At 73.3% G+C, this 107,154-nt stretch carries 111 protein-coding genes and 1 tRNA gene (1 of these 112 only partly in view); 62 read left to right on the top strand and 50 right to left on the bottom strand.

Annotated elements, in window-relative coordinates; genetic code table 11:
* Positions 1-273, top strand: partial view of a chaperonin GroEL gene (groL, locus tag J2Z33_RS07715; protein WP_209839567.1) — the final stretch only. Its footprint begins 1,374 nt before the window's first position; 273 of the gene's 1,647 nt are visible here — the last part of the coding sequence; the start codon falls outside the window, past its left edge; its stop codon occupies positions 271-273.
* A 622-nt stretch (positions 274-895) separates the two neighbouring features.
* Complete coding sequence (locus tag J2Z33_RS07710; RefSeq protein WP_209839565.1) at positions 896-1,477, top strand: thymidine kinase; 582 nt, start codon at positions 896-898, stop codon at positions 1,475-1,477.
* 60 nt (positions 1,478-1,537) lie between these two features.
* Here J2Z33_RS07710 and J2Z33_RS07705 read toward each other — a convergent pair whose 3' ends face one another.
* The 5 genes from J2Z33_RS07705 to J2Z33_RS07685 form a co-directional block, all read right to left on the bottom strand.
* Positions 1,538-2,488 carry a 2-hydroxyacid dehydrogenase gene (locus J2Z33_RS07705; protein ID WP_209839563.1) on the bottom strand — a complete coding sequence of 317 codons (951 nt, stop codon included), beginning with the start codon at positions 2,486-2,488 and terminating at the stop codon, positions 1,538-1,540.
* On the bottom strand, positions 2,485-2,826 hold the full coding sequence (locus J2Z33_RS07700) for a tRNA-binding protein (RefSeq protein WP_209839561.1): 342 nt from the start codon (positions 2,824-2,826) through the stop codon (positions 2,485-2,487). The genes J2Z33_RS07705 and J2Z33_RS07700 overlap by 4 nt, the downstream gene beginning before the upstream one ends.
* Entirely contained in the window at positions 2,823-3,629 is an 807-nt protein-coding gene (proC, locus tag J2Z33_RS07695) for a pyrroline-5-carboxylate reductase (protein WP_209839559.1), read from the bottom strand. Before proC ends, J2Z33_RS07700 begins: the two co-directional genes overlap by 4 nt.
* A 118-nt stretch (positions 3,630-3,747) precedes the next feature.
* Positions 3,748-4,251 (bottom strand): type III secretion system chaperone family protein, encoded by a 504-nt coding sequence (locus J2Z33_RS07690; RefSeq protein ID WP_209839557.1) that lies wholly within the window; start codon positions 4,249-4,251, stop codon positions 3,748-3,750.
* Positions 4,252-4,436: 185 nt separating this feature from the next.
* Positions 4,437-4,736 carry an accessory factor UbiK family protein gene (locus tag J2Z33_RS07685; RefSeq protein ID WP_209839555.1) on the bottom strand — a complete coding sequence of 100 codons (300 nt, stop codon included), beginning with the start codon at positions 4,734-4,736 and terminating at the stop codon, positions 4,437-4,439.
* A 92-nt stretch (positions 4,737-4,828) separates the two neighbouring features.
* Here J2Z33_RS07685 and lgt point away from each other — a divergent pair, with 92 nt between their 5' ends.
* From lgt to pgeF, 3 genes are read left to right on the top strand one after another with little or no spacing between them, the layout of a single operon-like run.
* Positions 4,829-5,725, top strand: a complete 897-nt coding sequence (lgt, locus tag J2Z33_RS07680) for a prolipoprotein diacylglyceryl transferase (RefSeq protein WP_209839553.1) — start codon at positions 4,829-4,831, stop codon at positions 5,723-5,725.
* Entirely contained in the window at positions 5,722-6,777 is a 1,056-nt protein-coding gene (locus J2Z33_RS07675; RefSeq protein ID WP_209839551.1) for a class I SAM-dependent methyltransferase, read from the top strand. Before lgt ends, J2Z33_RS07675 begins: the two co-directional genes overlap by 4 nt.
* Positions 6,778-7,533 (top strand): peptidoglycan editing factor PgeF, encoded by a 756-nt coding sequence (gene pgeF / locus J2Z33_RS07670; RefSeq protein ID WP_209839549.1) that lies wholly within the window; start codon positions 6,778-6,780, stop codon positions 7,531-7,533.
* Here the strand turns inward: pgeF and J2Z33_RS07665 are convergent.
* A complete protein-coding gene (locus J2Z33_RS07665; RefSeq protein ID WP_209839547.1) occupies positions 7,530-8,006 on the bottom strand; it encodes an Lrp/AsnC family transcriptional regulator in 477 nt (158 codons plus the stop codon). The two genes, pgeF and J2Z33_RS07665, sit on opposite strands and share 4 nt — an antisense overlap.
* A 157-nt stretch (positions 8,007-8,163) precedes the next feature.
* Here J2Z33_RS07665 and trxB point away from each other — a divergent pair, with 157 nt between their 5' ends.
* Together trxB and J2Z33_RS07655 are read left to right on the top strand one after the other, a co-directional pair.
* Positions 8,164-9,159, top strand: a complete 996-nt coding sequence (gene trxB, locus J2Z33_RS07660) for a thioredoxin-disulfide reductase (protein ID WP_209839545.1) — start codon at positions 8,164-8,166, stop codon at positions 9,157-9,159.
* Positions 9,160-9,333: 174 nt separating this feature from the next.
* Positions 9,334-11,034: a bifunctional sulfate adenylyltransferase/adenylylsulfate kinase gene (locus tag J2Z33_RS07655; protein ID WP_209839543.1), complete on the top strand. Its 1,701-nt coding sequence runs from the start codon at positions 9,334-9,336 to the stop codon at positions 11,032-11,034.
* 39 nt (positions 11,035-11,073) lie between these two features.
* On the opposite strand, the gene J2Z33_RS07650 is transcribed toward J2Z33_RS07655, so the two are convergent.
* The 3 genes from J2Z33_RS07650 to J2Z33_RS07640 all read right to left on the bottom strand — a co-directional run bounded on the left by J2Z33_RS07650 (position 11,074) and on the right by J2Z33_RS07640 (position 12,371).
* Positions 11,074-11,604 (bottom strand): cytochrome b, encoded by a 531-nt coding sequence (locus tag J2Z33_RS07650; RefSeq protein ID WP_209839541.1) that lies wholly within the window; start codon positions 11,602-11,604, stop codon positions 11,074-11,076.
* Positions 11,605-11,706: 102 nt separating this feature from the next.
* Positions 11,707-11,952 carry a DUF1150 family protein gene (locus J2Z33_RS07645; RefSeq protein WP_209839539.1) on the bottom strand — a complete coding sequence of 82 codons (246 nt, stop codon included), beginning with the start codon at positions 11,950-11,952 and terminating at the stop codon, positions 11,707-11,709.
* Complete coding sequence (locus J2Z33_RS07640; RefSeq protein ID WP_209839537.1) at positions 11,949-12,371, bottom strand: Hsp20 family protein; 423 nt, start codon at positions 12,369-12,371, stop codon at positions 11,949-11,951. Before J2Z33_RS07640 ends, J2Z33_RS07645 begins: the two co-directional genes overlap by 4 nt.
* A 164-nt stretch (positions 12,372-12,535) precedes the next feature.
* Here J2Z33_RS07640 and J2Z33_RS07635 point away from each other — a divergent pair, with 164 nt between their 5' ends.
* The 6 genes from J2Z33_RS07635 (at position 12,536) to J2Z33_RS07610 (ending at position 19,919) form a co-directional block, all read left to right on the top strand.
* A complete protein-coding gene (locus J2Z33_RS07635) occupies positions 12,536-12,754 on the top strand; it encodes a YdcH family protein (RefSeq protein ID WP_209839535.1) in 219 nt (72 codons plus the stop codon).
* Positions 12,754-13,233: a 5-(carboxyamino)imidazole ribonucleotide mutase gene (purE, locus tag J2Z33_RS07630; RefSeq protein WP_209839533.1), complete on the top strand. Its 480-nt coding sequence runs from the start codon at positions 12,754-12,756 to the stop codon at positions 13,231-13,233. Before J2Z33_RS07635 ends, purE begins: the two co-directional genes overlap by 1 nt.
* Positions 13,226-14,293 (top strand): 5-(carboxyamino)imidazole ribonucleotide synthase, encoded by a 1,068-nt coding sequence (locus J2Z33_RS07625; protein ID WP_209839531.1) that lies wholly within the window; start codon positions 13,226-13,228, stop codon positions 14,291-14,293. Before purE ends, J2Z33_RS07625 begins: the two co-directional genes overlap by 8 nt.
* Before the next feature lie 167 nt (positions 14,294-14,460).
* Positions 14,461-18,147 carry a PAS domain S-box protein gene (locus tag J2Z33_RS07620; protein ID WP_209839529.1) on the top strand — a complete coding sequence of 1,229 codons (3,687 nt, stop codon included), beginning with the start codon at positions 14,461-14,463 and terminating at the stop codon, positions 18,145-18,147.
* A gap of 37 nt (positions 18,148-18,184) precedes the next feature.
* Positions 18,185-18,628 carry an NUDIX domain-containing protein gene (locus tag J2Z33_RS07615; RefSeq protein WP_209839527.1) on the top strand — a complete coding sequence of 148 codons (444 nt, stop codon included), beginning with the start codon at positions 18,185-18,187 and terminating at the stop codon, positions 18,626-18,628.
* Between the two features lie 943 nt (positions 18,629-19,571).
* Entirely contained in the window at positions 19,572-19,919 is a 348-nt protein-coding gene (locus tag J2Z33_RS07610) for a hypothetical protein (RefSeq protein ID WP_209839525.1), read from the top strand.
* Between the two features lie 92 nt (positions 19,920-20,011).
* Here the strand turns inward: J2Z33_RS07610 and carB are convergent, their stop codons facing one another.
* Positions 20,012-23,341: a carbamoyl-phosphate synthase large subunit gene (gene carB, locus J2Z33_RS07605; RefSeq protein ID WP_209839524.1), complete on the bottom strand. Its 3,330-nt coding sequence runs from the start codon at positions 23,339-23,341 to the stop codon at positions 20,012-20,014.
* A gap of 124 nt (positions 23,342-23,465) precedes the next feature.
* A complete protein-coding gene (locus J2Z33_RS07600; protein WP_209839522.1) occupies positions 23,466-25,019 on the bottom strand; it encodes an amino acid permease in 1,554 nt (517 codons plus the stop codon).
* 125 nt (positions 25,020-25,144) lie between these two features.
* On the opposite strand from J2Z33_RS07600, the gene J2Z33_RS07595 reads away from it, so the two are divergent.
* The 4 genes from J2Z33_RS07595 (at position 25,145) to J2Z33_RS07580 (ending at position 29,995) form a co-directional block, all read left to right on the top strand.
* Entirely contained in the window at positions 25,145-26,269 is a 1,125-nt protein-coding gene (locus J2Z33_RS07595) for an aminodeoxychorismate synthase component I (RefSeq protein ID WP_209839520.1), read from the top strand.
* Positions 26,262-26,861 (top strand): aminotransferase class IV family protein, encoded by a 600-nt coding sequence (locus tag J2Z33_RS07590; protein ID WP_209839518.1) that lies wholly within the window; start codon positions 26,262-26,264, stop codon positions 26,859-26,861. The genes J2Z33_RS07595 and J2Z33_RS07590 overlap by 8 nt, the downstream gene beginning before the upstream one ends.
* A gap of 164 nt (positions 26,862-27,025) precedes the next feature.
* Positions 27,026-28,804, top strand: a complete 1,779-nt coding sequence (gene aspS / locus J2Z33_RS07585) for an aspartate--tRNA ligase (RefSeq protein WP_209839516.1) — start codon at positions 27,026-27,028, stop codon at positions 28,802-28,804.
* Between the two features lie 474 nt (positions 28,805-29,278).
* On the top strand, positions 29,279-29,995 hold the full coding sequence (locus tag J2Z33_RS07580) for a GNAT family N-acetyltransferase (protein ID WP_209839514.1): 717 nt from the start codon (positions 29,279-29,281) through the stop codon (positions 29,993-29,995).
* A 44-nt stretch (positions 29,996-30,039) separates the two neighbouring features.
* Here the strand turns inward: J2Z33_RS07580 and J2Z33_RS07575 are convergent, their stop codons facing one another.
* Complete coding sequence (locus J2Z33_RS07575; RefSeq protein ID WP_209839512.1) at positions 30,040-30,756, bottom strand: response regulator; 717 nt, start codon at positions 30,754-30,756, stop codon at positions 30,040-30,042.
* Positions 30,757-30,877: 121 nt separating this feature from the next.
* Between J2Z33_RS07575 and mce the strand changes: the two genes are divergently transcribed.
* The gene (gene mce / locus J2Z33_RS07570) at positions 30,878-31,282 is read left to right on the top strand and encodes a methylmalonyl-CoA epimerase (protein ID WP_209839510.1); all 405 of its coding nucleotides are present in this window, start codon (positions 30,878-30,880) and stop codon (positions 31,280-31,282) included.
* A gap of 113 nt (positions 31,283-31,395) precedes the next feature.
* Positions 31,396-31,677: a DUF1467 family protein gene (locus J2Z33_RS07565; protein ID WP_209839508.1), complete on the top strand. Its 282-nt coding sequence runs from the start codon at positions 31,396-31,398 to the stop codon at positions 31,675-31,677.
* Here the strand turns inward: J2Z33_RS07565 and J2Z33_RS07560 are convergent.
* The 3 genes from J2Z33_RS07560 to J2Z33_RS07550 all read right to left on the bottom strand — a co-directional run bounded on the left by J2Z33_RS07560 (position 31,665) and on the right by J2Z33_RS07550 (position 33,515).
* Complete coding sequence (locus tag J2Z33_RS07560) at positions 31,665-32,360, bottom strand: EI24 domain-containing protein (RefSeq protein ID WP_209839506.1); 696 nt, start codon at positions 32,358-32,360, stop codon at positions 31,665-31,667. The genes J2Z33_RS07565 and J2Z33_RS07560 overlap by 13 nt on opposite strands.
* Positions 32,361-32,400: 40 nt before the next feature.
* Positions 32,401-32,979 (bottom strand): nitroreductase family protein, encoded by a 579-nt coding sequence (locus J2Z33_RS07555; protein ID WP_209839504.1) that lies wholly within the window; start codon positions 32,977-32,979, stop codon positions 32,401-32,403.
* A gap of 302 nt (positions 32,980-33,281) precedes the next feature.
* On the bottom strand, positions 33,282-33,515 hold the full coding sequence (locus tag J2Z33_RS07550) for a hypothetical protein (RefSeq protein ID WP_209839502.1): 234 nt from the start codon (positions 33,513-33,515) through the stop codon (positions 33,282-33,284).
* Between the two features lie 230 nt (positions 33,516-33,745).
* On the opposite strand from J2Z33_RS07550, the gene J2Z33_RS07545 reads away from it, so the two are divergent.
* The gene (locus J2Z33_RS07545; protein WP_209839500.1) at positions 33,746-34,480 is read left to right on the top strand and encodes a M48 family metallopeptidase; all 735 of its coding nucleotides are present in this window, start codon (positions 33,746-33,748) and stop codon (positions 34,478-34,480) included.
* 45 nt (positions 34,481-34,525) lie between these two features.
* Here the strand turns inward: J2Z33_RS07545 and trhA are convergent, their stop codons facing one another.
* Positions 34,526-35,176, bottom strand: coding sequence for a PAQR family membrane homeostasis protein TrhA (gene trhA, locus J2Z33_RS07540; protein ID WP_209839498.1), 651 nt, complete (start codon positions 35,174-35,176; stop codon positions 34,526-34,528).
* Between the two features lie 115 nt (positions 35,177-35,291).
* On the bottom strand, positions 35,292-36,818 hold the full coding sequence (locus J2Z33_RS07535; RefSeq protein ID WP_209839496.1) for a GGDEF domain-containing protein: 1,527 nt from the start codon (positions 36,816-36,818) through the stop codon (positions 35,292-35,294).
* Between the two features lie 89 nt (positions 36,819-36,907).
* Between J2Z33_RS07535 and J2Z33_RS07530 the strand changes: the two genes are divergently transcribed.
* The 3 genes from J2Z33_RS07530 (at position 36,908) to J2Z33_RS07520 (ending at position 39,005) form a co-directional block, all read left to right on the top strand.
* Entirely contained in the window at positions 36,908-37,186 is a 279-nt protein-coding gene (locus tag J2Z33_RS07530; RefSeq protein WP_209839494.1) for a DUF3572 domain-containing protein, read from the top strand.
* A 41-nt stretch (positions 37,187-37,227) separates the two neighbouring features.
* The gene (locus tag J2Z33_RS07525; protein WP_209839492.1) at positions 37,228-37,923 is read left to right on the top strand and encodes an HAD family hydrolase; all 696 of its coding nucleotides are present in this window, start codon (positions 37,228-37,230) and stop codon (positions 37,921-37,923) included.
* A 515-nt stretch (positions 37,924-38,438) separates the two neighbouring features.
* A complete protein-coding gene (locus tag J2Z33_RS07520) occupies positions 38,439-39,005 on the top strand; it encodes a fasciclin domain-containing protein (RefSeq protein WP_209839490.1) in 567 nt (188 codons plus the stop codon).
* Between the two features lie 84 nt (positions 39,006-39,089).
* Here J2Z33_RS07520 and J2Z33_RS07515 read toward each other — a convergent pair whose 3' ends face one another.
* Positions 39,090-39,965 (bottom strand): metal ABC transporter solute-binding protein, Zn/Mn family, encoded by an 876-nt coding sequence (locus tag J2Z33_RS07515; RefSeq protein ID WP_209839488.1) that lies wholly within the window; start codon positions 39,963-39,965, stop codon positions 39,090-39,092.
* A 140-nt stretch (positions 39,966-40,105) separates the two neighbouring features.
* Between J2Z33_RS07515 and J2Z33_RS07510 the strand changes: the two genes are divergently transcribed.
* The 4 genes from J2Z33_RS07510 to J2Z33_RS07495 all read left to right on the top strand — a co-directional run bounded on the left by J2Z33_RS07510 (position 40,106) and on the right by J2Z33_RS07495 (position 42,850).
* Positions 40,106-40,588, top strand: a complete 483-nt coding sequence (locus J2Z33_RS07510) for a Fur family transcriptional regulator (protein WP_209839486.1) — start codon at positions 40,106-40,108, stop codon at positions 40,586-40,588.
* Positions 40,582-41,322, top strand: coding sequence for an ATP-binding cassette domain-containing protein (locus J2Z33_RS07505; protein ID WP_209839485.1), 741 nt, complete (start codon positions 40,582-40,584; stop codon positions 41,320-41,322). The genes J2Z33_RS07510 and J2Z33_RS07505 overlap by 7 nt, the downstream gene beginning before the upstream one ends.
* Positions 41,322-42,128: a metal ABC transporter permease gene (locus tag J2Z33_RS07500; protein ID WP_209839483.1), complete on the top strand. Its 807-nt coding sequence runs from the start codon at positions 41,322-41,324 to the stop codon at positions 42,126-42,128. The genes J2Z33_RS07505 and J2Z33_RS07500 overlap by 1 nt, the downstream gene beginning before the upstream one ends.
* 74 nt (positions 42,129-42,202) lie before the next feature.
* Positions 42,203-42,850, top strand: coding sequence for a GcrA family cell cycle regulator (locus tag J2Z33_RS07495; RefSeq protein WP_209839481.1), 648 nt, complete (start codon positions 42,203-42,205; stop codon positions 42,848-42,850).
* 161 nt (positions 42,851-43,011) lie between these two features.
* Here J2Z33_RS07495 and J2Z33_RS07490 read toward each other — a convergent pair whose 3' ends face one another.
* The 4 genes from J2Z33_RS07490 to J2Z33_RS07475 all read right to left on the bottom strand — a co-directional run bounded on the left by J2Z33_RS07490 (position 43,012) and on the right by J2Z33_RS07475 (position 45,625).
* A complete protein-coding gene (locus J2Z33_RS07490) occupies positions 43,012-43,692 on the bottom strand; it encodes a hypothetical protein (protein WP_209839479.1) in 681 nt (226 codons plus the stop codon).
* A 106-nt stretch (positions 43,693-43,798) separates the two neighbouring features.
* Complete coding sequence (locus J2Z33_RS07485; protein WP_209839477.1) at positions 43,799-44,182, bottom strand: DUF2852 domain-containing protein; 384 nt, start codon at positions 44,180-44,182, stop codon at positions 43,799-43,801.
* Positions 44,183-44,207: 25 nt separating this feature from the next.
* The gene (locus tag J2Z33_RS07480; protein ID WP_209839474.1) at positions 44,208-44,483 is read right to left on the bottom strand and encodes a hypothetical protein; all 276 of its coding nucleotides are present in this window, start codon (positions 44,481-44,483) and stop codon (positions 44,208-44,210) included.
* A gap of 116 nt (positions 44,484-44,599) precedes the next feature.
* Entirely contained in the window at positions 44,600-45,625 is a 1,026-nt protein-coding gene (locus J2Z33_RS07475) for a hydroxyacid dehydrogenase (protein ID WP_209839472.1), read from the bottom strand.
* Between the two features lie 116 nt (positions 45,626-45,741).
* Here J2Z33_RS07475 and rimO point away from each other — a divergent pair, with 116 nt between their 5' ends.
* Positions 45,742-47,115 (top strand): 30S ribosomal protein S12 methylthiotransferase RimO, encoded by a 1,374-nt coding sequence (rimO, locus tag J2Z33_RS07470; protein WP_209839855.1) that lies wholly within the window; start codon positions 45,742-45,744, stop codon positions 47,113-47,115.
* Here the strand turns inward: rimO and J2Z33_RS07465 are convergent.
* From J2Z33_RS07465 to J2Z33_RS07445, 5 genes are all read right to left on the bottom strand, one after another.
* A complete protein-coding gene (locus J2Z33_RS07465) occupies positions 47,112-47,402 on the bottom strand; it encodes a type II toxin-antitoxin system RelE/ParE family toxin (RefSeq protein WP_209839470.1) in 291 nt (96 codons plus the stop codon). The two genes, rimO and J2Z33_RS07465, sit on opposite strands and share 4 nt — an antisense overlap.
* Positions 47,392-47,643 carry a type II toxin-antitoxin system ParD family antitoxin gene (locus J2Z33_RS07460; protein ID WP_209839468.1) on the bottom strand — a complete coding sequence of 84 codons (252 nt, stop codon included), beginning with the start codon at positions 47,641-47,643 and terminating at the stop codon, positions 47,392-47,394. Before J2Z33_RS07460 ends, J2Z33_RS07465 begins: the two co-directional genes overlap by 11 nt.
* A gap of 59 nt (positions 47,644-47,702) precedes the next feature.
* Complete coding sequence (locus J2Z33_RS07455; protein ID WP_209839466.1) at positions 47,703-49,520, bottom strand: monovalent cation:proton antiporter-2 (CPA2) family protein; 1,818 nt, start codon at positions 49,518-49,520, stop codon at positions 47,703-47,705.
* Positions 49,521-49,584: 64 nt separating this feature from the next.
* Positions 49,585-50,262 (bottom strand): exopolysaccharide biosynthesis protein, encoded by a 678-nt coding sequence (locus J2Z33_RS07450; RefSeq protein WP_209839463.1) that lies wholly within the window; start codon positions 50,260-50,262, stop codon positions 49,585-49,587.
* An 89-nt stretch (positions 50,263-50,351) separates the two neighbouring features.
* Positions 50,352-50,819 carry an NUDIX hydrolase gene (locus J2Z33_RS07445; protein ID WP_209839461.1) on the bottom strand — a complete coding sequence of 156 codons (468 nt, stop codon included), beginning with the start codon at positions 50,817-50,819 and terminating at the stop codon, positions 50,352-50,354.
* A gap of 193 nt (positions 50,820-51,012) precedes the next feature.
* On the opposite strand from J2Z33_RS07445, the gene gndA reads away from it, so the two are divergent.
* The gene (gene gndA, locus J2Z33_RS07440; RefSeq protein ID WP_377110166.1) at positions 51,013-52,464 is read left to right on the top strand and encodes an NADP-dependent phosphogluconate dehydrogenase; all 1,452 of its coding nucleotides are present in this window, start codon (positions 51,013-51,015) and stop codon (positions 52,462-52,464) included.
* Between the two features lie 22 nt (positions 52,465-52,486).
* Here the strand turns inward: gndA and hrpB are convergent, their stop codons facing one another.
* Positions 52,487-54,868 (bottom strand): ATP-dependent helicase HrpB, encoded by a 2,382-nt coding sequence (gene hrpB / locus J2Z33_RS07435; protein ID WP_209839459.1) that lies wholly within the window; start codon positions 54,866-54,868, stop codon positions 52,487-52,489.
* Between the two features lie 456 nt (positions 54,869-55,324).
* Between hrpB and meaB the strand changes: the two genes are divergently transcribed.
* The 4 genes from meaB to rpmB all read left to right on the top strand — a co-directional run bounded on the left by meaB (position 55,325) and on the right by rpmB (position 57,734).
* Positions 55,325-56,290 carry a methylmalonyl Co-A mutase-associated GTPase MeaB gene (gene meaB, locus J2Z33_RS07430; RefSeq protein WP_209839458.1) on the top strand — a complete coding sequence of 322 codons (966 nt, stop codon included), beginning with the start codon at positions 55,325-55,327 and terminating at the stop codon, positions 56,288-56,290.
* On the top strand, positions 56,287-57,069 hold the full coding sequence (locus tag J2Z33_RS07425) for a YqiA/YcfP family alpha/beta fold hydrolase (RefSeq protein ID WP_209839456.1): 783 nt from the start codon (positions 56,287-56,289) through the stop codon (positions 57,067-57,069). Before meaB ends, J2Z33_RS07425 begins: the two co-directional genes overlap by 4 nt.
* Positions 57,070-57,135: 66 nt before the next feature.
* Positions 57,136-57,309: a ribosome modulation factor gene (locus J2Z33_RS07420; protein ID WP_209839454.1), complete on the top strand. Its 174-nt coding sequence runs from the start codon at positions 57,136-57,138 to the stop codon at positions 57,307-57,309.
* Positions 57,310-57,440: 131 nt separating this feature from the next.
* Entirely contained in the window at positions 57,441-57,734 is a 294-nt protein-coding gene (gene rpmB / locus J2Z33_RS07415; RefSeq protein ID WP_209839452.1) for a 50S ribosomal protein L28, read from the top strand.
* Positions 57,735-58,640: 906 nt separating this feature from the next.
* Here the strand turns inward: rpmB and J2Z33_RS07410 are convergent.
* The 5 genes from J2Z33_RS07410 to J2Z33_RS07390 form a co-directional block, all read right to left on the bottom strand.
* Positions 58,641-59,150 carry a CarD family transcriptional regulator gene (locus tag J2Z33_RS07410; RefSeq protein ID WP_209839450.1) on the bottom strand — a complete coding sequence of 170 codons (510 nt, stop codon included), beginning with the start codon at positions 59,148-59,150 and terminating at the stop codon, positions 58,641-58,643.
* A 230-nt stretch (positions 59,151-59,380) separates the two neighbouring features.
* A complete protein-coding gene (gene fdxA / locus J2Z33_RS07405) occupies positions 59,381-59,716 on the bottom strand; it encodes a ferredoxin FdxA (RefSeq protein ID WP_209839448.1) in 336 nt (111 codons plus the stop codon).
* Positions 59,717-59,748: 32 nt separating this feature from the next.
* Positions 59,749-60,084 carry an RNA-binding S4 domain-containing protein gene (locus J2Z33_RS07400; RefSeq protein WP_209839445.1) on the bottom strand — a complete coding sequence of 112 codons (336 nt, stop codon included), beginning with the start codon at positions 60,082-60,084 and terminating at the stop codon, positions 59,749-59,751.
* 13 nt (positions 60,085-60,097) lie between these two features.
* Entirely contained in the window at positions 60,098-63,451 is a 3,354-nt protein-coding gene (locus J2Z33_RS07395; protein ID WP_209839442.1) for a helicase-related protein, read from the bottom strand.
* 34 nt (positions 63,452-63,485) lie between these two features.
* Positions 63,486-64,079, bottom strand: a complete 594-nt coding sequence (locus J2Z33_RS07390; RefSeq protein ID WP_209839440.1) for a tetratricopeptide repeat protein — start codon at positions 64,077-64,079, stop codon at positions 63,486-63,488.
* Between the two features lie 69 nt (positions 64,080-64,148).
* Here J2Z33_RS07390 and J2Z33_RS07385 point away from each other — a divergent pair, with 69 nt between their 5' ends.
* Together J2Z33_RS07385 and J2Z33_RS07380 are read left to right on the top strand one after the other, a co-directional pair.
* The gene (locus J2Z33_RS07385) at positions 64,149-64,439 is read left to right on the top strand and encodes an SCP2 sterol-binding domain-containing protein (protein ID WP_209839438.1); all 291 of its coding nucleotides are present in this window, start codon (positions 64,149-64,151) and stop codon (positions 64,437-64,439) included.
* A gap of 2 nt (positions 64,440-64,441) precedes the next feature.
* Positions 64,442-65,404, top strand: coding sequence for an alpha/beta fold hydrolase (locus J2Z33_RS07380; protein ID WP_209839436.1), 963 nt, complete (start codon positions 64,442-64,444; stop codon positions 65,402-65,404).
* Between the two features lie 4 nt (positions 65,405-65,408).
* Here the strand turns inward: J2Z33_RS07380 and J2Z33_RS07375 are convergent, their stop codons facing one another.
* Positions 65,409-66,782 carry an L-serine ammonia-lyase gene (locus tag J2Z33_RS07375; protein WP_209839434.1) on the bottom strand — a complete coding sequence of 458 codons (1,374 nt, stop codon included), beginning with the start codon at positions 66,780-66,782 and terminating at the stop codon, positions 65,409-65,411.
* Entirely contained in the window at positions 66,782-67,477 is a 696-nt protein-coding gene (locus J2Z33_RS07370) for a glutathione S-transferase family protein (RefSeq protein WP_209839432.1), read from the bottom strand. The genes J2Z33_RS07375 and J2Z33_RS07370 overlap by 1 nt, the downstream gene beginning before the upstream one ends.
* 271 nt (positions 67,478-67,748) lie before the next feature.
* On the opposite strand from J2Z33_RS07370, the gene rpiA reads away from it, so the two are divergent.
* The 6 genes from rpiA to J2Z33_RS07340 all read left to right on the top strand — a co-directional run bounded on the left by rpiA (position 67,749) and on the right by J2Z33_RS07340 (position 74,228).
* The gene (rpiA, locus tag J2Z33_RS07365; RefSeq protein ID WP_209839430.1) at positions 67,749-68,522 is read left to right on the top strand and encodes a ribose-5-phosphate isomerase RpiA; all 774 of its coding nucleotides are present in this window, start codon (positions 67,749-67,751) and stop codon (positions 68,520-68,522) included.
* Entirely contained in the window at positions 68,522-69,937 is a 1,416-nt protein-coding gene (gene gorA / locus J2Z33_RS07360; RefSeq protein WP_377110172.1) for a glutathione-disulfide reductase, read from the top strand. The genes rpiA and gorA overlap by 1 nt, the downstream gene beginning before the upstream one ends.
* Before the next feature lie 105 nt (positions 69,938-70,042).
* Entirely contained in the window at positions 70,043-71,314 is a 1,272-nt protein-coding gene (gene hflK, locus J2Z33_RS07355; protein WP_209839428.1) for an FtsH protease activity modulator HflK, read from the top strand.
* A gap of 2 nt (positions 71,315-71,316) precedes the next feature.
* Positions 71,317-72,300, top strand: coding sequence for a protease modulator HflC (hflC, locus tag J2Z33_RS07350; protein WP_209839426.1), 984 nt, complete (start codon positions 71,317-71,319; stop codon positions 72,298-72,300).
* A 1-nt stretch (position 72,301) separates the two neighbouring features.
* Positions 72,302-72,505, top strand: a complete 204-nt coding sequence (locus tag J2Z33_RS07345; RefSeq protein WP_209839424.1) for a DUF2065 family protein — start codon at positions 72,302-72,304, stop codon at positions 72,503-72,505.
* A gap of 220 nt (positions 72,506-72,725) precedes the next feature.
* On the top strand, positions 72,726-74,228 hold the full coding sequence (locus J2Z33_RS07340; RefSeq protein ID WP_209839848.1) for a Do family serine endopeptidase: 1,503 nt from the start codon (positions 72,726-72,728) through the stop codon (positions 74,226-74,228).
* A gap of 52 nt (positions 74,229-74,280) precedes the next feature.
* Here the strand turns inward: J2Z33_RS07340 and J2Z33_RS07335 are convergent, their stop codons facing one another.
* Complete coding sequence (locus J2Z33_RS07335) at positions 74,281-74,949, bottom strand: class I SAM-dependent methyltransferase (protein WP_209839422.1); 669 nt, start codon at positions 74,947-74,949, stop codon at positions 74,281-74,283.
* A 105-nt stretch (positions 74,950-75,054) separates the two neighbouring features.
* On the opposite strand from J2Z33_RS07335, the gene J2Z33_RS07330 reads away from it, so the two are divergent.
* Positions 75,055-75,378, top strand: a complete 324-nt coding sequence (locus tag J2Z33_RS07330) for a 2Fe-2S iron-sulfur cluster-binding protein (protein ID WP_209839420.1) — start codon at positions 75,055-75,057, stop codon at positions 75,376-75,378.
* A gap of 125 nt (positions 75,379-75,503) precedes the next feature.
* On the opposite strand, the gene cobS is transcribed toward J2Z33_RS07330, so the two are convergent.
* Positions 75,504-76,250 carry an adenosylcobinamide-GDP ribazoletransferase gene (gene cobS / locus J2Z33_RS07325; RefSeq protein ID WP_209839418.1) on the bottom strand — a complete coding sequence of 249 codons (747 nt, stop codon included), beginning with the start codon at positions 76,248-76,250 and terminating at the stop codon, positions 75,504-75,506.
* Between the two features lie 65 nt (positions 76,251-76,315).
* Here cobS and cobT point away from each other — a divergent pair, with 65 nt between their 5' ends.
* On the top strand, positions 76,316-77,326 hold the full coding sequence (gene cobT, locus J2Z33_RS07320) for a nicotinate-nucleotide--dimethylbenzimidazole phosphoribosyltransferase (RefSeq protein WP_209839416.1): 1,011 nt from the start codon (positions 76,316-76,318) through the stop codon (positions 77,324-77,326).
* 21 nt (positions 77,327-77,347) lie between these two features.
* Here the strand turns inward: cobT and J2Z33_RS18670 are convergent, their stop codons facing one another.
* On the bottom strand, positions 77,348-80,101 hold the full coding sequence (locus J2Z33_RS18670) for a hypothetical protein (protein WP_280922886.1): 2,754 nt from the start codon (positions 80,099-80,101) through the stop codon (positions 77,348-77,350).
* Positions 80,102-80,275: 174 nt separating this feature from the next.
* Between J2Z33_RS18670 and J2Z33_RS07310 the strand changes: the two genes are divergently transcribed.
* A complete protein-coding gene (locus J2Z33_RS07310) occupies positions 80,276-80,998 on the top strand; it encodes an SIMPL domain-containing protein (RefSeq protein WP_209839414.1) in 723 nt (240 codons plus the stop codon).
* Positions 80,999-81,004: 6 nt separating this feature from the next.
* Here J2Z33_RS07310 and J2Z33_RS07305 read toward each other — a convergent pair whose 3' ends face one another.
* From J2Z33_RS07305 to J2Z33_RS07295, 3 genes are all read right to left on the bottom strand, one after another.
* Positions 81,005-82,285 (bottom strand): O-acetylhomoserine aminocarboxypropyltransferase/cysteine synthase family protein, encoded by a 1,281-nt coding sequence (locus J2Z33_RS07305; protein WP_209839412.1) that lies wholly within the window; start codon positions 82,283-82,285, stop codon positions 81,005-81,007.
* Between the two features lie 157 nt (positions 82,286-82,442).
* Positions 82,443-82,526 (bottom strand) — tRNA-Tyr (locus J2Z33_RS07300).
* Between the two features lie 63 nt (positions 82,527-82,589).
* Entirely contained in the window at positions 82,590-82,775 is a 186-nt protein-coding gene (locus J2Z33_RS07295) for a ribosome modulation factor (protein WP_209839410.1), read from the bottom strand.
* A gap of 115 nt (positions 82,776-82,890) precedes the next feature.
* Between J2Z33_RS07295 and J2Z33_RS07290 the strand changes: the two genes are divergently transcribed.
* Together J2Z33_RS07290 and J2Z33_RS07285 are read left to right on the top strand one after the other, a co-directional pair.
* Positions 82,891-83,688 (top strand): TrmH family RNA methyltransferase, encoded by a 798-nt coding sequence (locus J2Z33_RS07290; protein ID WP_209839408.1) that lies wholly within the window; start codon positions 82,891-82,893, stop codon positions 83,686-83,688.
* Between the two features lie 174 nt (positions 83,689-83,862).
* Positions 83,863-84,294 (top strand): CoA-binding protein, encoded by a 432-nt coding sequence (locus J2Z33_RS07285; protein ID WP_209839405.1) that lies wholly within the window; start codon positions 83,863-83,865, stop codon positions 84,292-84,294.
* Positions 84,295-84,482: 188 nt separating this feature from the next.
* Here the strand turns inward: J2Z33_RS07285 and J2Z33_RS07280 are convergent, their stop codons facing one another.
* From J2Z33_RS07280 to hisA, 4 genes are read right to left on the bottom strand one after another with little or no spacing between them, the layout of a single operon-like run.
* Entirely contained in the window at positions 84,483-84,803 is a 321-nt protein-coding gene (locus tag J2Z33_RS07280; protein ID WP_209839404.1) for a phosphoribosyl-ATP diphosphatase, read from the bottom strand.
* Entirely contained in the window at positions 84,800-85,561 is a 762-nt protein-coding gene (gene hisF / locus J2Z33_RS07275; RefSeq protein WP_209839402.1) for an imidazole glycerol phosphate synthase subunit HisF, read from the bottom strand. The genes J2Z33_RS07280 and hisF overlap by 4 nt, the downstream gene beginning before the upstream one ends.
* Before the next feature lie 38 nt (positions 85,562-85,599).
* Entirely contained in the window at positions 85,600-86,049 is a 450-nt protein-coding gene (locus J2Z33_RS07270; protein ID WP_209839400.1) for a hypothetical protein, read from the bottom strand.
* Complete coding sequence (hisA, locus tag J2Z33_RS07265; RefSeq protein ID WP_209839398.1) at positions 86,049-86,768, bottom strand: 1-(5-phosphoribosyl)-5-[(5-phosphoribosylamino)methylideneamino]imidazole-4-carboxamide isomerase; 720 nt, start codon at positions 86,766-86,768, stop codon at positions 86,049-86,051. The genes J2Z33_RS07270 and hisA overlap by 1 nt, the downstream gene beginning before the upstream one ends.
* Positions 86,769-86,896: 128 nt before the next feature.
* Between hisA and J2Z33_RS07260 the strand changes: the two genes are divergently transcribed.
* Positions 86,897-87,709: an alpha/beta fold hydrolase gene (locus J2Z33_RS07260; RefSeq protein WP_209839396.1), complete on the top strand. Its 813-nt coding sequence runs from the start codon at positions 86,897-86,899 to the stop codon at positions 87,707-87,709.
* Positions 87,710-87,960: 251 nt separating this feature from the next.
* Here the strand turns inward: J2Z33_RS07260 and hisH are convergent, their stop codons facing one another.
* Together hisH and hisB are read right to left on the bottom strand one after the other, a co-directional pair.
* Entirely contained in the window at positions 87,961-88,590 is a 630-nt protein-coding gene (gene hisH / locus J2Z33_RS07255) for an imidazole glycerol phosphate synthase subunit HisH (protein ID WP_209839394.1), read from the bottom strand.
* Positions 88,587-89,174, bottom strand: a complete 588-nt coding sequence (hisB, locus tag J2Z33_RS07250) for an imidazoleglycerol-phosphate dehydratase HisB (RefSeq protein WP_209839392.1) — start codon at positions 89,172-89,174, stop codon at positions 88,587-88,589. The genes hisH and hisB overlap by 4 nt, the downstream gene beginning before the upstream one ends.
* Positions 89,175-89,331: 157 nt before the next feature.
* On the opposite strand from hisB, the gene J2Z33_RS07245 reads away from it, so the two are divergent.
* The 9 genes from J2Z33_RS07245 to J2Z33_RS07205 all read left to right on the top strand — a co-directional run bounded on the left by J2Z33_RS07245 (position 89,332) and on the right by J2Z33_RS07205 (position 98,540).
* On the top strand, positions 89,332-90,627 hold the full coding sequence (locus tag J2Z33_RS07245; protein ID WP_209839390.1) for a response regulator transcription factor: 1,296 nt from the start codon (positions 89,332-89,334) through the stop codon (positions 90,625-90,627).
* Positions 90,628-90,704: 77 nt separating this feature from the next.
* Positions 90,705-90,941, top strand: a complete 237-nt coding sequence (locus tag J2Z33_RS07240) for an Lrp/AsnC ligand binding domain-containing protein (protein WP_209839389.1) — start codon at positions 90,705-90,707, stop codon at positions 90,939-90,941.
* Positions 90,942-91,192: 251 nt separating this feature from the next.
* A complete protein-coding gene (locus J2Z33_RS07235; RefSeq protein WP_209839387.1) occupies positions 91,193-91,645 on the top strand; it encodes an RbsD/FucU family protein in 453 nt (150 codons plus the stop codon).
* Positions 91,646-91,974: 329 nt separating this feature from the next.
* On the top strand, positions 91,975-93,177 hold the full coding sequence (locus J2Z33_RS07230; RefSeq protein WP_209839385.1) for a cation:proton antiporter domain-containing protein: 1,203 nt from the start codon (positions 91,975-91,977) through the stop codon (positions 93,175-93,177).
* A gap of 111 nt (positions 93,178-93,288) precedes the next feature.
* Positions 93,289-93,927, top strand: a complete 639-nt coding sequence (locus J2Z33_RS07225) for a paraquat-inducible protein A (protein ID WP_209839383.1) — start codon at positions 93,289-93,291, stop codon at positions 93,925-93,927.
* Positions 93,924-94,649, top strand: a complete 726-nt coding sequence (locus tag J2Z33_RS07220; protein ID WP_209839381.1) for a paraquat-inducible protein A — start codon at positions 93,924-93,926, stop codon at positions 94,647-94,649. Before J2Z33_RS07225 ends, J2Z33_RS07220 begins: the two co-directional genes overlap by 4 nt.
* Positions 94,646-97,027: an MlaD family protein gene (locus tag J2Z33_RS07215; RefSeq protein WP_209839379.1), complete on the top strand. Its 2,382-nt coding sequence runs from the start codon at positions 94,646-94,648 to the stop codon at positions 97,025-97,027. Before J2Z33_RS07220 ends, J2Z33_RS07215 begins: the two co-directional genes overlap by 4 nt.
* Positions 97,027-97,593: a PqiC family protein gene (locus J2Z33_RS07210; RefSeq protein WP_209839377.1), complete on the top strand. Its 567-nt coding sequence runs from the start codon at positions 97,027-97,029 to the stop codon at positions 97,591-97,593. Before J2Z33_RS07215 ends, J2Z33_RS07210 begins: the two co-directional genes overlap by 1 nt.
* 299 nt (positions 97,594-97,892) lie before the next feature.
* Positions 97,893-98,540 (top strand): fumarylacetoacetate hydrolase family protein, encoded by a 648-nt coding sequence (locus J2Z33_RS07205; RefSeq protein WP_209839375.1) that lies wholly within the window; start codon positions 97,893-97,895, stop codon positions 98,538-98,540.
* On the opposite strand, the gene J2Z33_RS07200 is transcribed toward J2Z33_RS07205, so the two are convergent.
* From J2Z33_RS07200 to J2Z33_RS07190, 3 genes are all read right to left on the bottom strand, one after another.
* A complete protein-coding gene (locus tag J2Z33_RS07200; RefSeq protein ID WP_342454146.1) occupies positions 98,537-99,343 on the bottom strand; it encodes a 3-methyl-2-oxobutanoate hydroxymethyltransferase in 807 nt (268 codons plus the stop codon). The genes J2Z33_RS07205 and J2Z33_RS07200 overlap by 4 nt on opposite strands.
* Entirely contained in the window at positions 99,344-99,658 is a 315-nt protein-coding gene (locus J2Z33_RS07195) for a MocE family 2Fe-2S type ferredoxin (protein WP_209839373.1), read from the bottom strand. It abuts the gene before it with no gap.
* Between the two features lie 72 nt (positions 99,659-99,730).
* The gene (locus tag J2Z33_RS07190; RefSeq protein WP_209839371.1) at positions 99,731-100,828 is read right to left on the bottom strand and encodes a fatty acid desaturase family protein; all 1,098 of its coding nucleotides are present in this window, start codon (positions 100,826-100,828) and stop codon (positions 99,731-99,733) included.
* A 142-nt stretch (positions 100,829-100,970) separates the two neighbouring features.
* Between J2Z33_RS07190 and J2Z33_RS07185 the strand changes: the two genes are divergently transcribed.
* From J2Z33_RS07185 to iolG, 6 genes are all read left to right on the top strand, one after another.
* On the top strand, positions 100,971-102,002 hold the full coding sequence (locus J2Z33_RS07185; RefSeq protein ID WP_209839369.1) for a LacI family DNA-binding transcriptional regulator: 1,032 nt from the start codon (positions 100,971-100,973) through the stop codon (positions 102,000-102,002).
* 162 nt (positions 102,003-102,164) lie between these two features.
* The gene (locus J2Z33_RS07180) at positions 102,165-102,983 is read left to right on the top strand and encodes a TIM barrel protein (RefSeq protein ID WP_209839367.1); all 819 of its coding nucleotides are present in this window, start codon (positions 102,165-102,167) and stop codon (positions 102,981-102,983) included.
* Between the two features lie 94 nt (positions 102,984-103,077).
* The gene (locus tag J2Z33_RS07175; RefSeq protein ID WP_209839365.1) at positions 103,078-104,022 is read left to right on the top strand and encodes a sugar ABC transporter substrate-binding protein; all 945 of its coding nucleotides are present in this window, start codon (positions 103,078-103,080) and stop codon (positions 104,020-104,022) included.
* Between the two features lie 94 nt (positions 104,023-104,116).
* Positions 104,117-105,193 carry an ABC transporter permease gene (locus tag J2Z33_RS07170; protein ID WP_209839363.1) on the top strand — a complete coding sequence of 359 codons (1,077 nt, stop codon included), beginning with the start codon at positions 104,117-104,119 and terminating at the stop codon, positions 105,191-105,193.
* Between the two features lie 10 nt (positions 105,194-105,203).
* A complete protein-coding gene (locus tag J2Z33_RS07165; RefSeq protein ID WP_245218688.1) occupies positions 105,204-105,974 on the top strand; it encodes an ATP-binding cassette domain-containing protein in 771 nt (256 codons plus the stop codon).
* A 59-nt stretch (positions 105,975-106,033) separates the two neighbouring features.
* Positions 106,034-107,038 (top strand): inositol 2-dehydrogenase, encoded by a 1,005-nt coding sequence (gene iolG, locus J2Z33_RS07160; protein ID WP_209839361.1) that lies wholly within the window; start codon positions 106,034-106,036, stop codon positions 107,036-107,038.
* Positions 107,039-107,154 lie beyond the last annotated feature (116 nt).

The following is a 107,154-nucleotide window of genomic DNA, read 5'->3' as shown; positions in this document are numbered from 1 at the left end:
GGCGTCGATGGCGCCGTGGTGGCCGGCAAGGTGCGTGAATCGGACGACAAGGCGTTCGGCTTCAACGCCCAGACCGAAGAGTATGGCGACATGTTCGCCTTTGGCGTGATCGACCCCGCCAAGGTGGTCCGCACCGCGCTCGAGGACGCGGCCTCCGTGGCCGGCCTGCTCATCACCACCGAGGCGATGGTCGCCGACAAGCCCAAGGACGACAAGGCGGGCGCCGGTGCTGGCGGCATGGGCGGCGGCATGGGCGGCATGGGCGACTTCTGATCGCCCCACCGATCCCAGGACTACGAAAGGGGCGCCTCCGGGCGCCCCTTTTGCGTTCCGCCCGACAGGGTGCGCCGAAGCGAACCCCATCTCAGCCAGCGTAGGGTGGGTGCCAACCCACCATGGTTCCTTCCGGTCCGAAGCGCCGCCGGTGGGTTTCACCCACCCTACGACCGTCCCGCGAGGGTCACGCGCCGCCCGCGCCCCGAGCCGCCCCCATTCCCTAAAATCCCACGCAACACGCAACGCCCGTTGCTGTCAGACCCCGTTAACGCCCCCGTGCGATTCTCCCTCCCACGCGGCCCGGAGTCCCTCGCGACCTCCGCGCCCCCCTGAGGCCCGCCAACGCGGCCTCCCCCCGCGCCGGAGGCCCATCCGCCCCCGGTCGGTCTGTTTGACAGGCGACGGGCCGCTGTCCCGTCTCCACCTGGGGCACCACCCCCCCAGCCGCCGGCGCGTCGTGCACGCGCCTCCCGTGGGCCGGGCAGTCAATCCGGCACCACGGCCCCATGCCCCCCGGGCCGCGCCAGAACGGCCCGGCCCGGGCGGGTCATGGACCCCGAACAGGGCAGCCCCCGCCGCCCGGTTGCCCCGCCCCCCGGCTCCGGCTAATCCCCCGCGCATGGCCAAGCTGCACTTCCACTACTCGACCATGAACGCCGGCAAGAGCACGATCCTCCTCCAGGCGTCCTACAACTACAACGAGCGCGGGATGCGGACCTTTCTCCTCACCGCCCGGCTCGACACGCGGGCGGGCGAGGGGCGCATCCGCTCCCGCATCGGCATCGAGGCCGAGGCCGACACCTACGGCCCCGACGACGACCTCTTCGGCAAGATCGCCGCCCGCCTCCAGCAGGGCCCCGTCGCCTGCGTCTTCGTGGACGAGGCGCAGTTCCTCACGCCCGCCCAGGTCTGGCAGCTCGCCCGCGCCGTGGACGACCTCCACCTCCCCGTGATGGCCTACGGCCTCCGCGTGGACTTCCGGGGCGAGCTCTTCCCCGGCAGCGCCACCCTCCTCGCGCTGGCCGACGAGATGCGCGAGATCCGCACGATCTGCCACTGCGGCCGCAAGGCGACGATGGTCGTCCGCCGCGACGCGGCCGGCCGCGCCTCCCGCGAAGGCCCCCAGGTCGAGATCGGCGGGAACGAGCGTTACGAATCGCTCTGCCGCCGCCACTGGCGCGAGGCCGTGGGCGACCGCTGACCCCTTCCTTCGGTTCCAAGTATCCCGCGGGGGTCCGGGGGCGCGAAGCCCCCGGAGGTATCAGCCCTGGACCACGTTCGGCGGCTCGCGCCCCTCGGCAAAGGCCAGAAGGTTCCCCAGCGCCATCCGCCCCATCGCCTCGCGCACGGTCAGCGTCGCCGTCCCCAGATGCGGCAGCAGCACGGCGTTCTCCAAGCGGCGCAGCCGCTCCGGCACCTCCGGCTCCCGCGCATAGACATCGAGCCCCGCCCCGGCGATCCGCCCCGCCTCCAGCGCGTCCACCAGCGCCCCTTCGTCCACCACGTCCCCCCGCGCGATGTTGACCAGCACCGCCGAGCGCTTCATCGCCGCCAGCTCCGCCGCCCCGATCAGCCCCCGCGTGTCCGCCCCGCCCGGCACCGCCAGCACGACCACATCCGCCTCGCGCAGCAGCCCGGCCAACTCCACCTGCCGCGCCGGCACGTCCACCACCTTCTCCGACCGATTGTGGAACACCACCGGCATCCCGAACCCGAAATGGCACCGCCGCGCGATGGCCTGCCCGATCCGCCCCATGCCGACGATCCCGACCGTCAGCCCGGTCACATGGGTCCCGAGCATCTGCGTCGGCTCCCACCCGGTCCAGTCCCCGCGCCGCAGCAGCCGCTCCCCCTCCCCGGCCCGGCGGCAGGTCATCAGGATCAGCATCATCGCGATGTCGGCCGTCGCGTCCGTCACCGCGCCCGGCGTGTTCGTCACCACGACCCCCGCCGCCTTCGCCGCCGCCACGTCGATATGGTTCACCCCCACGCCGAAGTTCGCGAGGATACGGCACCGCACCGCCCCGCCCGCGAAGGCCTCCGCCGTGAAGCGGTCCCCCAGCGTCGGCAGGATCGCGTCGAACTCCCGCAGCGCCCGCGCCGCCTCCTCGGGCGACAACCCATGGTCGTTGTCGGCGAAGGTCGCGTCGAACCGCTCCCTCGCTGCGACCATGTTCGCCTCCGGCAGCCGCCGGGTCACAAGAAGCCTCAATGCAGCCTCCCGCCCAACGGCACGTCCAGCCCCGGCTGCACCAGCACCACCGCCCCGTCCGCATCCGGCACCCCCAGGACCAGCACCTCGGAGTCGAACTTGCCGATCCGGCGCGGCGGGAAGTTGACCACGGCCATGACCTGCTGCCCCACCAGCGCCTCGGGCGCGTAATGCACGGTGATCTGCGCCGAGGACCGCTTCTCCCCGATCTCGGGGCCAAAATCGATCCAGAGCTTGTAGGCGGGCTTTCGCGCCTCCGGGTAGGGCTCGGCCCGGACGATCCGGCCGACCCGGACATCCACCTTCAGGAAGTCGTCGAACGTGATCTCGTCGCTCATGCCCGCCCCAGCTCCTCGCTCCGCGCCGCCGCCGCCCGCACCGTGCGGGCGATCAGGTCCGGCAGCCCGCCCATCAGGACCTCCAGCCCCGCCTGCGTGGTCCCGTTCGGAGAGGTCACGTCGCGCCGCAACTGCGCCGGGTCCGTCCCGGTCTCCTGCGCCAGCGCCCCGGCCCCGGCCACCGTCGCCCGCGCCAGCCGCAGCGCCAACTCCGGCGCCAACCCCTCCGCCTCCCCGGCGGCGGCCAGCGTCTCGATCAGGTGGAACACGTAGGCCGGCCCGGAGCCCGAGACCGCCGTCACCGCGTCCATCTGACCCTCCGCCTCCAACCGCACCACCTCGCCCACCGCCGAAAGCAGCGATTCGGCCAAGGCCAGATGCGCCCCGGTCGCCGCCGCGTTGCCGATGATCGCGGTGATGCCCCGCCCGATGGCGGCCGGCGTGTTGGGCATGGCGCGCACGACCGGCGTCCCGGCCCCGAACGCCGCCTCGAAGGCCGCCAGCGGCGTGCCGGCGGCGATGGACAGGACCAGCGTCCGCCCGCCCCCGAGCGCCGCCATAGCGGGCAGCGCCTCGCCCATCATCTGCGGCTTGACGGCGACCAGCGCGACGGCGGGCGCCTTGGGCAACGGAGCGTTCAGCGCGACGCCCGTTCCCCGCAGCCAGTCCGAGGGGCGCGGCTCGACCACGTGGACCGCCGAGGGCGGCAGCCCCCCGGACAGCCAGCCCCTCAGCAGCGCCGATCCCATCTTGCCGCAGCCCAGGAGCACGAGCCCCCGCGCCGCCACCTCGTCCAAGGCCATGCCGTTCTCCCGCTTCGCTCCGGGCGACCGTAGGCACCGGACGGCGAGGCTTCAAGCCGGGCGGCCCGATGCGAAACGGCCGGGCGCTGGCCCGGCCGTCGTGGTCATCCGACAGGGATCAGGCCCGCCCGTAGGCCTCGGCGATGGCGATCTCCATCGCGTCCTTGGGCGCACGGCCGCCCCACAGCGCGATCTGCACCGCCGGGTAGAACCGCTCGGCGCTCATCAGCGCGGCGTGGATCATGGTGTCGATCTGCTCGGGCGAGGCGATCTGGTCGCCCGCCAGAACCAGCCCGTAACGGAAGACCATCACCTTCTCCTCGGCCCACCAGGTGAAGGCCCCGGCCCAGCACAGGTCGTTCATCCGGTTGAGCAGGTCGAACAGCGCGGGAAGCCGATCCTCGGGCGGGTCGAGCTCGTAGGTGCACAGCAGGCGCAGCGTCTCGTCCGAGGGGGACCAGGCCAGGGTCAGGGCGTAGGAGCGCCACTGGCCTTCGAGCGTCATGGCGATCTGGTTCTCGGCCACGCGGTCGAAATCCCACTCGTAATGAGCGGCGATCGTCTCCACCACGTCGATCGGGTGGATCTCGCCCTCGTCGAGATAGGTCTCGGAATTGGTCATAGCTCGGCGCCCTTTCCGTAGGTCGCTCCGGAGCGGGATGCGTCCGGAGCGCGTTGCCTGCTCCAGGGTTCGGTGGGCTTGCCTCCGAGCCCTACGAGATATGGTGGGACAACGGCCGAGCCTGTAAAGCGGATTCTTGGGGACAATCCTTTGGTCTGGTGCGCGCGACACGCCCCGCCAGGAAATCAGGCGCCCGGGGAACCGGGCCATTCGGGCCGGGCGTCCACCTCCTGCTGCGCGCCTTGCGCCTTGGCCTCCAGCGCCGCGATCCGGGCCGAGAGGGCGTCGTTCTCCTCCCGCGCCGCCTGGGCCATGGCGCGCACGGCCTCGAACTCCTCGCGCGTGACGAGGTCGCGGTCGGCGAGCAGGCGGTCCACCATCGACCGCAGGGCGGTCTGCGCCTCGTCCCGCGCCCCCTGCGCGACGCCCATGGCATTGGTCACGAGCTGCGAGATGTCGTCGAGGAACTTGTTCTTGGTCTGCATCGGGCCCTCCGGGGACTGCTGCCCCCGATATGGGGGGAAGCGGCTGGGCCCGCAAGGTTGACACCCCGCGCGGGGGTCCGCAGGAAAGGCCCATGACCGGCATCCCCTTCCCCGACATCTCGCCCGAGGCCTTCTCGTTCACGGTCCTCGGCTGGCACTTGGCGGTGCGCTGGTATGCGCTGGCCTACATCGCCGGCATCCTGCTCGGCTGGCGGCTGGCGGTGGCGGCGCTGAGGCGTCCGCGCCTCTGGGCCGGAGGCGCCGCGCCGATGACGCCCGCGCAGCTCGAATCGCTGCTGACCTGGATCATCCTGGGCATCATCGCCGGCGGGCGTCTGGGCTACGTCGTCTTCTACCAGCCCGGCCACTTCCTGCGCGCCCCGTGGGAGATCCCGATGATCTGGCAAGGTGGGATGTCGTTCCACGGCGGCTTCCTGGGGGTGCTGCTGGCGATCCTGATCTTCTGCGCGCGCCACCGTCTGCCGCTCGGCGGCGTCGCCGACGCCATCGCCCTGGCCTCGCCGCCGGCGATCCTCCTCGGCCGCCTCGCCAACTTCGTCAACGCCGAGCTCTGGGGACGGCCGACCTTGCTCCCCTGGGGCGTGATCTTCCCCGGCGAGGCGGCGCAGGACTGCCCCGGCTTGGTCGAGGGCCTCTGCGCCCGCCATCCCTCGCAGCTCTACGAGGCGGCGCTGGAGGGCCTGCTCCTCGGGGCGCTGCTGATCGTCATGGCCTTCCGCCGGGGGGCGCTGCGGCGGCCCTGGCTCCTGACGGGCACCTTCCTCGCCGGCTACGGCGTCGCGCGCTTCCTCGTGGAGTTCGTGCGCCAGCCCGACGCGCAGTTCGTCGGCCCCGGCAACCCTCTGGGCCTTGCGCTGCACTGGAGCGGCTGGGGCCTGACGATGGGACAGGTCCTGACGCTGCCGCTGCTCCTCGCGGGGGTTCTGCTGGTCCTCTGGGCGCGGCGGCGGAGGACAGTCCCGGCATGACCCCGCTCGCGCGCCTCCTGGCCGAGCGCATCGCCGCCACCGGGCCGCTGACGCTGGCCGACTACATGGCCGAATGCCTGCTGCACCCGGTTCACGGCTACTACGCGACCCGCGACCCGCTGGGCGCGGCCGGCGACTTCACCACCGCGCCCGAGATCAGCCAGATGTTCGGCGAATGCCTGGGCCTCTGCCTCGCGCAGAGCTGGCTCGATCAGGGAGCGCCGCGTGGCGTGGTGCTGGCCGAACTTGGGCCGGGACGCGGGACGCTGATGGCGGACGCGCTCCGGGCGACCCGAGGGGTGCCGGGGTTCCATGACGCGCTGACGGTGCATCTGGTCGAGGCCTCGCCCACGCTCCGGGCCGAACAAGCCAAGCGGGTGCAGGGCGCGCAATTGCACGACACCGTGGCCGACCTTCCCGAAGGCCCGCTGTTCCTTCTCGCCAACGAGTTCCTGGACGCGCTGCCCATCCGGCAGTTCGTCCGCGCGGGCGACGGCTGGTCCGAGCGGGTGATCGGCCTGCGCGACGGACGGTTGGCTTGGGGGCTCCGGCATCTCGGGCCTGTTCCGGCGCTGGCACATCGCCATGCCGACACGGCGGAGGGCGACGTGGTGGAGCTTTGCCCCGCTCTCCCCGGCATCGTCGCCGAGATCGGACGGCGCATCGCGGCCCATGCCGGCGCGGCGGTCTTTGTCGATTACGGCGGCTGGCACCTCACGGGCGACACCTTCCAGGCCGTCGCCCGCCACGCCTACGCCGATCCGCTGGAGGCCCCCGGCGAGGCCGACCTCACGGCGCACGTGGACTTCGAAGCCGTGGCCCAGGCCGCCGCCCCCGCCCGGACGACAGCGATGGTTGCGCAAGGCGAATTGCTGGAACGGCTGGGCATCGGCCCACGCGCCGAGAGGCTGGCGCGCGGGCTGGCAGGGGACCGCCTCGACTCGCATCTTGCTGCGCTGCGGCGCTTGACCCTCCCTTCGGAAATGGGGACGCTGTTCAAGGCGGTGGCCCTGCACCCGCCGTCCGTCCCGCCGCCACCCGGATTTGCCTGATTGACCCTCGACCTCATCACCTCGCCGCTGCTCGACCCCCTCCGCCACGCCTTCTTCGGCCGCGCGGGCGGGGCGTCCTCCGGGGTCTTCGCCGGGCTCAACTGCGGCAACGGCTCCACCGATCAGGCCGAGGCGGTGACGATCAACCGCCGCCGCGTGGCCGAGGCCATGGGCGTCGAGCCCGAGGCGCTGCTGGGCGTCCATCAGGTCCATTCGGCGGATGTCGTCGTGGTGGACGGGCCGCTGACCGGCAAGCCGCGCGCCGACGCGATGGTGACGCGGGTGCCCGGCCTCGCCCTGTCGGTGCTGACGGCGGACTGCCAGCCGGTCCTGTTCGCGGACTCCGAGGCGGGCGTGATCGGCGCGGCCCACGCGGGCTGGAAGGGGACGCTCGGCGGCATCCTGGAAGCGACGGTCGCCGCCATGGAGGGCTTGGGCGCGAAGGCGTCCCGCATCCACGCCGTCATAGGCCCCACGATCAGCCAGCGCGCCTACGAGGTCGGCCCCGAGTTCATGGACACCGTGCTGGCCGAGGACCCCCGCGCCGCCCGCTACTTCGCCAACGGCCACGGCGACCGGCTGCTCTTCGACCTCCCCGGCTACGGGCTCCAGCGGCTGCGGCAGGCCGGCGTGGGCGAGGCCGAATGGACGCGGCATTGCACCTACCTGACGCCCGACCGCTTCTTCAGCTATCGCCGGTCCGTCCACGCGCGCGAGGCCGACTATGGCCGGCTGATCGCCGCCATCCGCCTCTAGGCCGGATCGACGGGGACGCCCGGCTCCTCCTTGCCGCTGCGGATCACGAGGCTGGTCTTGACCGAGGCCACGTTCGGCGCGGGCGTCAGCGTCTCGGTCAGGAAGCGCTGGAACGTCCGCAGGTCGGGCGCCACGCATTTCAGGATGAAGTCCACCTCGCCGTTCAGCATGTGGCATTCGCGCACGTAAGGAAGGCCCCGCGCGAGGTCCTCGAAGGCCTGGAGGTCGGCCTCGGCCTGGCTCCGCAGGCGGACCGAGGCGAAGACCTTGACCTCGAAGCCCAGCTTCTGCGGGTCGAGGTCGGCGTGGTAGCCCCGGATGAACCCCGCTTCCTCCAGCGCGCGGACGCGGCGCAGGCAGGGCGGGGGCGAGATGCCGACGCGGGCGGCCAGTTCCACGTTGGTCATGCGGCCCTGCGCCTGGAGCAGGTCCAGGATGCGACGGTCGATGTGGTCGAGCCGCTGGCCGGGCATGGGTCCTCCGTGGAAACGGGCGGACCCTATCCCTCCGCCCGCTCCCGCGCAATTATGTTTCGCGGCCTCCGGTTGGCGGCCATGTCGGGCGGGAGGGTTCCGCAACGCGCGCCGGATCGCTATATGCCGACCTCGCGCCTTCCGATGGAGATGACTCATGGCCGATCCGCGTCACGTCCGGCTTCTGATCGTGGGGTCCGGCCCGGCCGGCTACACCGCCGCCGTCTACGCCTCGCGCGCGATGCTCGCGCCCGTGCTGATCCAGGGGATGGAGCCGGGCGGCCAGCTCACCACCACCACGGAGGTGGAGAACTGGCCGGGCGACCTGACGGTGCAGGGCCCCGACCTGATGATGCGGATGGAGGCCCATGCCCGCGAGATGGGGGCGGAGATCGTCACCGACCTCGTGACGAAGCTGGACCTTTCCCGGCGTCCCTTCCGGGCCGAGACCGACTCCGGGCAGGTCTGGACCGCCGACGCGATCATCCTCGCCACCGGCGCGCGGGCCAAGTGGCTGGGACTGCCCTCCGAGGAGCGGCTGAAGGGCTTCGGCGTCTCGGCCTGCGCGACCTGCGACGGCTTCTTCTTCCGGGGGCAGGAGATCGTGGTGGCAGGCGGCGGCAACACCGCCGTCGAGGAGGCGCTGTTCCTGACCAACTTCGCCAGCAAGGTGACGCTGGTCCACCGCCGCGACACGCTGCGGGCCGAGAAGGTGTTGCAGGACCGGCTGTTCCGGCACCCGAAGATCGAGACGATCTGGCACCACGAGGTCGAGGAGGTGCTGGGCGAGCAGGGCGTGACCGGCGTCCGCCTGCGCGACGTCCGCAGCGGCGTCACGCAGGACGTGCCGGCGACCGGCTTCTTCGTCGCCATCGGCCACGCGCCGGCGTCCGAGCTGGTCGCGGGGCAGTTGGAGCTGCACAACGGCGGTTACGTGAAGGTGGAGCCGGGCTCGACCCGCACCTCCATCGAGGGCGTCTTCGCCGCCGGGGACCTGACGGACCACGTCTACCGGCAGGCCGTGACCAGCGCCGGGATGGGCTGCATGGCCGCGCTCGACGCGGAACGCTGGCTCGCCGCGCAGCCCATGACGCATCTGGGCGAGACGGTCTCGGCCACGCAGGACCCGACGCCGGCCTTCTCGCACTACTAGGCTCCTGCGCCCGAGGGACGGCCTTTCCGCCAAGGCATGGCTTGGGGTGGATTGACGCCTTGCGGCGCGGGCGGGCCGCCGCTAGGGAGGCCCGCACATTCCGGTCCCCCTCCCGAAAGCCGCTTGCCGATGCTGGACTCCAAAGCTCCCGTTCCCGATCAAGGCCCGAAGCCGATGCAGAACCTCGCCCCGATCCCCGAGCTCTACGTCTCCGCGGACTCGGCGCAGAAGCTGAAGGTGGAGGCGGGCAACCTCGTCAGCCACGACCTGACGCCGCGCCAGCTCTGCGATCTGGAGCTCTTGATGAACGGCGGGTTCTTCCCGCTCAAGGGCTTCCTGGGCCGGGCGGACTACGACTCGGTCGTGGAGACGATGCGGCTGGCGGACGGCTCGCTCTGGCCGATGCCGGTCACGCTCGACGTCACCGAGGCCTTCGCCGAGAAGGTCGAGGTCGGGCAGGACATCGCGCTGCGCGACCAGGAGGGGGTGATCCTCGCCATCCTGTCGGTGACGGACAAGTGGGTGCCGAACAAGGCGGTCGAGGCCGAGAAGGTCTTCGGCGCCGACGACGTGGCGCATCCGGCGGTGAACTACCTGCACAACCGGGCGGGCAAGGTCTACCTCGGCGGCCCGATCACCGGACTGACGCCGCCCGTCCATTACGACTTCAAGGCGCGGCGCGACACGCCGAACGAGCTGCGGGCCTTCTTCCGCAAGATGGGCTGGCGGCGGATCGTCGCGTTCCAGACGCGCAACCCGCTCCACCGCGCCCACCAGGAGCTGACCTTCCGCGCCGCGCGCGAGGCGCAGGCGAACCTGCTGATCCATCCGGTCGTCGGCATGACCAAGCCGGGCGACGTGGACCACTTCACCCGCGTCCGTTGCTACGAGGCGGTGCTGGACCAGTATCCGGCCTCCACCACGCACCTGTCGCTCCTCAACCTCGCCATGCGGATGGGCGGCCCGCGCGAGGCGCTGTGGCACGCGATCATCCGGCGGAACCACGGCCTGACCCACTTCATCGTCGGCCGCGACCACGCGGGGCCGGGCAAGAACAGCCAGGGCAAGGACTTCTACGACCCCTACGCCGCGCAGGAGCTGGTGCGGGAGCACCAGGCCGAGGTCGGCATCGAGATGGTCGATTTCAAGCAGATGGTCTACGTCCAGGAGAAGGCGCAGTACTTCCCTGTGGACGAGGTGCCGGCGGGCTCGACCGTGCTCGACATCTCGGGGACCGAGCTGCGTCGAAGGCTGCGCGAGGGGCTGGAGATCCCCGACTGGTTCTCCTTCCCGCAGGTGGTGACGGAGCTTCGCAAGACCTCGCCCGCGCGGTCCAGGCAGGGCTTCACGGTGTTCTTCACCGGCCTCTCGGGGAGCGGCAAGAGCACCATCGCCAACGCGCTGATGGTCAAGCTGATGGAGATGGGGGGGCGTCCCGTGACGCTGCTCGACGGGGACGTGGTGCGCAAGCACCTGTCGTCGGAGCTGGGCTTCTCCAAGGAGCACCGGGACATCAACATCAAGCGGATCGGCTACGTCGCGAGCGAGATCACCAAGAACGGCGGCATCGCGATCTGCGCGCCGATCGCCCCCTACGCGACGACCCGCCGCGAGGTGCGCGAGATGATCGAAGCCTTCGGCGCCTTCATCGAGGTGCACGTGGCGACCCCGCTGGAGGAATGCGAGCGGCGCGACCGGAAGGGGCTCTACAAGCTCGCCCGCGAAGGCAAGATCAAGGAGTTCACCGGCATCTCGGACCCCTACGACGTGCCCGAGGCCCCGGAGCTTCGCGTCAACACCGAGGGGCTCGACGTGGACACCTGCGCGCATCAGGTGATCCTGAAGCTGGAAGGCATGGGCCTCATCAAGGCCTGACGACCGAAGGGGGCCGCGAGGCCCCCCTTCCCCGCAGGGTCAGGTCCCCGGCGTCGGCCGCACGATCCGGCGGATGATGTTCTCGCCCAGCACGAGGTGGAGCAGCGCGCCGCCGATGTGCAGCGCGATCAACACCAGAAGCACCCAGGCCAGCAGGCCGTGGAGCCCGGCCGCCCAGTCCTGCCCCGCGAACCACGCGAGGGCGCCCAACGGCGGCATCAGCAGAAGCACGGCGTAGAAAGCCCAATGGTTGATGCGGCCGAGCAGCGCCAGGATGCGGTGCTTGCTGTCGGCGGCGGTCTCCACCGGACGCTTCAGCCGGGCCGTCAGGCGGGCGATCATCACCAGGAAGATCGTCACGCCGAGCGCGATGTGGACGAAGGCCGGCCCCCATTGGGTCACCGTCTCGTTCGCCCCGACGGCGTCGTAGACCTGCTCCATGCCGCTCCCCAGGAGCAGGTTGAACACCACGAGGACCGCGACGGTCCAGTGAAGGGCGATCTGGTAGGAGGAATAGCCGTGCCGCGCGTGGGCCGTGCGCTCCGACGGGGTCGTGGGTGTCGTGGTCATGCCTCGGATCCGGGTCGTCGGGGTCCAGCCGCCCCGGTCCGTTAACGTGATCCGGCGGGCCGGGTCGTCAATCCCCCGGCCGCCGCCGGACCCGTCGCAAGGTCAGTGGACCGTGACGGGCGTCCGGTCGTATTGCCGCGCCAGCACGAAGGCGAGGTCGCGGTCCGCCACGAGGGCGAGCTGCTGGCCCTGCGAATCGTGGACGGCGAAGATCGTCTCCAGCTCGCCCGCCTGCTCGCGCAGCTCCTCGGGGAGATCGGCGACGGCGATGGGCTTCACGTAGACGATGTCGGCGCCGAGCGCCTGGAGATCCGGCCGGGGCCGGGCAGTTGCATGAGGGCGATTCACTTGACCCCACTCCTCTTGATGCGGACGGTCTGGACGACCGTCTCGGGGACATGGCGGGTCAGATCGACATGGAGGAGTCCGTTCTCCATCACCGCCTCTCCCACCTCAACGCCTTCGGCCAGCACAAAGCTCCGCTGAAACTGGCGCGCCGCGATTCCCCGGTGAAGGAAGACCCGTCCGTCGGCCTCGTCGGCCTGCCGCCCGCGGATCACGAGCTGCCGGTCCTCCACGGTGATCGACAGGTCGGATTCGGTGAAGCCGGCCACCGCGAGGGTGATCCGGTAGGAGCGGTCCGAGGTCTGCTCGATGTTGTAGGGGGGATACCCGTCGTTGCCGGTCTTGGCCGTCCGCTCCACGAGGCGTTCGAGCTGCTCGAACCCCAGCAGGTAGGGATGGGTCCCCAAGGTGAGTTTGGTCATTGCGACACGTCCTTTGCCCGAAAGCGACCGTCTGGCGCGGCCCCCTGGATGGGCAGCCGCCTGCCGATGAATATGGGCACCGGCGGCCCGGCCAGCAAGTCCCCCGAGGGGGTGGCCGAAAGCGGGCCGAGGCGCTAGAGTTCCGGGACCCTTGCGAGGAGCCGATGAACATCACTGCCGCCATGGACGAGGCCGAGGTGCTGCGCGTGGAGCTGGACGTGCTCAAGCGCGAGCATCGGGAACTCGACGAGACGATCCAGGCCCTTGAGGCCGAGGGCGCGCGCGACATGCTGACCATCCGCCGCAAGAAGAAGGAGAAGCTGATCCTGAAGGACCGCATCCGCCTGATCGAGGACCGGCTGCTGCCGGACATCATCGCCTGATGCCACCCGTCGGGATCATCATGGGAAGCCAGTCCGACTGGCCGACGATGCGCGAGGCCGCGCGGGTGCTGGACGAGCTGGGCGTCGGCCACGAGGCGCGGATCGTGTCGGCGCACCGGACGCCGGACCGGCTCTGGTCCTACGGGCGCGAGGCGAAGGGGCGCGGGATCCGGGTCGTCATCGCGGGCGCGGGCGGGGCGGCGCACCTGCCGGGGATGATGGCCTCCAAGACCCCGCTGCCCGTGATCGGCGTCCCCATCGAGACGAAGGCGCTCGGCGGGGTCGATTCGCTCTACTCCATCGTGCAGATGCCGCGCGGGTTCCCGGTGGCGACCATGGCGATCGGCGCGGCCGGCGCGGTGAACGCGGCGCTGATGGCGGCGGCGATCCTGGCGCTGTCGGACGAGGCGCTGGCCGAGCGGCTGGTGGCCTGGCGCGAGGCGCTGTCGGCCTCGGTCCCCGAGGTGCCGCATGACTGAGGCGCTGCGGCCGGGGGCGACGGTCGGCATCCTGGGCGGCGGGCAACTGGGGCGGATGCTCGCGATGGCGGCGGCGCGGCTGGGCTTCCATGTCCATGTCTTCGACCCCGACCGGAACGCCCCGGCCGCCGAGGTGGCGCGCGCCGCGACCCATGCGGCCTATGGCGACGAGGACGCGCTGCGCGCCTTCGCCGGGTCGGTCGATGTCGTGACCTACGAGTTCGAGAACATCCCCCCCGCCGCGCTGGACCTGATCGAGGCCGTCGTGCCGATCCGGCCCAACCGCAAGGCGCTGGCGACCTCGCGCGACCGGCTGGACGAGAAGACCTTCCTGCACGAGCTGGGTCTTCGCACCGCGCCCTATGCCGCGGTGGACGAGGAAGGCGACCTCGCGCAGGCCCTGGCGGTGATCGGGACGCCGGCGATCCTCAAGACCCGGACCCTGGGCTACGACGGCAAGGGGCAGGCGCGCATCCTGTCGCCCGAGGGCGCGGAGGCGGCCTTCGCGCAGATGGGCGGGCGGCCGGCGATCCTGGAAGGCTTCGTCGCCTTCGAGCGGGAGGTGTCGGTGATCGCGGCGCGGGGGCTCGATGGGTCGGTGGCGGCCTACGACCCCGGCGAGAACGTCCACGAGGGCGGCATCCTGCGGACGACGACCGTTCCGGCGCGGCTGTCGCCGGGGCTGCGGTCCGACGCCGTGCTGGCGGCGGCGCGCATCCTGAACGCGCTCGACTACGTGGGCGTGATGGGCGTGGAGCTGTTCGTCACGGCGCGGGGCCTCCTGGTCAACGAGATCGCGCCGCGCGTCCACAACTCGGGGCACTGGACCGAGGCCGGGTGCCTGATCGACCAGTTCGAGCAGCACATCCGCGCGGTCGTGGGCCTGCCGCTGGGCGACGGCGCGCGCCATGCCGACGTGGTGATGGAGAACCTGATCGGTCCCGACATGGATCGGCTGCCCGCGCTGCTGAAGGATGGGTCGCGCGTCCACCTCTATGGCAAGGCCGAGGTGCGGGACGGGCGCAAGATGGGGCACGTCACCCGCATCCGCCGCGCCTGACGAGGGGTTTGCAACGCCCTATCCCCGAATCCGGTTCCCGCTTCACACGGAGACGTGATGAGGTTGCAACCTGCCGTTGCGACTAGGAACGAGCCGACGACATCCTGGGGGAACGTGTCGCGGCAATGGACGGGGGGCCGAGCAGCTTGCAGGGCGACGGAAAGCCGGTGCCGGTCCCCAACGACGCGCTGCCCGACCTCGCGGCGATGGTGGATGCCATGCCGGCCATCGTCTTCGTGACGGACGAGGACAGCCGCAACGTCTACGTCAACGCGCGTTACGAGGCGTTCACGGGATTGCCGGCCGAGGCGCTCCTCGGGGACGGCTGGCGACGGGCGCTCCATCCCGCCGACCGGGACCGGCTGACGCTGCGCTCCGCGGACCCGAGCGCGCCGGACCATGCCGAATCCGAGTTCCGCCTGCGGACCGCCAGCGGCGGCTACCGCTGGGTCCGCTGCCGGGCGAGCCTGTTGCCCGGCAGCGCCGCGCCGCGCTGGATCGGCGTCCTGAGCGATGTCGCGAACCGCGACCCCGCCGACGACGCGGGGCGGGCGACCAGCGAGGCCTGGTATCGCGCGCTCTTCGAGCAGGCAGCGGTCGGCGTGGCGCGGGTCGGGCTCGACGGGCGCCTGCTGGAGACGAACGCCCGCTTCTGCGCGATCCTGGGCTACGGTCCCCATGAGCTGCGCGCCACGAGCTTCCAGGCGATCACCCATCCCGAGGATCTGGCCGCCGACCTGGGCAACGTCGAGGCGCTGCTGGAGGGGCGCGTCGCCTCGTATTCGATGGAGAAGCGCTATCTCGCCAAGTCGGGCGCGGTCGTGTGGGCGCAGCTCACCGTGGGGCTCGTCCGCGACGAGGACGGGCGGCCCGAGTTCTTCGTGTCGGTGGTCGAGGACATCACCGAGCGCCGCCGCGCCGACGACCGGCTGAGGGCCACCGAGGCGCGGTTCCGGGCCCTGATCGAGAACGCCCCGGAGAAGATGTGGATCGGCCGGGCGGACGGGTCGGTCGAATACTTCAACGCCGCCGCGCGCGAGTTCAGCGGCCCCGCCGCGACCGGCAGCCGGGACTGGGCCGAGGGGGTGCATCCCGAGGACCGCCCGCTGCTGCTGGCGCGGCGGGCGCGGGCGCGGGCCGATGGCCGGCCCTACCAGGTCGAGCTGCGGCTGCGGCGCGAGCGGGACCAAAGCTGGCGCTGGCACCTCAGCCATTCCGCCCCCCTGCGCGACGCCGACGGCGCGATCTTCGCCTGGGTCGGCATGGCGACGGACGTGGACGACTCGCGCCGCGACGCCGAGGCGCGGCGATTGGCGGCCGCCCGCGACGCCTTCCTCCTGAAGCTGACGGACCGGCTGCGAGCCTTGGGCGATCCCGCCGAGACCATCGCCACCGCCGCCGAGGCGCTGGCCCGCGAGCTGGGGGTGGACCGCGTCTGCTACGGCGAGGTGGACGAGGACGCCGGCACCTACCGCATCCTCGGCGGCTTCGCCCCCGAGATGCCGACGGGGGCGATGGATCACAGCTACGCGCTGGAGCAGTTCGGGCCCCTGGCGGGCACGCTGCGGGGCGGGACGCCGTTCCTGTCGCCGGACGTGCAGGCCGATCCCCGCCTCGCGAGCGCCTGGGGCGACGGCGCGCGCCGGCTGCGCGGCCTGGGGTCGGTCGTCTGCGTGCCGCTGGTCAAGGACGGGCGGCTCGTCGCGGTGCTGTCGGTCGAGTCCGGGACGCCCCGGCTCTGGACGGGGACGGAGGCGCGGCTGGTGGAGGACGTGGCCGCCCGCACCTGGTCGGCGGTGGAGCGGGCCCGCGCCAAGCGTCGCCTGCGCGAGACGGAGGAGCGCTACCGGCTGGCGGCGCGGGCGACCAACGACGTGATCTGGGACATGAGGCTCGCCGACCGGCAGGTGATCTGGAACGAGTCCCTTGGCACGCTGTTCGGCCACGAGGAGACGGTGACGCCCGAGAGCTGGTGGCTGGAGCGGGTGCATCCCGACGACCGGGGCCGCGTGGCGCGGCAGGCGCGGGAGATCATCGACGGGCAGGACACCAACTGGACCGCCGAATACCGCTTCCGGCGGGCCGACGGGGGCTATGCCGACGTGCTGGACCGGGGCTTCCTGCTGCGCGACGCGCAGGGCCGCCCGGTGCGGATGATCGGGGCGATGCAGGACCTGACGGCCCGCCACGCCGCCGAGGCGCGGCTGCGCGACAGCGAGGACCGGCTCCGGCTGGCGACCGAGGCCGCCCGGATCGGCACCTGGGACCACGATCCCGTCGCCCGCGTCCTGCGCTGGGACGCGCGCAGCAAGGAGCTGTTCGGCCTGCCGCCCGAGGCCGAGATGGGCAGCGAGCGCGAGTTCCTGATGGCGGTGCATCCCGGGGACCGCGCCCGCGTGGCGGCGGCGGCGCGGGCCGCGCTCGATCCCGAGGGCACGGGCGACTACGACATCGAGTATCGCGCCATCGGCCGGCTGGACGGGATGGAGCGCTGGATCGCCGCCAAGGGGCAGGTCCATTTCGTGGACGGCCAGCCCGTGCGCTTCGTCGGCATCGCCCGCGACATCACCGGCCGCAAGGCCGCCGAGATCGCCCTCGCCGAGAGCCGCGAGCGGCTCGGGCGGCTCAACGCCGAGCTGGAGCGGCGGGTCGAGGAGCGGACGGGCAGCCTCCAGGAGACGGCTCGGGCGCTGGAGGCCGAGATGAGGCGCCGCGAGGAGGCGCAGGGGCGGCTCGTGCAGGCGCAGAAGCTGGAGGCGCTGGGGCAGGTCGTGGGCGGGGTCGCGCACGACTTCAACAACGTGCTGGCCGCCATCCAGGGGGCCTTCGCCATGCTGGACCGGCGCATCGAGGACGAGAAGCTGCGGTTCCTGATCGTCGAGGGGCGCAAGGCGGGGGACCGGGCGGCGGCGCTGGTGCGGCAGATGCTGGCCTTCGCCCGCCGCCAGCCGACCGAGCCGCAGGTGCTCGACCTGGGGCGGATGCTGCCGGGGCTCGGGCCGATGCTGCGGCACGCGATGGGCGCGCGGATCGAGCTGGCCATCGACGTGGAGCCGGGGCTGTGGCCGGTGATGGCGGACCCGCACCAGCTGGAGGTGGCGGTCCTCAACCTCGCGGTGAACGCGCGGGACGCGCTGGCCGGCGTGGGCATGGTGCGGCTGCGGGCGCGCAACCTGCCGGGCGGGGCGACGGGGCCGGGCGACTTCGGCGCGGGCGACCGGGTGGAGATCGCGATGGCCGACACCGGTTGCGGCATGGAGGAGGCGGTGCTGGCGCGGGCCTTCGAGCCGTTCTTCACCACCAAGGAGCCGGGCAAGGGCACGGGCCTGGGCCTCGCGCAGGTGCATGGCGTGGTGCAGGCGAGCGGGGGCGAGCTGCGGGCCGAGAGCGCGGTCGGGGCGGGGACGACGGTGGCGATGATCCTGCCGCGATCGGCGCTGCGGGCCGAGGACGCGGATGGGCCGGAGGCGGCGACGGCAGGGCTGCATGGCGGGGCGACGGTGCTGCTGGTGGACGACGACGCGCAGGTGCGCCCCGTCACGGCGGCGCTGCTGCGCGAGATGGGCTACGAGGTGGTCGAGGCGCCGAACGCCGCCGTGGCGGTGGCGATGGCGCAGCTTCACGCCGTGGACCTGCTGCTGACCGACGTCGTGATGCCGGGGACGGACGGGCCGGCGCTGGCGCGGTCGCTGCGGGCGGAACGGCCGGGGCTGCCGGTGCTGTTCTTCACCGGCTACGCCGCCGGCCACGACCTGCGGGGCGAGGCGGTGCTCGCCAAGCCCTTCACCGCCGAGGAGCTGGGGCGGCAGGTGCTGGAGGCGCTGGGGCGGTTGCCCGTCCGGGGCCGCGGCTGACTTGCCAGCGGCGGCGGGAGCGGTCAGGCTGGCGGCCATGCCCTCGCCCCGCCTTGCCGTGCGCGCGATCCTCCGGCGCGACGACCGCCTCCTCCTCGTGAACGCCTGGAAGGGGCGGACGCATCTGTGGTGCGCGCCGGGGGGCGGGGTGGAGGCGCACCAGTCGCTCCCCGAGGCGCTGGTCCGCGAGGTGCGGGAGGAGACGGGGCTGGTGGTCGAGGTAGGGGAGCCCTGCCTCGTCAACGAGTTCCACGATCCGCGCGGGACCTTTCATCAGGTGGACATCTACTTCCGCTGCCGGATGCTGGCGGGCGACCCCGACGGGGATTGGGTGGACCCGGAGGGGGTGGTCTCGCACCGCGTCTGGGTGACGCGGGCCGAGATGGCGCGGCTGCGGGTGAAGCCCGACAGCCTTGCCGCCGTGGCTTGGGGGGACGCGGGGGCGATCGCCTACGATCCGCTGGAGCCGATCCTGCGGTGAGCGCGGGTCCATGACCCGCCCGGGCGCGGGCCGTTCTGGCGCGCGGCCCGGGGGGATCGGGGGCCGTGGTGCCGGATTGACTGCCCGGCCCACGGGAGGCGCGTGCACGACGCGCCGGCGGCTGGGACCTCTCGCCCAGGTGGCGTTTGGGCCAGCGGCCCGTCGCGCTGTCAAACAGACCGGCCGGGGGCGAGGGGACCTCCGGCGCGGGGGGAGGCCGCGTGGGCGGGCCTCAGGGGGGCGCGGAGGTCGCGAGGGACTCCGGGCCGCGTGGGAGGGAGAATCGCACGCGGGCGTTAACGGGGCCTGACAGCAACGGGCGTTGCGTGTTGCGTGGCATTTTAGGGATCGGGGGGCCGGGAAGCGGCGGCTCCGCTGGCGTGGGCGGGGCTCCATCCCACCAGCGCGCGGCGCGGGCGGAGGCGGGGCTTGCGTATTTGGGCCAAGTTGAGAGGGCGGCGCGGGCGCGGGGGGCCGCCGGCGCGCGGCGGGGTGGAACCCCGCCCTGCGGGGCGGAGGTCGGTGCCTTGGGGCGCGTTCCTCGGCTTGCGGGGTTCACGCGGTGGGGGCGATCGGGGCGGGAGGCGCGCGACTCTCACGGGGAGGTCGTAGGTGGGTGAAACCCACCGGCGAGGGCTCGGGCTGGGTGGACGGATGGTGGGTTGGCACCCACCCTACGCTGGCTGCAGATGTAAAGGTCCCTCACTGCGGTGTGGGATAGTGCCTAAACCGCGCGAGGGCAGATGGAAACGCGCGCCAAGCGGTTGCCACCGAGTAAGCAGATACCTAGCCGACCTTAACAAGGTGCTTGACGTAACGTCAATCTTGGGAAACAATGATGGTGCCTACGTAGAACATTTATGGCTTTGAGGCATTACGCCTATGTCGCCTCAAGAGAGCTCTGATAGCTCATGGGCTTGTAAGAATCAGGCTGGAGATGGCGATGGAACTGAATCTCAATGCGGAAACCATTAATGCTGCTTCAACACCGGAAGAGTTTGCGCTTATTTTCAAGCAGGCGGCAACAGCAGCTCTAGCAATTGCTATTCGCGACGGCCTACAAAATGCGATGAGTGCAGTCGAACTTCAGGGCAATCCAAATATCGACGGCTGGAAAGCATTTATAGGAGGTCTGCACGCAGAGATTTCTTGGGCAAAGCCAGCAAAGGAAATTAGGCCTCTAAGTCAGATAACAGCCTTTACGAAATGTGACTATGCCGATGCTGATGGATGGTCAAATTTGGTAGGCGTAAACGTCGAAGTTGGCATCAGCATAAAGGGAACTTTCTGACCCTTGCGCTTTAGCTCAACAGAGAGCATTCTGTTCTCTGTTGAGGGAAAACAGATAATATTGAGTTTATCAGTAGAAATGTTCAGCCTCTCTCACGCCTGCAACGCCCGCACCCCCACTTCGCCTTCCTCCCGCGCCTGGATCGCCAGCGCCGCCGCGTGGGCTCCGGCGGCGGTGGTGTAATACGGGATGCGCTCCGACAGCGCCGCCGCGCGGATGTCGCGGCTGTCGCTCACGGCCTGGGTGCCCTCGGTCGTGTTCATCACCAGGGCGATGTGGCCGTCCTTGAGGCGGTCCACGATGGTCAACCCGCCCTCGTAGACCTTGTTCACCAGATGCGCCTCGATCCCAGCGGCGTGGAGCCAGGCGGCGGTGCCGCGCGTGGCCAGGATCGAGAAGCCGAGGGTCGTCAGGATGCGCGCGGCCTCCAGCATGTCCTCGCCCTTGTCGGCGTCCTTGATGGACAGGAAGACCCGGCCCTCGGTCGGCAGGACCACGCCCGCGCCCATCTGCGCCTTGAGGAAGGCGCGGGCGAACGAACGGTCCCAGCCCATCACCTCGCCGGTGGAGCGCATCTCGGGGCCGAGGATGGTGTCCACACCGGGGAAGCGGGCGAAGGGGAGCACCGCCTCCTTGACCGAGAACCACGGCATCGTCGGCTCCACGAGGGTCATCGGGTCGGCATAGGGGAGGGGGGTGTCGTAGCTGGCGTTCGGGTAGGGCGCGCGGAGGGGGAAGGCGTCGAGCGATTCGCCGGCCATGAGGCGGGCGGCGATGCTGGCGATGGCCGAGTCGGTGGCCTTGGCGACGAAGGGGACCGTGCGGGAGGCGCGGGGGTTCACCTCCAGCAGATACACGTCGCCGTCCTTGACCGCGAACTGCACGTTCATCAGGCCGACGACATGGAGGGCGAGGGCCAGCGCCTCGGTCTGCTGGCGGATCTCGGCGATGATCGCGGGGCTCAGGGTGTGGGGCGGCAGGCAGCAGGCGGAGTCGCCGGAATGGACGCCCGCCTCCTCGATGTGCTGCATGATGCCGGCGACGTGGACGCGGGTGCCGTCGCAGAGGGCGTCCACATCCACCTCGACCGCGCCGGAGAGGTAGGAGTCGAGGAGGACCGGGGAGTCGCCCGAGACGTGGACGGCCTCGCGGATGTAGCGCGAGAGCTGGTCCTGGTCGCGCACGATCTCCATGGCGCGGCCGCCGAGGACGTAGCTCGGGCGGATCACCAGGGGGAAGCCGATGCGCTCGGCGATCTGGAAGGCCTGCTCGGGCGAGGAAGCGATGCCGTTGACGGGCTGCTTGAGGCCCAGGCGCTCGACGAGCTGCTGGAACCGCTCGCGGTCCTCGGCGAGGTCGATGGCGTCGGGGGTGGTGCCGAGGATGGGGATGCCAGCGTCCTTGAGCCCCTGGGCGAGCTTGAGGGGCGTCTGGCCGCCGAACTGGACGATGACGCCGTGGAGCGTGCCGTTCGACTGCTCGACGCGCAGGATCTCCATGACGTGCTCGAAGGTCACGGGCTCGAAGTAGAGGCGGTCGGAGGTGTCGTAGTCGGTGCTGACCGTCTCGGGGTTGCAGTTGACCATGATGGTCTCGTAGCCGGCATCGCTCAGGGCGAAGCAGGCGTGGCAGCAGCAGTAGTCGAACTCGATCCCCTGGCCGATGCGGTTGGGGCCGCCGCCGAGGATGACGACCTTCTTGCGGTCGGAGGGGCGGGCCTCGTCCTCGACCTCGCCCATGGCGGGGGATTCGTAGGTCGAATACATGTAGGGGGTCTGGGCCTCGAACTCGGCCCCGCAGGTGTCGATGCGCTTGAAGACGGCGGTGACGCCCAGCCGTTCGCGGGCGCGGCGGACCTGGCCCTCGTCGCGGCCCGTGAGCTTGGCGAGGCGGGCGTCGGTGAAGCCCATCATCTTGAGGTGGCGCAGGGCGGATTCGGTGACGGGGAGGCCATCCTTGCGGATCTGGGCCTCGGCGTCCACGATCTCGCGGATGCGGGACAGGAACCAGGGGTCGTAGGCGGTGGCGGCGTTGATCTCGTCGTCCGAAAGGCCGTGGCGCATGGCCTGGGCGATGGTGCGGAGGCGGTCGGGGGTGGCCTTGGACAGCGCGGCGACGACCGCCGACTTGTCGGGCGCGCCGGGGATCTGCACCTCGTCGAAGCCGGAAAGGCCGGTCTCCATCGAGGCCAGCGCCTTCTGGAGCGATTCGTGGATGGTGCGGCCGATGGCCATGGCCTCGCCCACCGACTTCATGGCGGTGGTGAGGAGGGGCTGCGCGCCGGGGAACTTCTCGAAGGCGAAGCGGGGGATCTTCGTGACCACGTAGTCGATGGTCGGCTCGAAGGAGGCGGGCGTGACCTTGGTGATGTCGTTGTCGAGCTCGTCCAGCGTGTAGCCGACGGCGAGCTTGGCCGCGACCTTGGCGATGGGGAAGCCGGTGGCCTTGGAGGCGAGCGCCGAGGAGCGGGAGACGCGGGGGTTCATCTCGATCACGACCATGCGGCCGTCGGCGGGGTTGATGGCCCACTGGACGTTGGAGCCGCCCGTCTCCACCCCGATCTCGCGCAGGACGGCGATGGAGCCGTTCCGCATCTCCTGGTATTCCTTGTCGGTCAGCGTCAGCGCGGGGGCGACGGTGATGGAGTCCCCGGTGTGGACGCCCATCGGGTCCACGTTCTCGATGGAGCAGACGATGATGGCGTTGTCCGCGCGGTCGCGGACCACCTCCATCTCGAACTCCTTCCAGCCGAGGAGGGATTCGTCCACGAGGATCTGGCCGACGGGCGAGGCGTCCATGCCGGTGCGGCAGAGGTGCTCATACTCGGCGCGGTTGTAGGCGACGCCGCCCCCCGTTCCGCCCAGCGTGAAGGCGGGGCGGATGATGGCGGGGAGGCCGATGTGCTCCAGCGCCTCCAGCGCCAGCCGCACGCCCTCCTTGAGGTCGCGCTTGCCGTCCGGCCCCTTGGGGGCGGTGACGATCTCGGCCTTGGGGTTCTCGATGCCGATGCGGTCCATCGCCTCGCGGAAGAGCTTGCGGTCCTCGGCCATCTCGATGGCCTCGCGCTTGGCGCCGATCAGCTCCACGCCGAACTTCTCCAGCACGCCCATGTCGGCCAGCGCCAGCGAGGTGTTGAGGCCGGTCTGCCCGCCCATGGTGGGGAGGAGGGCGTCGGGCCGCTCCTTCTCGATGATGCGGGCCACCACGTCGGGGGTGATCGGCTCGATGTAGGTGGCGTCGGCGAGGCCGGGGTCGGTCATGATGGTGGCCGGGTTGGAGTTCACCAGGATGACCCGGTAGCCTTCCTCGCGCAGCGCCTTGCAGGCCTGGGCGCCGGAATAGTCGAACTCGCAGGCCTGCCCGATGACGATGGGCCCCGCGCCGATGATCATGATGCTCTTGATGTCGGTCCGCTTCGGCATTGTCCCACCCCACGCGCAAATCGACGCGCTTATAGACAAGGGGCCGGGGGCCGCAAGGCCGGGAGGGGCCGAAGGACGGGGCGGGGATGGGGCGGGCCGTCGCGGGCCCGCCCCGACGGGGGGGTCAGGCGCCCTCGCCCACCGCGCGCTCGGCCTCGGCGATCAGGGCCTGGCGGCGGGCGATCTCCGCGCCCATGGGCGGGCCCTTGAAGCGACGGTTCTCGACCGCGAGCCAGAGGACGACCGCGAGGGCGACGAAGCCCAGCACGACCCAGAGCACCCGTTCGTTCGGCGGGGCCACGGCGATGAACAGGATCACCGCCATGCCGAGGATCGCGCCCAGAGTCACCAGCCGGTAAAGGCCGGCGCCCAAGCTCCAGGGGCCGGGGGTGGGCCATTTCGCGGTGCCGTAAGCGAACATCCCGGCGACCAGCGGCACCGTGAAGGACAGGAACAGGAACACCAGCGTCGAGTTCACGACGATGACGTAGATGCTCGTTTCGCCGACCTTGATGGAGAGCGCGAGGAGCACGTAAAGGACGCAAAGCACGGCCGCCGTCCAGATCGCCGCGACGGGGGTGCGGTAGCGGGGCGACACCCGCGCCAGCGCCCGCGACGCACCCGGCACGCCGTCGTCGCGCGAGAAGGCGAACAGCATCCGCGACGCCGAGGTGACGGTGGCCAGCCCGCACAGGAACTGCGCGATCAGGATGAAGAAGAAGATCACGTTCTTGAGGCCCGCGGGCAGGATCGCGTCCATGGTGGCGAAGAACATCCCCCAGCCCTGCGCCGCCGCCGCGTCCATGTCGGGGATGGCGAGGGTGATGGCGCAGATCATCAGCCAGCCGATCAGCGACGACCACAGCACCGCCGAGACGATCGAGCGGGGCACCGAATGGGCGGCGCGGACCGTCTCCTCGGAGGTGTGGGCCGAGGCGTCGTAGCCGGTGATCGTGTAGACCGGCAGCAGCAGGCAGAGGAGGAACAGGTAGCCGATGTTCTCGGAGCGCGGGAACACGTCGCCTCCGGCCTCGCCCGAGTAGTTGGTGAATGTCCAGAGCCGGCTGATGTCGAGGGCCGGGGCGAACCACAGGCAGGCCAGGATCAGCACGGCCGTGGTGGCGAAGATGATGTAGCCCGAGGCGTCGGTCAGCATCGCCGTGACGCGGATGCCCAGGTGGTTGAACAGCGCCTGCGCGCCGGTGATGACGGCGACGAAGCCCACCACCTGCCAGTCCGTCCCGGTGAAGCCCAGGGCGGGGCCGAAGGTGCCCGCGAAGAAGTAGGCGGTGCCGATGTTGATGGCGCCCAGCACGGTGATGAGCCCGAGCAGGTTCAGCCAGGCCGTGATCCAGCCCAGGAAGCGGTTCCCCAGGATCGAGGCCCAATGGTAGAGCCCCCCCGCCGTCGGGAAGGCCGAGGCGATCTGCGCCATCGCCAGCGCGAAGAGCCCCGACAGGAGGCAGCCGACGATCCAGCCGATCCCCGCGCCCGCGCCGCCAACCGAGGAGATCGCCTGCGCGAAGCTGTTGATCCCCCCCGACAGGATGCAGATGATCGAGAAGGAGATCGCGAAGTTGGAGAAGCGGCTCATGGAGCGGCTGAGTTCCTGGGCGTAGCCCATCTTGTGGAGGAGCTTCTTGTCCTCCATCAGGTCGTGGTCGGACGAGTCGATCAACGTGTCTCTCCTGTTGCCTTTTCGGCGGTTATCGGCTCCGCCTTGCGATCCAGTAGGCCCGAGCTTGACGCTAGCGGCAAGCGTTCTCTCGGAAATCCTCAACGTCTCCGGGCTTTTGCGACCCAATGACTTCAGTTCCCCGCATCTACGTCGAGCACGGCCCGCGTGGCCCCGCCTGGTTCGCGGGCGCGTCCGGGGTGATCGTGGCACAGACGCCCGCCGAGGTGGGGCCGGCGCTGGAGCGGGCGGACGCCGCGCGGGCGGCGGGGGCCTGGGTGGCGGGCTGGATCGCCTACGAGGCGGGGGCGGCCTTCGAGCCGCGCCTGGGGGGCGTCATGCGGGGGCCGGGGCCGCTGCTGGCGCTGGGGGTGTTCCCGGAGGGTCCGCGGGCCGGTGGGCTGGGCGGCGGTGGGGCCGCGCGGCTGTCCGTCCCCGAGCCGGTGGTGGCGCGCGGGGACTATGACCGCGCCATCGGGCGGGTGCTGGGCTACATCGCGGCGGGGGACTGCTATCAGGTGAACCTGACCTTTCCGCTGGCCTCTCGGCTGGAGGGCGAGCCGCTGGACCTCTTCCGCCGGTTGCGGGGGACGGGAGGGCCGGGCCATGCGGCCTATGCCGAGATGGGCGTGGGGCCGGTGGTGGCGTCGCTGTCGCCCGAGCTGTTCTTTCGGGTGGACGGCGAGGGGCGCGTCGTCGCGCGCCCGATGAAGGGCACCGCGCCGCGCGACCCCGACCCCGCGCGCGACGCGGCGCTGGCCGCCGAGCTGCGGGCGAGCGTCAAGGCGCGGGCCGAGAACCTGATGATCGTGGACCTGCTGCGGAACGACATCGGGCGGCTGGCGCGGCCGGGCTCGGTCCGCGTCCCGGCGCTTTATGCGATCGAGCCTTATGCGACGGTCCACCAGATGACCTCCACCGTCGAGGGGGAGCTGTGCGGGCCCGCCTCGCTCGCGCGGCTGATGCCGGCGCTGTTCCCCTGCGGGTCGGTGACGGGCGCGCCCAAGATCCGCGCCATGCAGGTGATCCGCGAGCTGGAGCCGCATCCGCGCGGCGTCTACTGCGGCGCGGTGGGCTGGATGGCGCCGGATGGGCGGTGCGACTTCTCGGTGGCGATCCGCACGTTGAGCATCGTTGGACGGGACGTGACCGTGAACGTCGGCGGTGGCGTGGTGGCCGATTCCACCGCCGATGGGGAGTGGGAGGAGGCGCTGTGGAAGGCGCGCTTCCTGGGGCCGGCTCTGGATGCGTGAGCTGCGGCTGATCGAGACGCTGGCCTGGGACGGGGCCGCGCCCGTGCGCGAGGCGCGGCATCTCGCCCGCATGGCAAGGTCGGCGGCGGCGTTCGGCTGGTCCTTCGACGAGGGCCGGGCGCGGGCGGCGCTGCGCGAGGGGCGGTCGGGGCCGGCGAGGCTGCGGCTGACGATGGGCGCGGACGGGCGGTTCGCGGTGACGGAGGGGGCGTTGCCCACGCCCGCGCCGCAGTGGCGGGTGCGGGTGCATCCCGAGCGGCTGGCGTCGGGCGACCCGTGGCTGCGGCACAAGACGACGCGGCGGGCGCTGTATGACAGGGCGCGGGCCGCGCTGCCCCCCGGCGTGGAGGAGTGGCTGTTCCTCAACGAGCGCGGCGAGGCCTGCGAGGGAACCATTGCCAACCTGTTCTTCGACCGGGGCGAGGGCTGGCGCACGCCACCGCTCGGTTGCGGCTGCCTGCCGGGCGTGCTGCGCGCGGAGATGCTGGAGCGCGGCGCGCGGGAGGAGGTCCTGCGGGCGGAGGAACTGGGCGCCGTCCGGCTCGCGGTGGGGAACGCGCTGCGCGGGCTGGTGCCGGCGGCGCTGGGCTGAACCCCCGGGGGCTGCCGCCCCCGGACCCTGGCGCGTACTTGCGCCAAGTTGAAGCCATGCCTCTCAACTTGGCCCAAATACGCAAGCGACGCCCCGGCCCGCGCGCGGCTTGACTTCCGGGGCCCTTTGCGATGGATCGGCCCGACCCTGCCGGAGGACCGTTCATGCACCGCTATCGCACCCAGACCTGCGCCGATCTGCGCGCCTCGGATGTGGGCCAGACCGTCCGGCTCTCGGGCTGGGTCCATCGGGTGAGGGACCACGGCGGCATCCTCTTCGTGGACCTGCGGGACCATTACGGCATCACGCAATGCCTCGTGGACCCCGATTCCCCGGCCTTCGGGGACGTGGAGAAGCTGCGCGCCGAGTGGTGCATCCGCATCGACGGCGTGGTGAAGGCGCGGGACTCGGCCCTCGTGAACCCGAAGATCCCGACCGGCGAAGTCGAGGTCTTCATCCGCGAGGTCGAGGTGCTCGGGCCCGCCGGGGAGCTGCCGTTGCAGGTGTTCGGCGACCAGGAATACCCCGAGGAGACCCGGCTGCGGTATCGCTTCCTCGATCTCCGGCGCGAGGTCATGCAGCGCAAGATGACGCTGCGGAGCGACGTGGTCCGCTTCCTGCGGGAACGGATGTGGGGGCAGGGCTTCCGCGAATACCAGACGCCCATCATCACCGCGTCCTCGCCCGAGGGGGCGCGAGACTTCCTCGTGCCGAGCCGCCTCCATCCGGGCAGGTTCTACGCGCTGCCGCAGGCGCCGCAGCAGTTCAAGCAACTGCTGATGGTGTCGGGCTTCGACCGCTACTTCCAGATCGCGCCCTGCTTCCGCGACGAGGACCCGCGGGCGGACCGGTCGCCCACCGACTTCTACCAGCTCGACCTGGAGATGAGCTTCGTCACGCAGGAGGACGTGTTCGCGACCGTCCAGCCGGTGATCCGGGGCGTGTTCGAGGAGTTCGGCGGCGGGCGGACGGTGGACAGCGAGTGGCCGCTGATCTCCTACCGCGACGCCGCGCTGAAATACGGGACGGACAAGCCTGACCTGCGGAACCCCATCGAGATGCAGGTGGTGAGCGAGCACTTCCGGGGCTCGGGCTTCGCGGTCTTTGCCCGGCTCCTGGAGCAGGAGGGGACCGAGGTGCGCGCCATCCCCGCGCCCAAGGGCGGAAGCCGCAAGTTCTGCGACCGCATGAACGCCTGGGCCCAGAAGGAAGGGCTGCCCGGCATGGGCTACATCTTCTGGCGCGAGGCCGAGGACGGGTCCGGCATGGAAGCCGCAGGCCCCTTGGCCAAGAACATCGGGCCGGAGCGCACGGAGGCGATCCGCAGCCAGTTGGGGCTCGGGCTCGGGGATGCGGCGTTCTTCCTCGGGGGCAAGCCCGACGCTTTCGAGAAGATCGCCGGGCGGGCGCGGACGGTCATCGGGGAGGAGCTGGGGCTCACCGACAAGGACCGCTTCGCCTTCTGCTGGATCGTCGATTTCCCGATGTTCGAGAAGGGCGACGACGGGCGCATCGACTTCTCGCACAATCCGTTCTCCATGCCGCAGGGGGGGCTGGAGGCGCTGGAGGGCGATCCGCTGGGCGTCGTGGCCTATCAATACGACCTCGCCTGCAACGGGTATGAATTGATCTCGGGCGGCATCCGCAACCACACGCCCGAGATCATGTTCCGGGCCTTCGAGATCGCGGGCTACCCGCCCGAGGAGGTCGAGAAGCGGTTCGGCGGCATGGTCAACGCCTTCCGCCACGGCGCCCCCCCGCACGGCGGCTGCGCGGCCGGGATCGACCGGATCGTGATGCTGCTCGCGGACGAGCAGAACATCCGCGAGGTCATCCTGTTCCCGATGAACCAGCGGGCCGAGGACCTCCTCATGGGGGCGCCCTCCGAGCCGCTGGCCGCCCAGCTCCGCGAGCTTGGGCTGCGGGTGGTCCGCGAGGCCTAGCGCCTCGTCCCAGAGGCGGCGCACCTCCGGGTCGAGCTCGGCCCGCCAGCGGGACTGGCGGGCGCGCTGGCGGGCGCCGCAAAGGCGCACGGCGTCGAGGAAGCCCGGGCCGCAGCCATAGGCCTCCATCCAGGAGAGGTCGTCGTCGGGGTCGTGGTCGAGCGGCATGGCGAGTCCTTTCCGGGGCCTGGGGTTGCGTGTCGCGAGGAGGATGCCACCGGCGGGTTAACGGCGTCCGACAGCAACGAACGGTCAGGCGCGATTCGCGCAACGCCCCCCGGGGAGGGCGGCGCGGGGTGATTCGGGGCCCCGATCCCCGGCGGCGCGTGCGGGGCCGGCGTCGCTGGCGTATCTGGGCCGGGTCGAGAGGCATGGCTCATCAACCTGGCGCAAATACGCCAGCACGGGCGGGGCTTGCGGGCGGGCCGGGGGTGGGGCGAGATGGCGTCGTCCCTTGCCGCAGGAGAGCCCCCGATGACCGATCCGCGCCCGCTGGGCGAGCCCGTGCCGGGCTGGACGCCGCCGCCCCGGCCGGGGCCGGCGGTGATCGAGGGGCGCCGGGTGCGGCTCGAACGGCTGGACCCGGCGCGGCACGGGCCGCAGGTCCATGCCGCCAACCGCGAATCGGAGGCGACCTGGGATTACCTGCCCTATGGGCCGTTCGGCTCGGAGGGGGAATGGACGGCCTGGGCCGAGCGGGTCGCAACCCTGGACGACCCGTTCTTCTACGCGATCCGCGACCTCGACACCGGCCGGGCGGCGGGGGTGGCGAGCTTCCTGCGGATCGACCCGGCGAACGGCGTGATCGAGGTGGGGCACATCAACCTTTCGCCCGCGCTCCAGAAGGGCGCGGCGGCGACGGAGGCGATGGTGCTGATGATGCGCTGGGCCTTCGAGGCGGGGTATCGGCGGTACGAATGGAAGTGCGACGCGCTGAACCTGGGGAGCCGGCGGGCGGCGCAGCGGCTGGGGCTGAGCTACGAGGGCGTGTTCCGGCAGGCGGCGGTGGTGAAGGGGAGGAACCGCGACACGGCCTGGTTCGCGGCGGTGGACAAGGAGTGGCCCCGCCTGCGGGCGGCGTTCGGGCGCTGGCTGGAGCGGGGGAACTTCGACGCGGAGGGGCGGCAGCGGGCGAGGCTGTCGGAGCTGACGGCGGCGGTGCTGGTGGCGCGGGACCCGGCGCTGGGGTGAGGTGGGGCGGCGTGGGGCGCGATCCTGGCGGGCCGACGCCCGCCCTATGGGGTGGAGCGCGGGGCGGGCGAATCCCCATCCCACGGACGGGCGGCGGGGGCGAGGCGGGTGGCCACGGCCTCGCGCAGGAGGGCCAGCGCCGGGGGCGTGCCGCGGGTGGCGGCCTCGGCGGCGCGGGCCAGCGCCCGGTCGCCGGCGGCGCGGGCCACCCCTTGCAGGAAGCGCGCGGCGTAGGCCGAATCGCCGTCGAGCAGGCGGGCGGCCTGGGCCAGATCCTCGCGCAGCGCGGTGGCGTCGGGGCGCGGCTCGGCCTGGGGGAGCGGGCGGCGGGCGGGGGGCTGGCGGGAGGCGGGCAGGCGGGCGAGGAGCGCGGCCTGGAAGGCGGCGAGGCCGAGGGGCTTGGGCAGGAAGCCGTCGGCCCCGGCGGCGTGGGCGGCGGGGGCGAGGGCGTCGTCGCCGCTGAGCCCGAGGATCATGTCGAGGCGCGGCGTGGCGCGGGCCAGCCCCGCGATCAGATCGAGCCCCGAGCCGTCGGGGAGGTGGAGGTCCACGAGGGCCACGTCGGGGCGGTAGCCGCGCAGGTGGCGTTCCGCCGTGGCGAGGCTGTCCGCGCGCCGGAGCCGCGCCCCCGAGCGGCGGCAGAGGAGGCGCACCCCCTCGGAGGCGAGGCGGCTGTCCTCCACCAGCAGGAGGGTGAGGCCGGCGAGCGGCTGGTCCGCCGTCGGGGCGCGGGGGGGAAGGAGGTCGTCGAGGTGGCCCATGGGTCGCTCCGGGTCTGTTCGGGAGGGAGGTTCGCCCGGGAGTGGTGAACGGGCGGTTAACCGCGGCGGGGAAATCCGAGGGATCTTGCGTCGAAGGCCGGTCGGGGCGAGGATCGGGCGCATGATCGGACGATTGAATCACGTGGCGCTGGTGGTGCCGGACCTCGCGCGGGCCGCTGCGCGGTATCGCGACGCGCTGGGGGCCGAGGTCGGGCCGCCGGTGGAGCTGCCCGAGCACGGGGTCCGGGTGGTCTTCGTGACGCTGCCCAACACCAAGGTCGAGCTGCTGGAGCCCCTGGGCGAGGGGAGCCCGGTGGCCGGGTTCCTGGAGAAGAACCCCTCGGGCGGGATGCACCACGTCTGCTACGAGGTCGAGGACCTGGGGGCGGCGCGCGACCGGCTGGTGGCGGCGGGCGCGCGGGTGCTGGGGAGCGGGGAGCCGAGGATCGGCGCGCACGGCAAGCCGGTGCTGTTCCTGCATCCGAAGGACTTCGACGGGACGCTGGTGGAGCTGGAGCAGGTCTGAGGCGTCCGATCGCCCGCGTTCCGGGGGGCGGGGGGCGCCTGCGACCTCGGGGGCGCTTGGCGCGGGCGCGGCGGAGGCCTATCTCGCGGCGCGGAGCCACCCAGGAGAGTCCCATGACCATCACCAGCGCCATCGTGCTGTTCGCCGTGACCTGGTTCATGGTGTTCTTCGTCGTGCTGCCCCTGCGGAACACGACGCAGGGCGAGGCGGGCGAGGTGGTGCCGGGGACGCACGCCTCGTCGCCGCACGACTTCGACCTGCGGGGCAAGGCGCGGGTCACGACGCTGGTGGCGGTGGTGCTCTGGGGCGTGATGGCGGCGCTGCTGGTCTGGGGGCCCTGGGGGGTGCGCGACCTCGACTGGTTCGGGCGGATGGACCCGGTTCAGGCGGACTGACCGCGCGCCAGCCGGTGGTAGAGATGCGTGAAGGCCGCCGCGCCGAGCGTCGGCACCACGAGGTTCAGGATCGGCACGAACAGCGGGATCGCCATGAGGCAGCCGGATAGCCAGACGCGGCCGCGGTTGGAGCGGAGCAGGGCATAGGCGCCCGCGCGGCCCTCGCGCCGCATCGCCGCCACGAGGAAGTATTCGCGGCCGAGCAGCAGCCCGTTCACGCCGATGAAGATGAGCGGCGCGAAGGGGGCGAGCAGCAGCGAGGCCGCCAGCGCCAGCAGGTTCGCCAGCAGCGCGATGCCGAAGGCGGAGAGCGATTCGCCGATCGCCTCGGACCAGGGCTGCGGTTTCGCGGGCGGCAGGCGGGGGTAATGGCGGTCCTCGACGGCTTCGGCGACCTCCTCCAGGAAGAGCGAGGTCATGGCCGAGGCGACGGGGACCATCAGCAGGACCGACAGGACGAGGAGGACGGGAAGGAGCGCCCAGCCGGCGAGGTCGTCGAGCCAGGCGACCTCGCCCCACCAGGGCAGGGTCACGCCGTCGGGGAGGAGCCACTGGACCGCCCAGAGGAGCCCCGCCGAGGCCGCGCCGAGCAGCAGCACCGACAGGCCCACGCCGCGCCAGAGCACCCTCTGGAAGCGGCGGTCGGGGAGCTGGCCCAGCGCCAGCGCGACGTCGCGGATCATGGGCGGCCCCCCATCGGGGCGGCCGGGCGGGCGCGGGCGGTCATTCGCGGACCCAGGCGACGAGGCGCTGGAGGTCGGGGCGCGGGCGGTCGGGCGCTTCGGCCGTGGGCGTGCCGATGTGGAGGACGCCGGCGACCGTCTCGCCGGGGGCGAGGCCCAGGCCGTCGCGGCGGAACGCCTCGTCGTAGACGGGCCAGCCGGTGAGCCAGTTGGCCCCGAAGCCGGCGGCGGTGGCGGCGTTGAGGAGGCCCAGGCAGACGGCCCCGGCGGAGTAGGCCTGCTCGATCAGGGGCACCTTGTCGGTGGGGCGGGGGACCTGCACGACCACGACCGCGAGGTCGGCCATGGCGTATTGCGAGGCGGCCTTGGCGATCCTCTCGGGCTCGACGCCGAGCGCCGCGCCGCGCGCCTCGACCAGGGCGGCGAGGCGGTCGGTGGCGGGGCGGGCGAGGACGAGGAAGCGCCAGGGTTCGAGCTTGCCGTGGTCGGGGACGCGGGTGGCGGCCGACAGCAGGCGGGCGACCTCCTCGGGGGAGGGGACGGGAAGCGACAGGGTGCGCGCGGGGCGCGAGCGGCGCGAGAGCAGGAAGTCGAGCGCGGCGGGGTTCGGGTCGGGCATGGCGGTCCTCGTGGCCTTCGGGGATCTAGGTAGGCGGTGCGGCGGGCGGATGCCAGCGGGGGCGGCCCTTCGTCGGCGCGTCCGGGCCGCGCCCTCATGGGGGGAGGGGGGCCGGACGCCGAGCCTTGCGCGGGCCGGGACGTCGCTTGCGTATTTGGGCCAAGTTGAGAGGCATGGCCCCGACCTGGGCCGGAGGAACGCGGGGCGCCCGGCTTCCGGCCGTGCCGAGGCCTTGAGGGCTGCCCGCCGTTTCTTCCGATCCCAGGCATCCCGCGGGGAGCGAAGCGGGGGGCGGCGCCCCCCTACGCCGGGCGGACCTTGTAGATCCCCTCGGGCAGGTCCAGCGCCGCGCGGAGGTCGCGGATCTGGGCCATGGACAGGGTGACCGTCACCACCTCGTCCCGCCGCTCGTCGTATTGCTCCACGGTGACGCAATCCTCGAAGAGGTTGATCGTCACGTCCTCCCGCAGGGGGGCGGGGCCCTCGTCCACCAGGGTGACGACGGTGGCGTCGAAATCGTGCTCGATGGTGACCATGGGGCGAGGGTAGGGCGCGGGCGCGCGCGGGGCAACCCAGGTTCGGGCCAGGTTCGGGCCGGGATGGGGCCGGGATGGGGCCGGAATCGGCGGGCGGCGTCGGGGCGGAGGGCGTGCCGATGTCGTGAGCGGGCGGGCGAAAGCGCTGGCCCCCCGCCGCGCCGCCGCGTAGGCTGGACGGGCCACCCCCGACCCGAGCCCGACCCGAGCCCCCCCCTCCCGAGCCGTCGATGAGCCCGCGCCCCCTCGCCGCCCTGGCGGCCCTGCTGATCCTGTCCGCCTGCGGCACCCCCTGGGGCGTCCCGCCCGATCGCCAGCCGGATCGCGCGGGCGCCGTCCCCGCCGCCGCGGCGCCCCTGTCGGAGGGCGCGGCGCGGGCGCGGGCCTTCCTGGAGGTCGCGGCGCGGGTGGAGCCGGTGGCCGAGCGGGACTGCGCGATCCGCAACCCGGGCGCGAACTGCGATTTCCGCATCGTCGTGGACGACCGGCCGGGGCTGCCGGCCAACGCCTTCCAGGCGCTGGACCGGAGCGGGCGGCCGATCCTGGCCTTCACGGGGGCGCTGATCGCCTCGGTCGAGAACAGCGACGAGCTGGCGCTGGTGATGGCGCACGAGGCGAGCCACCACATCGCCGGGCACCTCGCGCGGCAGGACCAGTACGCGACCATGGGGGCGGCGGTGCTGGGGCAGATCGCCAGCCAGACGGCGGGCGCGACCCCGGCGATGATCCGCGACGCGCGGATGCTGGGCGCGGAGCTGGGCGCGCGCAGCTACTCCAAGGAGTTCGAGCTGGAGGCCGACCGGCTGGGCGCGATGGTCGCGGCGCGGGCGGGCTTCGACCCGGTGCGGGGGTCGCTGTTCTTCCTGCGGCTGCCCGATCCGGGCGACCGCTTCCTGGGCACGCATCCCTCGAACGGGGAGCGGATGGCGGTGGTGGCGCAGGCGGCGCGGGAGATGGGGCTCTAGGGCCGCGCGCCCCGCGCCGTCAGGCGAAGGTGCCGCCCCTCGCCCTCAGGCGAAGGTGCCCAGCGTGATGGCGGCGAAGAAGCACCCCGAGGCCAGCAGCACGAAGGCGTGCCAGATGGCGTTGGAGAACTTGAGCCGCTCCCAGGCGAAGAACACCACGCCCAGCGTGTAGAGGAGGCCCCCCGCGACGGCGAGGGCGAGCGCCGTGCCCGGCAGCACCCCGGCCAGCGGCCAGACCAGCGGCAGGCCGAGCCAGCCGAGGCCCAGGTAGAGGGCGAGGCCGGCCCAGCCGGGCTCGTGCCACCAGAGCACCTTGGCGAGCGCGCCGAAGGCGGCGAGCGTCCAGACCAGCGCCAGCACCCCCCAGGCCATCGGCCCCCCCGCGAGGACCGCGAGGGGCGTGAAGGTGCCGGCGATCTTGAGGAAGATCGCCGCGTGGTCGATGCGGCGGAGCGCGGGGCGCAGCCGTTCCCACGGAGTCATGTGGTAGAAGGCCGAGGCCAGGAAGGTCGCCACCAGCGCCGCGCCGTAGACCGCCGCCGCGACGGCGCGGGCGCCGCCGGCGTGGCGCGCGGCCAGCACGGTGAGCGCGCCGGCCCCGGCCACCGCGAAGGCCACGCCCAGGGCGTGGATCACGCCGTCGGCGATGCGCTCGGAGCGGGCGTAGGCGGGGTAGGTGGGCCGGGGCGGGGTCATGGGCGCGTTGGGATGGGGTGAGGGGGGAAGCGGAGCGGTCGAGGGATCAACGCGGGCGGCCGGGCCCTGGGTCCGCGCCGAGGGAGGGGTCAGGGGAATTTCGCGGGACCTCCTCCTAGGCCGGGAAGGCGGATTCCACCCGGTCGCGGCCGGCGGCCTTGGCGGCGTAGAGCGCGGCGTCGGCGCGCGCCACCAGCGCCGAGGGGGCGAGGCCCGCCGCCAGCTCCTCGGCGGTGGCGGCGGCGACGCCGATGGAGACGGTGACGGGCAGGGTCGGCGGCTCCTCGGGCGGGGCGGGCCGGTGCGGGGCGGGCTGGTGCGGGGCAGGCCGGGGCGGACAGGTCGGGGGCAGGACCACGGGGCGGGCGCGGACGGCGCGGCGGAGCTCCTCGGCCACGGCGCGGGCGTCGGCGAGGCTCGCCCCGGGGAGGACGGCGCGGAACTCCTCGCCCCCCACCCGGGCGAGGAGGTCGCCGCGCCGGAGCCGCGCGCGGAGCCGCCGCGCCACCACCGCCAGCACCCGGTCGCCGGCGGCGTGGCCCAGGCGGTCGTTGACCTGCTTGAAGTGGTCGATGTCCACCATCAGCACGGCGAGGCCCGCGCCGTCGCGCGCGGCCTCGGCGGCGAGACGGGCCAGGGCGGGGTTGGCGTGGCGGAGGTTGTGCAGGCCGGTCAGCGGGTCGGTCACCGCCGCGCGCAGCCGCGAGCGCAGGCCGGCGCGCAGCCGGAGCCCGCGCGCCCGCCGCGCGAGGAGGGCGCGGGCGAGGAGGGCGACCTCCTCCGGGACGGGGTCGGGGTCGGCGTCCGGATCGGGGGCCGGATCGGGGGCCAGCACCTCGCCCGCGCCGAGGTCGAGGGCCAAGGCCGCCGTCTCGGGCGCCGAGGCGGGGAGGAGGAGGAGGGTGGCGGCGTCGCGCGACCCCTCGCGCCCCAGGAGGTCGGCGAGGAGCGCCAGCACCCGCGCGCCCTGCGCGAGGTCGCCCCGCGTCCCGGCGGCGTCGAGGATCAGGAGGTCGGGCGGCGGCCCCGGCGGGAGGGCGGGCGCGAGCGGGACCGGCGCGACCGGGCCGCCCAGGTGCCGGGCGAGGTTCTGGGCCATGGCGGCGGCGTCGGGCCGGGCGGAGAGGAGGAGGACGCGCGGCGGCGCGGCGGGCCGGATCTCGATGGGCCGGATCGCGTCGGGCCGGATCGCGTCGGGCCGGATCGCGTCGGGCCGGATCTCCTCGGGGCCGGGCCGGCCCTCGGGCGGGGGGGCGAGGGCGAGGAGCGGCTCGGCCCGCAGGAGGGCGCGGACGCGGGCCTGGAGGAGGCGCGGCGGGGTGGCGCGGCCTGTCACGCCGTCGAGCCCGGCGCGCAGCGCGGCGAGGCGGGGCGCGGCGTCGCCGGGCGGCGCCAGCGCGAGGACGGGCGGGGTGGGGCCGGTGCCGTCGCGCAGGCGGGCGGCGGCGGCCAGCGCCCGGCCGGGCCGCGCGCCGAGGTCGAGCAGCACGAGCGCCGGGCGCAGGCGAGCGGCGAGGGCGGGGAGGGCGTCGGGGTCGCCGCAGTCCTCCACCGGGCCCGCCGCATCGCCGAGCGCCGCCCGCAGGCGGGCCCGCCGCGCCGCCGAGCCATCGACAATCAGGATCGCGCCGCCCATCATCATCCTCCGGTCCGTTGGCCGCCGCCTGTCCCATTTGCGGCCAACATCCGACACAAGTGTTAACAAACCCTTAACGGGATGGGGAGGAATGGATGACGCCCGACCGCGCCGAGACGATCGCCCTGGAGGCGCTGGCCTGGATCGCCGCCGACGAGGAGCTGCTGCCGCAGCTCGCGGGGGCGACGGGGGCCAGCCTGGAGGACGCCCGCGACCGGGTGGCGGACCCCGCGTTCCTTGCGGGGATCCTGGAGTTCCTGACGATGGAGGATCGCTGGATCCGGCGCTTCTGCGACGACCGGGGGCTGGCCTACGACGAGCCGATGACGGCGCTGATGACGCTGCCGGGGCAGATGCGGCCCGAGTGGCCGTGAGGGCGGCGGTGGCGGGCGGCGTTCACCAATCGGGCGGAAAGATGGCGCGGATCGCGGGCGTGCTGTTCGACAAGGACGGCACGCTGTTCGACTTCCAGGCGACCTGGGGGGCCTGGAGCCGGGGGCTGATCGAATCGGAGGCGGGCGGCGATCCGGCGTCGATGGCGCGGATGGCCGGGGTCCTGGGCTACGACCTGGGGACGGGGCGCTTCCGGCCGGACAGCCTGGTGATCGCCTCGACCACGGAGGAGGTGGCGGGGGCGCTTCTGCCTCTCGTGGGCGGGGACAGGGCCGCCCTGGTGGCGCGGATGAACGCCCGCGCGGCGGCGGCCCCGCAGGCGGAGGTGCCGGGGCTGCGGGAGGCGCTGGACCGGCTCGGGGCGATGGGGCTGGCGCTGGGCGTGGCGACGAACGACGCCGAGGGGCCGGCGCTGGCGCATCTGGAGGGGGCGGGGGTGCGCGACGCCTTCGCCTTCGTGGCGGGCTTCGACAGCGGGCACGGGGCCAAGCCGGGGCCGGGGCCGCTCCTGGCCTTCGCGGAGGCCGTCGGGCTGGAGCCGGGGGCGGTCGTCATGGTGGGCGACAGCCTTCACGACCTGCGGGCGGCGCGGGCGGCGGGGATGCGGGCGGTCGCGGTGCTGACCGGCGTGGCCGGGCGGGCGGAGCTGGAGCCGCTGGCGGAGGCGGTGCTGGGGAGCGTGGCGGAGCTGCCGGACTGGGTGGCGGCGCGGGGGTGAGGGCTTGCCGTGTCGTCGCCACGTGCGCGGATCGTCCGCATATCTGGTGTGCCAACGAGGTGATGCCATGTCGTCCGCCCGCAAGCTCCGGGCCGACGTGACCTTCGACGCCGATGTCCTGGAGGACGCGCGGTCGCTGAAGCCGAACGTGTCGGCCCTCTCCCAGGGGGCCGTCCCGTGTCGTGGCTCCGCTCGAACCCGAGCAGGGTTCGCCTTGGGGATTTCCGCAACTTGAGCCCGTGCTGAACGGGGGCGGCGTGCCTCATGTGCCGCGGATGGGGCAGATCGGTTCGGTGCCATGGCGCTTCGTCTCCAGCCCGCCCGTCGCCGACCTGTCGGGCGAGGATCACGCGATCCGGCGGGGGCTCGACTTGCTGTTCTCGGGGTTCCGAGGGGATCACGGCTTCGTGATCGGCTTTCGGAGGCGCGATGAAACTCCCCCCCGCCGCGCTTCGTGGCTGCGTGCGTTCCCGGAGGACTTCCGGGGGGACGCAACCGACTCAGGGAGATACGCCATGAAGATCCGGATCGCCGCCGCCACCGCCCTCGCGCTGCTGGGCGGGCCCGCCGTCGCGCAGGAGAACCCCATGGTCGGGGGTGCCGAGATGCTCGCCTCCAACGACATCGTCACCAACGCCTCGGCCTCGGCCGACCACACCACGCTCGTCGCGGCCGTGCAGGCGGCGGGGCTCGTGGAGACGTTGCAGGGGGCGGGGCCGTTCACCGTCTTCGCGCCGACCAACGCCGCCTTCGAGGCGCTGCCGGCCGGCACGGTGGACACGCTGCTGCTGCCCGAGAACAAGGAGACGCTGACGCAGATCCTGACCTGCCACGTGGTGGGCGCGGAGGTGATGTCGGCGGCGCTGGCGCAGATGATCGCCGATGACGGCGGCAGCCACGCGGTCGAGACGCTGGGCGGCTGCACGCTGACCGCCGCCATGAACGCGGCCGGCGACGGCATCACGCTGACCGACGAGAACGGCACGGTGGCGAACGTCACGGTCGCCGACGTGGACCAGTCGAACGGGGTCATTCACGTGATCGACGCGGTGCTGACGCCCGCGGCGGCCACGGGGGGTTGAGGGCCTGAGGGGACGGCCGGGCCCCCGGGGGCCCGGCCGCAGGACCTTCGCCGCCGGATCGCCCGCCCGCGATCCGGCGGTTTCCTATTTCAGGCAGCCCTCGACGGCGGCGGCGAGGGATTCGATCAGCAGCGGATAGAGCTGCGGGCCGGGGGGGAGCGTCACGCCCTCGGGGTCCACGGTCGCGGTGCGGAGCGTCGCGCCCTCGGCCAGCGTGTCGGCCCAGGCGGGGTCGGTCTCGGGGTCGAGGAGGAGGCAGCGGATCTCGCCGGACTGCACGGATTCGCGGAGGGCGGCGACGGCGGAGGGGGAGGGCGCGGCGCCGTCGAGGCCCGACAGCGCGCGGGGCGGGGGAAGCGCGGCGGCGCGGGCGAAGTAGCGCAGGGAGTCGTGGCCGGTGGCGAGGCCGGAGCCGCGCAGGGGCTGGAGGCGGTCGCGGAGCGTCCGGGCGAGGGCGCGGAGGCGGTCGGCCTCGCGGGTGGCGTTGGCGGCGTAGGTGGCGGCGTTCTCCGGGTCGGCCTCGGAGAGCGTCGCGGCGATGGCCGGGAGCCAGGCGGCGGCCACGGCGGGGTCGAGCCAGGCGTGGGGGTCGATGGCCCCGTGGTCGTGGTCGTCGTGCTCTGGCCCGGAGGCGGGGAGGGGGGTCCAGCCGGGGGTGGCGAGGAGGTCGAGGACGCGGGCCTGCGGGGCGAGGCTGGCGATGCCCTCGCCCAGCCAGGGGAGGAGCGCGTCGCCGGTCCGCACGATCACGTCGGCCTGGGTGAGGGCGCGGGCCTCGGAGGGCGAGAGGCTCGCGTCGTGGGGCGAGGTGCCGGGGGGGACGATCAGGCCGGGGGTGCCGAGGTCGCCCATGACCAGTTGCGCGAGGCCCTGGACGGGGGCGATGTCGGCGAGGACCGCCGGCGGCCCGGCGAGCGCCGGGGTGGCGGCGAGGAGGAGGACGGCGGCGGCGCGGATCATGGCGGCTCCTTGCGGTGACGGGCGGGAGCTAGCGCAGGCGTTATAATATAACAAGGGGGTTCGTTACCATGTAACGCGGACCTTGCGGAGGGCGGCTGGGCGGTGCTAGGGCGCGTTACCTTGTAACGGGGGCGCCGCGCATGGCCCATGGCTTCGACCGACACGACCACCGCGCCTGCGTCGCCTCGGCGCTGTCCGCCGCCGAGGCGGCCTGCGCGGGGCGGGGGCTGGCGCTGACGCCCCTGCGGCGGCGGACGCTGGAGATCCTGCTGGAGTCGCACGCGGCGCTCGGGGCCTATGACGTGCTGGCGCGGCTGGAGGCGGAGGGCTTCGGGTCGAAGCCGCCGGTCGCTTATCGCGCCCTGGGGTTCCTGGTGGACAACGGCTTCGCGCATCGGATCGAGGGGCTGTCGGCCTATGTGGCCTGCGCGCGGCCGGGGAGCCCGCACGAGCCGTCGTTCCTCGTCTGCCGGGGCTGCCGGCGGGTGGCCGAGGAGGCCATCGCGGCGCCGCTCGCCCCGGAGGCGGAGGCGGAGGGGTTCGCGGTCGAGCGGATGGTGGTGGAGGCGCAGGGGCTCTGTTCGGCCTGCCGCGAATCGGGTCGGGGGGCGGCTCCATGCTGATCGCGGCGGAGCATCTGGTGGTGCGGCACGGGCGGGTGACGGTGCTGCACGACGTGTCGCTGCGGATCGAGCGGGGCGAGATCGTGACGGTGGTCGGGCCGAACGGGTCGGGCAAGTCCACGCTGCTGCGCTGCCTGATCGGGGCGGAACGGCCCGTCTCGGGGCGGGTGGCGCGCGCCCCTCGGCTGCGGATCGGCTACGTGCCGCAGAAGCTCCACATCGACGCGACGCTGCCGCTGACGGCGCGGCGGTTCCTCGACCTGCCGCGCCGGGTTTCGGACGCCGAGGCCGGGGCGGCGCTGGAGGAGGCGGGGGCGGGGCACGTGGCCGAGCGGCCCATGGCCGACCTGTCGGGCGGGCAGTTCCAGCGGGTGCTGCTGGCCGGCGCGATCCTGCGGCGGCCGGACCTGCTGCTGCTCGACGAGCCGACGCAGGGGCTGGACCAGCCGGGCGCGGCGGGGTTCTACCGGAGCCTGGAGGCGATCCGCGCGCGGCTGGGCTGCGCGGTGCTGATGGTGAGCCACGACCTCCATGTGGTGATGAGCGCGTCGGATCGGGTGGTGTGCCTGAACGGGCACGTCTGCTGCGAGGGGCATCCGTCGGTCGTGTCGGCCGCGCCGGCCTATCGGGAGCTGTTCGGGACGGGGGCGGCGGGGACGCTGGCGCTGTATCGCCACGAGCACGACCACGCGGACCACGCGGCGCACCATCACCCGCACCACGAGGAGGCGTGATGTCCCTTGATCCGTTCCTGATCCGGGCCGCGCTGGCGGGCCTGGGGGTGGCGCTGGCGGCGGGGCTGCTGGGCTGCTTCGTCGTCTGGCGGCGGATGGCCTATTTCGGCGACGCCACGGCGCACGCGGGGGTGCTGGGGGTGGCGCTGGCGCTGGGCCTGGGGCTGCCGCTGGGGCTGGGCCTCCTGGGGGTGGCGGGGGCGATGGCCTTCCTCGCGGTGCGGCTGACCGACCGGACCTTCGGCGCGGATTCGGCGCTGGGGGTGCTGGCGCATGGGGCGCTGGGGGTGGGGCTGTTCGCCGCCGCGCTGACGCCGGGGCCGCGGATGGACCTGGAGGCGGTGCTGTTCGGCGACGTGCTCACGGTGGGCTGGGGGGACCTGGGGCTCATCTGGGCGGCGGCGGCGGGGGTGGCGGGGCTGATCTGGTGGAACTGGGGGCTGCTCCTGACCTCGACGCTGGCGCCGGACCTGGCGCGGGCGGGGGGGATGGACCCGCGCCGGGGGTCGCTGCTGCTGGCGCTGCTGGTGGCGGGGCTGGTGGCGGTGGCGATCCAGGTGGTGGGGGCGCTGCTGGTGACGGCGCTGCTGATATTGCCGGCGGCGGCGGCGCGGGGGCTGGCGCGCACGCCCGAGGGGATGGCGGTCGCCGCCTGCGCGCTGGCGGCGGTGGCGGCGCTGGGCGGGCTGGGGCTGGCGGTCGCGGCGGATTCGGGCGTGGGGCCGGCGACGGTGACGGTGGCGGCGGGGCTGTTCGCCGCGCTGGCCGGGCTGGGGCGGCTGCGGCGGGGCGGTCCCGTCGCGTGATCGGCGCCGGCCGTGTCTTGATCTCCGGCGCGGGGGTCTGTATCTCGGTGCGTCATGTTTTCGGAGGGGGCGCGATGTCCTGGACTGACGAGCGCGTCGAGACGCTGAAGCGGATGTGGGGCGAGGGCGCCTCGGCGAGCCAGATCGCCAAGGAGTTGGGCCAGGTCACGCGCAACGCGGTGATCGGCAAGGTCCATCGGCTGGGCCTGTCCAACCGGGTGACCCCGGGCGGCGAACGGGCCGAGGAGGGCGAGGAGGCGCTGCCCGAGGCGTCGGCCGCCGCGCCCTCGGCCGCCCGCGCGGCGGAGCCCGAGCCGGAGGAGGACGCGGACGACGAGCCCGAGGCGCCCGCCCAGGCCGAGCCCGAGCCCGAGCCCGAGGCCGTCGCCGCCGAGGCGGAGGACGAGGAGGAGCCCGAGGAGGAGGCGCCCGCGCCCTTCCGTCGCCAGATCATCCCGGCGGGGCAGCCGCTGCCGCCGCAGCCCTCGGCCAACGAGATCAGCCCGGAGGCGCAGGCCGCCGCGCTGGCGGTCGAGAAGGCGGCCAAGCGGCTGTCGCTCATGGAGCTGACCGAAAAGACCTGCAAGTGGCCGGTGGGCGACCCCGCCACGCCGAACTTCTGGTTCTGCGGGATGCCGGTGCAGTCGGGCAAGCCCTATTGCGAGGCCCATGTCGGCATCGCCTTCCAGCCGATGAGCGCGCGGCGGGACCGCCGGCGCTGAGGGCCTTGGGGCGTCATCCGATCCGGCTGGATCGGGTCATGGGGTGGGCCGTGCGCCACTCCTTGGCCGCGGCCGGGCGCGTGGCCTTGGCCGGGTCGCGTGGCGGGGTGAGCCCCGCCCTGCGGAGCCTGTGCCGGACGGCGGCCTGATCGGATGCCGCTCTAGCGCACCAGACGGACCGTGAAGATCCCGGCGCTGACGGCGGCCTCGGCGAGCGCCGGGCCGGTGCCGGCGTCGCGATAGGTCAGGTCGAGCGCGAAGGACCGGAAGCGGAAGGGCGACAGGTGGCCCGGCCCGGCGATCACCTCGTAATCGGCGTGGCAGACGAGCGCGCCGTCCTCGGCGGTCTCGGATGAGGTCGTCGCCACCTCGATCACGCGGCGGCCGTCGTAGAGGCGGAAGGGCTCGGGGCAGCCGGGGCCGGGGGCCATCAGGCGGCCGAAGGCCTGCACGGGGTCGAGCACGCCCGGCGGCACGTTGGCGGGGAGCGAGAGGTCGGTGGCGTCCTCGGCGGGGTCCACCCCGGTCGCCAGAACCGCGCCGCCCCGATGGTCGAAGGTGATGGTCCGCGCCTTGCGCGAGGAGGCGGTGACGGCCCGGAAGCGGAGCGCGTCCGCGCCGTCCTCGGTTGGGGCGGGCCGGGAGGTCGCCTCCCAGGTGCCGTCGAGGACGCCGAGGGGCGTGCTGTCGAGAAGGGTGCGGAGCGCGGAGGGGCGGGGGCCGTCGGTCTCGTATTCCATGTGGCCGAGGGTGCCGCCGGCGAGGCGGACCTCGAAGGCGGCGGTCTCGGCCCGCGCGGCCCCGGTGGCGAGGAGGAGGACGAGGGCGGGGAGCAGGCGCATGGGCGTTCCTTCGGGCGGGGGCCGCGCGAAGGCACCACGGCGGGGCCGGAGGCGCAAGGGGCGCCCGCGCCTCCGGGCGGGAGGTCGCGCGGGGTCAGGGGCGGGGTCAGGGCTGCGGGGCGTCGGGCCTGGCGGCGCGCTCGGCGAGGAAGCGGTCGAACTCGGCGCGGTCCTCGGTCGCGCGGCGGCTGCGCTGGAACTCCTCGAAGGCGGCCTGTTCGGCGGCGAGGCGGTCGAGCGCCTCGGCCCGGTGCGCGGCGAAGGCGGCGTTGCCGGTCGCGGGACGGGATCGGGTGGCGGGCCAGGTCCGGGGCAGCAGCCGGCGCGTCCAGAGCGCCCAGGCGAGGAGGGCGAGGCCCAGGGGCCAGATCACGACGAACGTGGCGAGGGTGGCGAGGCCCCAGGCGAGCGGCCCCCGGTCGTCGAGTGCGTCGCAGGCGCGGGCCGGCCAGGAGAGCGGCGGGCGGGGGGAGGTGTCGGTGGCGGTCATGTGCGTGCGGGTCCCTGCGGAATGGTCAGCGGTTGAACAGGCCAAGGAAGAAGAGGCTGCCGGCGAGGTCGCCGAGCCAGGACCCTCCGCCATGGCGGTGGTCGTGGCGGCGCTCGCCGCGCCATTCGGCGGGGCGGGCCTGCTCGGGCGGGGCGGGCTCGTGGCGGGCCTCCTGCGGGGGTCCGGGGGGCCAGGGCTGGGCGGCCTCGGACTGCGGGGCGGAATGGGGATGGGGGCCGGCCAGAGCGGCCGAGGCCAGCGTGGCGGCGAGGAGGCTCGCCGCCAGGATCGTCGTCTTCATGTGCGCCTCATCGGGTTGGCTCCGGTTCCCCCTCGGGGCCGGGCTGTTCCCTTTACGGCGCGGGCGGCGGGTTCCGTCGCGGGGGACCGGGCGCGATCACGCGGTCGTGCGGGCGGTCAGTTGCGGGTGACGGGACGGGACCGGAAGCGGGCGACGGTTTCGCGCTCGGCCCGCTTGCAGGCCTGGGGCGGCAGGCCGCGGTCGAGGAGGGCGAGGTCCTCCATCACCATCTCGCCCATGCGCTGGAAGGCGATGTCGAGCGCGCCGGCGCGGTGGGCGGAGAGGAGGAAGCCGGGAAGCGAACGCACCGGGTGGTCGAGGGGGAGGGGCTCCTCGGGGAAGACATCGCTCGCCGCCCGGATATGGCCGGAGCGGACGGCGGCCATGAGGGCGTCGAAGTCCACCACGCCGGCGCGGGAGAGGAGGATCAGGGAGGCGCCGTTGGGCATCCTCGCGAAGGACTCCGCGCCGAGGGCGCCCTGGTTCTCGCTGGTGACGGCGGCGGTGACGAAGAGGGTGTCGGACTGGGACAGCAGGGTGTCGAGGTCCACGGGCTCGGCCCCGTGGGCGCGGGTCACGGAGGGGGCCTGCCAGGGGTCGTGGGCGAGGAGGCGGGGGCGGAAGCCCTGGACGACGCGCGCGACGGCCTGACCCAGCGCGCCGAGGCCGAGGATGCCCATGGTGGAGCCGGTGAGGAGGCGGGCCCCGGCGTTGCCGTCGCCGCCCCATCTCTCCTCGCCGCGCCGGAAGTCGGCGTCGGCGCCGTGGATGTTGCGGGCGAGGGAGAGGGCGAAGCCCAGGCCGATCTCGGCCACGGGCTCGGCGAAGACGGCGCCGGTGGTGACGACGTGGACGCCGCGCGCGAAGGCGTCCTCGTAGGGCATGTTCGGCAGGAGGTTGGATTCGACGTTGAAGATGCAGCGGAGCGATTCCATCCGCGCCAGCAGGTCCGGGGTGAGCGGCGGCTGGCCGATGACGTAGCGCGCCTCGCGCAGGGTGTCGTCGGGGAGGGCGGGGAGCGCCTCGTCGGTGGTCTCGATCACGTCGTAGCGGTCGAAGAGGTCGCGCAGGAGGTCGGGCGCGAAGAGAAGCGGCAGCGTGCGCGGCAGCGGGCAGGCGAGGATGACGGGGCGTTCGGGCATGGAGGACTCCTTCGGGCGGCATCTGGCCCGGAGGGGCGGGGCGTGGCAAGGCGTCCCACTTTTCAGGAGCGCGCGGAGCCGCTATGTCCGCCCATCCCCGACCCGAGGCCGCCCGCATGACGATCAACCCGCCGAACCTTCGCCCCGACCTCGCGCCCAAGCTCAAGATCGTGGAGGCCGCGCGGCCGGGCCAGCCGACCATCGGCATGGTGTCGCTCGGCTGCCCCAAGGCGCTGGTGGACAGCGAGCGCATCCTGACGCGGCTGCGGGCGGAGGGGTATGCGATCTCGCCGGATTACGCCGGGGCGGACGCGGTGATCGTGAACACCTGCGGGTTCCTCGACAGCGCCAAGGCCGAGAGCCTGGAGGCCATCGGCGAGGCCATCGCGCAGAACGGCAAGGTGGTGGTGACGGGCTGCCTGGGGGCCGAGCCCGAGTTCATCACGGGGACGCATCCCAAGGTGCTGGCGGTGACGGGGCCGCATCAATACGAGCAGGTGCTGGACGCGGTGCACCGGGCCGTGCCGCCCCGGCCCGATCCCTTCGTGGACCTGTTGCCGGCGTCCGCCGTGTCGCTGACGCCCCGGCATTACAGCTATCTCAAGATTTCCGAGGGTTGCAACCACAAGTGCCGGTTCTGCATCATCCCCGACATGAGGGGGCGGCTGGTGTCGCGGCCCGCCTTCGCGGTGGTGAAGGAGGCGGAGCGGCTGGTCGCGGCGGGCGTGAGGGAACTGCTGGTCATCTCGCAGGACACGTCCGCCTACGGGCTGGACCTGCGGCACGCCGAGGAGCGGGGGCATCGGGCGCATATCACCGATCTCGCGCGGGATCTCGGGAGCCTCGGGGCCTGGGTGCGGCTGCATTACGTCTATCCCTATCCGCACGTGCGCGACCTGATCCCGCTGATGGCGGACGGGCTGGTGCTGCCGTATCTGGATATCCCGTTCCAGCACGCCCACCCCGACACGCTGAAGCGCATGGCCCGGCCGGCGGCGGCGGCGCGGACGCTGGACGAGATCGCGGCGTGGCGGGCGGTCTGCCCGGAGATCGTGCTGCGGAGCACCTTCATCGTGGGCTACCCCGGCGAGACGGAGGCGGAGTTCGAGACGCTGCTCGACTGGCTGGACGAGGCGCAACTGGATCGGGTCGGGTGCTTCCAGTACGAGGACGTGAAGGGCGCGCGGTCGAACGCCTTGCCGGATCACGTCGCGCCCGAGGTCAAGCAGGAGCGGTGGGAGCGCTTCATGGAAAAGGCGCAGGCCATCTCGGAGGTGAAGCTGGCCGCGAAGGTCGGCACCCGGATGGAGGTGCTGGTCGATGAGGTGGACGAGGACGGCGCGACCTGCCGGACCAAGGGCGACGCGCCGGAGATCGACGGGAACCTGTTCATCGACAAGGACTTCGAGGGATTGCGGCCGGGCGACCTCGTGACCGTGGAGGTCGAGGAGGCGGGGGAGTATGACCTGTGGGGGGCGCGGATCGCTTAGGTCAGGTGGTGAGGCGCGTCCTGATTGCCGTGCAGGACGCGGAGCACGCGCAGCCGGTCGCCCTCGACGCGGAACCAGATGACGTGGCTGGCGGCGACCTGACGCCGGAGCCCCGGCGCGATCTCGTCGGCCTGCGTGCCCGACGAGTGACCGGCCGCGAGACTCCGCATCCGGGTGCGAATCTCGCCGATATAGGTCATCGCCCGGGCTCCGCCCCAGTGCGTGCGCCCATAACGGAGGATGTCGAGCAGGTCCGAGTCGGCCTCCTTGGCGAGTTCAAGCTTCACGCTGTGCCCGTTCGATCAGGTCGTCGAAGTAGGCGTCGATGTCCTCGACCTCGATGAACGGCCCCTCCTCGCCTCTTCTGATTTCCTCGCGCAGGCGTCCGAGCGCCTGCTCGCGTTCCTCCAGCAGGCGCAGGCCGGCGCGGACGACCTCGGAGGCGGAGGCGTAGCGGCCCGAGTTCATCTGCTCGGCGATGAAGCCGGTGAAGTGGTCGCCGAGGGCGACGGAGGTGGTCTTGGGCATGGCGGGCTCCCCGGTGGGCGTTACCAAGGAATAGTAGCGCGTCCGGGACGCGGCAAGCGTCAGGATCGGCCAGTGTCCTGCATCGCCTGCGCGAGCCGGTCCGGCGCCGCCGCCCGCGCCGCGTCGCGGAGGTGGTCGGGGAGGTTCGACAGCAGGAGGTCGCGGCCGGAGGTGAGGTCGCCCGTCATCTGCGCGGCGAAGCGGTCGGCGTCGCGCTTGCGGACCTCCTCCAGCACCTGCTCCACCACCTCGGGGGATTCGCCCAGGTCGTCGAGGGCGCGGGCGCCGAGGGAGAGCGCGCTCTCGAAGGTCTCGCGGAGCTGGAAGTCCACGCCGGCGCGGACCAGGGCCAGCGCATGGGCGCGGTCGAAGGCGCGGGCGAGGACGGGGACGAGGGGGTATTCCGCCTTCATCACCTGGGCGATGCGGGTCGCGGTTTCGGGCCGGTCGATGCAGATGAGCACCGCGCGGGCCTCGGCCGCGCCGGCCGCCTGGAGGATGTCGAGCCGCGCGCCGTCGCCGTAATGGACCTTCATGCCCATGTAGCCCGCCACCGCGATCATCTGGGTGTCGGTGTCGATGATGGAGACCGACCAGCCGCGCGACAGCAGCACCTGCGCGGCGATCTGGCCGAAGCGGCCGAAGCCGATCAGCAGAACGGAGCCCTGGAGGCCGTCCGGGGCCTCGGCGTCGCCGTCGTCCGGCTGGGGCGGGCGGCGCAGCCAGCGGTCGTGGGCGGCGAGGAGGAGGGGCGTGAGGACCATCGACAGCACGATCACCGCCGTCAGCGCCGCCGAGCCGCGCGCGTCGATCAGCCCGACCCCCAGCGCGGCGGCGTAGAGGACGAAGGCGAACTCGCCGCCCTGGGCCATGAGGACGGTGCGCTCCAGCGCCTCGGGGTGGGAGGCGCGGAACAGGCGGGCCACGGCGTAGATGCCGAGCGACTTGAGCGCCGTGTAGGCCAGGACGGTGAGCAGGATCAGCCGCCAGTCCGCCGCCACCGCCGACAGGTCGAGCGACATCCCCACGGCGAGGAAGAACAGGCCGAGGAGCAGGCCCCGGAAGGGCTCGATGTCGGCCTCGAGCTGGTGGCGGAAGGTGGATTCGGACAGCAGCACCCCGGCGAGGAAGGCCCCCATCGCTGCCGAGAGGCCCCCGGCCTGAAGAAGGAGCGCCGAGCCCAGCACCACGAGGAGCGCGCCGGCCGTCATCACCTCGCGCCCCCCGAAGGTGGCGAGGAAGCGGAACAGCGGATTGAGGAGATACCAGCCCGCCAGGATCAGGAGCGCGATGGCGCCGAGGCCGGTGGCGATGGCCAGCGCCCTCTCGCCGCCCGTCAGGGGCTCGGCGCCGCCGGGGGCGAGGAAGGCCACCAGCGCCAGGAGGGGGACGATGGCGAGGTCCTCCAGCAGCAGGATGGAGACGACGTGCTGGCCCCTGGCACGGGACAGGTCGCCGCGCTCGCTCAGCATCTGCATGACGATGGCGGTGGAGGTGAGGACGAAGCCCGTCCCCGCGACCAAGGAGGTGGCGAGCGGGTAGCCCAGCGCCACGCCCACCGGCGCGAGCAGCGCCATGCAAAGGAGCACCTGCGCCAGCCCCAGCCCGAAGATGTCGCGGCGCATCGACCAGAGGCGGCGCGGCTCCATCTCCAGGCCGATGATGAAGAGGAAGAGGACGACGCCCAGCTCGGCCACATGGAGCATCGCCTCGGGGTCCCCGATGACGCGGAGGCCGAACGGCCCCATGGCGAGCCCGGCGGCGAGGTAGCCCAGCACCGAGCCCAAGCCCCAGCGGCGGAACAGCGGCACGGCGACGACCGCCGCGCCCAGGAGCGTCACGGCGGCGGCGAGGTCGGGACCGGCGGCCTCGGCCATGGGGGGCTCCTCGTGGGGTCCGGGGGGAGGGTAGCGGGGCGGACCGCTCCGGTCAAAGGAGCCGTCAGAAGGCGTTCACGAGGAGGAACCACGCCGCCTTGGCGATGGCGTAGATCACTCCCCAGGCGATCAGCAGCGCCGCCACCCCCACCGCGAGGCCGCCGCAGATCCAGAGCCCGTCGCGTTCGAGCACCCCCAGCGCGATCAGGCAGATGGCGATGCCGGGGAGCATGTTGCCGAAGGGCACCGGCAGGACGAGGACAATCGACAGGATCAGGCAGGCCGCGCCGATGGCCCGCTGCACGAAGGGATCGCCGAAGAACGCGAGCCGCGGCGCGGTGAAGCGGTCGGCCCAGTCGAGCCAGGGGTTCACGCGCTCCACAAGGTTCGAGAAGTCGTCGCGCGACATGGAGCGCAGCGAGATCATCCGGGGCAGCCAGACGGGCCGTCCGAGCATCATCTGCGCCGACAGGAACAGGAGCGGCAGCCCGAGGATCGAGGAGGTGCCGGGGATCGCCGGAATGGCGTTGGGGAAGGCGAAGACGAGCAGCAGCGCCCCGAAGGCCCGCCCGTCCATCGCCCCCACGAGGTCGGCGAGAGAGACGCGCGCGCGCGAGGCGTCGTCGGCCAGCTCCTCCAGGATCTGGGCGAGCTTCTTGCGCGGCGCCTGGCGGGCCCGCCGTCGCCGGGGCGGGCGCGCGGCCGTCGCGGCCTCCTGCCGGATGGGGTCGTCGTGGCGCATGGTGGTCCCCGAAGGAATGCGCGCGGCGCCCGCCGCCCGCGTTCCCCGTCCATTAAGGCGCGGCGCCGCGCCGCCGCAAGGGCGGGCCGTCACCCGAGAGGGCGGAAGTTCCGAAGGATCTCGCGCAGGCCCTCCTCGTCCACGAGGCGGGCGGCGTCCTCGGACGCGACCCAGAGCCGGTCGCGGCGATGCGCCTCGGGGTAGTCGTCCTGGGTCTCGCGGACCTTGATGGCGTAGACGTGGTGGAGGCAGGGGAGGTCGTCGCCCTCGGCGGTTCGCTTGATGGCGACATACTGGCCCACCGGCTTGCGCCCGGCCTTCCCGCGCGAGACGCCCGCCTCCTCCCAGGCCTCGGTCAGGGCGGCCTGCGCGGGGGTCTTGCCCGCCATGGGCCAGCCCTTGGGCAGGATCCAGCGCCCCGAGGAGGAGGTCACGAGCAGCACCTCCGCCCCCGCCTTGCCCTTGCGCCAGCAGAGCGCGGCGAGCTGCGAGAAGCGCGGCTCGGTGTGGCGGCGGGGGAGATGGCTGGGCAGGAAGGCGAGGGGCTGGATGGTCATGCGATGGGCAAACTCGGGACGGGAGGACAGGTTCCTGGGATCCTAGGCGGGGCGCACACGCCTGCGTTGAACCATGTTAAAGAAAAGTGAACAAATCATTAACGCGCGATGCAGGGCGGCCACAGACGATCCGCCGGTTGCCCAAGGCCCGGGCGAGCCGCTACTAGGCGGCGCGCAGGACAGGAGGAACGCGATGCGGGGGATGACGGCGAGCCTGGGGCTCTACGGCCTGGGAACGATGGGATCGGCGCTCGCGCTCAACATCCTGGAGAAGGGGTTCGCGCTGCACGTGGCGAACCGGACGGCGGCCAAGGTCGGGCCGTTCGTGGAGGGGGCGGGGCCGCTGGGCGTGCGGGCGGTCGGGCACGAGAGCCTTGTCGCCATGGCGGCGGCCATGCCCGCCCCCCGCGCGATCATCCTGATGGTGGACGCTGGGCCGGCGGTGGACGCGGCGATCGAGGCGCTGCGGCCGCATCTCGCGCCCGGCGACACGGTGGTGGACTGCGGCAACGCCGACTTCCACGACACCCGCCGCCGCGCCGCCCGGCTGGAGGCCGAGGGGCTGATCTTCCTGGGCGTCGGCGTCTCGGGTGGCGAGGAGGGCGCCCGGCACGGGCCCGCGATCATGGCGGGCGGGCGGCCGGAGGCCTGGGCGCATCTCGCGCCGGTCTTCGAGGCCATCGCGGCCACGTATCGGGGCGAGCCCTGCGCGGCGCTGATGGGGCCGGACGGGGCGGGGCACTTCGTCAAGACGGTGCACAACGGCATCGAATACGCGGACATGGAGCTGATCGCCGAGGTCTATGGGCTGCTGCGCCACGGGCAGGACCGCAGGCCGGCCGAGATCGGGGCGCTGTTCGGGCGCTGGGACGGCGGGCGGCTGAAGAGCTACCTCGTGGAGATCACGGCCGCCGTGCTGTCGGCGGTGGACCCCGCGACGGGGCTGCCGGTGGTGGACGTGATCCTCGACCAGGCGGGGCAGAAGGGGACGGGACGCTGGACGGTGGTGGAGGCGCTGGCGCTGGGGCAGTCGGCCTCCGCCATCGAGGCGGCGGTCGGCGCGCGGAGCTGGTCGGCCGAGAAGGCCACGCGCGAGATCGGCGAGCGCATCCTCGGGACCGAGAGGAAGCCCGTGGAGCTGTCCGAGGCGGAGCTGGAGGGCGCGCTGCTGGCGGGCCGGATCGTGGCCTACGCGCAGGGCTTCCGCATCCTCATGGCGGCCTCGGAGGCCTATGGCTGGGGCCTCGATCAGGCGCGGGTCGCGGAGACGTGGCGGGCGGGCTGCATCATCCGCTCGGCGCTGCTGGGCGACATCGCGGCGGCGTTCCGGGGGGAGATGCCGGAGGGCCAGCTCATCCTCGCGCCGGCCTTCGCGGCGGACCTGCGGGCCTCGCTGCCATCCTTGCGCCGCGTGGTCGCGGCGGCGGCGCTGGGCGGGCATCCGGTCCCGGCGCTGTCGGCGGCGCTGGCCTTCGCGGACAGCTTCGCGCAGGGGCGCGGGACGACCGACCTGATCCAGGGGCAGCGCGACTACTTCGGTCGGCATGGCTTCGTGCGGCTGGACACGGGGGCGGCGCACCAGCACGGGCCCTGGGCGGGGACGGTGGTGGATCGGGTGGCGGACCCCGATCCCAGGCTCGCGTGACGCCAGCCGCCCGGCCCGGCGCTCAGGTGCCACGGGGCTTGGCGCGCAGCGTCGGCTCGGCCTCCCAGGGGCTTTCGGGCCAGGGGTGGCGGGGGTAGCGGCCGCGCATCTCCTTGCGGACCTCCGGGTAGGAGGACCGCCAGAAGCCGGGGAGGTCGGAGACGACCGCGATGGGCGTCTGGCCCGGCGACAGGAGCGTGACCCGGATGGGCTTGCCCGCCGCGAGCGGGTGGGAGGTCACGCCCAGCATCTCCTGGAGACGCACGGCGATCTCGGGGCCGTCCTGGGCGTAGTCGATGGGCACCTGCCGGCCGAGCGGCGTGGTGAAGTGGGCGGGCACGAGGCGGTCGATCTCCCGCGCCTGGGCATGGGTCAGCCGCGCGCGCAGGGCGGGGAGGAGGTCCAGCCTGCGCCAGTCGGCCTCGGTCCGCAGGCCGTCGAGCCAGGGGAGGAGCCAGTCCCCGACCGTCGCCAGCAGCGCGGCGTCGGACAGGTCGGGGAGGTCGCCGCCCGCCGAACGGGCAAGGGCTACGCGGGCGCGGAAGCGCTCGGCGGCGGGGGGGAGGCGGAGGCCGAGGCTCCGCGCGCCGTCGAGCATGGCCGTCGCGAGGGCTTCGGGCGGGGCGGCCTCCCAGGGGCGGTCGGAGAGGACGAGGGCGCCCAGGCGCTCCTGCCGCCGGGCCTGCACGCGGCCGTCGCGGGGGGACCAGGCGGCCTCTTCCACGACGCGGAGGCGATCTGAAAGGACGGAGCGGAGGTCGGATTCGTCGAGGGGGAGCGCGGCGCGGATGCGGGCCTCCTCGCCCGCGCCGTCGAGGTCGGTCACGACGAGGAGCCGTTGCGCGCCGAGCGGGTCGCCCTGGGCCGCGACCGCGCCGCGCCCGCCCGAGAGGAGGAAGCGCGGGGCGTCGCCGGGGCGGCGGAGCGCGATCCGGTCGGGATAGGCCAGCGCCGCCATTGCGCCGGGGTCCATCGGGGCGCGGTCGGGGGCGAGGCGGGCGAGGCGGCCGGCCTCGCGCTTGATGCGATCGCGCGCCTCGGGGCGGAGCCCGCCCCCGAGGACCGGCGAAAGGTCGGCGGAGCCGGGGGCGGGGCGCTCGCCCTCGGACAGGATCGCGGCGAGGAGGGCCGCGCCCTTGCCGGCGCGCAGCAGCATATGGGCGAGGCGGGGATGGACGGCGAGGGCGGCCATCTCCTGGCCGTGGGCGGTGATGCGGCCGTCCGCGAGCGCGCCGAGATCGGTCAGCAGGCGGCGGGCCTCGGCCAGCGCCCCCTCGGGCGGGGGCGTCAGGAAGGGCAGGTCCGCCGAGCCCCAGAGCGCGAGGTCGAGCGCCAGCGGGGCGAGGTCGGCGGCCAGGATCTCGGGCGGGGGGAAGGGCTGGAGGCCCCCTTCCTCGCCGCGCGTCCAGAGCCGCCAGCAGATGCCGGGGGCGACGCGGCCGGCGCGACCGGCGCGCTGGGTGGCCTCGGCCTTCGTGACCCGCTCGGTGACGAGGGCGGACATCCCCGAGCCGGGATCGAAGCGGGAGCGGCGCGCTCGGCCCGCATCCACCACGGCGCGGATGCCGGGGATCGTCAGGGAGGTTTCCGCGATGGAGGTGGCGAGGACGACCTTGCGCCCCGTGTCGGCGGGCTCCAGCGCGAGGCGCTGCGCGGCTGGGGGGAGGGCGGAGTAGAGCGGGCGCACGGCCACGCCGGGGAGGCCCTGGAGCAGCGACTCCGTGCGGCGGATCTCGCGCTCGCCGGGGAGGAAGGCGAGGACATCGCCTTGAGTCGTCTCCAGCGCCTCGCGGATGGCGGCGGCCGTCGCCGTCTCGACGGGGCCGGCGAGGGGGCGGGGGAGCCAGCGGAGGTCCACGGGAAAGGCCCGGCCCTCGGCGGTGACGACGGGCGCGCCGAGGAGGTCGGCCACGGGCTGGGCGTCGAGGGTCGCGGACATGACCAGGAGTTGCAGGTCGGGGCGCAGCGCCCCCCGCGATTCGACGGCCAGCGCGAGGCCGAGGTCGGCGGCGAGGCTCCGCTCGTGGAACTCGTCGAAAAGGAGCGCGCCCACGCCGGGGAGGTCGGGGGCGTCCTGGATCATGCGGGTCAGGATGCCCTCGGTCAGCACCTCGATGCGGGTGGCGGCGGAGACCTTGGAGTCGCCGCGCATCCGGTAGCCGACGGTGCGGCCCACGGGCTCGCCCAGCGTGTGCGCCATGCGCTCGGCCGCGGCGCGGGCGGCGAGGCGGCGGGGTTCGAGCAGGACGATGCGGCCCGGCGTCCCGGCGGCGAGGAGCGCCAGGGGGACGCGGGTGGTCTTGCCCGCGCCGGGCGGGGCCTGGAGGACGGCCTGCCCCTCGCGCGCGAGGATGACGAGGAGGTCGGGCAGGACGGCGTCGATGGGCAGCGGATCGGGGGTCATGGGTCTCCTATGCGGGATCGGGGCAGGGATGGGGAAGGCGGCGCGTGCGAGGAGGATCGCACGGAGGCGTTAACGCCGTCCGATAGCAACGAGCGCTCGGGGGGCACTTCGCGCAACACCCTTGACACAGGCCGGTCAGGGCGATTCGCGGGGTGGCCGCTGTCGGTTCCGCCCCGCCTTGCGAGGGAATGCTCGGCCCGCCGGGGTGAACGCCGGGCGGGGCGCGGGCGGAGGCGTCGCTTGCGTATTTGGGCCAAGTTGATGGACAGCCGCGAGGAGCGTAGGGGTGGCGCGACGTGTCGGCGGGTGCCGGCCAAGCTGCGCTCGGCGCTTCTTTGGCTTCAAATATCCTGGGGGGAGGCGAAGCCGGGGGGCAAAGCCCCCCTGCGACGCCAGTCTTCAGCGGCGGTCCCTGCCCGGCTGGACAGCGCGGAGGCGCGCGGTATTCCTGGCGGCATGGAGATGACCGACCCCCAGACCCTCGCCGCCGCCGTCGCCCGGGGCGACCGCCGCGCGCTCGCCCGCGCGATCACCCTGGTCGAGAGCGCGCGCGAGGACCATCGGCCCCGCGCCGAGGCGCTGATGGCGACGCTGCCCGAGGGACCGTGCGCGCTGCGGCTGGGGATGTCGGGGACGCCGGGGGCGGGGAAGTCCACGCTGATCGAGGCGCTGGGGATGCGCCTCGCCGGGCGGGGGAGCCGGGTGGCGGTGCTGGCGGTGGACCCGTCCTCGCAGCGCTCGGGCGGGTCGATCCTGGGGGACAAGACCCGGATGGAGCGGCTGTCGCGCGAGGGGGGCGCGTTCATCCGGCCCTCGCCCGCCGGGGGGCAGCTGGGCGGCGTCGCGCGGCGCACGCGCGAGGCGGTGCGGCTCTGCGAGGCGGCGGGGTTCGACGTGGTGATCGTGGAGACCGTGGGGGTGGGCCAGTCCGAGACGCTGGTGGCGGAGATGACGGACGTCTTCGCGCTGGTGCTGGCGCCGCACGGGGGCGACGACCTGCAAGGGGTGAAGCGCGGGGTGATGGAGGCCGCCGACCTCATCCTGGTGAACAAGGCCGACCGCGACCCGGCGGCGGCGGCGCACACGCAGGGGGATTATGCGTCCGCGCTGCGGCTGATGCGGCGGCGGGCGATGGACCCGGAGGGGTATCCGCGCGTGATGACCGTCTCGGCGCTGACCGGGGCGGGGCTGGCGGAGGCCTGGGACGCGGTGGAGCGGCTGTGGTCCTGGCGGCGGGACGAGGGGCACCTCCAGCGGTTGCGGGCCGAGCAGCGGCTGCGCTGGTTCGAGGCGGAGTTCATGGCGCTGGCGCTGGCGCGGCTGCACCGCGACGGGCGGCTGGCGGGCGACCTGCGCGAGGCGGTGGCGGCGGGGCGGCTGTCCCCGCCCGAGGCGGCGCGGCGGGCGCTGGGGGGCGCGTGAGCCCGGAGGTGGTGTTCGACGGCGACGCCTTGCGCGCGGTGCTGCTGCGCGGGCGGTCGGACCGGATGATCGTCACCTTCGACTACCGCCGCGACGGGCGCGGGGGGTTCAGCCCGGACGACCACTCGACGGGCTTCGCGCGGCAGGGGTTCTCGCAACTGGCGATCAAGACGCGGGCGAACGACTGGTTCGTGAACGGGGAGACGCGGGCGCTGGAGGCGGCGCTGGCGGGGGTCCGCGCCGGGCGGGCGCAGGCGCTGGGGTTCTCGATGGGGGGCTACGGGGCGCTGCGCCTCGCGGGGGCGCTGGGGCTGCGGCAGGCGGTGGTGGTGTCGCCGCAGGTGTCGCCGGTGGCGGCCTGGGACGGGCGGTATCGGGGGGAGGCGGGGGCCTGGGACGAGCGGCTGGGGGCGCTTTCGGCGATGCCGGGGCTGCGGGGGCTGCTGGTCTTCGATCCCTTCGTGGCGGAGGACCTCCGCCATGCCGACGCGGTGTCGCGGCTGTTCCCGGGGTTGGCGCGCGTGCGGCTGGGGTTCGGCGGACATCCGGCGATCCGCGTGCTGCGGGGCGCGGGCGGGATGCGCGTCGTGCAGGAGGAGGCGGGGGCGCGTCGGACGACCGGCGCGGCGATCCGGGCGGCGCACCGGGCGGCGCGGGCGGGCTCGCGCGGCTGGTGGCTGCGGCTCGCGGCGCGGGCCGAGGGACGGCGGCCGGGGCTGGCGGCGCGGGCGCGGGACAGGGCGGCGCGGCTGCCGGAGCGGCCGGGGGATGGAGCCTGACGTGGCGCGGGCGGGCGGGCGCGCTAGGTGGCGGTCGGGCTGGAGGAGGGCGCGAGGATGGAGCCGATGAGCGGCGATCCCTACGAGGAAGGGCGCGACGCCTGCGAGCGCGGCGTGGCGCGGGGCGACTGCCCCTATCCGCAGGGCAGCCCGGCGCACGACGCCTGGATCCGGGGCTGGGACGGCGCCGAGGAGTTCCGCATCGTCGAGGGGACCGAGGAGGACCCGCGCGAGGGCTAGGCCGCCCGTTCCATGCTTGACCTCGCCTCGTGGAGGGCTTAAGGGCCTCGGACCTGTTTCAGGCGCCCCTGGGCGGGGTGCCACCCATGACGCGCCGCGGTCCCGCGGCCTATTGCCAAAGGACGAACGCCATGTCGCGCAAGTGCGAGCTGACCGGGAAAGGCCCGATGGTGGGCAACAACGTGTCCCACGCCAACAACAAGACCAAGCGCCGCTACCTGCCCAACCTGCAGGACGTGACGCTGGAATCGGAATCGCTGGGCCGGTCCTTCCGCCTGCGGATCTCGAACCACGCGCTGCGGTCGGTGGATCATCGCGGCGGGCTCGACGCCTTCCTGAAGAAGGCCAAGGACGAGGAGCTGTCCTCGGACGCGCTGGCGATCAAGAAGGAGATCGCGAAGCTGGCGGCGGCTCCGGCCGCCTGACGCCTTCGGGTCGATCCGATGCAGGGGCCTCGCCGTTGGCGGGGCCTTTCGCGTCTTCGGGGGAAGGAGCGGCGCTGCCCCTCGCCGCTGGCGCGGCTCGCCCCGGGACATTTGGGGTCGGAAGAGGGGGCGGTTCCGCACAGACTAAATCCCCGCGAAGCCTCCGGGTTTACCCTGGCCCGGGCGCGGCGGGGCGCGCGAGGGCAGGGCACCGGCCGCTATTGAGCGGGCTGGGTCTCAGTGGCATCGCGGGAGGGCGCCGATGGCGCCTCGCTCTCCCGGGCCGGGTATCTGGCCGCTGCTGGCCCATCGCGTTCGTCCGAGCCCCCCTTCCCTGGGTGGGCGTCCCTTCGTCCTTGTCTCTCCTTTCCGCCCCCCGCCGTCGGTGCCGGCTGGCCGCCCCTGCGGACGCGAGCCGGGCCGTGCGGCGGGGAGCCGCTGGTGTGGTCGTGCGGGAGAGAGAATCGCAGGGAGACGTTAACGCCGCCTGACAGCAACGAACGCTCGGGCGCGATCCGCGCAACGCCCCCGCCCGCCGCGTCACGCGCGCGCAAGGGCGGGGCAGTTCGGGGGACGAGGGGCCGGGTGCGGATGGTGCGCGAGACGCGCACCCTGCGGGGTGGAGGACGCCGGGACGGGGCGGGACAGGGGGAGGGCGGGCCGCCCGCCCGCCACCGCGTCCACGGGCCGGCGCGGCCGTGGCGGGCCCCCGTCCGGGGAAGCACGGGACCGCACCGGGCGCGCGCCGCCCTGCCGCGCGCGTCCCTGGCCCTTCTTTGGCTCCAAATATCCCGGGGGGAGTCTCCGCAGGAGACGGGGGGCAGAGCCCCCCTCGGCGGGGGCCACGAAGAAGGCCGCGCCTCGGGAGGGGGCGCGGCCGGACGGGCGAGGACGACGGGGGAAGGATCAGGCGGCGCGGCCGACGAGGACGTCCTCGATCTCCTTGCCCGCCGCCTTCTCGTCGCGGCCGGCGACGGCGGCGATCTCGCGCGTCAGGCGCTCCAGCGCGGCCTCGTAGAGCTGGCGCTCGCTGTAGCTCTGCTCGCGCTGGTCGTCGGCGCGGTGCAGGTCGCGCACCACCTCGGCGATGGCGATGAGGTCGCCCGAGTTGATCTTCTGCTCGTACTCCTGCGCCCGGCGGGACCACATGGCCTTCTTGACCTTGGCCTTGCCCTTGAGCGTCTTCATCGCATGGGCCACCGTGTCGGCGTTGGCCAACGGGCGCAGGCCCGCCTCGGCCGCCTTGTTGGTGGGCACGCGCAGGGTCATCTTGTCCTTCTCGAAGGAGATGACGAAGAGTTCGAGCTTGAAGCCGCCGACCTCCTGCTCCTCGACCGAGACGATCTTGCCGACGCCATGGGCGGGGTAGACGACGAAGTCGTCGGGGCGGAACTCGCTCTTCTTGGTCTTGGTCATGGGGATCCTTCCAGGAACTGCGACGGACGCCGGGACAGGCGCGGCCTGCGGCGATGCGTTACCCAACCGAAACGATGTCCCGCTTCAGGTGGGTGGCCGAATCGGAGGTTTCAAGTGCGCCTGCCCGTCATTTGCGCGTGAGCATAGCAGATCGGCGCGCGCCGGGGAAGGGCGGCGCGCGGGCGGGGCTGCGGGGCGGGGCTCCGGGGCGGGTCGCGGCTCCGGGGCGGTCAGCTTCCCTCGCCGGCGGCCTCGCTGAACAGCGTCATCTTGCCGGGCTTGCCGTCCATCTCCTGGGCGGTGGGGAGCGGGTCCTTCTTGAGGGTGATGACGGGCCAGCGCTCGGCGTATTTCCGGTTGAACTCGACCCATTTCGCCATGTCGGGCTCGGTGTCGGGGCGGATGGCGTCGGCGGGGCACTCGGGCTCGCAGACGCCGCAGTCGATGCACTCGTCGGGGTGGATCGCCAGGAAGTTCTCGCCCTCGTAGAAGCAGTCGACGGGGCAAACCTCCACGCAGTCGGTGTATTTGCAGGCGATGCAGTTCTCGGTGACGACGTAGGTCATGGGGGTCGGGTCTCTCCTGGTCGGGGGGTGACCTAACCCGGCCCCCCGGGGGATTCAAGCGCAGGGGGCGGGGGCGGGGCGGGGGCGAGGTCCTCGTAGAGGGCCTGCGCCTCGGGGGCGGGGCCGCGCCGGTCGCCCAGGTCGAGGATGCGGACGACGCGGACGCGGCCGTGCAGCGCGAAGGTGAGCACGTCGCCCGCCCCCACGGCGCGGGCGGGCTTGTCGGTCGGCTGGCCGTTCACGCGCAGGCGCCCCTCGGCCACGAGATTGGCGGCGAGGCTGCGCGATTTCAGGAACCGCGCCTGCCAGAGCCACTTGTCGAGCCGGATGGTCGGCCGGTTGGACGGGCGCGGCCCTTCGCCGGTCACGTGGCCGCGCCCGTCACTTGGGCTTGAACCCCGCCAAGGCCGCCGCGAAGGGGTTGTCCGGGTCGATGCGGCGCTTGTCCTCGCGGGGCGGGTGGGCCTCGAAGGACTGGGCGCGGCCGCCCCCGGGCCGGTCGGAGCGCGGGCCGCGATCCGGGCGGGGGCCGCGCTCGGGACGGTCGCCCTGCGCGCGGGCCTTGCCGGCCTCGCGGTCGGGGCGGGAGTCGGGGCGGGAATCCGGGCGGGGGCCACGGTCGGCGCGCGGCTCGTCGCGGCGGGCGGGCTGGCCCTCCTCGCGCGGGCGACGCTCGCCCTGGGGACGGTCGGCGCGGGGGCGGTCGCCCGGCGGACGCTCGCCGGCGGGGGCTGCGGGGTCGCGGCGGGGGCCGCGGCCCTCGCGGCCCTCGGGGCGCGGGCCGCGCTCGCCCTGCCGGCGCTGGGCGCGGCCGCCCCAGGTGAAGGTGTAGAAGGTTTCCGTCTCGACAGGTGTCTCGGCGGGCGTCTCCACAGGCGTCTCGGCGGGCGCGGATGCGGCCGGCTCGGCGGCGGGCTCGGCTTCGGGCTCGGCGGAGGCCTCGACGGGGGAGCCGGCGTAGGGGCTGCCGGGCATCTCCAGGGGCGAGTCGATGGGCATCTCCATCGGGATGTCGGAGCCCGGCATCTCGGTCGGCGTCAGGTCCGGCAGGTCCGCCGGCACGTCGCCCGGAAGCTCGGTCGGGGCGGGGGCGGGGGCCTCGGCGGGCTCCTCCACCGGCACCTCGGAGGGAACCTCGGGCGGGCTGTCGGGCGGGCTGCCGGGCGGGCTGCCGGGCATCGGGTCGGGGATGTCGGGCTGGGGAACCTCGGCGGGCTCGGAGGGCGGCGCGTCGGGCGCGGGGGACGGGTCCTCGGACGGGGTCTCGCCGGGGGTGGGCGTTTCCTGCGGCGGGGTCGCCGGGGGCTCCTCGACAGGCGGGGCCACGGGGGTTTCGGGCGCGGCGGCGGCCTTGGGCGCGCGGGTCTTGGGACGCTCGCCCTTCTCGGCGCGGTAGCCCAGGCCTTCCATCAGCTTGGAGAAGGCTTCGAGCGACAGGCCGGTGATCGACAGCATCTCGGGCGCGGCCTCGAAGCCGGCCTTGGAGTCGCGGTCGCGCAGCATGTCGGCCAGGCGTTCGAGCATGTCGATGCGGATGGCGCGGTCGCCGGCGGCGCGGTAGCCGGCCATGGCCCAGAAGCCCTGGGGGGCGCCTTGCGTCGCGGGCACGGTGACGTGGCCGGCGGGCGGGGCGGAGGGGAACTCGTCGAGCCCCTTCCAGAGCGACCAGAGCACGAGGCGCAGGCGGGTCGGCGCGGGCTTGAGGAGCGCGGGCAGGAACACGGTGAACTGGCCGAGCCGGATCCCGTGCTTGCGGAGCGCCGAGCGGGCGGGGGGATCGAGCGCCTTGACGTCCTCGGCCACGTCGCCGCGCGGCAGGATGCCCAGCGCTTCGACCATGCGGTAGGCGAAGCCCTTGGCGAGGCCGGTCAGCGTCTCGTCACGCCCGAGGTTGAGGAGCGGCTCCATCGCGGCGGCGATCTTGCGGTCCAGGAAGTGCTGGAGGCGGCGCTGCACCTTCTGCGCGACCTCGGGGCCCGCCTCCTCGTCCACGAAGGCCACGACCTCGGGCTTGAGGGGCTCGCTGCCCTTGGCGAGCCGGCCGACGGCGTGCTCGCCCCACATGAGGCCGCCCTGTTCCGTGAAGTCGATCTCGGTGTCGGGGGCGTTGTAGAAGCGGTCGGCGCGCAGGTGGAACTGCGGCGCGAGCGCCTGGGCCGCCGCCTGGCGCAGGGTGCGCGCCTCGTCAGGGTTGGCGGCGCGGTCCGCGCGGAAGCGGAACCCTTCGAGGCGGCCCACGGCGTGCCCCTCGACCGTCACGGCGCCCTTGTCATCGACTTCGGCCACGAGGACCTCCCTTTGCCTGAGCCGCCGGGCGAGCGCGCTCGTCCGCCGGTCCACGAAACGTTCCGTCAGAGCCTGGTGCAGCGCATCCGACAGGCGGTCTTCTACCTTGCGAGTCTCCTCGCGCCAATAACCCTCGTCGCCGACCCAGCCCTTGCGCTGCGCCACGTAGGTCCAGGTGCGGATATAGGCCAGCCGCTTCGACAATGTGTCGATGTCGCCGTCGGCGCGGTCGATGCGGCGGACGGATTCGCCCAGCCATTCGGCGGGGACGCGGCCCTTCTCGTGCAGGAAGTTGAAGATCTGGCCGAGGAGGGCCGCGTGCTCGCCCTTGGAGATGCCGCGGAAGTCGGGGATGCGGCACACGTCCCAGAGGAGCTTGACGCTGGGGCCGTCGGTGGCGCGGGCCGCCACCTCGGCGTCGCCCGCGAGCGCCCGGAGCGCGCCGAGGTCGTCGGATTCGCGGACGCGGCCGAGCCAGGGGTCGTCGGTGCGCTCCTCCAAGGTCTGGAGGAGGCGTTTCACGCTGCCGAACTGGAGGCGGGAGTTGCGCCACATCAGGCGGGTGACGGGGCGGAACTGGTGGTTCTCGATGGCGTGGACCACCTCCGCGTCGAGGTCCGGGGCCTCGCCGGTGACGCCGAAGGTGCCGTTCTGTGTGTGCCGCCCGGCGCGGCCGGCGATCTGGCCCAGCTCGTCGGGGGCCAGCTCGCGCATCCGGTGGCCGTCGAACTTGAGCAGGCCGGAGAAGGCGACATGGGAGATGTCGAGGTTGAGGCCCATGCCGATGGCGTCGGTGGCGACGAGGAAATCCACGTCGCCGTTCTGGTAGAGCTGGACCTGCGCGTTGCGGGTGCGGGGCGAGAGCGCGCCCATCACCACCGCCGCGCCGCCGCGCGTGCGGCGGATGAACTCGGCGATGGCGTAGACGTTCTCCACCGAGAAGCCGACGATGGCGGCGCGCTCGGGCATCCGGCTGATCTTCTTGGGGCCGGTGTAGGTGAGGGTGCTGAATCGGTCGCGGGTGAGGAACTGCACGTTCGGCACGAGGCCCGCGATGGCGTTCCGCATGGTGAGGGAGCCGAGGAACAGCGTCTCGTGCAGGCCCCGCGCGTGGAGGAGGCGGTCGGTGAAGACGTGGCCGCGTTCCGGGTCGGCGCAGAGCTGGATCTCGTCCACCGCGAGGAAGTCGGCGCCCATGCCGTCGGGCATCGCCTCGACGGTGCAGACCCAGTAGGCGGCGCGGTCGGGGACGATCCGCTCCTCGCCCGTGACCAGCGCCACGACCGAGGGGCCGCGCAGGGCGACGATGCGGTCGTAGACCTCGCGCGCGAGGAGGCGCAGCGGCAGGCCGATGACGCCGGTCCGGTGGGCGAGCATCCGCTCGATGGCGTAATGGGTCTTGCCGGTGTTCGTCGGGCCGAGGACGGCCGTGACGCGGGAGGCTTGCATGGGATCTCCGCGCCTTTTGCGCGTCAGGGGGCGGCTAGAGGGTCTGGCCTTCGGTCTCGGCCGCGAGGCGGCTGACGGCCGCCGCCGCCTCCGGGTTCTGCGGGTGCATGTCGTGGACGCGGCGCCAGACTTCAAGGGCGTCGGCGGGGCGGCCCACCTCGTCGAGGATGGCGGCGAAGCCCTGGAGCGCCTCCCAGTCGTCGGGGTTGAGGACGAGGGCCTGCCGCAGGTCGTCGATGGCGGGGCCGGCGCGGCCCGTCAGGTAGAAGGCCGAGGCGCGGCCGACATAGGGCTCCGCGAAGTCGGGCGCCCAGTCGATGGCGGCGGTGAAGTGCTCGGCGGCCTCCTCGGGGCGGCCCTGTTCGAGGGCGTCCTGGCCGCGCCGCAGCAGGAGGTCGATGGCGGCGGAGCCGGAGCGGGACCAGAGGCCCCGCAGCTCCCCGGCGACGCGCTCGGCCGCCTGGGGGCTCTCGGCCTCGCGGAGCTGGCGGAGGAGGTCGGCCTCCCTCTCGGCGGTGGGCATGGGCGCGGCGGGCGCGGCGTCCTGGGCGGCGAGCGGTGCGGAAAACCACACTGCGGCGAGAAATGCCGTCAGGGTAGATTTGAAGCGGAGGGGGCGTGGTCCCATAACCCTTCTGTAGCCCTTTGCGCGGCGAAAGCCAGAGGGCGGGTCTTCACAGGACGGAAAGGCGATGGGATGAGCGACGTGGTGCAGGAGGCCGTGACGGCCCTGAACGAGCGGATGAAGGGGCGGAGCTTCGACGGCACCGCCATGTTCGTGCTGACCGGCGAGGGCAGCCTCTTCGTGGACCGGGGCGAGGCGCGGGTCGGCGAGGGGCCGGCGGAGGTGACGCTGACCGCCACGCCCGAGGTGTTCCGCGACATCCTGGAGGGGCGGCTCAACGCCACGTCGGCCTTCATGTCCGGCAAGCTCGCGCTCGATGGCGACATGGGCGCGGCGATGCGGCTGGCCTCGGTCCTGGCCTGAGGGTGCCGGACGGGACGGATCATCGCGCCGCGCCGCTGCACGCGCTGCTCGCGCAGGGGCCGGGGGACGGAGCGGCGCGGTGGATCGTGGCGGCGGACGGGGTGCGGCTGCGCGCCGTGCATTGGGGGCGCGAGGCCACGAAGGGGACGGTGCTCCTGTTCGCGGGGCGCACGGAATACGCCGAGAAGTACGGGCGGGTGGCGGCGGACCTGCTGCGGCTGGGCTTTGCCACGCTGGTGGTGGACTGGCGCGGGCAGGGATTGTCCGAGCGGCTGAAGGCGGACCGCTTCCTCGGGCACGTGGAGCGGTTCGGGGACTACCAGCTCGACGTGGCGGCCCTGGTGGCGCATGGGCGGGCGCTGGGGCTGCCCGAGCCATGGCATCTGCTCGCGCACAGCATGGGGGGCGCGATCGGCTTGCGGTCGCTGATCGAGGGGCTGCCGGTGCGGTCGGCGGCGTTCTCGGCGCCGATGTGGGGCATCCAGATGACGGGGGCGCTGAAGCCCGTGGCCTGGTCGGTGTCGGAGATGGGGCGGCAGCTCGGGCTCGGGCACCTGCTCACGCCGGGGCAGGAGCCCAGCGTCTACATCGCGCGGTGCGACTTCGCCGGGAACACGCTGACCTCGGACCGCGAGACCTTCGAGTGGATCAAGGGGCAGGTGGTGGCCGAGCCGGAGCTGGGCCTGGGCGGGCCGTCGCTCCATTGGCTGAACGAGGCGCTGCGCGAGATGCGGCGGCTGATGACGGCGCGGCTGCCGGAGGTGCCGGCGCTGGCGCTGGTCGGGACCGAGGAGATCGTCGTGGACCCGAGCCGCATCCGGCGGCGGGTGGCGAGCTGGCCCGGCGCGCGGCTGGCGGTGCTGACGGGCGCGCGGCACGAGGTGCTGATGGAGGCCCCGGCGATCCGCGCGCGGGCGCTGAAGGAGATCGCGGGGCTGTTCGGGGCGCAGTTCGGGGCGGGCTGAGGCGTCAGCAGTTGGGGACGTTGACGGCGAGGCCGCCGAGCGAGGTTTCCTTGTACTTGGTGTGCATGTCCTCGCCGGTCTGGCGCATCGTCTCGATGGCGGCGTCGAGGGGGACGAGGTGGGTGCCGTCGCCGCGCATCGACAGCGAGGCCGCCGAGACGGCCTTGATCGCGCCGAGGCCGTTGCGCTCGATGCAGGGGACCTGCACGAGGCCGCGCACGGGGTCGCAGGTCATGCCGAGGTGGTGTTCGAGGGCGATCTCGGCGGCGTTCTCCACCTGCATGGGCGTGCCGCCGAGGACGGCGGCGAGCCCGGCGGCGGCCATGGCGGAGGCGGAGCCGACCTCAGCCTGGCAGCCGCATTCGGCCCCGGAGATGGAGGCGTTGTACTTGATGAGGCCGCCGATGGCGGCGGCGGTCAGCAGGAAGTCGGGGATCTGGCGGGGGGACGCGCCCGGCACGTGGTCGAGCCAGTAGCGGATGGTCGCGGGAACGACGCCCGCCGCGCCGTTGGTGGGGGCGGTGACGACCTGCCCGCCGGCCGCGTTCTCCTCGTTCACCGCCATGGCGTAGGCGGACATCCAGTCGTTGATGGTGTGGGGCGCGGTGAGGTTGAGCCCGCGCTCGGCCAGCAGCGAGCGGTGGATGCCCATGGCGCGGCGCTTCACCTGAAGGCCGCCGGGGAGGATGCCGTCGGAGGCGAGGCCGCGGTCGATGCAGGCGTTCATCACCTCCCAGATGCGGCGGAGGCCCGCGTCGAGGGCGGCGGGGTCGCGCCGGGTCAGCTCGTTGCGGCGCTTCATCTCGGCGATGGACAGGCGGGAGTCGCGGGCCATCCGCAGCATCGTGGCGGCGGTGTCGAAGGGATAGGGGACGGGGGGGCCGTCGTCGGTGGCGCGGCCCCCCGCAAGTTCGGCGGCCGTGAGGACGAAGCCGCCGCCGATGGAGTAGTAGGTCTCCTCGACGATCACGTCGCCCTGGGGGTCGAGCCCGCGCAGGATCAGGCCGTTGGCGTGGCCGGGCAGCGCGGGGCCGTAGTCGAAGGCGAGGTCGCGGGCCGGGTCGAAGCGCAGCGGCGGCAGGCCCTCGGGCGCGACCTCGCGCGTCTCGCGGATGCGGGCCAGCGCGGCCTCGGCGCGGTCGGCGTCGTAGTCGGCGGGGGTGAAGCCCGCGAGGCCGAGGATCGTCGCGCGGTCGGTGGCGTGGCCGACGCCGGTGAAGGCGAGCGAGCCGTGCAGCGAGGCGCGCAGGCCGAAGACCCGGAAGGGCTGGGCGCGCAGCAGGTCGAGGAAGCGCGCGCCGGCGACCATCGGCCCCATCGTGTGCGAGGAGGAGGGGCCGATGCCGACCTTGAACATGTCGAAGACGCTGAGGAACATCAGAGGGGGCTGCCTTCGGGCGGGGAGGGGAGGACGGGGGCGCTGAACGGCGTGGGGCCGAGCCCCTCGGCGGCGCTGGCGGCGGCGGTCTCGGGCCGGGCGTCCATGCGGCGGGCGACGGCGAGGAGCCGGGGCCAGCGGGCGAGGTCGAACCAGCCGGTCGCGCCCTGGGGATAGAGCGCGAGCCAGCGGAGCATCGGGCCGAGGTAGCAGTCGAGGATCGAGGACCGCTCGCCCCCCAGCCAGGGGCCGAGGCGGGGCGTCCCGTCCTCCAGGATGTCGAGCATGGCGGCGATCCGGTCCCTGGTGCGCGCGACGAGGGGGGCGGGGTCGCCCGCGACGTGCGTCTCGGGATAGAAAAGGATGCGGAGCGCCGGGTGCAAGGTGTTCGACAGCCAGAACAGCCAGGCGAGCACCGCGCCCCGGTCGGGGTGGTCCGGCGCGGGGGCGAGGTCCGCGCCGTGCCGGTCGGCGAGCCAGAGGAGGATCGCGCCGGTCTCCCAGATGGGGCCCTGGGGCGTCTCCAGCGCGGGGATGAGGCCGTTGGGGTTCACCGCGAGGTGGGCGGGCGCCTTCTGCGCGCGGGTCCGGCGGTCCACGAGGACGGTCTCGAACGGGACGCCGGCGCGCAGGAGCGCGAGGCGGACGCAGAGCGAGGCGTTGTCGGGGGCGTAGTGCAGGCGGAGCGGCGTCATGCGCGACACCCTCGCACGGGGGCGGGGCGCGGGGTTGGACGAATGCGACGCTTTGGCTGCACGAAGCGGGCCGGGGGGTGGCGGGGGCCGGGGCGCGGGGCGTGAACCCGCGCGTCAGGGAGGCGCGGGAACCACGCACCCTGCGGCGGGGACGGGTCGGGGACGGAGAGGAGGACCGGGGCGCGGGTGGCCTCCGTGGGATGCGCGGACTCGCCCCCGGGGCGGAAGGGGCCTATACCCCCGGTCGAGCCTTGACGCGAGGATGAGCCCCATGACCGCGACCCTGTCCCCTTCCGACATCGCCAAGAGGGCCAGCGCGCTGCGGGCCGCCGAGATGGTGGAGGACGGCATGAAGGTCGGCCTCGGGACCGGCTCCACGGCGGCGTTCCTGGTCCGGCGGCTGGGCGAGCGGGTGCGGGGCGAAGGGCTGCGGATCGCCGCCGTGCCGACCTCCTCGGGGACGGCGGCGCTGGCGCGGGCCGAGGGGATCGCCGTGGTGACGCTGGACGAGGCCGGGTGGCTCGACCTGACGATCGATGGCGCGGACGAGGTGGACGGGCAACTGAGCCTCATCAAGGGCGGGGGCGGGGCGCTGCTCTGGGAGAAGGTGGTGGCGACCGCCTCGGACCGCGTGGTCATCATCGCGGACGAGGGCAAGCGCGTGGCGGCGCTGGGGCGGTTCCCGCTGCCGGTGGAGGTGATCCCCTTTGGCCTGCGCGCGACGATGCGGCTGATCGGGGAGGCGCTGGTGGGCCTGGACGTGGAGGGGCGCGACATGGCCCTGCGGAAAGCGGGCGACGCGCCCTTCGTCACCGACGAGGGCAACCGCATCGTGGACCTGCGGCTCGGGCGGATCGGCGATCCCCGGCGGCTGGGGCTGGAGCTGAACCGCATCCCCGGCGTGGTGGAGAACGGGCTGTTCACCGACATCGCCGACACGCTGGTTCTGGGCGCGGCGGACGGGTCGGCGCGGGTGGTGGACATCGCGCAGGGCCGGTTCCCCTTCGCGGGTCAGGACAACGTCTTCGGGGAGGTGCTGGGCTGATGGCCTTCGACGTGGACCTGTTCGTGATCGGCGGCGGCTCGGGCGGGGTGCGGGCGGCGCGCATGGCCGCGCAGACCGGCGCTCGGGTGGCGCTGGCCGAGCAGAGCCGGATGGGCGGCACCTGCGTCATCCGGGGCTGCGTGCCCAAGAAGCTGATGGTCTTCGCCAGCCAGTTCAGCGAGGTCCACGAGACGGCGCTGCGCTATGGCTGGACCTTCGGGGAGGGGGCCTTCGACTGGCCGGCGTTCCGCGCGCACCTGCACGCCGAGCTGGACCGGCTGGAAGGGGTCTACCGCAAGCTGCTGGACGGGTCGGGGGTGCGCGTGCACGACGCCCGCGCGGTGCTGGAGGACGCCCACACGGTGCGGCTGTCCACCGGCGAGGCGGTGACGGCGGCGCATATCCTGATCGCGACGGGGGGGCGGCCGGTGCGGCCCGACATCCCCTGCGCCGGGATGGGGATGGTGTCGGACGACGTGTTCCTGATGGAGGAGCTGCCGCGCAGCGTCCTGATCGTGGGGGGCGGCTACATCGCCTGCGAGATGGCCTGCATCCTGAACGGGCTGGGCGTGGAGGTCACGCAGATCTACCGGGGCGCGCAGATCCTGCGCGGCTTCGACGAGGAGGCGCGGGGGCTGGTGGCCGAATCGATCCGGGCGCGGGGCATCGACCTGCGGACGGGGACCGACATCAAGATGATGGGGGCGCCCGAGGACGACTTCGACCTGCCGGCCGGGGAGCAGGCCCCGCGCTCGCGCCCCGAGGGCGCTGGCGGGCCGGTGCGCGTCAAGACGACCATGGGCGAGGATCGGGTCTTCGACGCCGTGCTTTTCGCCACGGGGCGGGAGCCCAACACGGCGGGGCTCGGGCTGGAGGCGCTGGGGCTCGACCTCGGGCGGCGGGGCTATGTCCCGGTGGACGGGTATTCGCAGACGCCGGTGCCGTCGGTCTACGCGCTGGGCGACGCGACCGAGCGGCCGGCGCTGACGCCGGTGGCGATCCGCGACGCCATGGCCTTCGTGCGGACGGTCTTCGAGGGGGTGCCGACCCCGGTCGATCACGAGATGGTGCCGTCGGCGATCTTCACCCAGCCGGAATACGGGGCGGTGGGGCTGACCGAGGAGGAGGCGCGGGCGCGCGAGCCGATCGAGGTCTACGCCACCACCTTCCGCCCGATGCGGACGGCCTTCGCCGGGCGGCCCGACCGGGTGCTGATGAAGCTGATCGTCAGCCAGGCGACGCGCAAGGTGCTGGGCTGCCACATCGTCGCCCCGGAAGCCGGGGAGATGATCCAGCTCGCCGCCGTGGCGGTGCGGATGGGGGCGACCAAGGAGGACTTCGACCGGACGGTGGCGGTGCACCCGACCATGGCCGAGGAGATCGTGACGCTGCGGACGCCGGCGCGGCGGGGCTGAGACGGGGCTGAGACGGGGTGGGGACGGGACTGAGGGGACGGGCGGGCTTGTCTTTTGCGCCCGGCGTGACCAGCTAGAAGGCGAACATCAGGGGGATATCGGACGATGGCGAACGGAGGCCCGTGGGGCGGCAATCGCGGCGGCGGCAACGGCGGGGGCGACGACGACCGCCGGCCCGAGGACCGGCGCCCGCCGCGCCGTCCGGGGGACGGGCCGCAGATCCCCGAGATCGACCAGCTCGTGAACCGGGGGCGCGAGCAGCTCCGCGTGCTGATGGGCGGGCGCGGCGGGGTGCCGCCGCCGATGCGGGGCGGCGGCGACGGGCCGCGCCTGACGCGCGGGACGCTGCTGATCGGCGCGGGGGCGCTGGCGCTCCTTTGGGGGTTCATGTCGATCTACACGGTGCAGACCAACGAGCAGTCGGTCGAGCTGTTCCTGGGCGAGTTCTCGGACATCGGCACCGAGGGCCTGAACTTCGCGCCCTGGCCCCTCGTCACCTATCAGGTCGTGTCCACCACCACCGAGCGGACGGAAAGCATCGGCGCGGGCGCGGGCGCGGGCGCGGCGTCGGGCACGGCGTCGGGCACGGCGGCGGGGACGGCGGCGGACGATGGCGGGCTTATGCTGACCACGGATGCCAACATCGTGGACATCGGGTTCCAGGTGGTCTGGAACGTCAGCGATCCCTCGCAGCTCCTGTTCAACATCTCGGACCCCGAGGCGACGGTGCGCGCCGTGTCGGAATCGGTCATGCGCGAGATCATCGCGGCCTCGAACCTCGCCCCCATCCTGAACCGCGACCGCGAGCAGATCGCGCTGACGGCGCGGGACAGCATCCAGGCCACGCTCGACGCCTACGAGAGCGGCATCAACGTCCTGCGCGTCACCCTGGGCCGGGCCGACCCGCCGGCCGAGGTGATCGACGCCTTCCGCGCCGTGCAGGCCGCTGAGCAGGAGCGCGACCGGCTCCAGCGGCAGGCGGACGCCTACGCGAACCGCGTCCTGGCCGAATCGCGGGGGCAGGCCGCGCAGATCATCGAAGGCGCCGAGGCCTACCGGGCGCAGACCATCAACAACGCGGCCGGCGAGGCCTCGCGCTTCTCTGCGGTGCTGAACGAATACCGCAACGCCGAGGACGTGACGCGCGAACGCATCTACATCGAGACCATGGAAAGGGTCCTGGGCGGCGTGAACAAGATCATCCTCGATTCCAGCGTCGCGGGCGGCGAGGGCGGCGGCCAGGGCGTGGTGCCCTTCCTCCCGCTCGACCAGCTCGTGCGGCCCGCGCCGCAGGGCGGGACGGGGACCGCGCCGCAGGTCCAGCTTTCGCCGCAGGCGGCCCCGGCCGCCACCGCCACCATCAGCACGGGGAATTGACCATGCGCCGCAACGCCACCGCCGCCCTGGTCGCGCTGGGCCTCGCCCTCGTGCTGCTGCTGTCCTCCATCTTCGTCGTGGACGAGCGCGAGAAGGCCCTGGTCATCCAGTTCGGGCAGATCCGTCAGGTGAGGGAGGAGCCGGGGCTCGGCTTCAAGATCCCGTTCATCCAGCAGGTCGTGAAATACGACGACCGCATCCTGAGCCTCGACACCGACACGATCGAGGTGACGCCCTCGGACGACCGCCGGCTCGTGGTGGATGCCTTCGCGCGCTACCGCATCGCCGACGTGGTCCGTTTCCGGCAGGCGGTGGGCGCGGGCGGCGTGCCCCTCGCCGACGACCGGCTGAACGACATCCTCAACGCCCAGATCCGCGAGGTGCTGGGCAGCGACCAGGTGACCTCGGACACGATCCTGTCGGCCGACCGCCGGTCGCTGATGAACCGCATCCGCGACGGCGCGCAGGTCGAGGCCGAGAGCCTGGGGCTGAACGTCGTGGACGTGCGGCTCAAGACCACCAACCTGCCGGCGCAGAACCTGGAGGCGACCTTCGCCCGGATGCGCGCCGAGCGGGAGCGCGAGGCCGCCGACGAGATCGCGCGCGGCAACGAGGCGGCTCAGCGCATTCGCGCCACCGCCGACCGGACGGTGACCGAGACGGTCTCGGAGGCGCAGCGCGACGCGCAGGTGACGCAGGGCGAGGCCGATGCCGAGGCCAACCGCATCTTCGCCGAGGCCTACGGGGCGGACGAGGAGTTCTTCCAGTTCTACCGCTCCATGCAGGCCTATCGGCAGGCGCTCCAGGGCAGCAACTCGACGATGGTGCTGACGCCCGACAACGCGTTCTTCGACTACCTCTATGGCGGCGCGGGCCGCGGCGCGACGGCGCAGGCCGTCCCCGCTCCCGCCACCACCGCCCCGGCTCCCGCCGCCGCCCCGGCGGCCGGGACCGGCGCGACCACGGCTCCCGCCGCCGCGCCCTGAGATGGGCCTCGCGCTCGTGGCGCTGGGCCTCGTGCTGGTGGCCGAGGGCCTGCTCTGGGTCCTCGCGCCCGGCCTCGTGGAGCAGCTCCTCGCGCTGCTCCGCGGCCTGTCGGTCGAGGAGCGGCGGCTCGCGGGGCTCGCGGCGCTGGCGCTGGGGCTCGCGCTGCTCTGGGCGGGGCGGCTCCTGGGCGCCGGGCTGACATGATTTCTCACACCGTCTTGACGCCGCGCGAGACGAGTTTGCGTTGCGAAGGACGGCCCGCGCGCCGATGTTCCAGGACAACGACCCCCGGGGCCCCCAGTCGGGCCCGCGCCGGGGGTCGCCCCATTCCGGCGGCCCGGGGCCGCCCTGCAAGGAGCCGATCGTGACCTTCAAGACCCTCGCGACATCCCTGGCGATCCGTCCGGCCGGCGCCGCCGCGCTGATGCTCGGGACGGCGCTCTCGCTCTCCGCCGTGCTGCCGCTCTCGGCGCAGGACGCCGCCACGCAGGTTCCGGGCGCGCAGTCGCCCGACGCCGCCCTGACCCCCGACCAGCCGGTGCAGACGCCCGACGACACCCGGCCCATGAGCTTCGCCGACCTTGCCGAGCAGGTGAGCCCGGCGGTCGTCAACATCACCACCACCAGCATCGTCGAGGCGCAGGCCGGGCCGCAGGGCCTCGTGCCCGAGGGCTCGCCCTTCGAGGACTTCTTCAACGACCTCCAGGGCGAGAACGGCCGCCCGCAGCGCAGCCAGGCGCTGGGCTCGGGCTTCGTGATCTCCTCGGACGGCTACATCGTCACCAACAACCACGTCATCGAGGGCGCCGACGAGATCCAGATCGAGTTCTTCTCGGGCGAGGTCATGGACGCCGAGCTGGTCGGCACCGACCGCGACACCGACGTGGCGCTGCTCAAGGTGGACGCGGCCGACCTGCCCTTCGTGGAGTTCGGCGATTCGGAGGGCGAGGGGTCCAGCGTCGGCGACTGGGTGCTGGCGATGGGCAACCCGCTGGGCCAGGGCTTCTCGGTCTCGGCCGGGATCGTCTCGGCCCGCGACCGCGAGCTGTCGGGGACCTACGACGACTACATCCAGACCGACGCCGCCATCAACCGGGGCAACTCGGGCGGGCCGCTCTTCAACATGGAGGGCAAGGTCATCGGCGTGAACACGGCGATCCTGTCGCCCACCGGCGGGTCGATCGGCATCGGCTTCGCGATGTCGTCGAACGTGGTGCGCGACGTGGTGGCGCAGCTCCAGGAGTTCGGCGAGACCCGGCGCGGCTGGCTGGGCGTCCGCATCCAGGACGTGACGCCGGACATGGTGGACGCCATCGCGGGCCTGGAGGCGGCGAACGGCGCGCTGGTGACGGACGTGCCCGAGGGGCCGGCGGCGGACGCGGGCATCGAATCGGGCGACGTGATCGTGACCTTCAACGACGAGCCGGTGGCCGACACCCACGAGCTGGTGCGGAAGGTGGCGGCCGCGCCCGTGGGCGAGACGGTGCCGATGGAGGTGCTGCGCGACGGCGAGCGGGTGACGCTCCAGGTGACGCTGGGCCGCCGCGAGGAGGCCGAGGGCGCGGTGCCGGCCTCGGCGGACGCCGCGCCGCAGGACGGCGGCGGCGAGGTCGAGGGCCTGGGCCTGACGCTGTCGCAGCAGACGCCGGAGCTGCACGAGCGGTTCGACATCCCCGGCAACCTCGACATCGAAGGGCTGATCGTCACCGAGGTCGATCCGGCCTCGGACGCGGCCGAGAAGGGCATCGAGCCGGGCGACATCATCACCGAGGCGGGGCAGCAGCCCATCGTGACGACGGACGACTTCACGGCCGTCGTCGAGGCGGCCGAGGAAGCCGGGCGGCGGTCGGTGCTGCTGCTGGTGCAGCGCGCCGGGGAGCCGCGCTTCGTGGCGCTGTCCATCGAGGGCGCCTCGGGCAACGAGTGAGGCCGAGAGCCTTCGGACGACTGGAGGGCGCCCCGTGGGGCGCCCTTTTTCGTCAGCGCCGCCAGCGGAACACCCATCCCTCGCGCGCCGGGGCCGAGGGCGGGTCGCCGAGGTCGCGCGCCGGGTAGGCGGCGAGGGGCTCCAGCCGGTCGAGGGGCAGGAAGCGGCGGCCGATGTCGCCCACGAGGATCGTCGCGTCGGGCGGGGCGGCGTCGAGCGCGGCGGTGGCCTGCCGGGCCGCCTCCGCGTCGTAGAAGATGTCTCCCGCCAGGATCGTCGCCCCGGGCGGCGCGGCGGCGGTCGACTCGGCCAGCCGGTCGGGCGGCAGCGTCAGGGCGCGCGGCGGCGGCAGGCCGTTCGCCTCGGCGTTGAGCCGGGCGGCCATGGCGGCGAGGGGGTCGGAATCGACCGCCGTCGCCCGCGACGCCCCGGCGCGGAGCGCGGCCAGGGCGGCGATCCCGGATCCCGCGCCGAGGTCGAGGACCGGGCGCCCCCGAACCGTCCCGGGGTGGGCGCCGAGATGGAGCGCCAGCGCGACGCCCCCCGGCCAGGCATGGGCCCAGTAGGGCGTCCCACCGGCGGGCACGAGCCGGGCGAGGCCGCTCCTCGGCCCGGCGAGATGGAGCCGCAGGCCGGTGCCCGCGACCTCCGCCGGGGGCAGGTGGGCGCGGAGGAAGGCCTCGGCCCGGGCGTCCTGGGCGGGATCGGGAGGAGGCGTCATGCGCGGGGAGGCTAGCGGGCCTGCGGGGCGCGGGGCAAGGCCGCCCCTGGAACCCCGCCGCGCCTCGGCCTAGATAGGCGCGGCATCTTCACGGAAGGCAGGACCATGGCCCGGATCACCTATGTCGAGCACTCTGGCCGCGAGCACGTCGTCGAGGTGCGCGAGGGCCTGACCGTCATGGAGGGCGCGCGCGACAACGGCATCCCCGGCATCGAGGCGGATTGCGGCGGGGCCTGCGCCTGCTCGACCTGCCATGTCTACGTCGATCCGGCCTGGGTCGGGAAGCTGCCGCCCAAGGACGCGATGGAGGAGGACATGCTCGACTTCGCCTATCAACCCGATCCCCAGCGGTCGCGGCTGACCTGCCAGATCAAGGTGACGGCGGCGCTGGACGGGCTGCGGGTCGTGATGCCCGAGCGCCAGATCTGAGGGCCGCGCGCCTGGCGGGGTCGGGCGCGAAGGGCGTATTTGGGCCAAGTTGAAGGGCAGGGACTCGATCGGCGGGCCGGGACCGGCGTCGCTCGCGTGCGTCGGGCCAGGTTGAAGGGTCAGGATCAGGCGGCGAGGGCGAGGAGCGCGGCGGCCTCGGCCAGTTGCTGCGCCGCGCCGCAGGTGTCGCCGGTCTGGCCGCCGACGAGGCGGCGCACGGCGGGCGTCCAGAGGAGCGCGACCAGCGCGACGGCCAGGGTGGCGGGCAGGGCGGAGGCCCCGGTGCCCAAGAGCGCCAGCATCAGCGCCACGGCCGCGCCGAGCGCGAGCGGCCCCGCGCCGGGTCGGCCGATCAGGCGCGACAGCCCACCCTCGCGCGCAGGTGGCAGGCGGTGGAGCATCCAGGCCATCGGCCATCTGCTCAGCGCCCCGGCCGCCACCAGCGCGCCCCAGGCGGAGCCCTCGACCAGCAGGGCGGCCAGCGCGCTCCAGCGAATCAGGAGGGACAGGATCAGCGCCAGCGCGCCGTGGCTGCCGATGCGGCTGTCCTTCATGATCTCCAGCCGCCGCTCGGGCGTGCGGCCGCCCCCGAACCCGTCGGCGCTGTCGGCAAGGCCGTCCTCGTGCAGGCCGCCGGTGAGGAGCGCCTGCGTGGCGAGGGCCAGCGCGGCGGCGGCCCCGGCCGAAAGGCCTCCCCCGAAGGCGACGGATGCGACGCCCCCGGACAGGAAACCGACGCCCGCGCCGGCCAGCGGCCAGGCCCAGGACGCCCTTGCGCCACGCGGGACGGCAAGGGAAGGGCCGGGCAGGCGCGTGAGGAAGAGGAACGCCTCGCAAACGTCCATGAGGCGCGGATTTTCCGAGTGGGGCATCCCTGACTTCCCTTCGCTGCCCGTTGCTTTAGGGAGGGGGCCACCGACTTGCAACGAGGAAGACCATGGCCCCCTTCTCGACTCTCGCCCGGTTCCGCGAGGTCCTCGCCGCCGCCCCTGGCCCCGATGCCGCCGCCCGCGCCCAGGCCGAGGCGCGCAACGACCGCCTGACCAAGCCGCCCCGCTCGCTCGGGCGGCTGGAGGATCTGGCGCTCTGGCTGGCCGAATGGCAGGGCACGGCGCGGCCGCACGTGGACCATCCGCAGATCGCGGTCTTCGCGGGGAACCATGGGGTGACGGCGCGCGGCGTCTCGGCCTTTCCCGCCGAGGTGACGGTGCAGATGGTCGCCAACTTCGAGGCCGGGGGCGCGGCCATCAACCAGCTCGCCCGCGCCGCCGGGGCGCGGCTGACGGTCCATTCGCTCGACCTCGACCGGCCCACGGCGGACTTCACGCAAGGCCCCGCGATGACCGAGGCCGAGTGCGTGGCCGCCCTGGCCGCCGGATGGGACGCGGTGGAGGCCGGTTCGGACCTTCTCGTGCCGGGCGAGATGGGCATCGGCAACACCACGTCGGCGGCGGCGCTGGCCTGCGCGCTGTTCGGCGGCGACGCGCGCGACTGGGTCGGGCGCGGGACCGGGGTGGACGAGGCGGGGCTCGCGCGGAAGGCCGAGGCGGTGGAGGCGGGGCTCCGCGCCAACCCCGGCGCGCGGGGCGACGCGCTGGAGGCGCTGCGGTGCCTGGGCGGGCGCGAGATCGCGGCCATGGCCGGGGCCGTCGCGGGCGCGCGGGCGCGGCGGGTGCCGGTGATCCTCGACGGCTTCATCTGCACCGCCGCCGCCGCCGTGCTGGAGCGGGCGGTGCCCGGGGCGCTCGACCACGCGCAGGCGGGGCACCAGAGCGCCGAGGCCGCCCACCGGGCGCTCCTGCAACGGCTGGAGCTGGACCCGATCCTGACCTTGGGGATGCGTCTGGGCGAGGGCTCGGGCGCGGCGGTGGCCATCGCGGTGGCCCGCGCCGCCGCCGCCTGCCAGTCCGGCATGGCGAGCTTCGACGAGGCCGGGGTCACCGGCTGAGGCGGCCCGGTCCCCGGCGGGTCAGCCGCCGGGGATCGCCAGGACCAGGGTGCGCCCGCGCTTGACGTAGTTCAGGGCGTTGTCGCCGATGGCGGTGACCTGCCCGCCGTCGAGCCCGTCGCCCACGCCCACCCGCAGGTAGCGCCCGTTCGGCATCCGCACGAGGGCGCGGCGGTCGTTGGGCTGGCCGAAGACGCCGATCAGGTTGATGTCCCGCAGCGCCATCGCGTCGGCGCTGGTCGCGGCCTGCGCCACGCTGGCGGCGGTGGGCCCCGAGGCGAGCGCGGCGGCGCTGCTGGCGGGCTCGGCCTCGCTGGCCTCGGCCTGCTCGTTGGGGGCGAGCCCCGCGACGCCGACTCCGCCCGAAGGTCGCTGCGGCTGGCTTGGCGCGGGCGCGGGCGCGGGCGCGGGCGGCGGGGCCGCTGGGGGCGGTGGCGGGGCCGCCTGGGGAAGCGGCGGCGCGTTCTCGACGATGGCGGCGAGGGTGGACTGGAGGTCCGGCGCAGGCGGCGGCTCGGGGGCGGCGGGCGGCGCGGCCAGCGCGGCGGCGACCGCGTCGCTCACGTCCGGGGCGGCGGGGGCCTCGGGCGCGAGGCCGTCGGGCCGGGGCGCGGGGCTCGGGCCGTCGAAGGCGGCGAGCGCCTCGGGCGGCGGCGCGGGGGCGAGGTCCTCGGGGCGCGGGGCGGGGCGCAGCCCCGCGAGGCCGACCGCGCCGGGCGGGGGCGGGGCCTCGGCGGCGGGAGCCATGGCGGCGGGCAGGGCCGGGTCCGTCGGCCGCGCGCGCGGCGACACGCCGGGGCGCGGGGCGGCCTGCGCGGTATCGGTCGGGGCAGTGTCGGTCGGGGCGGTATCGGCCTGCGGGATGTCGGCCGGGGCGGTGTCGGCCGGGGCGGCCTCGGGCGCGGCGGGGCGGGCCAGGGGGCGCGCGGCCGACAGGACCTCGGGTGCCCCGGCGGCGAGGATGACCTCCGGCAGGGCCGCGCCCGGCGCGCGGTCGTCGCGGAGGGCGAGCGCGGCGGAGAGCGGCCGGTCGGGGCCGGCGGGCCCGAGGACGGGCAGCGCCGCCGGTGGCGCCTTGTCGGGCGCGAGGGTCAGGACGGGCTCCGCGCGGGCCTCGGCGCGCGGGGTGACGGGCAGGCGCGGGGCACGCAGCCAGACGCCGGTGGCGGCATAGACGCGCTCGGCCTCGGCGGGCGCTATGGCGGCCTGACCGACGGCGACGGGGCGGGGCACGAGGGGGCTCGTGACGGCGGGGCCGGTCTCCCCGGCGGCCGCGTCCTCAAGGCCGGTGCTGCCCAGGGCGGCCTCGGCCGGGCGGGCGGCCTCGCCCCGCAGCAGGCCGGACAGGCCCCGGTCCGAGGCGGCGGCCAGCACGGCCACCGTGGCCATCACCAGGAGCAGGACGGCGGTCAGGATCAGGCCGAGGTAGCGCGGTGGGCCGGAGCGCCGGGCCGGCGCGGCGGAGGCGCGCGTCTCGACGGCGGTCGGCCCGGCGGTCGGCCCGGCGGTCGGCCCGGCGGTCGGGGGGGTGGTCGGGGCGGGGGGTCGCGGGGCGGCGGCCCGGAGCGGAGTCGCCGGGGTGGCGACTGGGGCGGGGACGGGGGCGGGGGCGGGGGGCGCGGCCCGCAGGGGCGGATCGACGGGAGGCGAGGCGATGGCGGGGGGCGGCACCATGACGGAGGCCCCGGCGCGGGCCGGCTCGGGCGCGGCGGACAGGGTCGGCTCGCGCCGGGTCGCGGGGGCGGCGATCCGGGGCGGCACGCGGATCTCGCGTGGCGCGCGCGCCACCGGAGGGGCGGCAGCCGGGGATGGCGGGGGAGGCGGCGCGAGGCGGGGCTCGGCCCGGCCGGGATGGGTGCCGTTCTCCGGCCCGTGCGAGGGCCGTGCGCGGGTGGCGAAGATGGGCTGCGGCACGCCGTTCGCCGCGAGGGGCGCCCGAGGCGCGGCGGCGGGCTCCTCCGCGACCGCGACGGCGGGCGCTTCGGAGGAGAGCGCGGCCGCCCCGGCGACGGGCGCCGGTTCGGCTTCGGGGCCTTCGGGTTCGGCCAGCGCGAGCGCGTCGGCGGGCCCGGAGGGCGGTTCGGCGGCCTCGACCGCGGGAGCAGGGGCCAGGGCCTCGGCGGGCGGGCTCGCGTCGGGGGCCTCGGGCACCGGCAGCGGCCCGGCGGGCGCGACGGCGACGGCGACGGGCGGCTCCGGCTCGGACTCGACGAAGGGATCGAGGGCCGGAGTCCCGGCGATGGGCTCGGGCTCGGCGCGTTCGCCCGTCGCATCCAGGGCAGCGGGGGGGGGCGCGACGCCCTCGGGCCGGAGGGCCTCGGCGAGACGGGTCGGACCGAACCGGGCCTCGGACCCGTCCTCGCGGCGGACGGCGAAGCCGAGGGGGCGGAAGCCGTGCCCGGCGGCGAAGGACTCGGCCTCCTCCAGCGTCTCGCGGGCGACGGCGGCGACATGGGTCGCGCGGCCGTCGCCGGCGTGGTCGATCACCAGCTCGTCGAGCCGGTAGGGCGTGGCCCCGTCGAGCGCCGCCCGCACGGCGGCCTCGTCGGCCTGGGGATCGTCCAGGGTCAGGAAGCGCACCTGCTCGGGCGGCAGGAGGAGCGTGGTCCCGGCCCAGTCCTCCATCGCCTCGGCGCGGCCGCGCAGGTCGGCCAGCGCGGCCCCGAGGTCGGGCGCGTCGAGCGGCACCTCGCCCAGGGCGGACCAGCCGTCCGGGCCGCGATGCAGGAGGCGGATCCCGTCGAAGGACAAGGAGAGAGCGTGTTGGGGGGTCATGGGGCCGGGTGTATCATCCCCCGAGGGGGGCGCGGAACAGGGGAGGGGCGTTCCCGAGCCCTACAGCAGCTTCCCGCGCATTTCGAGACGAATTCTTCGCGAGCCTGCCCGGGCCGGCTTGCGCGCCGGGCCGCGCCCCCGGAAGCATGGGACCAGCGAAAGGAGCCTCCCCCCATGCCGTCCATCCTCAAGGCTGCCGTCCCCGCCCTGATCCTCGCCGCCGCTCCGCTGGCCCTGCTGGCGCAATCGGCCCCGCCGCCGCCGTCCCCGATCCGCACGATCCAGGTCGTGGGCGAGGGGCGGGCCTCGGCGGTGCCCGACATGGCCCATGTCTCGCTGGGGGTGTCCCAGCAGGCCCCGACCGCGCAGGCGGCCACGCAGGCCATGTCCGAGGGAACCGCCGCCGTCCTGGCGCGTCTCGGGACCGAGGGCATCCCGCAGGCCGACATCCAGACCGGCCAGCTCGCGCTCGATCCCGCCTACGACTACGACACGCCGGACGGCCAGCCGCGCATGACCGGCTTCGTCGCCACCCAGATCCTGGAGGTGACGGTGCGCGACCTGGGCGCCCTGGGCGGGGTGCTCGACGCGGTGGTGGCGGACGGGGCCAACCGGATCAACGGCATCGGCTTCGACGTGGCCGAGCCCCGCGCGCTCACCGACGAGGCGCGGCGCGAGGCGGTGGCCGACGCCCGCGCGCGGGCGGAGCTCTTCGCGCAGGCGGCGGGCGTCACGCTGGGCGAGGTGCTGGCGATCGGCGAGTCCGGCTCCTACGGGCCGCCGATGCCGATGTTCGACCGGCAGGCCGCGCCGGCGGCGGCCGGGTCGGTCCCGGTCGCCCCCGGCTCGCTGAGGCTGTCGGCCAGCGTCTCGGTCACCTACGCCATCGCCGAGTGAGGCCGGTCAGGCGTTCAGCGCCTGGTCCAGGTCGGCGATGAGGTCGCGCGAATCCTCGATGCCGATGGACAGGCGCACCGAATCCGGCGCCACCCCCGCCGCGCGCTGCTGCTCCTCCGAGAGTTGGCGGTGCGTGGTGGAGGCCGAGTGGATCACGAGGCTGCGCGCGTCGCCGAGGTTGGCGACGTGGCTGAACAGCCTGAGCGCGTTCACGAAGCGCACGCAGCCCTCGTAGCCGGCCCGGAGCTGGACGGTGAAGATCGCCCCCGCCCCCTTGGGGCAGATGCGGGCGGCGCGGGCGAAGTAGGGCGACGATTCCAGCCCCGCGTAGGTCACGCCCGCCACGCGCGGATCGGACTCCAGCCAGCGCGCCACGGCCATGGCGTTCTTCACGTGCCGCTCCATGCGGAGGCTGAGAGTCTCGATCCCCATGAGCGTGTAATGCGCGCCCTGCGGGTTCATCGTCATCCCGAGGTCGCGCAGCCCCACCGCGATGCCGTGGAAGGTCAGTGCCATCGGCCCGAAGGTCTCGTGGAACCTGAGCCCGTGATAGGCGGGCTCGGGCTGCGAGAGCGAGGGGAACTTGTCGCTCGCCGACCAGTCGAACTGACCCGAATCGACGACGCAGCCGCCCGTCACCGTGCCGTTGCCGGTCAGGTACTTCGTCGTCGAATGGACGACGATCGTCGCCCCGTGCTCGATGGGACGGCAGAGGTAGGGGGTGGCCGAGGTGTTGTCCACGACCAGCGGCACCCCCGCCGCGTTCGCCACCCGCGCCACCATCGGCAGGTCGGTGATGTGCCCGCCGGGGTTGGTGATCGCCTCGCAGAAGATCGCGCGGGTGTCCCCGTCCACGGCGGCGCGCAGGGCGGCCTCGTCGTCGATGTCCACGAACTTGGCCGACCAGCCGAACTTGCGGAACACCTGCGTGAACTGCGTGACCGTGCCGCCGTAAAGCCGCGTCGAGGCGACGATGTTCCGCCCCGGCGCCATCAGCGGATACAGCGCCATGATCTGCGCCGCGTGCCCCGAGGAGCAGCAGACCGCGCCCGCGCCCCCTTCCAGCGCGGCGATGCGGTTGGCCAGCGCCATCACCGTCGGGTTGGTCAGGCGCGAGTAGATGTAGCCGACCTCGCGCAGGTCGAAGAGCCGCGCCGCGTGGTCGGCGTCTTTGAACACGTAGGCGGTGGTCTGGTAGATCGGCACCTGCCGCGCGCCCGTCGCCGGATCGGGCGCGGTCCCGGCATGGACCTGCAGCGTGTCGAAATGGAGCGGCTTGTCGGTCATGGTGGTCCTCCTTCGCGGCGGACCATAGACGGGCGGGTCGGCGGTGCGGAAGGGGGCTCCGCCCCCCGCGCCTGCGGCGCTCCCCCCGGGATATTTGGGGTCGAAGAAGGAGGAGGGGCCTCTCGGCCTTGCCGCATCGATCACCGGAAAGGGGGGATGGTGGGCGACCCTGGAATCGAACCAGGCATGGGTCTCCCCGGCGGAGTTACAGTCCGCTGCCGCACCTTGCAGCTCGTCGCCCGACGCGAGGCGGGAGATAGCCGCCCCGCGCAGGGGGGTCAACACGAAACCTGACCGCCTGCCGTCAGGACGTCTCGACCGCCGGGGGCGCGTCGCCGGGGCGGGGGGTGCCCTCCGCCTCGCGCCAGCCCGCCTGCCAGGTGCGGAAGGCCTCGGTCCCGGCGGGGTAGGGGTTGCTCAGGAGCGCCTGCCGTCGCAGGCCCGCCTCGTAGCCCGCGCGCCCGGCGGATTCGCTGCTGTCCTCGGCCATCGCCGCCCTCCTGTCCGGTCGCTCCGTCAGATAGCGCGCGCCGCCCGGAGCGACAGGGATTGCGCGCCGCGCCGTCGCGGGGCAAGGACCGGACAGGCCAAGGGAGGCGACGCCCATGAAGAAACCCCTGTGGGTCATCGACAAGGAGCGCGCCCGCCGCGCCTCGGCGCAGGAGACGATCTGGCTCTTCGGCCTCCATGCCGTGCGCGACGCGCTCCTCAACCCGCGCCGGACCCGGCTGCGGCTGGTGGTGACGCCCAACGCGCTCGACAGGCTGGGCGACGCCGTGGCCGCCAGCGGCCTGGAGCCCGAGATCAGCGACCCCCGCCGCTTCGCCGCCCCGCTCGACCCCGAATCGGTCCACCAAGGCGCGGCGCTGGAGGCCAGGCCGCTCGACTGGGGCAGCTTGCGCGACGCCGCGCTTTCGGACGGGCCGGGACCGGCGCGGATCGTGCTGCTCGACCGCGTGACCGACCCGCACAACGTCGGCGCCATCCTGCGCTCGGCCGAGGTCTTCGGCGCCCGCGCGGTGGTGGGGGTGGAGCGGCACGCCGCCCCCGAGACCGGATCGCTCGCCAAGGCGGCCTCGGGCGCGCTGGAGCGGCAGCCCTACATCCGCGTCAAGAACCTGTCCGACGCCATGGAGGAGCTGCGCGCGATGGGCTTCCTCCTTCTCGGCCTCGCGGGCGAGGGCGGACGGACCATCGGCGCGGCCCTGGACGGGCGGCGCGACCGGCCCGTGGCGCTGGTGCTGGGGGCCGAGGGGCCGGGCCTGCGCGACAAGACGCAGGCAACCTGCGACGAACTGGTTCGGATCGGCGCGGCGGGTAGCTTCGGTTCGCTCAACGTGTCGAACGCTGCGGCCGTGGCGCTCTATGCAGCCTCGCCGGAGTCAGTCCCGTCGGCCACTTGAGCACGCTCGCGAAAGCGTGATCGAAGAAATGTGAAGGGGCAGGGAACAAGCGCGGCCCTCGCGCGTCTTGTTCATGACGCACATCGGAACCTGTGCGTTTCGCTTCACTGTCCCTCGTTCCACACCTTGCGCCCGGGCCTTCCGCCTGGGCGTTTTTTTGTTCGGAGACCGACCATGGCCCACGCCACCGACGACCTCGTGCGCGATGTCCTCTCGCGGGTGAGGACCATCGCCGTCGTGGGCTTCTCGGCCAATCCCTCGCGGCCCAGTCACGGGGTCGCGAGGTATCTCCAGAGCAGAGGCTATCGCGTGATCCCGGTCAACCCGGGGCTGGCGGGGCAGGAGTTCCTGGGCGAAAAGGTGCGCGGCTCGTTGGCGGAAATCCGCGAGCCGGTGGACATGATCGATGTCTTCCGCCGCAGCGAGGAGGTGGCGGGGGTGACGGACCAAGCGCTCGCCCTATCTCCACGGCCCTTCGCGATCTGGACGCAGCTCGGCGTGCGCGACGACGCGGCGGCGGGGCGCGCGGAAGGAATGGGCGTCAAGGTCGTGCAGGACCGCTGCCCCGCCATCGAGATCCCGCGACTCGGGCTGCTGCCGGTCTGACATGGGTCAGCTTGCGCCCGGTTTGTGGCCGGAATGTGGCGGCCGTTCGCGGGCACCCATCGGTCGCGTCAAGGTCCGGCGGGACTCCCGTAGGGCGGGCTTCAGCCCGCCAGGCTCCGCCGGCCGGATCCGCGCCACCGGCCGAGGTTCCGTGGCGGAGCGAGCCCCGCCCGACGACCGACCCGGCCTCAGCCCCGCGCCGCCTTCTCCTCCAGCCCGGACCGCCCTTCGCGCCGCTCCAGCTCGGCCTCGACGTCCGCCAGCGTCACGTCGCGCGCCGCGCACATGACGAGGAGGTGATAGAGCGCATCGGCCGCCTCGGCGATCAGCTTCTCCCGGTCGCCCTTCACCGCCTCGACGATGGCCTCGATGGCCTCCTCGCCGAACTTCTGCGCGGCCTTTTCCGGCCCCTTCGACAGCAGCCTGGCCGTCCAGGACGACTCGGGGTCCGCGCCCTTGCGCGATTCGATGGTGGCGGCGAGGCGCCCGATTCCTTCGCCCAGGCTCATGCGAGGCGGACCGGGATGCCGGCCGCCGCCATGTGCGCCTTGGCCTGGGGGATGGTGTAGGTGCCGAAGTGGAAGATCGAGGCGGCGAGGACCGCGCTCGCGTGGCCCTCGGTCACGCCCTCCACGAGGTGGTCGAGCGTGCCGACCCCCCCCGACGCGATCACGGGGATCTCCACCGCGTCGGCGATGGCGCGGGTGAGGGGGAGGTTGAACCCCGCCCGCGTGCCGTCGCGGTCCATGGAGGTCAGCAGGATCTCCCCCGCGCCCTTGGCCGCGACGGTGCGGGCGAACTCCACCGCGTCGAGGCCGGTGGGCTTGCGGCCGCCATGGGTGAAGATCTCCCACCGCCCCGGCGCGACGGTCTTGGCGTCGATGGCGACGACGATGCACTGCGCGCCGAAGCGGTCCGCCGCCCGCGCCACCACGTCCGGGTCCGCCACGGCGGCGGAGTTGAACGACACCTTGTCCGCGCCCGCCAGCAGCAGCGCGCGCACGTCCTCGGGCGTCCGGACGCCGCCGCCCACCGTCAGCGGCATGAAGCAGCTCTCGGCCGTGCGGGTCACGAGGTCGAACATCGTGCCCCGGTTCTCGTGGGTGGCGTGGATGTCGAGGAAGCAGAGCTCGTCCGCCCCCGCCGCGTCGTAGGCGCGCGCCGCCTCCACCGGGTCGCCGGCGTCGCGAAGCTCGACGAAGTTGACGCCCTTCACCACGCGGCCGTCGGCCACGTCCAGGCAGGGGATGATGCGGGTCTTGAGCATGGCGCGCGTTTAGCGCGCCGCCGGGTGGGACGCCAGTCCTAGGCCACCGCCCAGCCCCGGATCTCCTGCAACCGGGGGTCCTTGACGTGGATCGCGTCCAGCATCGCGAAGATCACGTCGCCCAGCGGCTGCCCGATCGCTTCCCCCCGCCGGATGTAGTGCGGCCGCCAGGGCTTGAGCGCCTTCAGCAGCACGCCCGCGTCGTCCCGCAGCACGAAGCCGTGGTTCTCGCCGCCCCGATACTCGGCCACCGCCACCGCCGGCCCGTCGTCCATGCCGCCCTTGCGCGTCCAGTCGCCCAGGAACAGCGTGTGCCGCGCCGGATGCTCGGGCACGCCGGGCCGCCAGCGGACCGAGAACCGGCCCACGGGCTCCTCGCGGTGCACCAGCCGCCCCTCGGCGCTGCGCGCGGGCTGGCCGCAGCAGTCGCAGAGGACGGATTCCTCCACCTCCGGGATGACGACGATCTCCTGCCAGCGCAGCGCCATCAGTCCGCCAGCGTCTCCAGCGCCGCGCGCAGGTCCACCGCCCCGTCATAGAGCGCGCGACCCACGATCGCCCCCGCGACGACGCCCGTCCCCTTCAGCCGCCTCAGGTCGTCCAGCGACGACACCCCGCCGCTCGCGATGACGGGGATCGAGACGGCTTCCGCCAGCGCCGCCGTCGCCTCGACGTTCGGCCCCTGCATGGCGCCGTCCCGCGCGATGTCGGTGTAGATGATCGCCGCGATGCCCGCGTCCTCGTAGGCGCGGGCGAGATCCGTCACCGTCGCCTCGGTCTCCGCCGCCCAGCCGCGCGTGGCGACCCGGCTCTCCCGCGCGTCGATCCCCACCGCGACCTGCCCCGGATAGGTCCGCGCCACCTCGCGCACGAAAGCCGGGTCCTCGACCGCCGCCGTCCCCAGGATCACGCGCGCGAGCCCCGCGCCCAGCCACCGCTCCACCGTCGCCCGGTCGCGGATGCCGCCGCCGAGCTGCGCCGGCACCGCGCAGGCCGCCAGGATCGCCTCCACGGCCTTCGCGTTGCGCGGCTCCCCCGCGAAGGCCCCGTCGAGGTCCACGAGGTGCAGCCACCGCGCCCCGGCCTCCACGAAGGCCTTCCCTTGGGCCGCCGGATCGTCGTTGAACACGGTCGCCGCCGACATCTCGCCGCGCAGGAGACGCACGGCCTGGCCGTCCTTCAGGTCGATGGCGGGATACAGGATCATCGGGGACTCGGGCTGCCTTGGGGAGGGCTTCCCCTTCGCACGGGGGCGCGCGGAGTTCAATCCGGGGCCCCCGGAACAGCCCGCTTCGACGGACGTTCAAACGCCGTCCGCATCCCAAGGAGAACCCCATGCCCCGCATCGAGGCCGCCGACGGCACCGCCCTTTACGTCAAGGACTGGGGCTCGGGCCGCCCCGTGGTGCTGATCCACGGCTGGCCGCTCAACGCCGACTCCTGGGAGCATCAGGCCTACCACCTCGCCCGCGCCGGCCATCGCGTGATCGCCTACGACCGGCGCGGCTTCGGGCGCAGCGAGCAGCCGTGGACCGGCTACGATTACGACACCCTCTCCGACGACCTCGCGGCCGTCATCGACGCCCTCGGCCTTCAGGACGCCGCCCTCGTCGGCTTCTCCATGGGCGGCGGCGAGGTCGCCCGCTACATGAGCCGCCATCAGGGAAGGGGCGTCCGCAAGGCCGCGCTCCTCGGCTCCATCGCGCCCTATCTGGTGCAGGCCCCCGACAACCCGGACGGCGCGCCCAAGGAGATGCTCCAGGGGATGCAGGAGCAGATCCTCAAGGACCGCCCCGAGTTCCTGAAGGGCTTCTTCCGCAACTTCTACGGCCAGGGCCTCCTGTCCGGCACCAGCGAGGGCGTCCTCCACTGGTCGCTCCACATGGCGCTCCTCGCCAGCGTCAAGGCCACGGTGAACTGCATCGACGCCTGGCAGGAGGACTTCCGCCCCGACCTGGCCGCCTTCGACCTGCCGACGCTGGTGATCCACGGCACCTCCGACGCCATCGTGCCCATCGATCCCACCGGCCGCGCGGCGGCCCGGATGATCCCGCAGGCTCGCCTGATCGAGTACGACGGCGCCCCTCACGGCTTCCTCGCCACCCACGCCGAGCGGGCGACGCAGGACCTCCTCGACTTCCTGGCGTGACGGACCCGGGCGATGATCCTGCGCCGGGTGGCCTTTGGGGACCCGTCGCTTGCGTATTTGGGCCAAGTTGATGGGCAGTCGCCAGGGCGGCCCGCCGCGAGGCGGTTCGCGCGCAACCGGCCCGGCCGCGTAGGGCGGGCTTCAGCCCGTCCTACGCCCGCTTGGATTCCGAACCCGCCTGTTCCCGCCGGCGTCGGATGGGGTTCCACACCACCATCCGACCGTTCCGCCGGGACCGGCCGCCCGCGCCCCTACGGCCTCCACCGCAGGAAGTTGCCGATGATCCGCAGCCCGGTCGCCTGACTCTTCTCCGGGTGGAACTGCGTCGCCACCACGGTGTCGCGCCCGACGATGGCGGTCACCTCGCCGCCGTAGTCCACATGGGCCAGCCGATGCGCCGGGTCCGCGACCCGCATCTGCCAGGAATGCACGAAATAGGCGTGGTCCCCCGTCGCCACCCCCTCCAGCACCGGATGCCCGCCGCCCGTCACGATCAGGTCGTTCCAGCCCATGTGCGGCACCTTCAGCGCCGGGTCCGTGGGCGCGATCCGCGCCACCTCGCCGGGGATCAGCCCCAGCCCCTGCACCGTCTCGAACTCGTGCCCCACGGTGGCGAGAAGCTGCATCCCCACGCAGATGCCCAGCAGCGGCTTGCCCGCCCGCACCGCCTCCAGCACCGCCTCCTCCAGCCCCCCGGCGGCGGCCAGCGCCCGGCGGCAATGCGGGAAGGCCCCGTCGCCCGGCAGCACGATGCGGTCGGCCCGGCGCACCACCTCGGGGTCGGCCGTCACGACGACCGTCGCCCCCTCCGCCATCCGCACGAAGGCCTTCTCGGCGGAGTGGAGGTTGCCCACCCCGATGTCGATTAGCGCGGTCGTCATAGCGCGCCCTTGGTGGAGGGCAGGGCGTCCCCCGCGCGCGGGTCGGGCTCCACCGCCATCCGCAGCGCCTTGGCGACGGCCTTGAAGGCGGCTTCCGCGACGTGGTGGCTGTTCAGCCCGCGCACCTTGTCGACGTGCAGGGTGATGCCGCCGTGGGTGGACAGCGCCTGGAAGAACTCGCGCACCAGCTCGGTGTCGAAGGTGCCGATCTTCTGCGTCGGGAAGCCCACCTCGAACGCCAGCCAGGGCCGCGCCGACAGGTCCAGCGCCGCCTCGACCCTGGCGTCGTCCATCACCAGCGCGAAGTGCCCGTAGCGGCGGATGCCCCGCTTGTCGCCCAAGGCCTCGCGAAGGGCCTGCCCGACCGCGATGCCCACGTCCTCGACCGTGTGGTGGTCGTCGATGTGGAGGTCGCCCTTGGCCCGCACGTGGAGGTCGATCAGCGAATGCTTCGCCAGTTGGTCGAGCATGTGGTCGAAGAACCCCACGCCCGTCGCGCAGTCCGAGCGCCCGGTCCCGTCGAGGTCCAGCGTCACGGTGATGTCGGTCTCGCGCGTTTGCCGCGCGATGGTGGCCTGCCGCATGGTCCTGGTCTCCGCCCTGTCGCGCCGCCCGCATGGCCCGCGCCCGCCCGTCCGTCAAGGCCGCCGCTCGGATCCGCGCCGGGCGGCCCGGCGATTCACCGGTCCTTAAGCATCTTCTGGCAAGGTGGGATTCGGGCAGCAGGCAAAGGGGAATCGGATGCAGGTCCTGATCGTCGAAGGAGATTCATCGCTGCGCGCGCAGGTCGCCACGGCCCTCATGCCGGCGGGCTTCGACGTGCTGGCCTTCGCCCTGTCCGGCCCCGCCAAGGAGGCCGCCCGCCGCAACCGCATCGACCTCCTCGTGCTGGGCGAAGGGAAGGGGCGCGACGCGCGCGCCGGCCTGACGCAAGACGGGCGCGGCGAAGACTGGCACGACGAAGACGGGCACGGCGAAGGACAGGGCGCGGCGCTGCCCCTCGACCTCGCGCTCCTCGCCGACTGGCGCAACCCCCGGCTGGCGACGATCCTGCTCTCCGACCGCCGGGGCGACGCGCTGGAGGAGGCGTTCGCGCTCCTTCCCTCGCTCCAGGCCGTCCTCGGCCGCCGCCCCGATCCCCGCACGCTCGCCCAGGTCGCCCTGTCCGCCGTCCCCGCCGCGTCCCATCGCAAGGCCGCCGGCCCGGCCGCGCCCACCGCCATGCCCGCCCGCGCCGCCGCGACGGTCTCCGCCGTGCCTGCGACCCACCCCGACGAGTCCGCCCCCGCCCTGTCCGGCTCCATCGCTCTGATCGACCGCATCCCCGAAGCCGCGACGGCCGGCGAGACGGTTCCCCAGGAGGAAAGGCCCGGGCCTGTCGCCACCATGGAGGCTTCGATCCCGCACGATCCCGCCGCCGTGCCCATCGCCGTGCCCATCGCCGTGCCCGCCATCGTCGGGGCAACTCCTCGCCCCGATCTCCCGGCCCTCGCCGCCGAGGCTCCGCGCCCCGCCGATCCGATCCGTCCGACCGTTCCGGCGCCGGAGACGGCCCCGTCGGACCACCCCGTCGCGGCGCTCCGCCCGGCCGGTCCGCCCCACGCGCCGGCGTCCGTGGACGGGTCGGCCCAGCCGAGCCTCCCGGAACCGACGCTCCCCTCGTCCGATCCCGTCCCCCCATCCAGGACGGGGGCCACCGCGCCGGACGCGGCGACCCCCGCCATCCCGCCGCCGAGCGCCGGGTTTCCCCCGTCCCCGCCGCCGGAGGCCGCCCGGCCCGAGCGGCGGCTCCGCCTGTCGATGGCGGCCCCGGGCCCCGCCTCCGTTCCGGCCCGCCCGCCGCTCCCCTCCTTCGCCGAGCCCGCGCCGCCCCGCCCGTCCCCGTCCCCCGCCGCCCCGGCCGTGCTCTCCGCCGCCGAGACCCGGGCGCTCCTGTCGGAACTCGCGCGCCGCTACAGCCGCATCGCGGGCGAGCCGCCGGCCGCTCCGGGCGCGGACGGCCCGGCACCGGGCCCGCGCCTCCTCCAGCACGGCTGACCCGGCGGCCCCGGGGATTGCGGCCCACCTTGCCGCCGTGCCACCCTGCCGGACACCCCGCCCGAGCAGAGGCCCCCATGTCGCCCGTCTTCGTCCAGATCCGCTGCCGCCCCGGCACCACCTACCGCGTGGCCGAGGCCATCGCCCTCAAGGAGATCCATTCGGAGCTCTACTCGACCAGCGGCGACTGGGACCTGCTGATGAAGCTCTACGTCCCCGAGGGGGCCGACATCGGCCACTTCATCAACGAGCGACTCCTCGACATCCCCGAGATCGAGCGCTCCCTCACCACGCTGACCTTCAAGGCGTTCTGAGGCGGGCGACGGGGCAGGGGGCCCCACCGTCCCACGGGGCGGCCCGGGGCCAGGCTCGACCCCGCCATCGCGGAGCGCCGACCCGGCCCCGTCATCCGCGACAAGTCAGACCGCTCCGCCGCGCCCGGCCCGACTCCTGGCCCGACTTCCGGCCCTGCTCCGGCCGACCGCTTCCGCTTGCGGCCCGGCCCCGACCGGGCGCATCTGGTCCGCGCCGGCATCGGCGAACGCATCAACAAGGGAACGCGTCCATGCTCAAGGGGATCGACAACCGGCTCAACGCCGACGTGCTGTATGCGCTGCGCGCCATGGGGCACGGCGACGTGGTGGTGGTCTGCGACACCAACTTCCCGGCGGACAGCATCGCCCGCCACACCGACCTGGGCGAGCTGCTGCACATGGAGAACCTCACGGCCGCCCAGGCCATCGAGGCCATCCTCTCCGTCCTCCCCCTCGACACCTTCGTCGAGGATCACGCCGCCCGCATGGAGGTGGCGGGCGAGCCCGCGACGGTGCCCCCCGTGCAGATGGAGGTGCAGAACGCCATCGACGCCGCCGACGGCCGCGAGGCCCGCATGGCCGGCGTGGAGCGATTCGACTTCTACGACCGCGCCCGCGAGGCCTATGCCGTGATCCAGACCGGCGAGCGGCGCTTCTACGGCTGCTTCCTGTTCCGCAAGGGCGTGATCCCGCCCGAAGGCTGACGCCCGACCTCCCGTTCCCCTCGGCCCGCCCGCACCCGCCGCGCGCCGGCCGGGCGGGACGGCCCCGGGCCGCCACGGTCGAGGCGGCCGGCCCGGGCGACGCCCTCCCCGAAGGGCGCGGCCCGGGGGGGGCACGCTCCCGCCCCGCCACGACGGCCCGTCCGCGGCGCCGCCCCCGTCAGGCCCCGCCGCGCCTGGACGGAGGACCGGGGAGGGAGGCGATCGGCCGCGCCGACGGGCCCGGCCCCGCTTTTCGCCGGGACCGGCCTTGCGCCCAACCCGGGAGAGGCCCCAGATCGGGGGCGCGACCCCCCAGCCCAGGAGACCCGATGGACGATGGCCACAGCCTCATCACCCTGCTCGTGGCCGGCTTCGTCCTGGCCTTCGTGCTCGGCCTCGTCGCCAACCGGCTCCGGCTCTCGCCGCTGGTGGGCTACATCGTGGCAGGGGTGATCGTCGGGCCGTTCACGCCGGGCTTCGTGGCCGACATCCACCTCGCCCCGCAACTGGCCGAGATCGGGGTGATCCTGCTGATGTTCGGGGTCGGGCTGCACTTCTCGCCCAAGGACCTCATGGCCGTGCGCGCCGTGGCCCTCCCCGGCGCCATCGCACAGATCGCCGCCGCGACGCTCCTCGGCTGGCTGCTGGGCCTGTCCTACGGCCTGGGCCACGCCGAGGCGCTGCTCCTGGGCTTCTCCGTCTCGGTCGCCTCCACCGTGGTCCTCGTCCGCGCGCTGGAAGAACGGGGGCAGGTCCGCAGCCCGACGGGCCGCCTCGCGGTGGGCTGGCTCATCGTCGAGGATCTCGTGATGGTGCTGGCCCTGGTCCTGCTGCCGCTGCTGGCGGCGACCGGCGACGCCCCGGACCTCGGGGGCGTCGCGGCCTCGGTCGGGCTCGTGCTCCTCAAGGTCTCGGCCTTCGTGGTGCTGATGGCGGTGGTGGGCACCCGCGTCCTGCCCGCGACCCTCATCGCCATCGCGCACGAACGCTCGCGCGAATTGTTTACGCTGGGCGTGCTCGCCATCGCCATGGGCATCGCCTGGCTGGCCTACGCCGTCTTCGAGGCCTCCTTCGCGCTCGGGGCCTTCGTGGCGGGGCTGGTCCTCGCCGCCTCGCCGCTCGGCCACAGCGCGGCGGAACGCTCGCTGCCGCTGCGGGACGCCTTCTCGGTGCTGTTCTTCGTTTCCGTGGGGATGCTCTTCGACCCCCTCATCCTGATCGAGCGACCCATCGCCGTCCTGAGCCTCCTCGGCATCGTCACCGCCGGCAAGGCCGTCGCCGCCCTGGTCATCACCACGCTCTTCGGCCAGGACCGCCGCACCGGCCTGACCGTCGCGGCGAGCCTCGCCCAGGCGGGGGAGTTCACCTTCATCCTCGCGGGCCTCGGCGTGACTCTGGGGGTGCTGGCCCCGGAGACTCACGACCTCGTGCTGGCGGCGGCGCTCCTGTCCATCGCGCTCAACCCCTTCGTGTTCAAGCTGGCCGACCTCGCCGCCGGGCGCCATCCCGTGCCCGCCCGGCCCGGCCCCTGACCCGGCCCCTGCCTGACCCGGCCCCTGCCTGACCCGGCGTCGGGGGGCTGGCGCGCTTGGCCTTCCCGCCCGGCGGGCCTAGATAGGGGCCGGGCGACCGGATCGGGGACCATGGCGGACGGCGGCATCATCGCGGGCACGGCGGCGGCGGACCTGATCGCCTGCCCGGAATGCGACGCCATCTATCGCGCCGCCGAGGTGCCCGATGGCAGCCGCGCCACCTGCGCCCGCTGCCACACCGTCCTCATCTCGCCCCGCCGCCACGCCGGCATGGTCGTGATCGCGCTGGCGCTGACGGCGGTGGTGCTGGTGGTGGGCTCGCTCTGGTTCCCGTTCCTCCGCATCGAGGCGCGGGGCCTCTGGCAGCAGGCGACCCTCTGGGAGGTGGCGACCAGCTTCGTCGGCGGCCCCCTCCTCCTCGTCTCGCTCGCGGTGACGGCGGCGATCCTGGTCCTGCCGCTGATGCGCGCCATGCTGATCCTCTACACGCTGGTCCCCATCGTCTTCGACCGCCCGCCGCCCGCCCAGGCCGCCCGCGCCTTCCGCCTCGCCGAATCCCTGCGCCCCTGGTCCATGGCCGAGATCTTCGCCATCGGCTGCGCCGTCTCGCTCGTGAAGATCGCCGACCTCGCCCAGGTCTCGCTCGGCCCCGCCTTCTGGATGTTCGCGGGGCTGGTGGTCGTCACCGTCGCCCAGGACCAGATCGTCTGCCGCTGGTCGGTCTGGCAGTCGATCAGCCCCGCCCGATGACCCCGGTCCCCGAAGCCGGCCTCCTCCACGTCACCGCCCGCGACGCCGGCCTCGTGGCCTGCCGCCGCTGCTCGCGCGTCTGGCCCATGGGCCAGGACCGCTGCGGCCGCTGCGGCGGCCGGCTCGTGTCGCGCGACCCCCGCAGCCTCAGCCGCGTCTGGGCCTGGTGGGCGGCGGGCCTCATGGCCTACCTCCCCGCCAACATCTACCCGATGCTGGAGACCCGGACGCTCTTCTCCACCCAGGACTCCACCATCGTCGGCGGCGCGGTGGAGCTCCTGCTCCACGGCTCGGCCGGCATCGCGCTGGTCATCCTCGTCGCCAGCGTCGGCATCCCCTTCGCCAAGTTCGTCTGCATCGCCTTCCTCGCCATGTCCGTCCGCCACGGCTCGCGGATGGCGCCGGGCCTGCGGATGCGCCTCTACGAGATCGTGGACTACATCGGCCGCTGGTCGATGATCGACGTGTTCGTGGTTGCGATCCTCGCCTCCCTCGTGCAACTCAACGTCGTGGCCTCGATCAGCCCCGGCCCCGCCTCCCTCGCCTTCGCGCTTTCGGTGATCTTCACGATGCTCTCGGCCCAGGCCTTCGACCCCCGCATGATCTGGGACGGCATCGAGGCCCGCGCCGAAGCGGAGACGGAGGCCAAGGCCCGCGCCGAAGCGGAAACGGAGGCCGACGCCCGCGCCCAGGCGGAGCCGGAGGCCGAACGCCCCGCATGACCGACCCCATCCCCCCGATCCCCGTCGCCTCCGCCCGGCGAAGCCTCTGGCAGCGCGTGTCCGTCATCTGGCTCGTCCCGCTCGCCGCGCTCGCCATCGCCCTCGGCGTCGCCTGGAGCAGCTTCCGCGAGCAGGGCCCCCTCATCGAGATCGAGTTCGAGGACGCCGCCGGCGTGGTGGCCCGCCAGACCGAGCTGCGCTACCGCAACGTCGCCGTCGGCCTCGTCGAACGGGTCCGCTTCACCCCCGACCTCGCCCGCGTCATCGTCTCCGTCCGCCTCGACCGCGAGGTGGCGCCCTTCGTGGACGCCGACGCCCGCTTCTGGGTCGTCCGCCCCGAGATCACCACCCAGCGCATCACCGGCCTGGAGACCGTGCTCTCCGGCGTCTTCATCGAGGGCACCTGGGACAACGCCCGCAGCGAGCCCGCCGAACGCTTCCAGGGCCTCGCCACCACGCCCCTCCTCGGCGTCGGGCAGGAGGGCCTCGAATTCACCCTCCGCTCCACCGACGGCACGCTGACCTCGGCGGTGCCGATCATCTACCAGGGCGTCACCGTCGGGCAGGTGGGCGACCCCGTGGTGGGCACGGACGGCATCTCCGTCACCGCCCCCGCCGTCATCTTCGCCCCCTACGACCGCCTCGTGACCGAGGCGACCGTGTTCTGGGATGCCTCGGGCTTCAGCCTCTCCGTCGGTTCGGGCGGGGCCGAGGTGGACTTCGACTCGCTGTCCTCGCTCATCGTCGGCGGCCTCGCCTTCGACACCTTCGTCTCGGGCGCCCAGCCCGCCCGCGACGGCGACGTGTTCGAGGCCTTCCTCTACGAATCCTACGCCCGCGACTCGATCTACACCGACCCGAACTCGCCGGTCCTGTCCCTCCTCGCCATCTTCTCGGGCGACATCGCCGGCCTCGCCGTCGGCGCCCCGGTCGAGCTCGACGGCCTCCGCATCGGCGAGGTGACGGACGTGAACGGCCTCCTCGACCCCGAACGCTTCGGCGACGAGGAGGTGCATCTCCAGGCCGTCCTCGCCCTCCAGCCCGCCCGCCTCGGCCTCGAAGGCGACGCCGGCCGCGAGGAGGTGCTCGACGCCCTCCAGGCCCGCGTGGCGCGCGGCCTTCGCGCGCAGCTCGCCTCCGCCGGCCTCCTCGGCGGCCTCAAGGTCCAGCTCCTCGAACTGCCCGACCTCCCCCCCGGCGAGATCGACCTCGCCGCGCTCCCGTTCCCCGCCCTCCCCACCGCCGAGGCCCAGATCGCCGACGTGGCGGGGCAGGCGCAGGACGTGCTGACCCGCGTCTCGAACCTCCCCATCGAGGACCTGCTCGACTCCGCCACCGCCTTCCTCGACAACGCCGCGACGCTGGTCGGCTCGCCCGAGACGCAGGCGGTGCCCGGCCAGATCAACGGCCTCCTGGGCGACCTCCGCAACGTCACCGCCTCGCCCGAGGTGCAGGCGCTCCCCGGCCAGCTCTCGCAGACGCTCGCCGACATCGACGCCACCATCAACGGCATCCGCGAAAGCCTGGACAGCTTGCGCGAGCAGAACGCCATCGGCCGCATCCTCGCCGCCGTGGATACCGCCAACACCGCCGTCGCCCGCATCGGCGAGGCGACGGCGGGCGTCCCCGCCCTCATCGACAACCTCAACGCCGTCGCCGCCAAGGCCCAGGCCCTCCCCGTGGAGGACCTGCTGGCCGAGGTCTCGGGCCTTTCCGCCGACGCCCGCGCCCTCCTGGCGCAGCCCGGCGTGCAGGAGCTTCCGGCCCAGCTCGGCCAGCTCTCCACCGAGGCGACCGCCACCCTCTCCGAGGCCCGCGCGATCCTCTCCGACCTCGACGACGGCGAGCTCGGAACCCGCCTCGCCTCGGCCATCGCCGCCGCCGATCAGGCCGCGCAGTCCGTCCAGTCCGCCGCCGACGACCTGCCGCAGCTCACCCGGCGCATCGACGCTTTGGTGGCCAAGGCCAACGCCCTCCCCGTCGGGGAGCTGGTGGCCGAGCTCACCGCGCTCTCCGCCAGCGCCGACGCGCTGGTGGGTTCCGAAGGCGCGCAGCAGCTCCCCGCCGACCTGTCCGCCGCGCTGGCCGAGGTCGAGGCGCTGCTGCGCGAGGCGCGCGAGGGCGGCGTGATCGCCAACGCCAACGCCACGCTCGCCGCCGCCCGCGACGCCGCCACCAGCCTGCCCGCGCTGGTCGAACGCGCCAGCGCGCTGCTCGACCAGGCGACCGCCACCGTGGCGGGCTTCGACTCCTCCTCCGGCGTCGTGCGCGAGGCGCAGGCCGCCATCCGCGAGGTCGCCGCCGCCGCCGACGCCGTGGCCGCGCTCGCCCGCACCATCGAGCGCAACCCCAACTCCCTCATCTTCGGACGCGACTGATGATCCATCGCCCGGCCTCCCTCGTCCTCGTCCTCCTCCTCGCCGCCTGCTCGCGCGAGCCCCTGCGCCTCGCGGTCCCGCCCGCCCCGGCCTCCGAGAGGGTGGGCGTGGCCTTCGCCTCCGTCGAGGTGCTGGACGTGTCGCTCCCCGCCTACGCGCAGGACGATCGCATCTACGTGCAGGGGCAGGGCGGGGCGCTGACCGCCGTCCCCCGCGCCGTCCTCGCCGACGACCCGGCCCGCGCCCTGACGCTCGACCTCTCCCGCACCCTCGGGGCGCTCACCGGCGCCCGCAGCGCCCCCGAGCCCTGGCCCTTCGAGGAGCGCGCCCAGGCCCAGGTCGATGTCCGGGTGGCCGAGATCGTCGCCGACGCCACCGCCGGCGCCTTCGTCATCCGGGGCCAGTACTTCGTCGCCTCCCAGGACGGCACCGGCCGCGACCGCGCCCGCGAGTTCCGCGTGGCCGTCCCCCTCCCGCCCGACCCCGGCCCCGCCGCCATCGCGAGCGCACGCGGCCAGGCGACCCTGCAACTCGCCCGCCAGATCGCGACCGACGGCCTGCGCTGAAGCGTCATCGCATCGTAGGGTGGGGTTGCACCCCACCACGCTCCCCGGCCACTCGCGCGGGTTGATCGGACGAGGCATGGCGCGCTGAAGCCTGCCCCACGAACCCTCCCCGATCCGACGCCCTGAGTCCCGCGAATCACACCCCTCCCGCACCCCGTCCTGACGATCCATTAAGATTCCGTCACGCTTACGCGCGTTGCTGTCGGACCTTGTTCATCCCTTGGGGTTAGCCTGACTCGCATGAACCCCACAAAGGGTCCGGCGATTCGCCGCGCCCATGACATGAACAGGAGTCCCCGATGCCCCAGGCCTTCGCCGCCCGCCCGCTGCCCGAGCTTCCCGTCGCCGGCACCGATCTGACCTATCCCGTCGCCCGCATCTTCTGCGTTGGCCGCAACTACGCCGCCCACGCGGCGGAGATGGGCAACGCCGTGGACCGCTCCGAGCCGTTCTGGTTCACCAAGTCCCCCTTCGGCCTCCTCCCCTCCGATGCGATCCTCCCCTATCCGCCGGGCACGGACGACCTCCACCACGAGGTCGAGCTGGTCCTGGCGCTGGGGCAGGGCGGCGAGGTCTGGGCCCACGGCGTCGGCCTTGACATGACCCGCCGCGACCTCCAGGCCCGCGCCAAGGAGGCCCGCAAGCCGTGGGACGTGTCGAAGGACTGGGAAGGCTCGGCAGTCGTCGCCCCGCTGGTCCAGGGCGCCCCGGCTCCCGACGCCGAACTCACCCTCAGCGTGAACGGCGACCTCCGCCAGCGCGCGCCGATCTCGGACATGATCCACGGCATCGACGCGCTCCTCGCGCATCTCCGCACGCTCTACACGCCCGGCCCCGGCGACCTCATCCTGACGGGCACCCCCGCCGGCGTCGGCCCGGTCGGCCCCGGCGACCGTCTGGAGGGCACGCTCACCGACGCGCCCCCCGTGATCCTGCGGATCGCCTAATTATGCGCCAGCCACTCCCGGAACTGCTGGGTCACCTCGTCGGCCGCGTTCACGACATGCTCGCGCGACGGGTAGGCCCCGCCATGCACGTCGTCCGCGAAGGCCCGCATCGCCGCGATCCGCTTCTCCTGCAACCGCGCGTGCTCGGCGCGGAAGTCCGCGTAGACCTTGGCATGGCGCGGGATGTGCCCGGCGGTCTGCCCCAGCACGTCGTCGGTGAACAGGTATTGCGCGTGCCCCCCGGCCCCGCCGCCCATGGAGATCAGGAACAGCCCCGTCCGCTCGGCGATGGCCTCGGTGATCTGCTGCGGCACGACCTCGATCTCGACGGCAAAGGCCCCCGCCTCCTCGTAGGCGAGGCACGACTCCCAAAGCCGCTTCGCGCTGTCCAGCGTCTTGCCCACTGCCTTGAAGCCACCCGTCCAGGTGCACTTGGACGGCACCAGCCCCACGTGCCCGCAGACGGGGATGCCGTTCTCTGTCAGCGCCCGCACGGTGGCGAGCGAGCCCGAGCAATAGACCGCATCCGCCCCCTGCGCCCAGAGCGGGAAGGCCCAGCGCAGGAAGTCGTCGGCCCCACCGACCTCGTAGAAGTTCATGCCCGGACAGGCGAAGGCATTCGGCGCGACCTGCCGGAAGCGCGGGTCCGCCAGCATCTCCGGCGGCACCGACAGCAGCTCCACGCCCGCCGCCTCCGCCGCCGCCGCTTCGTCGATGGTCTCGACGCGCAGCATGGCGAACTGGTGGCTTCCCTTCGCCGCCCGCAGGTCGGCGACCGTCCATTTCCGCGAGGAGGCGCGCACTCAGCCCACCTGCACGAGCACGCGCCCGCCCTCGGCCTTGGCCGGGTAGGTGCGCAGGTTCACGCAGACCGGCGCGCGCTTGGCAGCCCCGGTGCGGTAGTCGAACTGGCCGTTATGCTTGGGGCACTCGATCACGTAGTCCATCACCAGCCCCCCCGCGAGGTGGACGTTCTCGTGGGTGCACATCCCGTCGGTGCAGAAGAACTCGCCGTCGGGGCTGTGGTAGATCGCGTAGGTCCTGCCGCCGTGGTCCCAGCGCATGACGTCCTCCTCGTCGATCTCATCGACCGCGCACGCGTCGATCCATTGGGGCATCTTCGGTCCTTCCCTGAGGTCATGAAGTCTGTTGGGCCGGACCCCCGAAGGGCTCCGGCCGATGGGTCCGGGTCACTCGGCCGCAACGGTCCCGCTGCCGAGCGCCGAGAGGTGGAAGTCCTCGCGGTAGGGCTTGGCGGTGGCCGGCAACTCGCGCTTGAGGAAGTAATCCTCGTAACGAAGCTGCCGCCGGATCGCCGGCCACATCTCGCCAAAGGCCTGCGCGATGGAGTCGTTCGGCTTGGGCAGGTCGTGCTTGATGATCTCGTGCAGCCGGGGCAGCGCGTGATACGGCACCATCGGAAACATGTGATGCTCCACGTGGTAGTTCATGTTCCAGTAGATGAACCGCGAGATCGGGTTCATGTAGACGGTCCGCGAGTTCAGCCGGTGGTCGATGACGTTGTCCGCCAGACCCCCGTGCTGGAGCAGCCCCGTCATGATGTGGTGCCATGCCCCGTAGAGGCGCGGCCCCCCGACCAGCAGCAGCGGCACGACCGAGCCCGTCGCGACCGCCACGGCGATCGTCGCGGCGTAGATCAGCGTCCAGATGCGCGCCACGCGGATGACCTTGGGCCATTCGCTCTGCGGAACGAAGGTCTGCTCCTCCGGGTGGATCTTGCCGGCGGCGTTGTAGAGCATCCGGCCCCAGCCGTTCCAGGCGTCGAGGATGCCGAAGAAGTTCAGGAACAGCTTCGCCATCTCCGGCGGACGCATGATGGCGATCTCCGGGTCGCGGCCGACGATGTAGGTGTCGGTGTGGTGCCGCGCGTGGCTCCAGCGCCAGGTGTGCGGGTTCCGCACGATCATGAAGCAGGCGATCCCGTAGACGACGTTGTTCATCCACGGCGTCTTGAACGCGGTCCCATGGGACGACTCATGCCAGCGCGAATCCGAGGCCGAGCCATAGAGCACGCCATAGGCCAGCCAGAACGGCACCGACAGCCAGGGATGCCCGCCCACCCACAGCGCGACCGCGACCCCCGCCAGCACGACCATCGCGCCCAGCCAAAGGATCGTGTCGCGGATGGCGGGGCCATCCTTGCGCTGCATCAGCTCCTTCATGACCTTGCGCGGCACCTCGGTGTGGTACCACTCGGCGGCCGCCAATCCGCTCTCGACGGCGCGCTGGCCGTCGGGGCCGAGCAGGCTGTAGTTCCTCTTGCGCATGTGTTCCTCCTCCGAATGCGGGGTCGATCTGGCACGTCCCATAAGGCCGCGCGACGTGGTTCCCCAACATCCGCGCTGGACATTTCCTCAGAACGCCTCACAAGTGAAGTCCTGAATTGAGGTGATTACATCAGGAGCCGGAATGGCCCGCCGACCGACCATCCAGGATGTCGCCAAGGCGGCGGGCGTCAGCCAGGCGACGGTGGACCGCGTCCTGAACGGCCGCGAGCAGGTGCGCGAGGAGACCGCCCAACGCGTTTACGAGGCCGCGCGCCGGATCGGCTACCACGCCGCGCCCCTGATCGCCCAGCGGCTCCAGACCGACCTGCCGACGCTTCGGATGGGCGTCGTCCTCCACAAGGAGCGTCAGGCCTTCTACCAGGCTTTCGCCGCCGAGCTGGAAGCGGCGGCCCGCCGCGCCACCGGGGTCCGCGTCAAGCTGATGCTGGAGTTCGCGGCCTCGCAGGCTCCGTCGGACTTCGCCTCCCTCCTCCTCGCGATGCGGGGCCGGGCCGACGCCGTGGCCGCCAGCGCCGTGACGCACCCGGATGTGACCGACGCCGTCGTCACCCTCAAGGCCGAGGGCAGCCCCACCTTCGCGCTCCTCAACGACTTCGCCCAAGGCATCCGGCAGAACTACCTTGGGCTCAACAACGTCAAGGTCGGGCGCATTGCCGCCTCGGTGATCGGCTTGGCCGCGCACCGGCCCGGCAAGGTCGCGGTCTTCGTCGGCGGCTACCGCTGGCACGGCCACGAATTGCGCGAGGCGGGCTTCCGAAGCTGGTTCCGCGAATACGCGCCGCAGTTCCAGATCCTTGACACGCTGGTGAACCTTGAAACCCGCCAGCTCACCTACGAGGCGACGCTCGACCTCCTCGACCGCCACCCCGAACTGCGCGGCATCTACGTCGCGGGCGGCGGCATGGAGGGCGCCATCGCCGCCCTGCGCGAGGTTCGCAAGCCCGGCGAGGTCTGCCTCATCGTCAACGAGGTCACGCCCGAATCCCGCTCGGCGCTGATCGACGGCTTCGCGACGATGGTGATCTCCACGCCGCTGCCGCAGCTCTGCGACGACCTCGTGCGGCTCATGGCCGACGCCGTGCGGCAGGGGCCGTCCGAGGTCGCGGGCCAGCACTTCCTCCGTCCCGAACTGGTCCTTCCCGAATCTGTATGATGAAAAACCATCACAATCTTGATGATGGAAACTTCGTGAATGAGGAAAATGCGTCCCGCCTGCGTTGACGGACGGTGTGCGAACCGTCAAGCAGTCGCCGGGAACACGCGGGACAGGGAGCGTCGAGCAACGGCGCCGCCACGCGGGAGGAAGGATGCACAGATGCTGCCGTTCGCCATCAACCACATGACCGTGGCCCGCCTGTCGTTCGTCGAGCTTCTCGATGCCGCCGCCGCGCTGGGCTGCGTGGGCGTCGAGGTCCGCAACGACCTGCCCCAGCCGCTCCTCGACGGCTTGGCCCCTGAGGCGGCGGGCGATCTGGCCCGCGAGAAGGGCCTCCGCATCCTCGCGCTGGCCGAGGTCAAGCGGTTCAACGACTGGTCCCCCGCCAAGCGCGAGGAGGCGCTGGCGCTGATGAAGGTCGCGGTGGCCTGCGGCGCCGAGGCGGTGAGCCTCATCCCTCGCAACGACAACGGCGGCATGGGCAACGGCGAGCGTCAGGCCAACCTGCGCGTCGCCCTCAGGGAACTGAAGCCCCTGCTGGAGGACCACGGCCTCGTGGGCCTCGTCGAGCCCCTGGGCTTCGAGATCTGCGCCCTTCGTTACAAGACCGAGGCGGTGGAGGCCATCGAGGCGCTGAACGCCACGGGCCGCTTCAAGCTGGTGCACGACACCTTCCACCACCACCTCGCCCACGGCGGCCCGATCTTCCCGCAGCACACGGGCATCATCCACGTCTCGGGCGTGGTCGATCCCTCGCTCGCCGTCGGCGACATGGGCGACCAGCACCGCGTCCTCGTGGACGGCGCCGACCGGCTCGGCAACATCGAGCAGATCCGCGCGCTCGAATCGGCGGGCTGCCGCGGCCCCATCAGCTTCGAGGCCTTCGCGCCCGAGACCCATGCCAGCGCCGACCCGGTCGGCGACCTGCGCCGGTCCATGGACTTCATCGCCGCCCGGCTCGCGGCCAAGGCGGCCTGACCAAGGGCCGCCAAGAATCGGGCCGTCCGGGGAGGGCGGTCTTCCGGCACGAACAAATCGCGGCGGGCCGGACGCCGCCTTGGGGAGGAAACGAATGAACAAGACCCTGATCCTGGCCGGTTTCGCCGGCCTCCTGTCCACCAGCGCCATGGCCGAGACGGTGGGCGTCTCCATGGCGCTCTTCGACGACAACTTCCTGACCGTGCTGCGGAACGGCATGGAGGAGTATGCCGGCACGCTCGACGGCGTGGAACTGCAGGTCGAGGACGCGCAGAACGACGTGGCCCGCCAGCTCGACCAGATCAACAACTTCATCGCCTCCGGCGTGGACGCGATCATCGTCAATCCGGTGGACACCTCGGCCACCCAGGCGATGTCCGACGCCGCCGCCGCCGCCGGCGTGCCGCTGGTCTACGTCAACCGCGAACCCATCAACGTCGACACGCTCCCCGACAACCAGGCCTTCGTGGCCTCGAACGAGGTGGAGTCCGGCACCCTGGAAACGCTCGAGGTCTGCCGCCTCCTGGCCGAGGCCGGAACGACCGACGCCCAGGTCTACGTCATGCAGGGCGAGCTGTCGAACCAGGCCGCCGTGCAGCGCACCCAGGACATCCACGACGTGATCGCCTCGGGCGACTGCGGCGTGACCCTGAACATCATCGACCAGCAGACCGCCAACTGGTCGCGCGATCAGGCGCAGAACCTGATGACCAACTGGCTCTCGACCGGGGCGCCTTTCGACGCGCTCATCTCCAACAACGACGAGATGGCGATCGGCGCGATCCAGGCGATGAAGGCCTCGGGCATCGCCATGGACCAGGTCATCGTCGCCGGCATCGACGCCACGCAGGACGCCCTCGCGGCGATGCAGGCCGGAGAGCTCGACGTGACCGTGTTCCAGGACGCCGCCGGCCAGGGCCAAGGCTCGCTCGACGCCGCCCTCAAGCTCGCGCGGGGCGAGGCGGTGGACCAGAAGGTCTACATCCCCTTCCAGCTCGTGACGCCCGCCAACATCGACCAGTTCCTCGCCAAGAACTGATTCCCACGCCCAAGCCCGGAGGCGGCGCGCCCCTGCGCCGCCTCCCCACGGACCGGGGCTCCCCCGGCCCGCGCACAAGCCAGGAGGTCGCGACGTGGCGCAGACAACTTTCGGGGTGGGTGGCCTGACCTACGACCACTCCAAGCGGCAGTTGCCGCAGGAACTCAACGTGCTGATCGCCCTTGTGCTGATCGTCGCCGCCTTCGAGCTTCTCGGGCGCGCGCTCCTCGGCGACAGCTTCCTGCTCAACACGCGGGACAACGTGGACACGTTCTTCAACCAAGCGCGGTTGCAGATCATCATCCTTCAGGTGTCGATCGTCGGCATCATCGCCATCGGCATCACCCAGGTCATCATCTCGGGCGGCATCGACCTCAGCGCGGGCTCGGTCGTCGGCGCGACCGCCATGATCGCCATGAGCTTCGCCCAGGTCGCCACCGTCAACGGCAACCCCAACCCCAAGGCGGTGTTCCTCGAACAGGGCTGGGTGGACCTGCCGGTGCTGGTCCCCGTCCTCGTCGGCCTCGCCTGCGGCCTTCTCGCCGGCCTCATCAACGGGTCGCTCATCGCCTACACCAAGATCCCGCCCTTCATCGCCACGCTGGGCATGATGGTGACGGCGCGCGGCGTCGCCAAGTGGTGGACCAAGGGCGAGCCGATCTCCTTCCCGACCGAACCCTTCGCCGGGATCGGCAAGGGCCTGATGCCGGTCGTCATCTTCCTGGCGCTGGCCATCCTCTTCCACCTGATGCTCAAGTTCACGCTCTACGGAAAGCGCTGCTACGCCATCGGCTCCAACGAGGAGGCCGCGCGGATGTCCGGCATCAACGTGGAGCGGCACAAGGTCCTCGTCTACGCCATCGCCGGGCTGCTGGCCGCCGTCGCCGCCTTGGTGCTGTCCTCAAAGAATCTGACCGCCCAGGCCGGCATGGGCGTGATGTACGAACTCGACGCCATCGCCATGGCGGTGATCGGGGGCGTGTCGCTCTCCGGCGGGCGCGGCTCGATCGTCGGCACCGTGCTGGGCGCCCTGATCTTCGGCGTCATCATCTCCGGCTTCACCTTCCTCAAGCTCGACGCCTACTATCAGGAGATGGTGAAGGGCGCGATCATCGTGGGCGCGGTGGTGCTCGACGTCTGGCGGCAGCGCCGTCGCGGCACGCGCGGCTAGGGGGAACATCATGTCCGACATCATCCTCAGAACCGAGGGCCTGACCAAGCACTACGGCGGCGTGCACGCCCTCGTGGACGCCGACTTCGAGCTTCGCCAGGGCGAGCATGTGGCGATCATGGGCGACAACGGCGCGGGCAAGTCCACCTTCGTCCGCCAGATCACCGGGGTCGAGCGCCGCACCTCCGGCAAGGTCTGGTTCGACGGCCGGGAGGTGGACTTCCCCGGCCCCCTCCACGCCCGCGAGGCCGGGATCGAGGCGGTGTTCCAGAACCTCGCGCTGGCCGACGACCTCGACGTGCCCTCCAACCTGTTCCTGGGTCGCGAGAAGATCCTGTTCAACCTCGGCCCTTTCTCCATCCTCGACCGCAAGGCCATGCGACAGGCGACCGAGGCCGCGCTCAAGCGCACGGCGGTCAAGATCCCGAACCTCGGCAACACCATCCGCCACATGTCGGGCGGCCAGCGCCAATGCGTCGCCATCGCCCGCGCCGCGACCTTCGCCTCCAAGCTCATCATCATGGACGAGCCGACGGCCGCGCTCGGCGTACAGGAGACGGCGCAGGTCGAGAACATCGTCCGCACCCTCAAGGACAACGGCGAATCCCTGATCCTGATCTCCCACAACATGCGGCAGGTCTTCGACCTCGTGGACCGGATCATCGTCTTCCGGCGCGGGCGCATCGTCGCCAACCTCCGCAAGGAGGAGACCGACGGCCAGGACGTCGTCGCCTACATCACCGGCGCCAAGTCGCAGAACCTCGCCGCCGCCGCGCTCTGACCCCTTCACCACGGCCCCCGCGCCGCCGGGGACCGCACCATCCAAGGCAAGGACCACACATGACCGTCAAATTCGGGCTCCTAGGCGCGGGCCGCATCGGCAAGGTGCACGCGCGGGCCATCCGCAACAACCCCGACGCCGAGCTCGTCGCCGTCGCCGACGCCATCCCGGCCGCCGCCCAGTCCCTCGCCGAGGGCTACGGCATCGCCGTCCGCAGCATCGACGAGATCGCCCAAAGCCCCGACATCGACGCCGTGGTGATCTGCACGCCCACCGACACCCACGCCGACCTGATCGAGCAGTTCACCGCCATCGGCAAGGCGGTCTTCTGCGAGAAGCCCATCGACCTCTCGGTGGAGCGGGTGCGGCGCTGCCTCGCGGCCGTAAAGGCCAACGGCGGCACGCTCATGGTCGGCTTCAACCGCCGCTTCGACCCCGACTTCATGGCCGTCAAGGCCGCCATCGACGGCGGCGCCATCGGCGAGGTGGAGATGGTGACGATCTCCTCGCGCGACCCCGGCGCCCCGCCCGCCGACTACATCAAGCGCTCGGGCGGCATCTTCCGCGACATGACCATCCACGACTTCGACATGGCCCGCTGGCTCCTGGGCGAGGAGCCCGAGACCGTGGTGGCCCAGGCCTCCGTCCTCACCGACCCCGCCATCGGCGACCTCGGGGATTACGATTCGGTCAACGTCATCCTCAAGACGGCTTCGGGTCGGCAGGCGATCATCACCAACTCGCGCCGTGCCACCTACGGCTACGATCAGCGCATCGAGGTGCTGGGCTCCAAGGGCTCGGTGGCCGCCGAGAACCAGCGCGAGGCCAATATCGAGATCGCCAACGCCCAAGGCTTCACCCGCCCGCCGCTCCTCAACTTCTTCATGACCCGCTACACCGAGGCCTATGCCAACGAGATTGAGGGCTTCATCGCGGCGGTGAGCGCGAAGGGCGAGACCCCCACCACCGGCGAGGACGGCCTCAAGGCCCTGGTCTTGGCCGACGCGGCGCTCCGCTCGGCGCAGGAAGGCCGCGCCGTGATCGTCTCCGAAATCCTCGGGTAAGGGACCGGATCTCATGTCTCACAAGCCTCTTGACGTCATCACGATTGGCCGCTCGTCCGTGGACCTGTATGGGGTGCAGGTGGGCGGCCGGCTGGAGGACATGGGGTCGTTCGGCA

Origin of the sequence: Rubellimicrobium aerolatum (assembly GCF_017872975.1) — a bacterium.
GTDB classification, from domain to species: Bacteria; Pseudomonadota; Alphaproteobacteria; order Rhodobacterales; family Rhodobacteraceae; genus Rubellimicrobium; species Rubellimicrobium aerolatum.
Note: the sequence above shows the minus strand (reverse complement) of the source record. Positions and strands in the feature narration are given on the sequence as shown.

What these genes read in the sequence shown, in the direction of transcription:
- J2Z33_RS07665 (WP_209839547.1), bottom strand. Translation starts at nt 8,006, where the DNA reads ATGCCCGGCCAGCGGCTCGACCACATCGACCGTCGCATCCTGGACCTG.
- J2Z33_RS07640 (WP_209839537.1), bottom strand. Translation starts at nt 12,371, where the DNA reads ATGACCAAACTCACCTTGGGGACCCATCCCTACCTGCTGGGGTTCGAG.
- J2Z33_RS07180 (WP_209839367.1), top strand. Translation starts at nt 102,165, where the DNA reads ATGCTGCCGTTCGCCATCAACCACATGACCGTGGCCCGCCTGTCGTTC.
- J2Z33_RS07555 (WP_209839504.1), bottom strand. Translation starts at nt 32,979, where the DNA reads ATGCCCGACCCGAACCCCGCCGCGCTCGACTTCCTGCTCTCGCGCCGC.
- J2Z33_RS07520 (WP_209839490.1), top strand. Translation starts at nt 38,439, where the DNA reads ATGAAGATCCGGATCGCCGCCGCCACCGCCCTCGCGCTGCTGGGCGGG.
- J2Z33_RS07410 (WP_209839450.1), bottom strand. Translation starts at nt 59,150, where the DNA reads ATGACCAAGACCAAGAAGAGCGAGTTCCGCCCCGACGACTTCGTCGTC.
- J2Z33_RS07290 (WP_209839408.1), top strand. Translation starts at nt 82,891, where the DNA reads ATGAAGAAACCCCTGTGGGTCATCGACAAGGAGCGCGCCCGCCGCGCC.
- J2Z33_RS07710 (WP_209839565.1), top strand. Translation starts at nt 896, where the DNA reads ATGGCCAAGCTGCACTTCCACTACTCGACCATGAACGCCGGCAAGAGC.
- J2Z33_RS07700 (WP_209839561.1), bottom strand. Translation starts at nt 2,826, where the DNA reads ATGAGCGACGAGATCACGTTCGACGACTTCCTGAAGGTGGATGTCCGG.
- J2Z33_RS07545 (WP_209839500.1), top strand. Translation starts at nt 33,746, where the DNA reads ATGAGCCCGCGCCCCCTCGCCGCCCTGGCGGCCCTGCTGATCCTGTCC.
- J2Z33_RS07175 (WP_209839365.1), top strand. Translation starts at nt 103,078, where the DNA reads ATGAACAAGACCCTGATCCTGGCCGGTTTCGCCGGCCTCCTGTCCACC.
- hflC (WP_209839426.1), top strand. Translation starts at nt 71,317, where the DNA reads ATGCGCCGCAACGCCACCGCCGCCCTGGTCGCGCTGGGCCTCGCCCTC.
- J2Z33_RS07615 (WP_209839527.1), top strand. Translation starts at nt 18,185, where the DNA reads ATGCCCTCGCCCCGCCTTGCCGTGCGCGCGATCCTCCGGCGCGACGAC.
- J2Z33_RS07195 (WP_209839373.1), bottom strand. Translation starts at nt 99,658, where the DNA reads ATGCCCCAATGGATCGACGCGTGCGCGGTCGATGAGATCGACGAGGAG.
- J2Z33_RS07590 (WP_209839518.1), top strand. Translation starts at nt 26,262, where the DNA reads ATGCGTGAGCTGCGGCTGATCGAGACGCTGGCCTGGGACGGGGCCGCG.
- J2Z33_RS07310 (WP_209839414.1), top strand. Translation starts at nt 80,276, where the DNA reads ATGCCGTCCATCCTCAAGGCTGCCGTCCCCGCCCTGATCCTCGCCGCC.
- J2Z33_RS18670 (WP_280922886.1), bottom strand. Translation starts at nt 80,101, where the DNA reads ATGACCCCCCAACACGCTCTCTCCTTGTCCTTCGACGGGATCCGCCTC.
- J2Z33_RS07510 (WP_209839486.1), top strand. Translation starts at nt 40,106, where the DNA reads ATGGCCCATGGCTTCGACCGACACGACCACCGCGCCTGCGTCGCCTCG.
- J2Z33_RS07330 (WP_209839420.1), top strand. Translation starts at nt 75,055, where the DNA reads ATGGCCCGGATCACCTATGTCGAGCACTCTGGCCGCGAGCACGTCGTC.
- J2Z33_RS07625 (WP_209839531.1), top strand. Translation starts at nt 13,226, where the DNA reads ATGACTGAGGCGCTGCGGCCGGGGGCGACGGTCGGCATCCTGGGCGGC.
- rimO (WP_209839855.1), top strand. Translation starts at nt 45,742, where the DNA reads ATGACGATCAACCCGCCGAACCTTCGCCCCGACCTCGCGCCCAAGCTC.
- J2Z33_RS07560 (WP_209839506.1), bottom strand. Translation starts at nt 32,360, where the DNA reads ATGATCCGCGACGTCGCGCTGGCGCTGGGCCAGCTCCCCGACCGCCGC.
- J2Z33_RS07565 (WP_209839508.1), top strand. Translation starts at nt 31,396, where the DNA reads ATGACCATCACCAGCGCCATCGTGCTGTTCGCCGTGACCTGGTTCATG.
- J2Z33_RS07190 (WP_209839371.1), bottom strand. Translation starts at nt 100,828, where the DNA reads ATGCGCAAGAGGAACTACAGCCTGCTCGGCCCCGACGGCCAGCGCGCC.
- J2Z33_RS07225 (WP_209839383.1), top strand. Translation starts at nt 93,289, where the DNA reads ATGGCGGACGGCGGCATCATCGCGGGCACGGCGGCGGCGGACCTGATC.
- J2Z33_RS07685 (WP_209839555.1), bottom strand. Translation starts at nt 4,736, where the DNA reads ATGCAGACCAAGAACAAGTTCCTCGACGACATCTCGCAGCTCGTGACC.
- J2Z33_RS07580 (WP_209839514.1), top strand. Translation starts at nt 29,279, where the DNA reads ATGACCGATCCGCGCCCGCTGGGCGAGCCCGTGCCGGGCTGGACGCCG.
- J2Z33_RS07395 (WP_209839442.1), bottom strand. Translation starts at nt 63,451, where the DNA reads ATGCAAGCCTCCCGCGTCACGGCCGTCCTCGGCCCGACGAACACCGGC.
- mce (WP_209839510.1), top strand. Translation starts at nt 30,878, where the DNA reads ATGATCGGACGATTGAATCACGTGGCGCTGGTGGTGCCGGACCTCGCG.
- J2Z33_RS07230 (WP_209839385.1), top strand. Translation starts at nt 91,975, where the DNA reads ATGGACGATGGCCACAGCCTCATCACCCTGCTCGTGGCCGGCTTCGTC.
- J2Z33_RS07305 (WP_209839412.1), bottom strand. Translation starts at nt 82,285, where the DNA reads ATGACCGACAAGCCGCTCCATTTCGACACGCTGCAGGTCCATGCCGGG.
- J2Z33_RS07500 (WP_209839483.1), top strand. Translation starts at nt 41,322, where the DNA reads ATGTCCCTTGATCCGTTCCTGATCCGGGCCGCGCTGGCGGGCCTGGGG.
- J2Z33_RS07480 (WP_209839474.1), bottom strand. Translation starts at nt 44,483, where the DNA reads ATGAAGACGACGATCCTGGCGGCGAGCCTCCTCGCCGCCACGCTGGCC.
- hrpB (WP_209839459.1), bottom strand. Translation starts at nt 54,868, where the DNA reads ATGACCCCCGATCCGCTGCCCATCGACGCCGTCCTGCCCGACCTCCTC.
- cobS (WP_209839418.1), bottom strand. Translation starts at nt 76,250, where the DNA reads ATGCCCCACTCGGAAAATCCGCGCCTCATGGACGTTTGCGAGGCGTTC.
- J2Z33_RS07690 (WP_209839557.1), bottom strand. Translation starts at nt 4,251, where the DNA reads ATGACCAATTCCGAGACCTATCTCGACGAGGGCGAGATCCACCCGATC.
- J2Z33_RS07550 (WP_209839502.1), bottom strand. Translation starts at nt 33,515, where the DNA reads ATGGTCACCATCGAGCACGATTTCGACGCCACCGTCGTCACCCTGGTG.
- J2Z33_RS07635 (WP_209839535.1), top strand. Translation starts at nt 12,536, where the DNA reads ATGAACATCACTGCCGCCATGGACGAGGCCGAGGTGCTGCGCGTGGAG.
- iolG (WP_209839361.1), top strand. Translation starts at nt 106,034, where the DNA reads ATGACCGTCAAATTCGGGCTCCTAGGCGCGGGCCGCATCGGCAAGGTG.
- aspS (WP_209839516.1), top strand. Translation starts at nt 27,026, where the DNA reads ATGCACCGCTATCGCACCCAGACCTGCGCCGATCTGCGCGCCTCGGAT.
- J2Z33_RS07420 (WP_209839454.1), top strand. Translation starts at nt 57,136, where the DNA reads ATGAGCGGCGATCCCTACGAGGAAGGGCGCGACGCCTGCGAGCGCGGC.
- J2Z33_RS07285 (WP_209839405.1), top strand. Translation starts at nt 83,863, where the DNA reads ATGGCCCACGCCACCGACGACCTCGTGCGCGATGTCCTCTCGCGGGTG.
- hisH (WP_209839394.1), bottom strand. Translation starts at nt 88,590, where the DNA reads ATGACGACCGCGCTAATCGACATCGGGGTGGGCAACCTCCACTCCGCC.
- J2Z33_RS07235 (WP_209839387.1), top strand. Translation starts at nt 91,193, where the DNA reads ATGCTCAAGGGGATCGACAACCGGCTCAACGCCGACGTGCTGTATGCG.
- gorA (WP_377110172.1), top strand. Translation starts at nt 68,522, where the DNA reads ATGGCCTTCGACGTGGACCTGTTCGTGATCGGCGGCGGCTCGGGCGGG.
- J2Z33_RS07260 (WP_209839396.1), top strand. Translation starts at nt 86,897, where the DNA reads ATGCCCCGCATCGAGGCCGCCGACGGCACCGCCCTTTACGTCAAGGAC.
- J2Z33_RS07445 (WP_209839461.1), bottom strand. Translation starts at nt 50,819, where the DNA reads ATGACCATCCAGCCCCTCGCCTTCCTGCCCAGCCATCTCCCCCGCCGC.
- J2Z33_RS07165 (WP_245218688.1), top strand. Translation starts at nt 105,204, where the DNA reads ATGTCCGACATCATCCTCAGAACCGAGGGCCTGACCAAGCACTACGGC.
- J2Z33_RS07335 (WP_209839422.1), bottom strand. Translation starts at nt 74,949, where the DNA reads ATGACGCCTCCTCCCGATCCCGCCCAGGACGCCCGGGCCGAGGCCTTC.
- meaB (WP_209839458.1), top strand. Translation starts at nt 55,325, where the DNA reads ATGGAGATGACCGACCCCCAGACCCTCGCCGCCGCCGTCGCCCGGGGC.
- J2Z33_RS07485 (WP_209839477.1), bottom strand. Translation starts at nt 44,182, where the DNA reads ATGACCGCCACCGACACCTCCCCCCGCCCGCCGCTCTCCTGGCCGGCC.
- carB (WP_209839524.1), bottom strand. Translation starts at nt 23,341, where the DNA reads ATGCCGAAGCGGACCGACATCAAGAGCATCATGATCATCGGCGCGGGG.
- hisF (WP_209839402.1), bottom strand. Translation starts at nt 85,561, where the DNA reads ATGCTCAAGACCCGCATCATCCCCTGCCTGGACGTGGCCGACGGCCGC.
- J2Z33_RS07205 (WP_209839375.1), top strand. Translation starts at nt 97,893, where the DNA reads ATGCCCCAGGCCTTCGCCGCCCGCCCGCTGCCCGAGCTTCCCGTCGCC.
- purE (WP_209839533.1), top strand. Translation starts at nt 12,754, where the DNA reads ATGCCACCCGTCGGGATCATCATGGGAAGCCAGTCCGACTGGCCGACG.
- J2Z33_RS07655 (WP_209839543.1), top strand. Translation starts at nt 9,334, where the DNA reads ATGCAGAACCTCGCCCCGATCCCCGAGCTCTACGTCTCCGCGGACTCG.
- rpiA (WP_209839430.1), top strand. Translation starts at nt 67,749, where the DNA reads ATGACCGCGACCCTGTCCCCTTCCGACATCGCCAAGAGGGCCAGCGCG.
- J2Z33_RS07450 (WP_209839463.1), bottom strand. Translation starts at nt 50,262, where the DNA reads ATGCGCCACGACGACCCCATCCGGCAGGAGGCCGCGACGGCCGCGCGC.
- fdxA (WP_209839448.1), bottom strand. Translation starts at nt 59,716, where the DNA reads ATGACCTACGTCGTCACCGAGAACTGCATCGCCTGCAAATACACCGAC.
- J2Z33_RS07340 (WP_209839848.1), top strand. Translation starts at nt 72,726, where the DNA reads ATGCTCGGGACGGCGCTCTCGCTCTCCGCCGTGCTGCCGCTCTCGGCG.
- J2Z33_RS07370 (WP_209839432.1), bottom strand. Translation starts at nt 67,477, where the DNA reads ATGACGCCGCTCCGCCTGCACTACGCCCCCGACAACGCCTCGCTCTGC.
- J2Z33_RS07375 (WP_209839434.1), bottom strand. Translation starts at nt 66,782, where the DNA reads ATGTTCCTCAGCGTCTTCGACATGTTCAAGGTCGGCATCGGCCCCTCC.
- J2Z33_RS07215 (WP_209839379.1), top strand. Translation starts at nt 94,646, where the DNA reads ATGACCGACCCCATCCCCCCGATCCCCGTCGCCTCCGCCCGGCGAAGC.
- J2Z33_RS07345 (WP_209839424.1), top strand. Translation starts at nt 72,302, where the DNA reads ATGGGCCTCGCGCTCGTGGCGCTGGGCCTCGTGCTGGTGGCCGAGGGC.
- J2Z33_RS07245 (WP_209839390.1), top strand. Translation starts at nt 89,332, where the DNA reads ATGCAGGTCCTGATCGTCGAAGGAGATTCATCGCTGCGCGCGCAGGTC.
- trxB (WP_209839545.1), top strand. Translation starts at nt 8,164, where the DNA reads ATGGCCGATCCGCGTCACGTCCGGCTTCTGATCGTGGGGTCCGGCCCG.
- J2Z33_RS07185 (WP_209839369.1), top strand. Translation starts at nt 100,971, where the DNA reads ATGGCCCGCCGACCGACCATCCAGGATGTCGCCAAGGCGGCGGGCGTC.
- J2Z33_RS07220 (WP_209839381.1), top strand. Translation starts at nt 93,924, where the DNA reads ATGACCCCGGTCCCCGAAGCCGGCCTCCTCCACGTCACCGCCCGCGAC.
- J2Z33_RS07650 (WP_209839541.1), bottom strand. Translation starts at nt 11,604, where the DNA reads ATGACCACGACACCCACGACCCCGTCGGAGCGCACGGCCCACGCGCGG.
- J2Z33_RS07610 (WP_209839525.1), top strand. Translation starts at nt 19,572, where the DNA reads ATGGAACTGAATCTCAATGCGGAAACCATTAATGCTGCTTCAACACCG.
- J2Z33_RS07460 (WP_209839468.1), bottom strand. Translation starts at nt 47,643, where the DNA reads ATGCCCAAGACCACCTCCGTCGCCCTCGGCGACCACTTCACCGGCTTC.
- J2Z33_RS07390 (WP_209839440.1), bottom strand. Translation starts at nt 64,079, where the DNA reads ATGGGACCACGCCCCCTCCGCTTCAAATCTACCCTGACGGCATTTCTC.
- J2Z33_RS07495 (WP_209839481.1), top strand. Translation starts at nt 42,203, where the DNA reads ATGTCCTGGACTGACGAGCGCGTCGAGACGCTGAAGCGGATGTGGGGC.
- proC (WP_209839559.1), bottom strand. Translation starts at nt 3,629, where the DNA reads ATGGCCTTGGACGAGGTGGCGGCGCGGGGGCTCGTGCTCCTGGGCTGC.
- J2Z33_RS07475 (WP_209839472.1), bottom strand. Translation starts at nt 45,625, where the DNA reads ATGCCCGAACGCCCCGTCATCCTCGCCTGCCCGCTGCCGCGCACGCTG.
- hflK (WP_209839428.1), top strand. Translation starts at nt 70,043, where the DNA reads ATGGCGAACGGAGGCCCGTGGGGCGGCAATCGCGGCGGCGGCAACGGC.
- J2Z33_RS07675 (WP_209839551.1), top strand. Translation starts at nt 5,722, where the DNA reads ATGACCCCGCTCGCGCGCCTCCTGGCCGAGCGCATCGCCGCCACCGGG.
- lgt (WP_209839553.1), top strand. Translation starts at nt 4,829, where the DNA reads ATGACCGGCATCCCCTTCCCCGACATCTCGCCCGAGGCCTTCTCGTTC.
- J2Z33_RS07455 (WP_209839466.1), bottom strand. Translation starts at nt 49,520, where the DNA reads ATGGCCGAGGCCGCCGGTCCCGACCTCGCCGCCGCCGTGACGCTCCTG.
- hisB (WP_209839392.1), bottom strand. Translation starts at nt 89,174, where the DNA reads ATGCGGCAGGCCACCATCGCGCGGCAAACGCGCGAGACCGACATCACC.
- trhA (WP_209839498.1), bottom strand. Translation starts at nt 35,176, where the DNA reads ATGACCCCGCCCCGGCCCACCTACCCCGCCTACGCCCGCTCCGAGCGC.
- J2Z33_RS07575 (WP_209839512.1), bottom strand. Translation starts at nt 30,756, where the DNA reads ATGGGCCACCTCGACGACCTCCTTCCCCCCCGCGCCCCGACGGCGGAC.
- gndA (WP_377110166.1), top strand. Translation starts at nt 51,013, where the DNA reads ATGCGGGGGATGACGGCGAGCCTGGGGCTCTACGGCCTGGGAACGATG.
- J2Z33_RS07535 (WP_209839496.1), bottom strand. Translation starts at nt 36,818, where the DNA reads ATGATGATGGGCGGCGCGATCCTGATTGTCGATGGCTCGGCGGCGCGG.
- J2Z33_RS07505 (WP_209839485.1), top strand. Translation starts at nt 40,582, where the DNA reads ATGCTGATCGCGGCGGAGCATCTGGTGGTGCGGCACGGGCGGGTGACG.
- J2Z33_RS07490 (WP_209839479.1), bottom strand. Translation starts at nt 43,692, where the DNA reads ATGCGCCTGCTCCCCGCCCTCGTCCTCCTCCTCGCCACCGGGGCCGCG.
- rpmB (WP_209839452.1), top strand. Translation starts at nt 57,441, where the DNA reads ATGTCGCGCAAGTGCGAGCTGACCGGGAAAGGCCCGATGGTGGGCAAC.
- J2Z33_RS07270 (WP_209839400.1), bottom strand. Translation starts at nt 86,049, where the DNA reads ATGGCGCTGCGCTGGCAGGAGATCGTCGTCATCCCGGAGGTGGAGGAA.
- J2Z33_RS07240 (WP_209839389.1), top strand. Translation starts at nt 90,705, where the DNA reads ATGTCGCCCGTCTTCGTCCAGATCCGCTGCCGCCCCGGCACCACCTAC.
- J2Z33_RS07525 (WP_209839492.1), top strand. Translation starts at nt 37,228, where the DNA reads ATGGCGCGGATCGCGGGCGTGCTGTTCGACAAGGACGGCACGCTGTTC.
- J2Z33_RS07280 (WP_209839404.1), bottom strand. Translation starts at nt 84,803, where the DNA reads ATGAGCCTGGGCGAAGGAATCGGGCGCCTCGCCGCCACCATCGAATCG.
- J2Z33_RS07385 (WP_209839438.1), top strand. Translation starts at nt 64,149, where the DNA reads ATGAGCGACGTGGTGCAGGAGGCCGTGACGGCCCTGAACGAGCGGATG.
- cobT (WP_209839416.1), top strand. Translation starts at nt 76,316, where the DNA reads ATGGCCCCCTTCTCGACTCTCGCCCGGTTCCGCGAGGTCCTCGCCGCC.
- J2Z33_RS07515 (WP_209839488.1), bottom strand. Translation starts at nt 39,965, where the DNA reads ATGATCCGCGCCGCCGCCGTCCTCCTCCTCGCCGCCACCCCGGCGCTC.
- J2Z33_RS07295 (WP_209839410.1), bottom strand. Translation starts at nt 82,775, where the DNA reads ATGGCCGAGGACAGCAGCGAATCCGCCGGGCGCGCGGGCTACGAGGCG.
- J2Z33_RS07210 (WP_209839377.1), top strand. Translation starts at nt 97,027, where the DNA reads ATGATCCATCGCCCGGCCTCCCTCGTCCTCGTCCTCCTCCTCGCCGCC.
- J2Z33_RS07530 (WP_209839494.1), top strand. Translation starts at nt 36,908, where the DNA reads ATGACGCCCGACCGCGCCGAGACGATCGCCCTGGAGGCGCTGGCCTGG.
- hisA (WP_209839398.1), bottom strand. Translation starts at nt 86,768, where the DNA reads ATGATCCTGTATCCCGCCATCGACCTGAAGGACGGCCAGGCCGTGCGT.
- J2Z33_RS07595 (WP_209839520.1), top strand. Translation starts at nt 25,145, where the DNA reads ATGACTTCAGTTCCCCGCATCTACGTCGAGCACGGCCCGCGTGGCCCC.